This is a genomic window from Paenibacillus vortex V453 (assembly GCF_000193415.1).
Classification (GTDB): Bacteria; Bacillota; Bacilli; order Paenibacillales; family Paenibacillaceae; genus Paenibacillus_AQ; species Paenibacillus_AQ glucanolyticus.
In genome coordinates this window covers 1-115,343 of record NZ_ADHJ01000025.1, presented here as the reverse complement: position 1 = coordinate 115,343, position 115,343 = coordinate 1, and the positions used below count along the sequence as shown (strand labels likewise).

Genomic DNA, 115,343 nt, shown 5'->3' with positions numbered 1-115,343 from the left:
CGTGGATTTGCCTGCTCCATTCGGACCAAGCAAACCGAGAATTTCCCCTTGCTGAACGTCGAAACTTATGTTTTGATTGGCGACAACCTTTCCTTTTTTGTATGTTTTATCCACATGCTCTAATTGATAAATCAGCTTCATCATTTTTCCCCTTTCAGTTCGAACTATGTTTTTGCTGCTGCGTGTCTAAATCAAGAGAGAGTATGTATTCTTTGACTGGTAAATGAGGATGCCTGAGTATACTTAACGGTATATCAACCGGCGCAATATAAAGATAACTTATTGCTATGACTAGAAGTGAGGGACGGCAGAACGGTTTTCGTCTCCGTCTCAGGACAGAGGCAGCATGCTGAAAATGTCTCTGGGGAGTATAGACGGATTAACGAAAAAAAAGATATTCGTCCAAATCTGAAGTATGAGATAGATAGGCAGGTACATTCAATTATTACAGCAGGCCAGTATTGTGCCTAGGGGAACTAATATTGTGTGAGTTCTAGTTCGTAAAACTTTGATCCTAGCATAGCAGATACGCAGTCGATTTTTGCGAATTTTTTTGTAACTTACTTGCAACGGACTTCCAATAGAATGTGAGCAATCAAACAAACTTCTATTTTCGGGAGGAAATAACAGCAAAAAAAACTTATCGGCGAATATCTTAAAATGCTGCTGCGTGAGCATGGACTCAGCCCGGACGCCACTTTGTTGCTGGATGACTCCGAGTTGCGATAGATTCCAATTCAACTCACAAGCGGCTCATGCATAAACCACCGTATGCTGTTTGGACTTGACGGCTTCCCCATTCCCCATTTACACTGACGATGTTTTAAGGGCATATATTTTGTAACGATGGGAGTGAAACGAATGGAGCCGTTGATAAGTATTGTGATGCCTACGTATAATCGGGCGCACATCATTTCCGGCGCGATCGAGTCCATCTTGAGCCAGTCTTACGGCAACTGGGAGCTGATCGTCGTTGATGACCGAAGCACGGATCATACGAAAGAGGCAATCCGCGAGTGGGCGAGTAGGGATGCGCGAATTCGCTATGTGTGCAACGAACGGGAAAAAGGGCCGGGCGGCGCGCGAAACACGGGGATGCTGGCGGCGCGAGGCGAATATTTGGCGTTTCTTGATTCCGATGACGAATGGTATCCTTGCCATTTGACCGACAGCATGAGCACACTTGCGCTGACAAAAGCAGCTATCAGCTTTGCGCTGTGGGTGGAACAGCACGGCGATATGACTTCCTACAATTTCGACAACAAGGTGGAGCGACATTTGCTGCATTCGATGCGAACAACGTTCGAAACATGGAATGACGGAGAAACGATCATATTCGAAAAAGGATTGTTCGAGGCGTTTTTGTCTCATACACGCAATTTTTTTCAACTGAATACGATGGTATTCCGGCGGGAGCTGTTGGATGAAGTCGGCTTGATCAATGAGCATTTTTATCTGGGTGAAGATACAACCTATCTGCTCCGCTTTTTCGACAAATACAGAATTGCACTGCAAACCAAACCTCATGCCGTCTACCGGGAATCCCCCGATAGCCTCTACTTATTCTGCGACCGCTGGCAGCTTGATCCAGATACGATTCATCTCAACAAGGAAATATATATAAGAATCGAGGAGCTTAGCTTCAAATCTATCCAGGTCCGCGAGCACATACGGGAATTAGTCTCTCAGTCCGATTCCGTCAGCAAAAAAGCGAAACAACTCTATTATATCGACATCGGCATCGCAAGCAAATATTATACACTCAGCTATTTAAACCGTCACGATCGCAAAAAAGCGCTCCACTATTGCCGCCAATCCATCCGCTGTAAAGTTACGATTTTTAATATGTTTTTGTATGTTAAGCTGCTGTTTTCAAGCAAGAACGGAAGTGTTTTTTTGCGCAGAGCTCTCAATCTCTGGTAGTACTGATCAAAAAAGTAAAGAAAATTTCCCCCTGTATTGTAAGTTTATCTCCCTATCGCAGGCAAAAGTTTAGCACTACTATAAGGGTAGGTTACAAGAAATTCCCTAATTTATGAGAATTATATTTTTTTACTGTAACACTTTAATTCATTACCGCTACACCTTAATACACACCAATTTCCCTCTTTGCAGCAATGAACTGCCTAGAATGATGAGCTGCTGCTATGTACAAGCCACGTTTTTAGTTTCTACTGCCAGGATTATCGATCTACTGGAACCCGCACGATAGCCTACACCTGCCTGATCAGCATGAGCTCGTTCAACAGCATGAGCTTACTGCCAGCAAGATTCCACACAAAAAAGTATGAGCTTGCCAGTCAACAAGCCCCCTCACAATCACATGAAATTGCCTATTCACCTTGATCCCACGCATAAGCATGAACTTGCTTGTTTTGCACAAACAGCCACAGTAGCAAGAGTTTGCCGCACAGTTTCTTTTTGGAACGTCTTGTTGCACCAGCCTGGTCTTTTCGTTAAGTCAGAGAAACAACGCAGGTTTGTTTCTGGGTGTTCCTTAAAAAGAATATTTGGAAAATAACGTTCGTTTTTAAGAAGTTAGCTAAGTCTTATTTTTCCAAACACCACCCCACAAGGAGAGTGTATTCATGTTTAGAGAGATGCATAAGTCCAAAATTCACCATGCTGTCGTGACGGAGGCCAATTTGAATTATGTAGGAAGCATAACCATCGATGAGGATATTTTGGATGCATCCAACATCCTGGAGAACGAAAAAGTGCAGGTTGTCAATATAAATAACGGAGCCAGGCTGGAGACCTATGTCATAACCGGCCCAAGAGGCTCGGGTATGGTGTGCTTGAACGGTGCTGCTGCGAGACTGGTGCAGCCGGGCGACCGCGTCATTATTATTTCTTACGCGATGATGGAGGAATCGGTAGCCCGAACGTATCGTCCGCATGTTGTCATTTTGGACGAGCTTAATCGCATCGTAACGGAGGATTATCAAGAACTGCATTCCACAACGTTGTGATCAAACACAGAACGGGGGGCTGGCGACGATGAGAACCATCCGTAATTTATCCGGCGTATTGCTGGAGCGCAAGGAAAACGATACTGGAATTTTATTTTGCGAAAGCGGTCAGGAACGCCACTTGTCGTACGGCCAATTACTAACATTGGCCGGAAGAGCGCTCCATCTGCTGCGCGAGCAGGGCCTTGAGCCAGGCGACTTTGCCGTCTTGCAGACGGAAGATAATGAACGGTTTATCCTCCTGTTCTGGGCTTGTGTGCTCGGCGGCATTGTCCCCGTACCTGTGACCGCGGCGCGTACGGACGAAGGACGCAAAAAGCTGATCGAGGTATGCAAGCAGTTGGAAGCGCTTAGATTTCTATGCGATGAGGAGCTTTGGCCGGGAATTCAAGGCTACGCTTTGAAGCACGGAGAAGTGGAGGCGCTGGCCGGGCTTGAGTCTGGCAGCGTGCCGATTGCGGAGGTGCTTGCGGCGGCTGTGGATACTAACAGGCCCGAGGCGGAGCCTTATGACGCAGCCGAGACGGACACCGCATTCATCCAGTTTACATCGGGCTCTACCGGAGACCCGAAGGGGGTCGTGCTGACGCACGGCAATCTTCTGTCGAACATGCGAGCCATTATCCATGGAGCACAGTCGACGGAGCGGGATTCTTCCCTAAGCTGGCTGCCGCTGACGCATGATATGGGGCTCATCGGCTTTCATCTTTCTCCGCTATTTTGCGGCATGAATCAGCTGCACTTGCCGACCTCGACGTTTGTGCTTCATCCGATGAAATGGCTGGAGCTTACGCATAAGCATCGGGTGACATGCCTCTCTTCGCCGAATTTCGGTTATGTGCATTTTCTGCAGCATTGGAAGCCGGAAGGAGCGGCCGCATGGGATTTGTCTTGCGTCAGGCTGATATTTAACGGGGCCGAACCGATATCGGCTGCCCATTGCCGCGATTTTCTGGAGGCTATGAAGCCGTACGGGTTAAAGGGGAATTGCATTTTTCCGGTTTACGGGCTTGCGGAAGCGAGTTTGGCCGTGACGTTCCCTGGGACGGAAGACTACCTGAATACCGCTCTGCTTGAGCGACAATCACTCGCTGTCGGACAGCCTGTACGAATGGCTGCACACGGGGACCACACTGCGATCGAGATCGTCGAACTGGGTTTCCCCGTACAAGAGTGCGAGGTGCGCATTTGCGACGAAGCGGGAAAACCAACGTCTGCAGGCAGTATAGGCTTGCTTCATATTAGAGGCCGCAACGTTACAAGTGGCTACTATAAGCGACCTGATGTAAACAAGCAAACGATTACTCCGGAAGGCTGGCTGAATACGGGAGATTTGGGTTTCTTGCTGGAAGGACGTTTATATGTGACCGGTCGCATGAAGGACGTCATATTCGTCAATGGGCAAAATGTGTATCCGCATGACCTGGAGGCATTGATCAGCAGCCTGAAAGGGGCCGAAATCGGGAAAACGGCGATTGCCGCCGTTCAGGATGACATGACCAAACGGGATGCGATGGCTGTTTTTATTCAACATCGTGGCAAGATCAGCGGATTTGTACCGCTGATGACCGAGGTGAAAAAACGGCTGAACGGATCGGCCGGTCTGGACGTTGCTTTTGTTGTCCCTGTTCGGCGCATTCCGAAAACGACCTCCGGCAAAATTCAACGCTACGTATTGGCGGAAGCGCTGCGCGCAGGAGAGTTTGCAGAAGCGCTTGCCGAGTTGAAAGAGCTGGAAGCGGCGACCACGCTCGAGCTCTATGATGCGGAAGGCGGCGATGTCTTCCGTGGGGATGCCAGCTTGGAGCCGCTCACGGAAGCGGAAGAACGGATCGTGTCCGTCTGGCGTGAGGTGTTGAAAAAGGATGCCATAGGCCGAAATGACAGCTTTCTCGAGCAAGGTGGCAACTCGCTCAAGGCGGCTGATGCAGCCGCCAGGCTGCAAGAGGCGTTTGGCGCCCGACTTACGCTTACCGAGCTGTTTTTGCATGATACGGTGAGCTCGCTGGCCGTTTTACTGGAGCAAAGGGCACAGGAGAGCATGGGTACTGCCACACACGCTCCTCCACCGGTGGTTAAAGCAGAAGAGCGGACGGTTTATCCTGCGACCTCGGCGCAAAAGCGGCTGTTCATTTTGGAGCAGCTGAATCCGGGGCTGCTCAATTACCATCTGCCGTTTGCGGTTCAGGTGAAGGGCCCGCTCGATATCGAACGATTCCGCGCAGCATGGCGGGCTCTAATAGAGCGGCATCCATCGCTGAGGACGTCCTTTTATATGGAAGAAGGGCATGTGATGCAGCGCATCGAGCAGGCGATCGAGTTGCCGCTTGCGGTCGTTGACGGAAGCAGCTGGTCGGCGCATGACCTGGCGCTGCGTCAGCGCAGCTTCCTGCAGCCGTTTCCTCTGGAGAAAGGGCCGCTGCTGCGCATGGAGCTTGTGCGCCTGGAGCACGAGTCAAGCGTACTGCTGCTGGATATGCATCATATCATGACGGACGGAACGTCGATGGGCATTTTGATGTCCGATCTTACGAGGTTTTACGAAGGGAACCTACCTGAGCCGTTGTCCATACATAGTGGGGATATCGCGCTGTGGGAGGAAGCGGACCGAAATGGGGGCTGGCTTGCGGGCCAGAAGGTTTATTGGCGCGAAATCTTTCGGGATGGTGTGCCGTCTCCGGCGCTTCCGTCCCCCCGTTCAAGACCGCAGACGCCGAGCTATCGCGGGGCAATGGAGCGCTTTGAGCTGGAGCCGGAGCTTGCCGGATCGCTGCGGGCGTTGGCAAGACGCGAGGGCGTAACGTTATACACCGTCCTGCTATCCATTTATTATGCGCTGCTTGCGAAATATACGGGCGAATCCGACATCGTTATCGGCACGGCAGCCGCGAGACGGATGCGGCCGGAGCTGCAAGGCGTAGTCGGGATGTTCGTTAACATGGTTCCGATCCGCCTGCGCGGGCAAAGCGGCTTGCGCTTCGATCAATGGCTGAAGCAGGTCCACGGGGAGGCGCTGACCGCCATAGGCAACGGGGATGTGCCTTATGAAGAAATAGCCGAGCTGGCGAATGTTGAGCGGGTATATGGGCGGAATCCGCTGTTCGATTCGGTGTTTACGCTGCAAAATATGGAGCTGCCCGAATGGAAGAGCAAAGATGTTGTTTATACGCCCCAAGCGATGGACAGCGGCTCGGCCAAGTTCGATCTGACTTGGGAGTGCGTGGATAACGGCGTTAGTATCACATTTACGCTGGAGTATGCGCTGGATTTGTACGATGAGCGGGCCGCTGCGCAATGGGCCCGGCATTATGTAGCGTTGGCCCGGGCCGTCGCCGCGCAGCCGCATGCAGCGCTTGGCGAGCTTGATCCCGTCAATGCGCAGGAACGGGATCGTCTGCTCCGGCTTGGCCGTTCATTCGCCGAGCAGCCGCAGGAGCTGTCGCTGCACAGGCTGTTTGAGCGGCAAGCGGCGGAAAGTCCGCAGCAGATTGCCGTTGAAATGGGCGAGCGGACGTATACCTACAGCGAGCTGAACGAACGTGCCAACCGGTTCGCGCGCGTGCTTGCGCGGTGCGGCGTTGCGCCGGGGGCGAAGGTGGCGTTATTGTTGCGTCGCTCGCCCGATATGATTGCGGCGATATTGGCTGTGCTGAAATCGGGAGCCGTTTATGTCCCGATTGACCCGCAATATCCCGAAGAGCGGATTTTGTTTATGCTCCGGGATACGGAAGCGCAGGTCATCGTGGCTGCAGCCGCGACGATGGAGATGGGTGCCCGGCTTGCCGGTGACAGCATCGATGTCATCGACATGGAAGAACTGGATACGAAATGGGCTGGCGGGTCCGGGCATGATCTGGACATCAATGGCGCTGGGGATGATCTCGCATATATCATGTATACCTCCGGCTCGACGGGCAAGCCGAAAGGGATTCTGACCACGCATCGCAATGTGTCCCGGATTGCCTACCATACCGATTATATAAGCATTTCGGAAAACGATGCGCTGTTGCAGCTTTCCAACTACGCCTTTGACGGTTCATCCTTCGATTTGTACGGTGCGCTGTTGAACGGCGCGAAGCTGACGCTGGTTGGCGAGGAAGAGGTTGCCGACGTTATGCGGCTGACGGAGCTGATCAAGGACAGCGGCATTACCGTGTTCTTTGTGACAACAGCGCTGTTTAATACGCTGGTCGATCATGGGCTGGAGTCGCTGCGCGGCCTGCGTCATATTTTATTTGGCGGAGAGCGGGCTTCCGTGCCGCATATCCGCAAAGCGCTGCGCCCGCTTGGACCGGGTGTGCTGCTGCATGTCTATGGCCCTACGGAAACAACGGTGTTTGCTACCTGTTATCCGATTACTGAAACATGGGATGGACAAGGGACGGCCACCGTGCCGATCGGTGCGCCAATCGCGCGTTCAGAAACGCTGGTGCTGAATGAGCAGGGCCGATTGCAGCCGGATTGGGTGCCAGGCGAGCTGTGGATTGCGGGCGACGGTGTCGCATCCGGTTATGTGAATTTGCCGGAGCAGACCGCTTCAAAATTTCGGCCGCATCCATTCCGGGAAGGTGAAACCGTGTACGGCACCGGGGATCTGGTTCGCCGCTTGCCTGACGGAAATTTGGAGTTTCTGGACCGAATCGACAGCCAGGTCAAGCTGAGGGGTTACCGGATTGAATTGGGTGAGATCGAAAGCAGGCTGCTGGATTGTGCGGGCGTCAAGGAAGTGTTTGTGGCGCTGATCGAGAATGACGGCGCGCCTTATTTATGCGCTTATATCGTTGCGGAGCAAACAGAAGAGCAGGCAAGCGTTCGGAGCCAACTGACTGGAAAGCTGCCGGCATTTATGATTCCCGCCGCGTTTGTGCCGTTGGATAAGCTTCCGCTGAACGCGAACGGCAAGGTGGACATAAAACGTCTTCCTGTGCCGGAGCGCACGGCCCCCTATGAAGCGCCCGCCACTGACACGGAGGTCCTTGTTGCCGGATTGTGGCAAGAAGTGCTTCATGCAGGAAAGATTGGCGCGGTTGACCACTTCTTTGAGCATGGTGGTCATTCCTTGAAAGCGGCCGCATTGACCTCGGCCATCTACAAGCATTGCCGGGTGCGCATGCCGCTTCAGGAAATTTTCAAGCTGCCGACGGTCAGAGAGCAGGCGGCCTGGATCGACGGGGCAGCCAAGGAAGCGTACGAACCTGTTACGGCCGCGCCACAAGCCGCATCCTATCCGCTGAGTCCGCCGCAGCGGCGCATGTTTTTGGCGGAAAACATAGCTGATATCGGACTATCCTACCATATTCCGCTTGCGCTTAAATTGACGGGTACGGTTAATGAAACCGGATTTGGACAAGCGCTTCGGAAGTTGATCGAACGGCATGAGCCGCTGCGGACCTCCTATCACTGGATCGACGGTGCTGCGGCCCAGATCGTGCACGATTCGGCCGACTTTGTTCTGCAAACGGCGGAGCTCGCAGAGACGCCGCTGCCGGAATGCTTGAGACCGTTTTTCCGGCCGCTCAATCTTGGCTCCGTGCCGCAGCTCGCTGCATGTTATTGCCGGCCCGAATCGGAAGGAGCTGAGGCTTATCTGCTGCTCAACATCCATCACATCGCGGCGGACGGCATATCCGTTAAGCTGCTGCTGGAGGAGCTGGCCGATTTGGTCGACGGGGCAGAACTTGCGCCTCTGGCTCGGCATTACAAGGATTATGCTGTTTGGCAAGAGCGACAGTCCGGCTCAGAGCGGGCCAGGGCAAGTCAGGCGTTTTGGACGGAGCAGCTTGCTGAATCTTCGGCGCCGCTCGATATGCCACTGGATCGGGCGCGCGGCGACCGTCAGACATTTGCAGGCGATACGTATACCTTCTATATTCCGTCGGCACTCGTCGCAAGGATGAAAGAAATAGCCGCAAGCGCCGGAGCTAGCTTGAACAGCCTGCTTTTTGCGGCTTACGCGCTGCTGCTCAAGGGAACAACGCATCAGTCGGAATTTGCAATCGGTGCTTTGGCGGCAGGCCGGTCGCATCCGGACACGGCCCGGATGATCGGCATGTTCAACCAGTTTCTGCCGATTCGGATGCAGATGGCGGACGAGCTGCCGATCTTGGCGTTTGTGGATGAGACCCATCGGCGTCTGCTTGCCGCATACGAGCATGGCGATGTCAGCTTCGAGCACATGATGGAAGCGACCCCGTATCCGCATGACCCTTCGCGCAATCCGCTGTTCGATACGATGCTCATTCTTCACAACCAGTTTGATGACGAGAAACTGGCGGTGCGCGGCAACGGTTGGAGCATGGAGCCTCTGCCTGTCAGCCACGGAACCTCCAAGCTGGACTTCAAGCTCGATCTGTACAGCGATGGCGAAGGCGATCTGCGGGCGGTGCTGGAGTATAATACGGGATTGTTCGATAAAGGCACGATGGAGTGCTTGGCGGCGCGGCTGCTTTACATTTTAGAGCAAACGGCTGCCAGCCCCGACCTGATCTGTGGCGACGTTGAAATGACGACACCTGCCGAAGAAGACTGCCATTGCGGCATGGAATAATACGGGATCTCCGTACCCGATGGAGAAGACGATTCACGAATGGTTCGCCGAGTCCGCGCGGCGGTGGCCGGACCTCCCGGCGGTGCGATCGGCAGAAGGCTCGCTGACGTATGGGGAGCTTAATGAACGCGCTGAACGCATGGCTGCCGTGCTAAGAAGCAAGGGGGTTGCGGTCGAGACGATTGTGCCGATTGCCGCCCAGCGCTCGTTGTCCATGATGATTGCGATCATGGCGGTGCTCAAGGCGGGAGGGGCCTACTTGCCACTCGACCCGGAGCATCCGCCCGAGCGGATCCGCGGCATTCTGGAGGACAGCGGGGCCAGTCTGCTTCTGGCGGGGACCAAATGGATTCGTACGCTCCCGGCCTTTCAGGGGGAAACGCTAGATCTGGACGCGCTTGCGACTACCGCCGCATTGGAGCTGCCGCTTGGCGAAGAAGAAACGGTTTTGCCGCCTCAAGCAGGCCCCGAGCATTTGGCGTATGTCATTTATACATCAGGCTCCACCGGCCAACCCAAAGGCGTTATGGTGGAGCACCGCGCTGCGATCAACCGGCTGCACTGGATGCAGACGGCTTATCCGTTGAATGAGCGAGACGTTATTTTGCAGAAAACGCCGATCACGTTTGACGTTTCCGTATGGGAGCTGTTCTGGTGGAGCTTTGCCGGTGCATCGCTTTATTTGCTGGAGCCCGGCGGGGAGAAGGAGCCAGCGGTCATGCTGCGCGAGATTGAGGAGCAGGCGGTTACGGTTATGCATTTTGTGCCGTCTATGCTGGGCGTCTTCCTGCCCTACGCGGCGGACAGCGGCAGAGGCGGCGAGCTAAGATCCCTGCGGTACGTATTTGCGAGCGGCGAAGCGCTCAAGCCCGCGCATGTCGCAGGTTTTTACCGCCTGATGGAGCGTGGCGGCAGCCAAGGACGGCTCATCAATCTGTACGGCCCGACGGAAGCGACCGTCGATGTCAGCTATTACGATTGCCCGGACGCTGGGGCGGGTGCGATTCCGATCGGCAAGCCCATCCAGAACATCCGGCTCCACATTGTGGACGAGCGGATGAGACCGCAGCCGATCGGTGTGTTCGGCGAGCTGTGTATCGCAGGTGCCGGTCTTGCGCGCGGATATCGCAACAGGCCGGATTTGACAGAGCAAAGCTTTGTTCCGAATCCGTTTGCCGCAGGAGAGAAGCTGTACCGTACCGGGGACCTTGCAAGGTGGCTGCCGGACGGCAATATTGAATATTTGGGACGCTTTGACCATCAGGTCAAGCTGCGTGGTCTCCGCATCGAATGCGGCGAGATTGAGCAAGCGCTGCTCCGCCAGGCAGAAGTTCGCGATGCCGTGGTGACGGCGGTGATGGACCATGCGGGAGAGCCGGCGCTATGCGCATATCTCGTGACAGTGGACGGGGAGAAGCCGGAGGAAGTGAGTCTTCGGGATACTCTTAAGAAACTGCTGCCGGAGTATATGATCCCTACATATTTTGTAGCTATGGAAGCGTTACCTCTGAATCCGAGCGGCAAAACAGATCGCAGCCGCCTGCCGGAACCCCGGTTCGCTGAACCGGTGGCTCACGGCGAAGCGCCTGCTACGCCAACGGAGCAGCGGCTGTCCGAGCTGTGGCAGGAGGTGCTCGGTCTGGCTGCAAGCGGGCCGGACGACCCGTCGGTGATCGGGAGAGAAGCCCATTTCTTTCAATTAGGCGGCCATTCCTTGCGCGCCGCACGGCTTGCGGGCTTGATCGAGCAGCGTTATGGAGCTGCATATGCATTGAAGGATGTGTTCGAGACTCCGCTGCTGCGGGAAATGGCGGCCCGCATCGACACCGCAGTCTCCAAGCCGGCCGTGGTTATTGCCCAGGCGGAAAGTCGGCCTTACTACCCGTTGTCACTCGCGCAGAACAGGTTGTTTGTGCTGCAGCAGTTTTATCCGGGCAGCACGGTCTACAATCTGCCGCTCGCGCTGAGCCTGACGGGAAAACTTGATCAGAACAGGCTTCGCGAGGCGATTCAGGGCTTGATTGACCGCCATGAACCGCTGCGCACCAGCTTTGACTGGGCAGACGGCAAGCCTGTACAGCGTGTCCATGAGCGGGTTTTGTTTGAACTCGCCGTATTTGCCTTGATGGATGCAGCGGACTTGAATACATTTACGCGTGCGGTCGTCCGCCCGTTCGATTTGCGGAAGGCTCCGTTAATTCGGGCGTTTCTTGCGACAGACGGCGAAAGTCGGCATACGCTGCTGCTGGACATTCACCACATCGTCGCCGACGGCGTGTCCATGAATGTGATGGCGCGCGATTTCGAGCAGTTGTATCGCGGCGGCTCCTTGCAGCCGCTGCCCATTCACTATAAGGATGCCGCCGTTTGGCAGCAGGAGTGGATGGCTTCAGTGGCAAGAGAGGAGCAAGAGCAATATTGGGCACTTCGGCTAGCGGGTACACTTCCTGTGCTGCAGCTGCCAACCGATTATCCGCGTCCGCCCGAACAAACCTTCGAAGGCGTCAAGCTTGAACTGCGAATACCGGCGGGGCTTGTCGAGGGCATCGAAGCGGCGGCTGAGCAATGGGGCGTTACGCCATTCCATATCTGGCTCGCTGCTTACCATACGTTATTGCATCTGATGACAGGGCAAGACGATCTGATTGTCGGCACGCCGATCGCCGGCCGCTTCCATCCCGCTACCGAGTCTCTGGTCGGCATGTTTGTCAATACACTGCCGATTCGAAGCCAGCCATCTGGCGAGCTGTCGTTCAGAGCGTTAGCCGAGCAGCTCAAAGAAACAGTGCTTGCGGCACTGGATAACAGCTTGCTCCCGTTTGAGCACATGGTGACGATGCTGGATGTGCCGCGCGATCTGAGCCGCAATCCGCTGTTTGACACGATGTTTGTCATGCAGCATAGGGAGGCCGGACAGGTGGCGGTGGACGGCTTGCAATTTGAGGCGCAAGTGCCGGACCATCGCGTTTCGAAGCTGGACTTGACGTTTGAGATTGCGGATCAGGGCCCAAAAGGCGCAGCCTTGATGATCGAATATGCAACGTCGCTGTTTAAAGAAGACAGCATATGCAGAATGGCGGAATGGTATTACCGTATTGTCGGTCTTGCACTGGCCGAGCCGGAGCAGCCGCTCGGAGGGATCGGACTGCAGGGCGCCGCTGAGGCAGAGAAGCAGAGCAAAGAGTTCAATCGTACGACAGCGCCGTATGCAGGCGGCGATACGGTGGAGGTTTACCTCGAAAGACAAGCGGTGGAAACGCCGCAGGCCGTTGCGGTTGCGGCGGAGGACGGAGTTTTGACGTATGCGGAATTGAACCGGAAGTCAAACCGGCTGGCGCAGGCACTCAGACGGCAAGGTGTCAAGCGCGAGGATCGCGTGGCCGTTGTAATGGATCGCAGCCTGGAGATGATGATTGCAATCTTTGGCGTGCTAAAGGCGGGCGGAGCTTATGTGCCTGCCCCGCCGGGCTTGCCGCCGGAACGAATACGCTACATGCTGGACAATTCCGGAGCCGAGCTTGTCCTGACGCTGGGCAAAGCCTCGGAAGAGCTGGAGACGTTCGCGTCATTGATGGACGTTCATGAGGCGCTGGCGCAGGAACGGGACGACTCCCCTGTGGAGAAGCTGCATGATTCACGTTCGCTTGCCTATGTGCTGTATACCTCGGGATCGACCGGACAGCCGAAAGGCGTCATGATCGAGCATCATTCCGTTGTTAACCGGATCGGCTGGATGCAGAAGCAATATGGACTGGACGCAAGCGGAGTCATTATGCAGAAAACGCCGATTACCTTCGACGTATCGGTCTGGGAGCTGTTCTGGTGGAGCTTTGCGGGAGCCAAGCTGGTCCTGCTGCCTCCAGGCGGCGAAAAAGACCCCGCGCTTATGATGGATACGATAGCGCGGCATGGCGTAACTACGATGCATTTTGTGCCGTCCATGCTGCACCTGTTCCTGGAGCATCCGAGCTTGCTGCGCGGCGAGGCCAGGCTGGAGAGCCTGCGTCATGTGTTCGCCAGCGGCGAAGCGCTGACTGCGGTATCAAGGGTGCGGCGGTTCCGCGAGCGGATACGGAGTTCCATTCGATGCCAGACTTGTGAACCTGTACGGCCCGACCGAGGCGACGGTGGACGTTTCCTTTTACGATTGCTCTGATGGCGATATTCCGATCAACGATATTTCGATCAATGTACCGATTGGCAAGCCGATCGACAATATTTCGCTCTATATCATGAGCGGAGCGATGAAGCTCCAGCCCGTCGGCATTGCGGGGGAACTATGCATATCCGGCGTGGGCCTGGCGCGAGGTTATATCGGCCGGCCCGATTTGACGGAAGAAAAGTTCGTCGATAATCCATTTGCGGCGGGCAGTCTGATGTATCGAACAGGAGATCTTGCCAGATGGCTGCCTGACGGAAGAATCGAATATTTGGGCCGAATCGACCATCAGGTGAAAATAAGGGGCCAGCGTATCGAATGCGGGGAAATCGAGCATGTGCTGCGCGGTCATCCAGCGGTTTCGGAAGCGGTGGTCATGAAGCGGGATGCCGCGAGCGGAAGCGAGTATTTATGCGCGTACATCGTTTGCACCGAACCTGTGGACCTTGAGGAGTTGCGGGATTTTGCAGCATTGCGCCTGCCGGATTATATGGTTCCGCTGACCGTGATGGAACTGCCCGTTATGCCCCTGTCTCCAAACGGCAAAATCGACCGAAAGGCGCTGCCGGAGCCGGAGCTTAAGACGGGTAGCGGCACTCCGTTTGTTGAAGCGACAAGCGATAACGAATTGGCGATTGCCGCCGTATGGCGCGAAATTCTGCAAAGGGACGACTTCGGCATCCATCATCGCTTCTTCGATGCCGGGGGAGACTCGCTGCTGCTGGTGCGGGCGCATCAACGGCTGGAGACGTTATATCCCGGCGTTCTCGGCGTAACGGATCTGTTAACCTATCCAACAATCTCATCGCTTGCGGCGTATTTGGAGTCGAGAAATCGGGAGCTCGCGAGCTGGAGCTGGACCGGTCTGCTGGTGGCAGACGACTGCGTCAGCAGCGGCTATGCCGCGGAGCGTATCGGCAGCGTTCAGTTCCAACTGGACCGGCTGGTTGCGAAAGGACTTGCGGAACTTGCAGCATCCCGCTCGGTGACGGTTGAAGCCGCGGCGTATGCCGCATATCTGTACTTCTGGCGAGGAGAGTCCGGCAGCAGTCGGCTTGTGCTTCCGGCCATGACGGATAACGGTCTGATTGCTCCGAAGGAAATCGACTTTGCAGAGGTGCGTGATTTCGATACGCTGCTGCGGCATGCCGCCAAGCGGGCGAGCGCAGGAGAATGTTACTCGGTGCGACAAATTAGAAAGCACCCGCAAGCCGAAGCCGGATTTGTCTTGTTTCCGTTATTTGCAGGAACAGCGCAGCACGGGTTCAAGGAGCGGGAGACGTTATTGGAACGATTCGATGTTGTGCTGTATATGGATGGCGCTGCAGCGCCAAGCGGGGCGGAAGGGCCAGAGCTTGGCGGGGTGTGGACTTACAACGCCCGACGCCTCGGCAAGGAGTCGGTGCTGGATTGGGCTTCCGCTTATCTGGAGCTGCTGTCGAGCGTGGTCGAGCAATATCGCGCCACAGCAGACAGTGCCGTCTCGAGGGCGTAGCATGGGTCAAGCTTTTGGACAAGCTGGACTGCGCCCGAGACTTGAGCATACATCTGACAGAAGAAAGAAAGGAGCTTTCCTGTGAAAAAAGTGTTGTCCGTGATAGGGAATATCGCGCTTTATATTGGGGTCTTTTATGCGCTGCTCTATCTGCTTCGCTCGACTTACCATTACGAAGCGACGCTGACTTTTGCTGAGTTTCTGGATCGCAACCCGGCTATGTTTATGGTCGTTCTGTTCACGCTGATTACGCTTGTGTACATGCTGATCTTTCGCATCAAAGGATGGATCTGGCCTCATGCGGAAAAAAATCTGTTCCGCGCGTCGGGCTTCAAGCGGCTGAGCGCCTCGCGCGTCTTGCTCATGATCGGCCTGGGTCTTGCGGGAAGTTTGTTCAGCATCGGCCTTATCGTCATTGATGATATTGCACGGCAATTTCCGTCCATTCCCGCGCTGGTTGACGATCTGATCAGGGGGGATTCAATCTGGTACGTCATTCTTGGCGCCGGTTTGATTGGGCCGGCATTTGAAGAAATATTGTTCAGGGGCCTCATTTTCAGGGAGCTTCGCCGGGTTATGCCGGTATATGTGGCCTTGGTGCTGCAAGCCGCAGCTTACGCCTACTTCCAGCCGAGCGCGGCCCTTTCAATCATCAGCATCGGTTCGGGCCTGATTTACGGGGTGCTGTATTTGCGCACCGGGTCGCTGTGGGCACCGATCCTGGTACAGAATACGGCCATGGGCACCATCTTTCTATTCAAATACATCGGGTTCTACGAATGGTTTGACAAACTCGGCGATGTTTCGCTGTATATCATTACAGCGCTCTGTCTGGCGGCGTTGATTGGAGGTTCCGTCTATGTCTGGCGGTCCTCCGGCAACGGCGGCATCGGCACACGTGCCGGTCAAGCACTGACGGCTGACGTGCCGCCGACAGCACAAAAGGGGGGCTAACCGCATGAAGGCGTGGGGAATGATGCTGGCCCGCGTGGCCGTTGTTATCGGGCTGTATTTTGCATGGTTTTTTACCGTGACGACATTATTTTTCGTATTATCTTTACCCCAGAAGCACGTGGTTTGAACAGAACACGGTAACCGTCATTATTTTGAACGATATCGTGGGTTTGCCACTCATGCTGCTGGCCTGGAGGTTTATATTCAAGGAAAACCTGTTTAAGGCGGCTAAGTTTCGCGTGATGAGCGGCAAATCGGTGGCCATCGCTTTATGGATCGGGCTTGGAGCCGGCCTGTTTACAGTCGCATTCTCCCGACTTCCTGCCATTGCAACGGACAAGTATCAGTTCCGCGAATTGTTTGATTACCTGAACCGCGCGGAATGGTATGTATTTCTGGTTTTCCTGATTCTCGGAAATATTTACAAGGAGACGTTGTTCAGAGGCATTCTGATGAATGAGTTCAGACGCGTGCTCCCGGTCTGGATCGCCATTGTGATTCAGGGCGTGTTATACGGAGCGCTGTTCTTTTTCGGAGACATTCCGCTGTCGCTGTATGGTTTTCTAGGCGCGGTTATTTTTGCGCTCTTGTATGTCTGGTTTAAATCCATCTGGGCGCCGATCGCAGCGCAAGTAGCCTGTCAGGGCAGTCAGTACCTGCTGTGGCATTACGGGCCGGAGACGACGGATATTACTATGATGTCCGCCTGGATGGCTGTGGCGGCCGTCATGATTGCGGTTGGCATATTCCTTGCGGTCAAGCATCGCTCTTCGATCTCCGCGCCGTTGTCTTCTGAGGCGGTGACACCTCTGTGAAGGGATTACGAATAGCGGGAAATACCGTATTATATTTGGTCATTTATGCGGCGATTGTGATGCTTGTGAATCAATTGCTTTACAACGGGATCAGCAATTCCGTGCTGAAAGAATGGATCAAAGGCAATTCCGGCATTGTACTGATTGTATCCAATATCATTGTACTTGCCGTCTATCTTCCGCTGCTGCGCTGGCAAAAAATTTCACTGAAGGATCTGGGGTTTGTTCCTCCGCGCAGGGGATCGCTGCTGCTGTCCGCAGGGACGGGCATCTGGCTCGGCTTGTTTATTGCCGCGTTTGCCCGTCTTCCGTGGATAAAAGCGACGTTTCCGGCCATTTCGGATCTGGTCGCTTTTGTTGCCGGCGGCAGCCTGATTATTTTTATGCTCGGCAGCTTGCTGCTGGGATCTTTGCTGGAGGAATGGCTGTTCAGAGGCATGCTGTTTCATACACTCAATCAATCTCTTTCGATTCTGTGGACGGTTCTGCTCCAGGCCGTATTGTTCGGTGCGGTATTTATGAATGTGACGGTTGGCGCATTTGCGGCGCTGGGCGCGATGCTTTACGGTGCCGTTCGCGCGGGCTCGCATTCGCTTTGGGGGTCGCTTGCGGCCCATGTGTGCAGCACAGCCACCTTGTATATCGTGCTGCAATGGGCGGGCGATTGGCAGTCCGGTACGCTTGGATTATTAGCCCTGATCAGCGGATTTGGCATTGCGGCGCATGTGTTGCTGCTGCTGCGCGGGAGCGGTGGAAGGGCAGAAAAAGAACAGGCCGTCAGTGTTTCCATTACTAGCTAGGGGGGAATAGTGTCATGTTTCAACTGGATTTGCTGGATACCAAAAAGGACACATCCGGGCGGAAGGGGCGGAGCGGGGGCTCCGTCTCCAATGTTTCCCTCAAGGATATTGCAATTGTCGGGATATCCGCCAAGCTGCCGCGCGCGGAATCGCACGATGCCTTCTGGGAGCTTCTGCAGAACGGCAAGGATCTGGTAGGCGGGTTTCCGGAGTCCCGCAAGGAGGAATTGAAGCCGTATTTGCGCCGCATGGAGACGCAAACTGGCCCCGTTTCCTTTTTTGACGGGGCGTATATCGAAGATATTTCAGGTTTTGACTATTCTTTTTTCGGACTTTCGTCCCAACGGAAGCCTCGCTGATGAGCCCGGCGCAGCGCCTGTTCCTGCAGACGGCCTGGGGCGCGGTTGAGAATGCGGGGTACGGCGGAGATGCGCTGCACGGTTCGCGCACAGGCGTCTTTATCGGCTATAACGGGGACATGCTGCATGATTACAAGCGAATCATCGAAGCGCTGGACCCGGAGGCCTTGTCCATGGCGGCGCCCGGCAATCTGAGCTCCATGATACCGAGCCGGATTTCGTATTTGCTTAATTTGCGCGGACCGGCGATCAGTGTGGATACCGCCTGCTCCTCCTCGTTGGTAGCGGTCCATCTGGCATGCCAATCGATCCGCAGCGGCGAATGCGAGGCAGCGATTGCGGGCAGTGTCAAAATTAACGTGCTCCCGCTGGATACCGGCATACGCCTTGGCATCGAGTCAAGCGACAGCCGGGCCAGAACGTTCGACGACTCGGCGGACGGAACGGGTATCGGCGACGGCGTGATTGCGCTGCTGCTGAAGCCGCTCTCCCGCGCGCAGGAGGATGGCGACCACATTTATGCCGTCATCAAAGGCAGCGCGATGAATCAGGACGGCAGTTCGGTCGGCATTACTGCTCCGAACGCTCTCGCGCAGGAGGACGTCATTGCGCGTGCCTGGCAGGATGCGGACATTGATCCCGAAACGGTGACATACATGGAGGCGCACGGCACGGGCACCCCGCTTGGCGACCCGATCGAAATCGACGGGCTGACGCGCGCCTTCCGGCGATATACCGACAAACGCCAATTTTGCGCGATCAGCTCGCTGAAAACCAATATCGGCCATCTCGACCATGCCGCCGGTATTGCAGGGCTGCTCAAGGCGATCCTGTCGCTTGTCCACAAGCAGCTTCCGCCAACGCTTCATTACCGCTCGCCGAACCGCAACATTCCGTTTGTGGATTCGCCCGTTTATGTCAATGACGAATTGACGCCATGGGAGACGGACGGCGAAGCAAGAAGATGCGGAGTAAGCGCGTTTGGCATGAGCGGGACCAACTGCCATGTTGTGCTGGAGGAGGCCCCAGCCGGAATACCTTCGGGCCGCTCGGACAGAGCGGAGCTCTTCTGCTTGTCCGCGCACAGTTTGACGGCACTGGAGCGGCTCGTGCTGCTCATGCGGGACTGGGCTGCGCAGCATCGCAGCGATGAGAGCGGCAGCCTGGCCGATCTTTGCTACACCTTGGCCGTCGGCCGGGGAGCCCATCGGTATCGGCTGGCGATTGTGGCAAGCCATTGGGAAGAGCTTGCCGAGACCTTGCATGCCGCAGCCAAAAGCGGCTTGGCCGGCCTTGCGCTGCCGAACGTTCGTTTTGGGACGGTCAATACGGCAGCAGCCGGGAATATGCGGCAGCAACCCGTTCCAGACGAACGGGAAATAGAAGCGCTGGAGATGGGCCAACGTTACGTGGGCGGATACGAGATCGACTGGAAGGCGTTCTACCTAGGACAGCGCCGCCATCGGCTGCCGCTTCCGACGTATCCTTTCGATTCTCCCCGTTGTTGGGTGCAGGAGGCGCGCGCCGGAGCGACGCTTCACAAACCATTTGCGCACTGGAGCGGATATTCGATCGGTGGAGATATTCCCGAGGAGCTTGGGCAAGAAATGAACGAGACGTTTGACAGATGGCAAGCCACGCTTCGGCGGAGCGGCGGGATGAAGAGTCAGCGCCGCCGCGGCGTTGCGTTAACCGGGGAGCGTTCCGGTCTGGAATGGGAGCAGCATGTCGCAGATGTCTGGGGTGCGCTGCTCGGTTATGACGAGCTGCCTGCGAATGCCGATTTTTATGAACTTGGCGGAGATTCCATTATTGCGCTCAAAATTGTAAATCAGCTCAGCGAGCTTGCGGGTATTCACATTCAGGTGGCGGATTTGTTAGGGCATGCGGATCTGCCTTCGTTAACGGTCCTGATCGAGCAGCGGCTCAGGGAGAACGGCGTTACGACAGCGCAAAGAACGAACAATCGAAACAACGTTGAGCAAACGAAAGCCGCTCAAAACAGCAGACACGAGGCGAACGGCGAGCATGGCGGACAAGCAGTGTCCATTAGCTTTGGCTTGGCAGGAGCAGACGGGCATGGCAGGCTGTTGACCGGCCAAGCCTCCTACTCTTTGTCCGGACATAGATTGGAGCCGATTCCAAAGGCGGCACCGCAAGAGCATTATCCGGTGTCATCCCCGCAGAAACGCATGTATTTGCAGCAGCAGGCGTTGCCCGAAGATCGCAGCTACAATTTGCCGGAACTATTGCACTTGGACGGGGACATTGATGCAGATCGACTGGAGGCCGCCTTGCAAGCTATCGTGGAGCGTCACGAGACGCTTCGCACCAGCTTCCACGTCATCGACGGCGAAATCAGGCAGCGTGTTCATGCCGCCATACCTTTTCACCTGGTCCGCAAGGAGGCCGATGAAGCGGAAGCAGACGGCCTGCTGCAAAGCATGTTCTTGCCATTCAGGCTCGATAAGGCTCCACTGCTTCGTGCAGCCTTGCTGACGCTGGGACCGGAGCGCCATGTGCTTTTTATTGATATGCATCATATTGCATCCGACGGCATGTCGGCGGGTATTCTTTTGTCCGACCTGATGACTCTATATCAGGGCGGTTCGTTGCCGCCACTGCCGCTGCAATACAAGGATTATGCGGTATGGCGGGAGAGCAGACCGCTCTCCGGAAGCGCCGAACGGTATTGGCGCGAGCAATGCCGGGGAGACTGGCCGACGCTTGCGCTTCCGACCGTTGCCCCGCGACCGCCTGTCAAAGGCAATCGTGGCGAAACGTTTGACGTTTACGTCGAGGCCGAATTGATGGCGGCTGTGCGCAGCCTCGCGGCCGAATCGGGCACGACTCCGTTCATGGTGCTGCTATCTGCGTATTACACTTTCCTCGCCCACTATACGGGGGCCGAGGACATTGTCGTCGGCACGCCGATTGCGGGACGGACAAGGCGCGAACTGGAAGCGGTCGCGGGCATGTTCACAGGCACGCTGCCGCTGCGCGCCTATCCGCGCGCGGACAAGCCGTTCAGTGCCTTTTTGTCTGAAGTGAAAGAGATGGCAACCGGGGCTTACGCCCACGCTGATTATCCCTTCGAGGAAATTGCGCAATGGATGGACAGAAGGGACGCTAGCCGGAGTCCACTGTTTGACACGATGTTTATCATGCAAAATCTGGGTATTCCAAATTCTTCATCAGCGGGATTGTCGTATCGCCACCAGCGCTTTGAGCATGGCACGGCCAAATATGATTTGATGATTCAGGCTGTGGAGCATGGAGCGGAATTGCGGCTTGTCGTCGAATATAATACTGATTTGTTTCACCGCGCGACAGCCGAGCGGTTCATGCGGCATTATGTGCAGCTGCTGCGCAGCGTGACGCTCCGTCCGGGCGCCGCGCTCGGCGAAGCGGAGATGCTGACGGAGTCGGAGCGTCTGCATATGCTGGCAATGGGGAGACGCGAAGCTGACTTTCCGCCGCCGCGCTGTCTGCATGATTGCTTCAAGGAGCAGGCGTTGGCCGTTCCTGATTTGCCAGCCGTATCTTGCGGCGGTGAATCCATGACTTATCAGGAGCTGGATCGCCGTACCGATGCGCTGGCGCAAACCTTGCGCGCCAAAGGTGTAGGACGCGGCAGCGTAGTCGGCGTCATGGCGGAGCGCTCCATCCCCATGCTGACCGCTATGCTCGCGGTTATGAAAGTCGGAGGCGCATATATGCCTGTGGATCCGCATTATCCCGGAGAACGCATCCGCTATATGCTGGAGGACAGCGGTGCGGAGCTGGTCTTCGCGGACAGCGCGCATTCCGTAGCCGCGAGCAGTGTGCCAGCCTCCTTGCAGGTGCTGGACATGGCGGATGAGGCGCTGTTCTCCGGCGGAGACGAAGCTGCCACCGCATGGCCGCGAGACGCCGCCGATCTGATGTATGTCATTTATACTTCCGGTTCTACGGGTCAGCCGAAGGGCGTCATGGTGCCGCACCGTAGCTTTTACAATTTCGGACATTCGCTCAGGAGGTTTTTCGACGGACAATACGGTGAGAGTGACAGATGTCTCAGCCTGACCAATATTTCGTTTGACGTCAGCGTGGCGGAGCTGTTTATGCCGCTGATGTTCGGGGCTTGCACGGTGCTCTACCCGGAGCCGACACTGCTTGACCCGCGGCGAATTGCCGAGGTGATTGTGGGTGAGCGCATTACATTCGCTTATTTGCCTCCGTCTTTGCTGAAGGAGGTTGCGCGGCTGCTGGAGCAATCGGCTGCCGCGATTACGCTGGACAAAATGCTCGTTGGGGTTGAGCCGATTCAAGACGAAACGCTGGAGCTGTATACGAAGCTGAATCCAAAGATTCGGATTATGAACGGCTACGGACCGACGGAGGCGACGGTTTGCTCTAATATGTACGCGTACAAGCCGGGCGCTTATCGCGGCGGCTATGTACCGATTGGCGGCCCGATGCACAATGTGGAAATTTATATATTCGGTTATGGCGGCCAGCTTGCTCCGATTAATGCAGCCGGGGAGCTGTATATTGCCGGCAGCGGTCTTTCCGACGGTTATGTGAACAAGCCGGACATGACAGCAGAGCGCTTTTTGCCCCATCCGTACCGTGAGAGCCGCTACATGTATCGCACCGGCGATATCGCGAAGTGGCTGCCGGACGGCAACGTGATGTATGTGGACCGGGCCGACCAACAGGTGAAAATCAGAGGTGTGCGGATTGAAATGAATGAGGTTCGTTCGCAATTGATTTCCTTTCCCGAGGTGGAGGATGCGGTTGTGATCGTCCGCGAGCAGGCAAGCGGCAACAAGGAGCTGTGCGCGTATGTGGTCGCTTCGGACAAACTCCCTTCGCGGGAATGGCGAAGACGGCTGAAAGACAAGCTGCCGGAGGCGATGATTCCGGCCTATATCGCGGCAATTGATGCAATACCGCTGACGCCGAATGGGAAAGTGGACCGGCGCGCCTTGCCGGAGCCGGAATTCGGGCCTTGGGAACGGAGAGAGGCAGAGCTGCCGCGAGACGGGATGGAAGAGCGCGTTGCCGCCATTTGGAAGGAAGTGCTGGGCGATACGGCTGGGCCAATCGGTATTCACGACGACTTTTTCGAGCTTGGCGGCCACTCCTTGAGGGCTGCGGTACTGGCGGGCAAGCTGGAGCAGGCGACGGGAGCCCATGTTCCACTCAGCCTGATATTCGAACTTACCTCCATTGCGGAAATGGCCACCTGGCTGAAGGAGCGGGTCGATGCCGCTGCGGTGGTCGAGCCGATCCCGAAGGCGGAGCGGCGGGAGTGGTATCCGATGTCGCGCGCTCAGCGCCGCCAATATATGATGCAGATGCTGGGCGGTGACGCCACCATGTATCATGTGCCGTTCGCGCTCCGCTTGCAGGGCAGGCTGGATGCGGCGCGGCTGGAAGACGCGTTTACGGCGCTGATCGGTCGCCACGAAAGTTTGCGGACAACCTTTCATATGACAAAGGACGAGTTCAGGCAAATGGTTCATCCGCCGTATGACTTTAAGCTGGAGACGCTTGACCCCGCAGCGATCACCAGGGACGAGTTCCTTCGGGGAGCGCCGTCAGACTTTGCTGAGGTGACGCGTCTGATGGAAGTCTTCCAGCGCCCGTTTCATCTGGACAAGCTGCCGCTGCTGCGGGCAGGGCTGCTCCGGTTGAACGAGGAAGAGCATCTGCTGCTGCTGGATATTCATCACATGATTACGGATGGTGTATACCTCCGGTTTGCTGGTGAATGAGCTGTCGCGGCTGTATGCCGGACAAGCGCTGCCAGAGCAGCGCGTACAATACAGCGATTATGCGGTGTGGCAGGAGGCCGGATTTGCCGATACCGCTTATGCGGAGCATGAGAGGTACTGGATGGAAATCTTCGAAGGCAAGCTTCCTGTGCTGGAGCTGCCAACGGATCGACCGCGGCCGTCTCTGCCGAGCTATAAAGGCCGCCGCCATTCGTTCCGGCTGGACGCAGTGACAACCGCGGCGGCGCGAAAGCTCGCGCGGGAAGAAAAGACGACGCTGTATACGGTGCTGCTGGGTGCTTTTGCCGCGATGCTGGCCAAATACAGCGGTCAGACCGAAGTGATTGTGGGCACCCCCTCCGCCGGCAGGGAGCATGCCGATACGCATGGCATGATCGGCATGTTCGTCAACACGCTGGCGCTGCGGACAAGGCCGGAAAGACTCAAGACGGTAAGAGCTTATATAGCAGAGCTGCATAACCATGTCGTTGAGGCGCTTTCGCGCCAAATGTATCCTTTCGAGGAGCTGGTCGAAGGGTTGAAGATTGATGCGGACAGAAGCCGCAATCCTTTGTTTGACGCCATGTTTGTCTTGCAAAATATGAACCGGCCAGTGATGGAAGCAGGCGGGCTCGTCTTTGACGAAATACCGTTCGAGTCGGGGACAAGCAAGTTTGACCTGACGCTGGAAGCGGTGGAGCGGGAAGCGGAAATCGAGCTGCAGCTGGAATATGCAACGGATTTATTTCATGAGGAAACGGCGCGACGCATGGCGGAAAGCTATGCCGTACTCGTGCAGGAGATGTGCAGATCGCAGGGTCGCACGGTTGGCGAGCTTGAGCTGATGAGTGAGAGCGAGCGGAAGCAATTGTTGGCTATATTGGGTGGAGGAAGCATACCGGTACAGGCCGCAAGTAAAGAGGGGGGCAATGGCAGGATGGAAACTCGAGCAGACAAGGACATGACAGAGCGGCAAGTAGGCCCAGGTGCGGTTTCCGCGCAAGCAACGGCGGAATGGACGGGGTTCGTGCAGGAAGTGGAGTGCCAGGCGGCGCGCACGCCGGATGCGGCGGCGATTCAATTCGGCGCGGAGATGGTGACGTACGCCGAACTGAACGAACGCGCGAATCGGCTTGCCCATTCCTTGCGGGCGAAGGGTGTGGGGCCTGAAAGCATGGTCGCTCTAATGGCGTCCCGCAGCCCGCTGCTGCTTGTCGGTATTCTGGGTGTTCTGAAAGCCGGAGGCGCCTATGTCGCCATTGATCCCGCATACCCGAAAGAAAGGATTGACTGGATGCTTGAGGATTGCGGCGAAGCGCTTCTGCTGACGGAAAAAACATATGCGGGATTCGCAACGAGAGCCGCTGCCGAGATGTATCTGGACGATCCGGAGCTGTATGCGGCGGACAGAGGCAATCCGGAATGTATCCATAAGCCGGACCATTTGGCGTATGTGCTGTATACGTCGGGCTCGACCGGGCGCCCCAAAGGTGTGATGATCGAGCATCGCGGGCTGGCTCATTTCATCAGCGGCTTCCGAGAGCGGATTCCGTTTGAGAAGAGCCAGCGCATCCTGGCGATGGCATCGGTCGTCCTTTGATATTTTTGTCGTTGAAAATCTGCTGCCGCTTACGCTGGGTATGCGGATTGTATTGGCAAACGAAGAGGAACGGAGCGACGCCGCTTTACTGCAAGGCCTGATCGACAAGCACGGCGTCGATGTGCTGCAAATTACGCCTTCGCGCTTCAAGTGGTGGATGGATCAGCGAGGCGAAACGGACGGCTTGCACAAGCTGCGCATATTGATGATCGGGGCGGAGCCGCTGAGGCTTGATGTGCTCGGCAGGCTGCGCGCAGCTACCGGAGCCAGATTGTTTAATTTGTACGGTCCGACGGAGACGACGGTGTGGACCTCCATCCGTGAAGTGACTGAAGGCGAGGACATATCGATCGGGACACCGATTGAAGGTTCTCTCATGATGGTGCTTGACGAAGGAATGAAGCTGCAGCCGACCGGTGTGACGGGCGAAATTTGCATTGGCGGACCGGGCGTCGGGCGTGGGTATCTCAGCCATCCCGAATGGGATGTCGCTTTTGTGCCGAATCCGTATGTGCCGGGCGAACGCATGTATCGCACGGGTGATCTTGGACGCAGACTTGAAAATGGGGAGTTTGTCTATGGGGGGCGCCGCGATTTCCAGGTGAAAATCAGGGGTCACCGGATTGAAATCGGTGAAATCGAGCAGCAACTGCTTCGCCATGAGCAGGTGAAGGAAACGGTTGTCACCGCTTTTCAGGAAGAGGATGGGGAATATGCGCTTTGTGCGTATGTTGTCCTGCAGAACGCCGTAGCAACGGATACGGAGCAAGGCGGCGAGGCGCCATCCGGTAGGTTGCCCGCGCAGCTGCGTGAATATCTCCGTGATAAGCTGCCCTCCTATATGCTTCCGCCCTTCATGGTCGTTCTGGATGACATTCCGCTTACGCCAACGGGCAAAATCGACAGAAGGGCGCTCCCGAAGCCGGAACCGTCCGATGCGAACACACGAGAGCTCGTTCCGCTTTCAACGGATACCGAGCGCAAGCTGGCGGAGATTTGGAAGGATCTGCTTGGTACGGATGTCATCAGCGCCAAGGACAGCTTTTTTGAGCTTGGCGGTCATTCCCTGAAGGCCGCAGGCATGGTCAGCCGCATTGCGGAACGCTTTAGCATTCAAATGCCGCTGCGCGAGATTTTTATGAATCCTACGCTTGAAGGTTTAGCGGCCCATCTGGATACTAGTGAAACCGCGGCTACCGCGCGCATTCCGAAGCAGCCGGAGCTCGAGCACTATCCGATGTCAAGAGCGCAGCGCCGCCAATTTATGATGGGGCTGATCTCGGGCGAGGCAATGATGTACCATGTGCCGTTCGCCGTGCATATGCAGGGCAAGCTCGATGTGGAGCGGCTGGAGGAAGCTTTCCTTGCGATGATAAGCCGCCATGAATCGCTCAGAACGACATTTCATCACGAGGAGGACGAGTTCCGTCAACGTATACATGCAGAGCCGGTATTTACGCTGGAGCGGGGCGCCAGGCTGAGAATGGCTGCGGTCAAGCTGCTAGGGGAAGGCGGAGAGGAAGGATTGTTCGGCGGCATCAGCACACTGATGGAGCGCTTTATCCGTCCGTTTGATCTCGGCAGTCTTCCGCTGTTCCGGGCAGGATTAATCCCGCTTGGCGAGGAACGCCATCTGCTGCTGCTGGACTTTCATCATATTATTACTGACGGCGTCTCCGTCAGCGTCCTGCTGCAGGAACTGACCACGTTGTACGGCGGCGGCGAGCTTCCGGAGCTGGATATCCAGTACCGGGATTACACGGTATGGCAAGAAGAACAGATCGGCAGCGAAGCCTATATGGGGCATGAGCGCTACTGGCTGGAGGCGTTCGATGGGGAGCTGCCGACGCTTGAGCTCAAGTCGGCCTTGCCAAGGCCGCAACTGCAAAGCTTCGAGGGCGGTCTGATCAACTTCAGACTGGATGAAGAGCTGACACTTCAGATCAAGGCATTTGCACGTGAGCGGGGCACGACGTTGTATACCGTGCTGCTCGGAGCTTATGCGATGCTGCTTAGCAAATGGAGCGGTGAGGAGGATATCATTATCGGCACGCCGGTAGCGGGCCGCAATCATGCGGGACTGGAAGGGTTGATCGGGATGTTTGTCAATACGGTCGCGATTCGCAGCTTTCCGGAATCGTACCGGACCGTGGGCGACTATTTGTCTGAGCTGCACGAGGATGTGCTGCGGGCGCTGGAGCACCAGAATTATCCGTTCGAGGATTTGGTGCAAAAGCTGGGAATCGATCAGGATCGCAGCCGCAATCCACTGTTTGATACGATGTTTATTCTGCAAAATATCGATCGCGTCGCTTACCGTTCGGGCGGCATTGAATTCGACCCTAAGGAGTTCGATCCGGGCGTAAGTAAATTTGATCTAACGCTTGAGGCGCTGGAGCAGGACGGCAGGATCGATTTTGCGCTGGAATATGCGACAAGTCTTTTCCGGGAGGAGACCGTCCGGGCGCTGTCGCATGATTATGCGGTGATCCTACGCGCGCTGGTAGAAGACGGAGCACAGAATAGAATCAATGCCGTGCTTGCAGCAAGCAAGCTTGTATGAACCAACATTCTAAGCCTAAGGAGGCGGCGAACGATGAAGCTGTCCATGAAAAGGAAACCGTTTAACGAGTTTTGGATGAACTGCATGCTGAACCAGGCGTTCTCTATTGCGGTGTCGGTGGAGCCCAGCTATAGGGATGCGGCGTATTTGAATATTTACCGTTACTACCCTTGGGAGGCCGCAACGGACAAGGATTTCCGCTACCCCACCATTGACACACTGTATTATATGGACGATCCGGTCAGATTTCCGCTATCGCAGGTGTTCCGCTATATCGAGCCTGGTCATTTCCGCAGCAAGGAAACGGTGCTGGAAGAAATCAGGGCGATGCTTGCGGGCGGACGCAACTTGAGCGTAAACGTCGATCTGTATGACTGGCTGCCGGGCAGTATGGCCTGGAAAACATTCCATTGGTATCATTATTCGCTGTTTAACGGATACGACAAGGAGCGCGGCATCTTCTACGTCATTGACGATACGCTTGCGGGCTACGAGGAGCACGAGGTGCCGGAGGAAAGGCTGCTCAAGGCGTACGGCAACTCGGAATACAACGTGAATCCGAACTATTTGGGGCCTGCCTTCTACGTATACAACCTGCATGAAAAGGTTCAGCCCTACGAGTTGAGGCTGGCTGAAGTGGTGGAAAATGCGGAGCGGCTGGCGAGAGAGCTTGGCAAGTTCTCCATAGAGGGCATGTGGAATGTAGATTCCGAACCGGAGAAGAAGCAAGCTCATTTGACCTATGGCCTTGTCGGCGTCAACATCATTTGCAACCGGCATATCGCCAACGTGTCGCTGCTCCGCTCCATGCGGGAGAAGAACCTCATCGGCGAAGCTCTGTTTGAGTCGCTGTCCGGTCAGCTTGGCGCAGTGAGGGACGGATGGGATCTGGTGAAGGACCGTTTTGTGACAGGAGACTTTGAACGGGGCAGAGAGCTGGCGCTCGCGGATGAATTGTTCGTGAAGGAAAAAGCGTTCTGGACAGCGCTTGTCGCCGGGGCGTAGAGCCCGATTGCGTCAATATGTTACCCGGGAGGCGGGCGTTATTGCGATATCATTAATTTGTTTGCCATATGCTGGTGGCTCCGCACAAGTGTACAAGCGCTGGACGAACCAGCTGCATCCTGACGTGCGTCTGGTACCGGCCGAACTGGCGGGCAGAGGAAGCCGCATGGGCGAGCCGTTCTATGCGGACACGGCGGAGGCCGTGCAGGATTTGCTGCCGCTGGTGCAGAAGACGGCGCTTGGCTCCGATTCATATGCTCTATTCGGCCACAGCATGGGTTGCCTGCTCGGGTATGAGCTGCTGCATGCGCTGCGGGAGGAAGGATTTCCGCTGCCTGTGGCAGTCTTCCTCTCCGGCAGAGGGGCGCCGCATTGTGAGCAGGTGGAGACTCGCCGGATCCATATGCTTCCGGAAGAAGAGTTTCTTGATGAATTGAAACGACTCGGCGGCATGCCGGACGAGCTGTTCCGGCATCGGGAGCTGCTGGATCTGTTTATGCCGATCTTAAGAGCCGACTTCAGGCTTGTCGGTGAATACGAGCATCGAATGCGGGCGCAGCTGCCGCTCCGGCTCACCATCTTGAGCGGCAAGGATGACGGCTGCGTCAAAGGCCCGCTCGGTGAATGGGGGCGTTATGCGACGGGAGGGTGTGAGCTGATGCTGTTTGAAGGCGGACATTTTTTCCTGCATGAGCAGGAACAAGATGTTGTAGCGGTGATAAACAAAATTCTGACCGAGGCGCTTGCCCCGATCTGACCTTGAGGAGCGTGATGAAGATGCTGAACAAACATGCGATATGGTTTCCAGGTCAGGGCTCGCAGCGCGTCGGAATGGGAAGAGCGCTGAGTGAGCGGTATGCGGTTGTCAAGGCAACGATACAGGAAGCGAATGAGGCGCTGGGCATGCGTCTTGATAGCCTGATGTATGAGGGACCGTTGACGGAGCTGACGCGGACGGACAATGCCCAGCCCGCCATTCTCGCGCTTGGCGTGTCGATGTACCGCGTCTACAGCCGGGAATGGGGATACCTGCCTGCGATGGCTGCCGGCCACAGCCTGGGCGAGATTACCGCTTTAACCTGTGCGGGAGCCATAACGTTTCCGGATGCGCTCCGGCTCGTGCGCAGCCGCGGCGAGTTGATGCAAAGGGCCGCCGCGGCAGATGTCGGCGCGATGGCCGCCGTGAATGGGCCGAGTTCCGATGTTGTAGCCAATGTATGTCTGGAAACCAGCGCACGCTGCACGGATGGAAGCCGTATGGTTGTGGTATCGAATATGAATTCAGATTCACAAACGGTGATTTCGGGACACAAAGAGGCCGTCCATGAAGCCTCCGAAAGACTGTTGACCCATGGAGCCGAAGTCATTCCGCTGCAGGTAAGCGCGCCTTTCCATAGCCCGTTAATGGCGCCGGCGGCGGCACAATTTGCTGAAGTGCTGAGCTGCGTCTCGTTTGGAAAAATGGCTTTTCCCGTCGTTTCCTCCTTGACGGGTCTGCCTTACGGGAGTACAGCGGAGATTGGGGGTATGCTGGCAAGGGGATTGACAGACCCCGTCAATTGGTCGTCCGTCCTTGCATTTCAGAAGAGCATTGGCATTGCCGCTGCCGTGGAGCTGGGTCCGGGCCATGTATTGAAACGGCTGGCTCCAACAGACGGACAACGCGTATTCGCTTTTGACGACAAAGAGGATGAAGCATACCTGGCTGAAGCAAGCTTGCAAGCGGACGCTTATTCCCTTGAATTGCTTAATCGTTGTCTGGCTATCGCCACTTGCGTCCGCAACCGCAACTGGAACGCAGCCGAATATGAACAAGGCGTCACTTCTCCTTACCGCGGTGTGCAGCAGTTGGTCGATCGGCTGCGGGAGACAGGAGAGCAAGTGGCGGAGGCACATGTACGGCAAGCACTGGTGATGCTGGAATCGGTGTTTCGTACCAAAGGCGCGTCCGCCGAAGAGCAGCAGAGGCGGCTTGCAAGGCTGCAAGGTGAGTTCGGCCTGCGCAGCTTGGCAGGGATTTCTCCTGCCGACCGCCCCTACGCGGGCAGTTTATTATAGGAAGGAGTGGGGTCATGGGTGCCCGGCTGGTCAATGATGAGTTGAAACAGGATGGAGCTCGGCGTGGCTCGGAGCTGCCGTCTCCTGTAGAGATTTTGCAGGCATTGATCCGCTTCAATACAACCAATCCGCCGGGCGAGGAAGCCGCATGCATCATGTATATCCGGCAACTGCTTGAGGATGCGGGTATTGAGACGCAGATAGAGGCGCTTGATCCAGCCCGGCCCAATCTGCTGGCGAGGATGAAAGGGAGCGGGGAAGCACCGCCGCTGCTGCTGTACGGGCATGTCGATGTCGTTGGCGTCGATAAGCAGGTCTGGAGCCGCGAGCCCTTCGGGGGCGAGATCGAGGGCGGCTTCGTCTGGGGGGCGGGGCGCTCTTGATATGAAAGGCGGCGTGGCGATGCTCGTATCGGCTTTCCTCCGCGCGCATGTCCACAAGCTGCCGCTGCGCGGTGATCTCATTCTGGCGATTGTCAGCGATGAGGAAGCAGGGGGCGACTACGGGGCTTCTTTTCTGGTAGAGCGGCATGCCGATTATTTTGCTGGCGTTAAGTATGCGCTTGGCGAATTTGGCGGCTTCACGTTCCATGCGCTGGGGAAAACCTTTTATCCGATTATGGTGGCGGAGAAGCAGCTATGTTGGCTCAAAGCGACGATCCGTGGAGAAGGAGGCCACGGCTCCATGGACAAGTCGGGAGCCGATTGTATGGCGCAACTGGGAAATATGCTTCAATCGCTCAGCAGGAATAAGCTGCCGATCCGTGTGACACCGGCGGTCCGGTTGATGATTGAAGGGATGGCCGCTTCGCTGCCGTTACTGCCAGCGCTGCTGTTGAGAGGAATGCTGCGTCCCCACTTAAGCGGTCTCATCCTGAAAGTGTTGGGGGAAAAGGGCGGGATGTTCGCCCCGCTTCTGCGTAATACGGTCAGCGCAACCGTCGTTCGAGGCGGGGAGAAAATTAATGTTCATCCAAGCGAAATTACGGTTGAGCTGGACGGCCGAACGCTGCCGGGCGTCAATACGCAGCAATTCATGGACGAGCTTCGCCGATTCACGATTCCTGATTGCATCGGGCTGGAAGTGCTCCGCCATGATCCATGCGCAGCAGCTCCCGACATGGGGATGTTCGGTTTACTGTCCGATGTGCTGATTGAAGCGGATAAGGAGGCCGTTCCGGTGCCAATGCTGCTGCCCGGAGGAACGGATGGAAGATGGTTTGGTAGACTCGGCATCCAAACCTACGGCTTCCTGCCAATGCCGCTGCCCAAGGACATGCCGTTTACCAAACTGATTCATGCAGCGGACGAACGTATCCCCATAGAAGCGATTCGGTTCGGTACGGATGCGATTTACCGGGTTCTGGAGCGGTACGGCGTGCAGCCGTGATGCCCTCGAAAACGTATTGAATATTAGCACATTACGTTTTTATTAGCGCTTGAAATGCAAATGAGCATTTCAAGCGCTTTTTGCATATTTCAAGTGTGACGTCGGGGAACAATGCAGCCCGCCTCCAAGTCGGCCCTGTACTTTGAGAAGATTAACGGAATTTCAAGATGTAAAAAAGCGGGGACCCATTCGATGCGGAGTGCTCCCTCGGGTATGTTATACCGAGCAACGTTATTGACAAACCAACTACTGCGTGATACTTTATAGAGGTAGTAAGTATGAATTAATACCAGCCATACTAAGTAGCGCTGATTGATTGTTCTGGTTAACCTGACGGTAATGCTCAATCGCCTGCTTGAGGGCCGTTGTTTTTGAAATTATAAACCGCAATAAGTCCTGCGATTTTCAAAAAACGGGAGTTCGTACCATCAAAAATCGACGAGTCAAAGGAGAGAAATTAATGAATTTCTGGGAAAAAATCACCGGCAGCGACATGACAAAAGAAATGAAAGATTTTGAATCGCGAGTCAAAAAGCTGCCAGCAGATTATCAAGCGGCATGGGAACAAATTAATGCCAATCTTTGGCTGCACTCTGATTTCACTGGTCGCAACCTCATGCCCATTCTTGATGGTGTGCTTGGCCTGCTCGAAGAAACGGCGGCGGACGGGCAGCGTGTCCAGGAGGTTTTAGGTGACGATATTCCAGGCTTCTGTTCAGCACTGGCTGGCGGAGAAGGGGCAAAGTCTTTTCGCGACAAGTGGCGCGAGCAACTGAACCATAATATCGCTAAAAAACTAGGCAAATAGGAGGGATAACATGGGAATAAAAGATATGATTGAAGGCAAAAAAGAGTGGCGGGCGCATGTAGCGCGTGTCAAAGCGCTCCCGCGAGAGTATCAGATTGTTTATAAAGAGATCCAAAAATATTTCTTTAAGGTCGGTCCTGTTGAGCTAAGCGAGGGAACGGGTTTGCTCTCGGGGATACTCGATCTTTTTGAAGAGGGCGCGTCCCTGGGGAAAGGCGTGCTCGAAGTGACGGGCACTGACGTAGCGGCTTTCTGCGACGATCTGATTAAAGATTCAAAAACGTACGCAGATATCTATCAAGAAGCTACCAAGGCCACAAAAAAGGCTACGGATTAAAGAAAACTACAAGGGGACACAAGAAGTCTTCAAAACGAGGTTAGACGGAAGCAGCGGGTGTGGAAGAGAATCGAGCTAAAAACTGTTCATTGAACGAGAAAGTAATACCGTCTGTAATAATATATGACATCCTGCTTAAGAACGCCGAGCTCTGATCGACGTTCTTTTTCTATTGTACATAATCCGGTCACGGGCATATGGCTCCGGTCCACTACTCCAGAAGATTGTTAAAATTGTCTACGTAAGGGTACACATAAGGCGTTTCCGGAGCATCAACCGTTTGAATAAGTTCCCCATCCACCTTCACGACATCAAGATCATTGTAGCTGGTTTTTCCGATGGTTCCCGTTACTCGAACCCAAGTGTCTTTCTGCAAAGTCGCAGCGGCAGCATCCTCAACGATGATCCCGTAGGGGGTGGCATCCGCAGAACAGCATTGAACAGCCAGCCTGGAGAGGATAAACTGATTGGCGGCCATATCGGGTTCTCGATAGACAAACCCTGTTAGCTCAACCTTTTTTCCTGTCAGAACATCGGCGTAGAGACTGAACGTTGTCAGATATTCCATAAAACCGGTATCACTTACGGTGACAGAAGAAAGTTCGTTGATTTTCTTGCCAAACTCCGCAAATTCCTCTAAATGCTCATGCTCCGGAAACGCTTCACGCTCCATCGGAATGTCTTGTTCAGAATCGGATGAATCCATTTCTTCCGGTGCAACTGACGGAACGTCTTTTGGCAATTCCGCATCCAGTCGAACCGGGGTTAAATTCATTCCTTTTATCGAAGCAACATTGCTGGCCATGATGGTGTTGGGTAGGAGAAAGCCCAGCAGTAACGGAAAGATGAACAATGAATAAATCCCGACATTCGATTTAATTGATTTGGGCGGGCCGCATTGGCAGTCACACATGGCGCTGCGTTTTCGGGCAGTTTGCATGGCCAGGTATGCCTGAGTGCCACTGAGAAGAAATAGCCCGACTGCAGCTAACTGGATAAAGATTTTCATTCTGGGTGCAATATAATACATTAACGTCCCCGTCTTGACGAGATAGACAATAAAACATAAAAAGCAGAGCAGGATGATCGCCCGTATCCAGTAATGGACGGCTTCATTTCGCTGGTGTTCCACTTGATGCACTCCTCCTTTAGAACATCATTTGTCCAAGCGCAATCGAGAGAATAAAGACCGTAACGCTAGTAAGAACGATCAGGAATAAGACAAAGCGCTTGTTGAAGACAGACAGCATCATCAAGGTGCTCTTGAAATCTACCATAGGCCCGAATACCAGGAAACTGATGATAGAGGATGCGGAGAATGTCTGCAGAAAAGAAGAAGCAACAAAAGCATCCGAAGTAGAGCAAATCGACAATATAAAGGCAAATGCCATCATGAACAGATGGGAGCCGAGCTCACCCTGTCCAAGTTGAACGAGAAGTTCTCTAGGGATGAATGACTGAATGGCTGCCGTTATGATGGAACCGATAATCAGATATTTTCCCATGTCAAAAAATTCGTGAGCGGCATGATCCATCATGGAAAAAAATTTGTTCCGAGACAATCCGTGTGAAGAATCATATGCATGGGAGTGGCTGGCGGTTTGCAGATTCTTCAATGGATTGCCTGAGACAAATTTATAGACGATAAGCCCTATGATCAGACCAACCACCAGAGCCAAGCCCATTCGGGAATAAACAATCTCTGGCTGTAAACGAAAGGCTTGATATGTTGAGGCATAAACGATAGGGTTAACGATCGGTCCAACCAATATAAAAATAACCCCGATATAAAGAGGCATCCCCATCACCATAAGTCTCCGCACAATTGGGATCATGCCGCACTCACAGACCGGAAAGATAATGCCCAGCGTACAGGCAAATATAAAACCGAGGACCGGATTTTTGGGGCAGAACCGAGCGATCCACCGTTCTGATAGAAACAGCTGCATGAATGATGAGACAAATACACCGATCAGGATATAGGGCAATGCCTCCAATACAATGCTGATGAGCATCGTTTTGAATGTTTGGATTTTGTCCATATCGGGTACAGGCATATTTAAGTTTGAGATGACGTCCGGAAAAAGGGCCACATAGATTATGGCAAGGATGATTACGAGAAATGCCAGATTGAGTCCGGACTTTGATAACCACGTGCGCAAAACAGTACCTCCTATATGTAGACAGCTGCAGGGCAGCTGAGACGGGCAAATAATAAACCGGAGTTCATGCATGCTTCTCCTAATCCGTAATAATTACTATTAAACCATGAATGGCGATCCATTGACAATATCTTTGAGAACACTTGTGAAGATTGTCAGAATGGACTAAAGGCTCTTTGTATGAATTAAGCGCAAGATGAACCGCGTACCCTGTTTCTTGGTGTGCGGTTTTTCTTTATGCTCCGAATTAATGATGAGTAATACCATGAACCGGAAAGTTGACAGATATGAAATTATATCTTAATATGCGTCTAAGGCGTTATTCGTAATAATTACGATTAATGATCACAAAGAGTCAAATGGCTCGGAAAGAAGAGGACATCACCATGCAAAAAGGGATACATCCAACCTTCCAGAAAGTCATATTTCTGGATGCGAGCGTCGGTTATTCATTTCTTAGCGCCTCCACGAAAACTTCCTCAGAAACTATGGAATGGGAAGACGGTCATACCTATCCTGTGATTCGGGTAGATTCGAGTTCTGCGTCACACCCTTTCTTCACAGGCAAACAGAAAAATACTGAAATTGGTGGACGCGTCGATAAGTTCAAGAAACGATTCAGTTATAAAAAGCAGTCGTAAAGCGCTTCCCGATATAACAGTTTGAAGCGTATTTTGCACGCTGTCTTTTTATATTGAGAACGTTTCTTGGGGCATTGGACGAACAAGGGAAGCTTTGATCCAAGTATGGGACTCAAGGGAAGGCACTGTTGTGTTGAAGACTGCACTTGCTGATGGGAGGTTACTTCGTGGACAGCTTTACTCTGAAAAGAATCCGTACCCTTCTGGAAGGTTATATCGGTCTGAAGGTTCCCGCCGAATTAAGGGGAGAAGTACGTTTAACATACCAAATCAGGGAAACAACGATCACATTGTCAGAGGAAAGGCCGGATTGGACGCAGCGTGCCTGGAACGCGACGGAATTTGTTCAATTTCGGACTTGAGGATCATGAATGGCGTGTGTATGGCAAACCCGACGGTGACGAATGGGCTTCATTATCCACAATCGCACCCAGCAGAAATTTTGAAGAGGTGCTGGAGCAGGTTGAGATGGATACCCATGAAGTCATTTGGGTCACATAACCCTGTAAATTTCGATTTATGCAGTGAAGGAGCAGCAGTTGACCATGAGCAAAAGCAATGCAAGCCAGCGTATTCCTCGTGCCAAAGGAATCGATATGGCAGCCGTGTATTCACCTAAAGAGTGCGGAAGAAAGGCCAGGCATCTGATATTGCCTGAATTCAATCAGAGAATTGTGGATGAATTTATAGCCATTTTGGGAATGAGGGAGGAATTTGAGGAGCATCACGTGCCGATCCCTAACCGGGTTGTCATGTACGGTCCCCCCGGAACCGGAAAAACTTTAACGGCCTTTTATATGGCCAACATACTGGAGCTTCCTCTTGTCCTGGTTCGTCTGGATGCCATCATTCATAGTCACCTGGGCGAAACGGGCAGCAACATTCGTAAAATATTCGATTATGCCAACACATTTCCCTGTGTTCTTTTTCTTGATGAGTTTGATGCCATTGCCAGAACGAGGGACAGCAACGATGAAGTGAAGGAGATGGCTCGTGCCGTAAATACTTTGCTGCAATGTCTGGATGACTTCGGGGACAAGAGCATCATTATGGCTGCTACCAATTTGGAAAAGGATTTGGATCCGGCCATATGGCGCAGGTTCGACACAAAGATGACGTATTCGTTGCCGGACTATAACAGAAGGCAGCATTATATGGAACTCCTGCTCGGAGATTTTCAGTGCGATGAGGCAGCATGGACTGAAGCCTGTGACCAGCTTGAAGGGTGCAGCTTTGCCGATATTGAGCAAATTGTGTTGAAAGCGAAACGAAAAGCTATTATAGAACGTCAACCGCTGCAGGGAAAACATATACAAGATGCTTGCGACGAATATAAGCCTGATGTGGCGACAACTTAACTGGCATGACCCTAATAGAGAACAGAAACAAATCGAAAAAGTGATTGGAAATAAGAAATAGCGGGTTCTTAAATCGTAATCTTTAGACTGAGAAAAACGGTTTTTCTGTCACAAGGAAGGAAGAGAAGGAGATATGATATTGTCTTCCATGCGCGACGTCTTTTTTGGATACGGGGACCAGGCTGTGATTGAACACTTGTCGCTGGATATCCATAGCGGAGAATTTATCGGCATATCCGGTCCCAATGGTGCCGCAAAATCAACCCTGCTGAAATTGATGCTTGGTTTGGCAAAGCCTTGGAGCGGGTCCGTGGTATTCAAGCGAGTGCTGGAGGACGGATCCAAGATATCGGTTGGATATGTGCCGCAGCAAGTAGCCTCATTCAACGCAGGATTTCCCAGTAAAGTGATTGAGCTTGTGCGATCGGGCCGCTACGCGCGCCTCGGTTTGTTCAAACGCTTCACATCCAGAGATCATGAGGTCATTGAGCGCAGTCTGAAGGAAGTGGGAATGTGGGAATATCGCAGCCGAAAGATCGGCGAATTGTCGGGAGGTCAGAAGCAGCGGATATGCATCGCGAGAGCCCTGGCCCATGAGCCGCAGGTATTGATCCTTGATGAGCCTACAACAGGGATGGATGTTACGAGTCGTTCGGATCTGTACCGATTATTAAACAATTATGTCAAACAGAAAGGTTATACGGTCATTATGGTTACCCATTCGCTCGAAGAAATCGGTCCATATCTGGACCGTGTTGTCCAATTGGAGCGAGAGGAGAATGAGGGATGGCGATGCTCAGTTACGAATTCATGCAGCGAGCTTTTTGGGCCGGAGGTTTGATCGGCATTATCGGTCCTGTTCTGGGTGTGTTTTTAATGCTGAGGCGACAGGTGCTTATGGCGGACACACTCTCTCATGTTTCCTTGGCAGGGGTGGCGTTAGGTTCTTTCTTGAAACTGAATCCCGCGCTCAGCGGTTTTGCTATCGCTATCATGGGGGCGCTTGTGATAGAACAGCTTCGTAGAGTTTATCGCACCTACAGCGAGGTTCCGGTCGCCATTATTATGACTTCCGGTCTTGCTCTGGCAGTTGTTCTCATGAGCTTGAATCAAAATCTGAGCAAGAGTTTCAGCTCTTATTTGTTTGGATCGATTGTCGCTGTTAGCGATATGCAACTTCGTCTGATTGCCGTGGTAGCGGCAGTGGGGGTATTGTTTTTTGTCGGTCTGCGCCGGCCGCTCTATACCTTTGCTTTTGATGAGGAAACCGCTGCGGTATCCGGTACGCGAGTCTCGCTCCTTTCCTTTTTGTTTGCGGTGTTTACGGGGATGACGGTTGCGGCTGCAATGCCGGTTGTCGGTGTGCTGCTGGTTTCAGCGTTGATTGTGCTGCCTGCCTCGATCGCGCTCCGGATTGCGCCGGGCTTTATTGCAGCCATGGGGATTGCCGTCGCTGTTGGCTTGAGCGGTGTTTTTTCGGGGCTTACCGCTTCTTACTATCTGAATACGCCCCCAGGAGGAACGATTGCCCTCATTCTATTAGGCTTCTTAATGATTGCTGTAATCTTTCAGAAATTAATGCAAATACAGAACCGAAGACGGATACAAAAAATAAATAGAAATAGGAGTTATAAAAATTATGAAGAGATTTAAACGCATGTTAACCCTACTATCCCTATCTGCTGTATTGGCTATTGCAGGATGCGGTTCGGGAAATTCGACGGTGGCTAATGAGGGAAGCGCATCTCCCGAAGGCAACCAAGCGGCGGACACTTCCGCCACGGAAACGGCAAAACTTCAAGTTAAAACCAGTTTTTATCCCATGTATGAGTTCACTAGACAGGTAGCGGGCGATCTAGCGGAAGTGGAGAACCTGATTCCTCCGGGTGTGGAAGCGCATGATTGGGAACCGACACCACAGGACATGGCAGGGATTACTGAGGCCGATGTGCTGGTGTATAACGGTGCCGGCATGGAAGGCTGGGTCGATCAGGTTCTGGAAAGCGTTCAGGGCACGGAGTTAACGGTAATTGAGGCAAGCAAGGGAATCGAGATCATGGAAGGATCGGGCCATTCTCATGAGCATGAAGAGGATGCTGATCACAGCCATGACGAGCATGCTCATGAACATGAAGAGGAGGCTGATCACAGCCATGACGAACATGCCCATGAACATGAAGAAGACGGGCATCAGCATGACCATGGTGGACTTGATCCGCATGTGTGGCTCTCCCCTGCCATGGCGGTCCAGCAGGTTCGCAGCATTGAAGCGGGTTTGGCTGAAGCGGCTCCGGAACATAAAGAGGCATTCAAGGCAAACGCGGATGCTTATGTAAGCAAACTGGAGGCATTGGACCAAGAGTTTAGAGATGGGCTGAAGGACGCCAAACGAAAAGATTTCATCACACAGCATGCAGCATTCGGGTATTTGGCCAGAGAGTATGGATTGACTCAGGTGCCGATTGCAGGTTTATCCCCGGATCAGGAGCCGTCGGCAGCACAAATGGCCGAGGTTATTGAATTTGCCAAGGAGCACGATGTGAAAACCATATTCTTCGAAACCCTGGTGTCATCAAACGTTGCGGAAACTATTGCTTCCGAAATCGGAGCTTCCACGTCGGTCCTTAATCCAATCGAAGGGCTAACCGATGAGGATACCGCAGCCAACCTTGATTACATTGCCATCATGCGTCAGAATCTTGAAGCTTTGCAAAAGGCCTTGAATGAATAGTTACCAACAGAAGGGAGGTGTGTTGGCAAATGGCAAAAAAATCAAAAGTAGTGAAAGAAATGAAAAGACAACAGACGGTAGCTAAATATGCGCAGAAACGCAAGGAATTAAAAGAAAAGGGCGACTATGATGCCCTCCAAAAACTGCCCCGGGACTCTTCCGCGACTCGACTCCATAATCGCTGTGCGATTAGCGGCAGACCAAGAGGTTATATCAGTAAATTTGGTGTATCGCGGATCGTGTTTCGGGAGTTGGCCCATAAGGGGCAAATTCCGGGCATAACGAAGTCCAGCTGGTAATCGTTCCCTGTGAACCGCTATGGACAGAAGAGAAATGACTCCTTATAGATTAAGGGGTCATTTCTTATCATGTGCGAGATTACCGCCTAGCAGAGCAGGTGAAGATACGATTGTTGACAAGTGATAAAACCGGAAGTAATATTAATCGTAATGATTACGAATAAGAAATATAGGTTTGAAAGTTTACCGATCATCGGCTGTTATTGAACGACTTCATGTTTCCAGCAGGGCAGGTGTTTAGTGTGGAGGATAGCAGACAGCTTGATAAATTGATCGATTATCTGGTCGATCAGAGAGTTCGGATAACCACGCAGCGGAGATTTATGCTGGATCTGGTGGTAAGCCTGAACCGCCCATTCTCTGCGATGGAGTTATATCAAGCGATGGAGCAGACCTTTCAAGGTTTGAGTTACGGCACGGTGTATCGAAATCTTGAGCTGTATAAAAACCTGCGCATCATCGAAACGTTTGCGCTGGACAATGAACTTCGTTATCGCTTGATTGATCATGTGCAGCCTCAGCTTCATTTCATTTGTATGGATTGCAAGCAAACGATTCCCATGAGTTTTGATCCTGAGCAAATGCTGCTGCCCGAGCCGCAGCGTTTCCAATCATTGAATTACAAAATCGATGTGTTTGGCTACTGCATGGATTGCCGAGCTTCATCGGAAGAAGGCTTAGAGCAGCCTTAATCAAAAAAGAAGCGGTTTCGCTCTATGGTCTGCTTGATCAAAGATTGACAACCTAAAGCATAAAGGAGTTGTGGAGAATGAGTCATCTGATATTCGAAGATAAGAAAATACCGGTAACGGTACTGAGTGGATATCTGGGGGCAGGAAAAACGACGGTTTTGAATCATGTGCTGAACAATCGAGACGGACTCAGGGTGGCCGTTATCGTGAATGACTTGAGCGAGGTTAACATTGACGCCGGTCTGATCAGGGAAGGCGGTGGACTAAGCAGGACGGAAGAAAAGTTGGTTGAGATGTCCAATGGCTGTATATGCTGCACACTCCGTGATGATCTGCTGTTGGAAGTTGAGAGATTGGCCAGAGAGGGCAGATTCGATTACATACTTATTGAATCCACCGGGATCGGGGAGCCTGTACCGGTTGCTCAAACGTTTACGTACGTTGATGAAGAACAGCAAATCGATCTGTCGAAACTGACTCGTCTGGATTGCATGGTTACCGTAGTGGATGCGTATCATTTCTGGCAGGATTACAACACAAAGGATACATTGCAGGATCGCAATCAGGAAGCGGGAGAAGGTGATACAAGAGGTGTCGTTCATCTGTTGACTGACCAGGTGGAGTTCTGCGACGTGTTGATCATCAACAAGTGCGATATGGTCAGTGAGGAAGAGCTGGCTAACTTGGAAGCTGTTCTTAAAGGATTGCAGCCGCGAGCGAAGATGATTCGCACCACGCATGGCAGAATCGATCCCAAGGAAATTTTGAACACCCGTTTATTTGATTTTGAAGCAGCAAGCCAATCCGCCGGATGGATTCAAGAGCTCCAGAACGAACACCATACGCCTGAAACCGAGGAATATGGAATCTCATCCTTTGTGTATTCACGGAAGGTACCGTTTCATCCGGAACGTCTGCTGCAGTGGATGGGAAAATGGCCCAAGGAAGTGGTTCGCTCCAAGGGGATTTTATGGTTAGCCACGCGAAACCATATGGCAATGACCTTCAGTCAGGCGGGGGTATCACGCCAATTGTCACCGGCAGGCCTATGGGTTGCCGCGTTGTCGGAAGAAGAGAGATTTGCGTATTTTGGCAGCGAATTCGTGAAAACTCCGGACTGGGATGACATCTGGGGAGATCGCGTGAACAAACTGGTGTTTATCGGGGTCAACTCTGACAAGGAAGCCATCACTCGGTCATTGGATCAGGCGCTGCTAACAGACGCAGAGATGGAAAGCGATTGGTCTTTGTTAACAGATCCACTGCCAGCATTGTAGCGCGTGAATAAGCGAATGCATACTAATCTGCATGTCCTGAAGGTTAGTCGTTTTTTGATAAAGAGAGATGAATCATAACCATGATCCGGCAACGGATAACATGATAAAAAGGAGAGTACATCCATGTATTTAACATTCAAGCAACGCAAGAGATTCCCTCGGTTTGTGGCATTAAGCTCAGCTATCATCCTATGTGCATTCATATTGTCAGCTTGTGGGGGGCATGAATCTACAAGCACAGAAGCCGCTCCTCCAAGCAGTGAAACATCTCAAACGGGACAATCGGATTCAAACCTTACACCCATTGAAGAGGATTACATAACATTTCAGGATTCAACGGGACGAACCATAACTCTTAAGGAACAACCTAAGCGTGTAGTGGTGTTATCGCCTGAATTCCTCGATCTTCTCTATGCCGTGGGGGGGAAGGCGGCAGGGCGAATGGAAGCCTCGGGAGTTTCCATCCCTGAAGAGGCGGAGAGCGTATCATCCGTTGGTACGGTCAGCCAGATTAACCTGGAGCAGGTTGTCGCTTTAAGCCCCGATTTGGTGATTGGACAGCCTCGTTTCCACAAGGAACTTGTCCAGTCTCTTGAAAGCAGCGAAATTCCTGTAGCCTTGATGAGCCTATCCGATTACGAGGACATGAAATCCAAAGCCGAGTGGATGTCTAGGATTGCTGGCACGGAAGAGCAACTGCCGGCGAAGCTGCAGGCATTGGATGACCGCGTGAATGACATTTTGGCTAAGCTGCCCGGTGAATCGCCTACTTTTATCAACCTGAATGTAACTCCTGGCGGGATTTCGATTCAGAAGGATGGCACATCGGGGCTTGAGATCGCTAAAATGCTGGGGCTTACCAATGCAGCCGGGGAGCTGGAAGCCTCACCTAACAGTCCGACGACCTCGCCATACAGCATGGAGACACTTGTGAAGCAAAACCCGGACTATGTTTTTATGATTATCCACGGGCAAAAGGCGGTTGGAGACAAGAAGATTCAAGAGGAATTGGAAAGCAATCCGGCATGGTCTTCTCTGGGGGCTGTCAAGAATCAAAAGGTGATTGTAGTGCCGTCAAATCTGTTTCTTACGAATCCCGGACTGCATTATGATGAAGCATTAGTGTATTTAGCGAAGCTAATTTATCCGGAGATCTTCGGTGATGTTCAATAAAACAACCCGCCCTGTGTGGATCATATTGATCTTTCTGACAGCTGCGATCGCAGCGTGTCTGTTTAGCATTGCCACAGGAGCGGTGATGATCTCTCTGCGAGATATCGTAGACGTTGTTCTGCATCATGATCTTCCAGGCATGAACCGGGACATTATCTGGAACATTCGGCTCCCGAGAACGCTTGTTGCCATGCTGGTAGGCGCCAATCTTGCAGTTTCCGGCGCGCTGCTGCAGGGGGTCATGCGGAATCCGCTCGCAGACCCACATCTTATAGGGGTTTCCAGTGGAGCCGGTTTATTTGGCATTTTCCTGCTGGTCGTTGTTCCACAATATGATCATTTCCTGACACCTGCCGCTTTTATCGGAGCAACCCTGGCTGCCTTCATCATCTACCTGTTGTCCTGGAAAGACGGGGTTAGTCCGCTGAGGATTGTTCTTGCTGGAGTCGCAGTTTCGGCATTTTTTGGGATCAGGTATATCCGCGATGCTGACCTTTTACAGTGACCGAGTGCACGGCGCTTTAATCTTCATGGTTGGCGGGCTGGCTGCCAAGAGTTGGCCTGACCTGTCAACGATACTGCCTTATTCGATCATCGGTCTTCTTCTCGCAGTTGCCGGTTCCAAGCAGATGAACATTATGATGCTGGGAGATTCCAACGCACGAAATTTGGGTACTCGAGTGGAGCTTTCTCGGCTCCTGATAACGGCTACGGCTACGCTGCTGGCGGCAAGTGCCGTAAGTATTGCAGGATTACTGGGGTTTGTGGGTCTTATTATTCCCCATATCGCCAGATTGCTTATCGGGGGAGATTATCGAATTCTGATACCGGCATCTGCCCTGTTGGGAGCAGCCGTGCTGACGATTTGCGATACGCTCGCCAGAATCATGTTCTCACCGATTGAGCTTCCGGTAGGAATCATAATGGGTGTATTAGGCGCTCCCTTTTTTCTGTATCTCCTAAGGAGGAAACAAGTTTGAACAGTATCGAGACGGAACAGCTTTCACTCAGGTATCATGACAAGTTCATTATTGAGCAGCTGAATATTTCCTTTGTTGCAGGAGCCGTTCACAGCATTATAGGCCCGAATGGCTGCGGAAAAAGCACGCTCTTGAAATCGCTGGCCCGACAACTGAAACCGGCTGCAGGTCAAGTTCTGCTGGACAGCAAAGCGCTATCCAACTTGAACAGTCGGGATGTGGCAAGGAAATTATCCTACATGGCACAATCCCAGGATCCGGTGGAGGTAACGGTAAAAGAATTGGTCGGGTATGGCAGGACGCCTCATCAGCCTTATTGGCATCATACCAGCGAGAGAGACCGTGAAATTACGGAGTGGGCTATCAACGCCGCGGGACTCGCTTCATATCAGGATCGGATGCTCCATACGCTATCAGGCGGTGAACGACAGAGAGCCTGGATAGCCATGGCACTGGCCCAACAGCCCGGGGTGCTGCTGCTGGATGAGCCGACAACCTATTTGGATATCGCCCATCAGTTGGAAATATTGGAGATGATTAGAGATCTTAATCAAACATTAAAAATGACCATCATTATGGTCATGCATGACATCAACCACGCTGCGTCGTATTCCGACTTTATTCTGGCCATGAAGTCCGGGACGATCGAAGGATTCGGTTCCCCCACGGAGGTATTGACACCGGAACTGCTTAGCCGAGTATTCGGTGTGGTGGCTTCCGTGGAATCCGACACGGTATATAACAAGCCATTTTGCCGGATTACCGGATTAATAGAGAAATAAAGGAGCTGAAGGTCTTGGATGCATTAAATACGCTGTATCCCTTTACTGCTATCGTTGGTCAATCCCAGTTAAAGCTTGCGCTAATCCTGAACGTCATAAATCCAAAGCTTGGCGGTGTATTGATCCGCGGAGAGAAGGGGACAGCCAAATCAACAGCCGTTCGTTCATTGTCCGGACTTGTTCCCGAACTGAACGTAGTCAATCTTCCGGTAAGTGCAACTGAAGATCGGGTAGTTGGCGCACTGGACATCGAACATGCAATCAAAACAGGCGAGAAGAAATTTGAGCCGGGATTGCTAGCGGCGGCACACGGTCACATTCTATATGTTGATGAAATCAATTTGCTGGATGACCACATTGTGGATGTGCTGCTGGATGCAGCAGCCATGGGGGTTAACACGGTGGAGAGGGAAGGCATATCTCATTCCCATCCTGCCCGGTTCCTTCTGGTGGGGACGATGAATCCCGAAGAGGGCGACCTGCGCCCTCAGCTTTTAGACCGTTTTGCATTATCGGTGGAGGTAGGCGGAGAGCGGGATGTGCGGGAGCGTGCGGCTGTCATTCGCAGACGGCTGGAATACGAACAGGACCCAGCGACCTTTGTTAAGCAATATCAGTCGGAACAGGAGAACATGCTGGGGCAAATTCTGCAAGCTCGCAAACGGCTTGACGATATACGAATCACGGATGACATGCTGGAACTGGCGGCAAGAATCGGCATAGGCCTTGAGGTCGACGGACACCGCTCTGACATAACTCTGATCAAAACAGCAGTAACTTTGGCGGCATGGCATGAGCATGAGGCCGTTTGCCTGGAACATATAAAACATGCGGCTCGCTTTGTATTGCCTCATCGCATGAGGCGCCAACCGTTTGAAGAAACGGGCGGCATGGAGGAGCGCTTGCAGGCCGTGCTGGAACCTGCGCTGACGGTATGACGTGATGAACATACACCAGCATGAGCTTTTGAACATATCGTATCCCTTTAGTGCAATATGGGGACAGGAGAGGGCCAAGCGAGCGCTTCTGATGTATCTTGTTAATCCCGCCATCGGCGGAGTCCTTGTCAGCGGTCCTTCCGGATCAGGCAAGAGTCTATTATTGCATGCGGCTTCGTCTCTGGCTCGGGGACGCCGGAAGTTATCCGTACCGGCCAATCTTACTACGGATCGGCTGTTAGGTTCATTGGACATCCAATCGACCCTGGAAACCGGGAAAATAGCCCATGCGCCAGGGTTGCTTGAAGAAGCTGACGGACAATTGCTGCTTGTGGACCATATGAACCTTATGCCGCAGACCATAATGAAGGAGATCGTCAATGTCCTGTCTACGGGCAGATTTCACGTACAGAGGGAGGGGGTATCCGCCGAACGAAACAGCAGGTTTATGCTGCTTGCCGCTATGGACCCGGAAGAAGGGATTCCTTCGCCTCCACTGCTGGACCACTTTGGATTTTATGTGGCGATGGATCATATCGGCGAACTCGAAACCAGAGGTGAGATTATTCGAAGAGCGCTTCAGTTTGAAGGAGATCGGCCAGCGTTTAGGGACCGTTATTTGTCTGCTGAGGATGCGCTACACCTTCGATTGGAAGCTGCCGCAAGATCGCTTTCCGGGGTGGCGGTGAGTGAAGAGATGATTCAGCTATCAGCCTCCATCGCACACCAATCGGGAAGCAGCAGTTCTCGGGCTGAGCTTTGTTTGACCGAAGGCGCGAAGGCAGTCGCTGCATGGGAGGGGCGGGAGGAAGTGACTTCCGATGATGTTCGGGAAGCCGCGGAATATGCGCTGCCCCACAGAATGAGAAGTGCGGCGGAGAAACAAGGCACTTCCCGGAGCACCTCTGAGGAACGCGAGGGGGAGGAGCACTCCGTTTCTTCGAAGGAAGAGGAGGTCATCAGATCACAAGCACCTGTACGGCCGCATGATGACCATGAACTAAATCGGCAGCATGATTTGAGCGGGGACTCATCATTCGATTCGGATCTGAAGACAGGCAGCGACAAGGCTGACGGGCAAAGCGATGGCCGGGACGAACAAGTGCTGCCGCCGGACGAAACGTTCTCAATCAAGCCTTTAGATCTGGACATGAAGCAGCGGGAGTTCCATCACGAAGGGCCCGGCAAGCGCAATCAAACCCGTGCGCTTCAACAGCAGGGACGATCGATCGGTTTCATGAATCCAAGCAACAGGCATAAAACGGATGTCGCTTTTGATGCAACCATTCGAGCGGCAGCCCCTTTTCAGCGCTTCAGGCCCAAAAGAAAGGGATTGGCGTTTGTCATTGAACCCGACGATTTACGCCAGAAGAAAAAGGAAAGCCGGGTAGGTGCCACGCTGCTGTTTGTGGTGGACGCCAGCGGCTCCATGGCAGCTCGAAAGCGCATGAAAGCTGTAAAAGGCGCAATTCTGTCTCTTCTGCAGGATGCATACGTGAAGCGAGATCAGATCGGCATGATTGCTTTCAGAAAGGGACAGGCGGAGCTTATTCTGCCAGTTACACGCAGTGTGGATGCCGCCTCGAAACAACTAAAGGGAATCCCCACCGGCGGGAAAACTCCGTTGGCAGCTGGCCTTGTCAAAGGCTATGAGACCCTTCTTTCCGAAAAACGAAAAAACAAGGGAACATGGCCTGTGATGATTGTGGTGTCGGACGGCAGAGCCAACGAAAGTTTCACTGGACTATCCGCCAATCCTGATATTTGGAACGAATGTCTGGCAATTGCAAGGCGGATAGGTGCTGAAGGAATTCCAAGTCTTGTACTTGATACGGAACAGGGGTATGTCAGATTGGGACGCGCACAACAGCTGGCGGAAGCGCTTGGAGCGGAATATAGAATGCTGGACCACACGGATGATCAGAGATTGCTGAGTACCCTTCGCTCTACTTTGAGCTGAGCCAGCCGGTTTGTAAATAAGTTGAGAGGGGGAGATTCGATGAATATCGTTGTTTTAACAACATCGCACACAGCGATGAAAGATCTGTCACAAGTCTATAAGAATTTGGGACCTGCTCTGCGCAGCCGTTTATCGTTATCCGTATTTAATATTGAAGGAACTCTATCGGAAGAGGCGTGGAAATCGCTTGAAGTCAGCGTGGCAAGGGCAGGGTTTATCATACATGATCCTCATGGGACACCGGCTCCGACACTTGCCCGTATCCATGAATGGTGTGCTGAGGTGGAGGCCGAGCAAGTGATACTGGGCGGAAGTGCCGAAGGGATTCAAGATCTGTTTCGATTGGGTGCTTTGAGATACGAGGATACTGCGGGTGTTCGAGTGCAGGGAGGCTCTCCTGTTTCCCAGGGGGAACCGGGTATATCCAACGATTTGCGGCATTATCGTACGCTGCTTGAATATTGGAGGAATGCAGGATATCGCAATCTGCACCACATGCTGGGCTATATTGTAACGCACTATGGAAAAGAAGCCAGCTGGCCGTCGGTCGAACCGCCATTCGTCCTGGAATCATTGAGTATTTATGACCCGTATAAGAAACAGACCTATGAATCGCTGGAAACCTATCAGACAATGACCAATATCCAGCAAGAACTGCCAACGGTAGCCGTTTTGTTTATGGGACACAGTTATCCGCTCCATACGGGGGACATAATCGGCGAAATCATTCAGGAGATTCGGAAATTCGCCCATGTGCTGCCCATCGCCATGACTTCTTTGGTTCACGTGGATTCGAAAAAGTTGAGAAATTTCCTGATGTTTGGCGGAACCCGAGGAGGGAAAGTAAACCTGATTGTCAATTTTATCCCGTTTCGGTTAGGAGCCGGTCCGACCGGCGGCAGAAGCGAAGAGATTTTAGCCCTGCTGAGGGAAGTGGAGGCGCCGATGTTTCATCCGTTTTTCCTGACCAGAAGAGAAAAAGAGGAATGGGAAAACTCACGGCAGGGATTGTCCCCTTCGGAATTTCTTGTACAAATGATGCTGCCCGAGCTTGATGGCAGTATTGAAATGCTCCCGGTCGCTGCATTATCCGCTCGGGACTATGATGAAGAGATGCAGCTTCACATCAAGGAGCTGCAGTTAATCGAAGATCGTGCGCAGCGGCTTGTGAGCCGGGTCCAGCGGTATTTGGAACTTCAAACCAAGCCGCTGGCCAAGAAGAGGATTGCCATCATTGGGTACAATTATCCTCCAGGAGAGGGGCATCTGTTCCAGGCATCCTTCCTGGATACCTTCGAGTCGATCTCCCGAATCTTGAATGCGATGAAACAACATGGCTACCTTACGGAAACGTATTCCGGAACGGAGCTGCGAGAGCGATTTATCCACGAAGGAATTGTGAATTCCGGCATATGGACAGACGAACGGGGGTCTGCATCTTTACTTAGGTACGACAGCGATCACTACGTTCAGAACAATGAGGTGTTTGCCAAACGACGAGAGGATTATGTTCATCAGTGGGGAGAAGCCCCAGGCGATGTCATGACGACTGAGTCCGGCGCATTCCAAATTCCGGGGCTGATGAGCGGCAATCTGTTTATCGGAGTGCAGCCCAGTCGCGGGATTCATGAGAATCCTGAAGCGGTCTATCATGATAAAGGCCTGCTTCCGCATCATCAGTATTTGGCTTTTTATCAATATATTCGGGACGAGTTCAAGGCCGATGCCATCCTGCATGTAGGAACTCACGGAACCCTTGAGTTTCTGGAGGGCAAAGAGAGCGGAATGTCCGGCGACTGTCTGCCGGATGCCCTGATTCAGGATCTTCCGCATGTGTATGCCTACTATGTCGGCAATCCATCCGAAGCTATGATTGCCAAGCGAAGAACGCATGCAACCCTGATTGGATATCAATCACCGCCCTTCACGGCAAGTGGACTATACGGCGAATATGCGAAGCTTGAAGCACTGCTGCATCATTACCGGGCTGAGGAACAGCTGAATCCGGCACGCGTGGCCGAAGCGTGGAAATTGCTGCAGGAGCAAGCAGCCTCCTTGTTTCTTGAAGCCGAGGGACCGGAAGAGATTGAGAAGGAGCTGTACCGCATCGGAAGATCCTTTATCCCTGACGGTTTGCATATTTTGGGGGAAGGCTATGATCATGAACAGGCTGCCAGGCATATGAACATGATTCTCTGTCATGATCGCGGTTCGCACGCCTCACTCCAGAGATTGTATGCCGCCTCGTTGTCTTGGGATTATGACGACCTGCTGGAGAGCCAGAACATTGATAGGCTCCAGCATTTGGACAAGTGTGTAGAGGACGCTGTCCTGTTTTATACCCGCAGCGGTGAAATTCCCGAACCTCCGCATCTGCCGGAGGTAACTGCAGAGCAACTGGGAGGAAACGTGGAATCATGGATTGACGGCATACCGTTCAACCCAAGCCGATGCGGAGCTTAGCCATCTTCTCAAGGCATTGGATGGAAAATATATTCCTGTTTCTTTGGCAGGCGACTGTATTCGTAATCCGGAGGTGCTGCCCTCGGGCAATAATTTGGTACAGTTCGATCCCAGAGCTATTCCCAGCCGTACTGCCGTGATAAGCGGCTTACAAATCGCGGAGAATACGCTGAAGCTGTATCACGATGCACATCAGAAATACCCGGAAACTACCGCACTCGTAATGTGGGGACTGGAGACTTCCCGAACCCAAGGAGAAACGCTGGGACAGATTCTGGCTTATCTCGGTGTCAGAGTGAAGGAACGGGAACGCTCCATGCACAGGGAATTTGAAATTATTCCGGCGCAAGAACTTGCCAGACCCCGCTTGAATGTGGTTGTGCATATCTGTGGATTCTTCCGGGATATGTTTCCGGATCTGCTGGTGGAACTCCATCAACTATTTAAGGCTGTTTCGGAGCTGGATGAACCGGCAGAACAGAATATATTCAAACAGCGTTCCGAGCAGTTGTATGAACAATTGCGCAAGGCCGGAGCCGAGCATGACGAGGCTTGGGATTTGGCATGCGCGCGCATTTTTGGCCCTGCGGAAGGAGAATACGGGACGTCTGTAGCCAAACTGGTGGAGACCAAACAGTGGGAAGATGAAAGTCATCTGGGAGAAGCCTTTATCCACAGTCTGAAACATGTATACAGCTCGAATTACCGAGGCAGGGAAATGTACGAGCTGTACAAGGCCAATCTGGCCGCAGTAGATATCGTTTCGCAAATCCGGAGCAACCATGAGCATGAAATTATCGATCTGGACCATTATTACGAATTTTTTGGCGGTTTGGCCAAATCGGTTGAGATCTCCAAAGGGGAGGCGGTCGACATATTCATTTCTGATACGACGCGAGAACATGTGCTGACCGAAGAACTCCATTATGCAGTCCAGCGAGGTGTTCGGACGCGTATGCTTAATCCCAAGTGGATCGAGGGGATGCTGAAGCATGATTATCATGGGGCACAGAAGGTGGCTGACCGAATGGAGAATCTGCTGGGTCTCGCCGCGACAACTAACCAGGTGGATTCTTGGATCTTTTCTGCAGTCCATCAGGAATATGTAGCAGATGAGCATCGCAGCAAGCAAATGAAGGACAATAACCGCTGGGCTTATCACGGCATGCTGGAGACCTTGCTTGAGAGCCATCAGCGGAATTATTGGAACGCTTCCGAGGAGGAGTTGGAGATGCTTCGGAATCGTTATCTGGAGATTGAGGGAGATTTGGAAGGCTAGCGATTCCCATAGGCTTCTTAAAAGAACAGCGTAAAAAAGCTCTTTCGCCGAGGGTCATTGCTAATGCTATGGCATATGCGATTGAGCAGCCGGATTATGTGGATGTAAGTGATTACAATAAGGAAGAAAACCAGCAATCTTCTGATCTGAAGGTTGCTGGTTTTTTTGTGTATCCTTCAACTGGCATATTTTAGAATACGGCAATGGGGAAACTACCCGAATCAAGCCTCAAACAAAAGGATAACCTATCCTTACATCTATGTTAATTAAAGGAGGTACAAGTCAAACGTGAAAGATAATTCACTCGCCCCCCACGAATCGCTCGATCTCCATGAGGTGCTGAATTTCAAGACGCTCTGTGCGGCAAAGTCCAAGCTGATGCAGGGAATCGTTTTTGACCAGGAATTAAAGATGCTTATGCAAAAAGACGTTGAACAATCTACGGTGGCTATCCATGAGCTGAAAGCGATTTATCAAAGAGCGCCATTCCAGGCTCCGGTTCCCGAAAGCAAGCCTACTCCCATTCTAAATTAAAGGTGATGACCTGATGAACAGCGATTATTTAGATCCGATCAATTCGCTTAACATGCCTGAAATGGCCGACATGACATTCGCCATGGATTTTCTGCTTCGAGCCAAGGAAGGGGTACGAAACACCGCCGTTGCCCTGACCGAAACCGTATCGTCCGATGCCAGAGAACTGCTCAAAAAGCAGTTAAAACAGGGCATTGCCCTTCACCAGGAAATTACCGAGCTTATGATCCGCAAAAAATGGTTTCATCCATATGAACTGAACGAACAATATCAGCTGGACCAGCTTTCCGCCAAAAATACGGCCATGATCGCCGGAATGAACCTGTTTCCGGGAGATACGTCGCGCAAAGGGATGTTTGACAGGACGCCGGATGAGCATAAGGGGGAAAGCCAAGCATGATGAAAGCAGTGACGTACCAAGGAGTTAAGAATGTCGTTGTCAAAGACGTTCCCGATCCAAAAATCCAAAAGCCGGACGACATGATTGTCAAGCTGACCAGCACCGCCATTTGCGGCTCCGATTTGCATCTGATTCACGGCATGATTCCCAACCTTCAGGAGGATTACGTCATAGGGCATGAGCCGATGGGGATCGTAGAAGAAGTGGGGCCCGAAGTCACCAAGCTGAAAAAGGGCGACCGCGTTATTATCCCGTTCAATATTGCTTGTGGCGAATGCTTTTACTGTAAAAATCATCTGGAGAGCCAGTGCGACAATTCCAATGATAACGGAGATATGGGAGCGTATTTCGGTTACTCGGGAACGACCGGTGGGTTTCCTGGCGGGCAGGCCGAATACTTGCGGGTTCCGTTTGCCAATTTCACGCATTTTAAAATTCCGGAAAGCAATGAGCAGCCGGATGAAAGCCTTGCTTTGATCGCCGATGCGATGACAACCGCTTTTTGGAGCGTTGATAATGCGGGCGTGAAACAGGGCGATACGGTGATCGTGCTTGGCTGCGGTCCGGTCGGACTGCTTGCTCAAAAGTTCTGCTGGTTCAAAGGCGCGAAGCGGGTTATCGCGGTCGACTATGTGGATTACCGGCTGCAGCATGCCAAAAAGAACAATAACGTTGAAACCGTTAATTTCGAGCATCATGAAAATGTCGGCAGCTACCTGAAGGAAATCACCAAGGGCGGAGCGGACGTCGTCATCGATGCGGTGGGCATGGACGGAAAGATGAGCGACCTCGAGTACCTGGCGAGTGGTCTGAAGCTGCAAGGAGGGACCATGAGCGCTCTGATTATTGCGTCCCAAGCGGTTCGCAAGGGTGGGACCATTCAAATTACCGGCGTATACGGCGGACGTTACAACGGATTTCCGCTGGGAGATATCATGCAGCGCAATATAGCCATTCGCTCCGGACAAGCACCGGTCATTCATTATATGCCTTACATGTATGAACTGGTAACGACAGGGAAGGTCAACGTGGCCGATATCATTACGCATGTGATTCCGCTTAGCGAGGCCAAGCGCGGCTACGAATTGTTTGATACGAAGACGGATAACTGCATCAAAGTTATTTTAAAGCCGTAAAGAGCTGATTAAACGAGGGAGTGAACTTCTAGATGAATCCAACGTATGCAATGCATGAAATCTTGGAGGTGCATGAGATTGCTGCCTTCAAGACGGTCTGCATGACGAAGTCCAAGACGATGCAGGCGCTGGTCACGGACCCCGAACTGAAGCTTATTCTTCAGCAGGATGCCGCCATGTCATCCGATCAGCTGTCCGAGCTCGCTGCGATCCTGACCAAAGGAAAGGAGACATTGCAATGAATCCTGTACTGGAGTATATGACGGGCATGAACAAAATGACGGATGATGTAATCGCCATGGACTTTTTGGCCACGGCCAAGAGCGGCGTCCGGAATTTGGCGATGGCCGTAACGGAATGCGTCACACCGGAAATCAAGGGTGTTCTGGAACGCCAATTGGAACAGGCAATCGATACGCATGAGAAGATCACCCATTATGCGATTGCCAAGGGATTGTATCATCCCTTCAACGTGCAGGAACAGTTCCGCGTCGATATACAGCAGATCGAAACGGCGCAGAGCATACCCTTACCATCACCAGCACCCTCACCAGCACAATAGTATCGAGCACCCTTATAAATAACCGCACCTGATTTAGCAGAGAGCCGGCTGTAGCCATACAGCCGGTTTTGTTATGGCGATAGGCCACGAGCCTGGTTTATCATAAATAATATTATTGCAAATGCAACAATATTGAAGTAGAATGAATTCTAGCTATTTTTATTGAATTTGCAACAAAAATATAGAACAAGGAGTTAATTATGAAGGAGATTCTTCGTGAGATTGGAATCATAGCCAGGGCATTAGACTCCATAAGTAATATAGAATTTAAAGAGTATGATCTTACCAAAGGGCAGTATTTGTATCTTGTGCGCATATGTGAAAACCCAGGAATCATTCAAGAAAAGTTAGCAGAGATGATAAAGGTTGATAGAACAACGGCTGCCCGTGCTATTCAGAAGCTTGAAATTAAAGGATTTGTTGAAAAAAAAGACGATACCCATAACAAAAAAATCAAGAACCTCTATCCAACAGACAAAGGGGAACGAGTCTACCCTTTTTTAAAAAGAGAAAATGATTATTCCAATCGTGTTGCATTGGAGGGGCTTTCCGCACAGGAAGTAGAAACCATTTTTAATCTGCTTCAAAGAATAAGAAAAAATGTAGAAAGAGACTGGGAATTTGTAAAAAAGGGAAACGAACGAAGTTATTGATTCCATAAAAAGGAGCTACATGATCAAATGACAATAATTATAAAAAAGTGCACGCTTGAGGATTCGCGTCAACTTCAAGAAATTGGTTATGTAAACGTTTAATGAAACATTTAAGGATCAGAACTCACCAGGAAATATAAAATGCCTATCTGGAAAGAGCTTTTAACCTAGAACAAATAGAAAAAGAATTATCCAATAAGTTTTCGCAATTCTTTTTTGTATATTTTAATAATGAAGTTGCAGGATATTTAAAGGTCAACACCAATGATGAGCAGTCCGAAGAAATGGGAGATGAATCACTTGAAATTGAAAGGATTTATATAAAGAGTAAATTTCAAAAACATGGGCTTGGCAAATATTTGCTGAATCAAGCTAAGGATATTGCAGTAGAAAGTAATAAAAAGAAACTTTGGCTAGGCGTATGGGAAAAAAATGAAAATGCGATTGCTTTTTACGAGAAAATGGGTTTTGTTCAAACAGGAACTCATACTTTTTACATGGGTGATGAAAGACAAATCGATTTTATAATGAGCAAAATAATGATATAGCCTTTGTTTTGATAGCTGATATTGGGGACCTTGTTCGGATATGACATATAAAGATGAACTGTATGCTGCTGCTCCACTAGTTTAATGTCTGGCGACGCCAGGCGCGAGCAAAGAGTGGATAAATTACTCCCTTGACAATAAAAGGTTATTGTTCAATAATTAACACATCCAATTACTGGTAATATATCTTTCTTTTTTGTCTGACCGATACATCAACTTCACTTGGTTCATGACACTCCGCTAACACGATCCATTGTGACGAAACTCTTCTATTATGCCAGTCTATATAGATTCCTCCATATTTAGACATGACTCCATACCCCTCCATGCTTTTGCCAACAGGTGTGCTTGCTCGGTGTTGATCTCTCATAAATGCGTACTATGAATGTCAGCATTCATCAGCAGTTTACATAGCTGATTCTATATAGCAGAGCAGAGCTGCTCACGCTTGATTTCTCCTACTCACGTAGATTGCGAACCCGCTTATTACGCTTCACACAATTGCGATGAGGTATTGTTTTCATGACTTTTTACGAGTATATAAGCTCTAAGGAGTTTATATAAATCGGCTTAAAAAGGAGCGGATGCCCACACGTAAACGGTTGTGCACAGCTTTGGCAGGATTATATTCAAGAGAGGAGGCACTTTCACACGCTTCGCGGCAAAGATAGTGTCGAAAAACGAAAGGCACATCATGACCAAACCAAATCATGGGAGGTAATGTGATGATGTTTCAAACCCGATTGGATTCCCGTTTCATCCTGCGATTCATGCTGATTGGCGGCGGATTGCTGCTCGTATTCGCTTGTATGTTCGCGTTCTCGAAGACCGTGTCAGCCCACGGATATATTAATGATCCGGCCAGCCGCGCGATTCAGTGTAAAAATGGATTGAATACCAACTGCGGCTCGATCGTCTATGAGCCGCAGAGCCTGGAGGGGCCGAAAGGTTTTCCTTCTGCCGGACCGCCTGATGGCAAAATCGCCAGCGCTGGCCTTGCCGGCTTCGCTCCGCTTGACCAGCAATCAGCTACGCGCTGGAACAAGGTAAACATGACGAGCGGCACGAAGAACTTTACTTGGATTTTTACCGCTCGCCATGCCACGACAAGCTACCGTTATTTCATCACCAAGCCGGATTGGAATCCCAATGCTCCGTTGACCCGCGCCCAGTTTGATCTGACTCCGTTCTGCACGATTAACGGGAATGGCCAGCAGCCGCCAGCCACGTTAACCCATACCTGCAACGTACCGCAAAGAGATGGTTACCATGTCATCCTCGGCGTGTGGGATATCGCGGATACCCAAAATGCCTGGTATATCGTCATCGATGCCCAATTCGGTGCTGGCGACAGCATTGCACCAACGGTGCCAACCAATTTGGCCGTCAGCAACGTTGGCACAACGACGGCCACGCTGACTTGGGGGGCCTCGACGGACAACAATGGCGTCACGGGTTATGAGGTGTACAACGGCGCTAATGTCATTGCCACTCTGCCTGGCAATCAGACAACCGCCAATCTTACCAACCTATTGGCAGGCACGAATTATAACCTCACTGTAAAGGCGTTTGATGCTTCCGGCAATCGGTCGCCTTCCAGCAATGGGGTCCAGTTTACGACCACGCAGCTCCCGGTTGACGTGACACCGCCGACCAATCCGACCGGCCTGCATGTGATGGGCACCCCGACGTCAACGTCAGTCACGTTGATGTGGAATGCATCCACTGATGCTTCGGGCATTGCTGGTTACCGAATTTACAACGGCAGCACAGTAATAGCTACCGTCACAGGAACAGCAACCGAGAAGGTCGTTACCGGTTTGTCGCCGAACACGCAATATACGTTCACGGTCCGCGCTTACGACCCGTCGAACAACGAATCTGGCAACAGCAATGCCGTAACAGTTACAACGCCTAACGGTCCGAGTGCAACGCCATGGGCAGCAAATACAGCTTATGCGGCCAATACACTCGTATCCTATGACGGCAAGGTGTACAAATGCCTCCAGGCCCATACCTCCTTGCCGGGCTGGGAGCCGAGCAACGTGCCCGCGCTCTGGCAGCTGCAACCTTAAACTCAGATCTTAGAAGAGCAGGGAGCCCGTCGCTTGCAAAGAGCGGCGGGCTTTTTTTCATGGCGATTTGGCTATCTATTCTGAACGAAGTTAAGAAATAGTTTGGATACCTCGGAGAACGATCATCCCTTTTTCCAAATGGCACCCACAGAAACTGCACATTCAGGTGCATTTTCGGGTAACCAGACCAAAGGATGTCTTTGAAGGCTAATGGTTTTTGGGTTCATCCATGGATGATGTTGCCATGAGGAAAGGATTCACCCCGCATTGCAGACCCAGTGAGACAGATCTATTCAGTTTCTGATGCAAAACGGCTCCATTTACGATATTCTGAATGTAACTCCAGAATTTTGATGGACAAAACCGAAGATATGGCCCAGAGAGGCCTTTTGAAAAGAGGGAATATGGTATACGAGAACAATGAAATCCCATTTCTGCTGGCATCTAAATTAAATCGACCCCAATCCCTCTACCAATCTGTCCCGCGTCCACGGCTATTGGCGCAATTGCATGAAGGATTAAAGCACAAGGCTGCTTTCGTGACGGCTCCGGCCGGTTACGGTAAAACCACACTGCTCAGTGATTGGACCAGGCATTTAGAGGTACCAGTCGGATGGTTATCGCTTGATAGCAAGGATAATGATCTCATCCGTTTCTGGAACTACGTTACGAAGGCGATCGAGCAGGCGAGGGGGGTGACCGATTCCCTTCATACCACATCGGCAGCGCTAAGTCCGGGTCAATACGAACCATTTATCGTCGCTTTGTTAAATGAATTGAACGAGTTGAATGAGACACTTGTCCTGATACTGGATGATTGGCATGTCATTCATAATGCGGATATCTTGGAGTCCGTCTCTTATTTTCTGGAATACTTACCTTCCTCCGTTCATCTATGCTTTGCAAGCCGAAGTATCCATGGATTCCTGAAATCGAGATGGATCAGCCGGAACTGGATCCATGAAATCACAACTCAACAGTTATGCTTCGATTTGCAGGAGACGCTGAAATTGTTCCAAGACGTTGAGAAGAAAGAGCTGCAGAGGGAGCAGATCGAAGGCATACTATACCAAACCGAAGGCTGGGTAACGGGCATTAAGCTGATCTCGTTGTCTTTGCGTGCCGATGAGTGGGCCGGTTCTTCCAAACATATACAATCCAGCCATGAACGCGTCGAGTCGTTTTTATTGGAGGAAGTGTTTGAGTCGCTGGGTGAGCCGCTGCGGCAATTTCTGCTGAACGTCTCCATTTTGCAGCGAATGAATGGGCCATTATGTCAAGCTGTTGCCGGAGAGGATGGTGCAGTGAAACTGGCGGAATTGGCCAAACTCAACTTATTCCTCATACCGCTAGATGAGGAGAAGAATTGGTTCCGGCTTCACCATCTGTTCGGCGAGTTTCTCCTGAAGCACCAGCAGCGCCTTGACCCCGCAAAGACAGCTGCGCTATTCCGGGCAGCTGCCGCATGGTGCGAATCGCAGGAAATGCACGAAGAAGCGGTAGATTACTATTTAGCCGGAGCGTGTTATACAGACGTTATCCGATTATTGGAACAGATGAGAAGCTTGATGATTCGCAGAGAATTCTCTACCATGAGGGACTGGTTGTCGGCCATCCCCGAGGAGCTGCTTATGCGGCATCCGTACCTTTATTTTTCGTATATTTTTTCATTGTTGTGGGCTCAAGAACTTGAACTGGCGGAGCGGTATCTGCAGCTGGCTGAGCAGCATTATGATGCTTCCTCGGCAAGCTGGACTAAGGAAGAGAATCATCGTTATTTGGGATATCTGTATTATGTAAGAAACTTTAAAGCGACCCAATATGATATGGACATGATTAAAGGACTGGAGTACATCCGACTTTCTCTTCAATATAGTCCTACGGGAACGGATCTGATCTTTGCATCCCCTCATATGCCACTGGCTCCGTCCATTTACAGGTCATATAATGGTAAACGTGGTCAGCATTTGCCTCGAGGCCTCTCCGATACTTTCTTTTTGAGTATGATCGAATTCATGAAGCCGATGGGTCTGCAGGATTCGGTTGTGGTCTGTTACGGAGAGTTGCTTTACGAACGCAATGAACTGAAGCAGGCGGAGGATTACTTTAGGTTGGGATTGCAAGGCCGAAGCCAGGCGCATTATCAACCAGAGAAGGTATACGTTCCGGCAAGTCTGTTCCTTTCCCGTATCAGCCAATCCAGGCAGGATATCTCCCAGGCTGAAAAATGGTTGGAAGAAGCTTATTGGAGAGCGCTCGAGGACGAGGCCAAGGCTGCTCTTATCCTGCTCGATTTGGAGATGGCACGTATGCGGCTGAATGCAGGGGATCTGTCAGCTGCTGATGAATGGAAGAATCGCTACAGACTAGCGGCAGATGATCCGGTATCCGTATATCAGTTATTCGTCTATATCTTCCTCGTTAGCGTGTTGATGGAGAGTGGAAACGCAAGGGAAGCCTGGGCTTTATCTGAGAGGTTGCTGCCCATCGCGGTAAAAGGCCATCGCCCGATGGATGCCTTGGACATACAAGTACTCCAGGCAATGATGCTGCGACTTGAGGGTAAATCGCAGCAAGCACTGCTTAAATTGGAAGAAGCATTGAAATTCGCGGAACCCGATGATTATATCCGTGTGTTCGTCGATAAAGGCAGTCGGGTTGCAGAGCTGCTTACGGATTATGTTCAGCATCGCCAGAGAGGGAGCATTAGAGATAAAAATGCACCTTCACTATCGTATGTGCGAAGGATTCTCTCTGGTTTCGGAGGAACTGCCGAATCGCCGGAACAAGGCAAAGTCACATTGGAGAACCTTCTGACACCACGAGAATATGCGGTTTTTCGTTACATGGAAGAAGGGATGGACAATCAGGCGATTGTTGCCGCGCTCGGCTTCGGCATGGGGACCTTGAAAGCGCACATCAATCGCATTTACAGCAAGCTGCAGGCGAAGAACCGAGTAGAGGCCATTAAACGAGGCAAAGAAATTCAAGGCTAGCCTAGAGGATTTAGCAGAAGACCCGCCAACCGGCGGGTTATTTTCATTGGTTCGACTATAACCAAGACTATAACCAGGGTTAGATTCGCATGATCGGGAAATCGAATATACTACGGATCGTGGCTATCGAAAATAATGAAAGGAAGAAAAGATGAAATGAGACGCATCTTCTGTATTTTAATGGTTTTTGTGCTATGGATAGGAACTTTCCCGTTTCAGGCATTTGGCTACTTGCAGGTCGGCATGTCAGGAGACGGGTCTGCGGGTAATCCATACATCATCACCACATTAGATCAATTGAACGCCGTGCGTAATGACCTAGACGCTCATTACAGATTAGGGGCAGATATCGATGCTTCGGATACGGCAAGCTGGAACAATGGGGAAGGATTTATACCTATCGGCACCGTTGGAATTATCCATAGCGAGTTTAACGGCTCTCTCGACGGAGCGGGATATGTGATTCGCAATCTAACCATACATCGTCCACATGCTGATGTTGCCGGTCTGTTCGGGGTTATGGGTTCCAGCGGGGTGTTGGAGGATGTCGCTCTCGAAGGAGGTTCGATCACAGGAAAACTCGATGTAGGCGGGCTGACGGGGCGCAACTATGGCAGGGTGGACCGGTCCTTTGTTACAGGAACGGTTAGCAGCAATGAGGGCATCGTCGGAGGGGTGGCAGGCTATAATGGCATTGACGGTGAAATCACCTTTTCTTACAGCACCGGTGATGTAAGTGGCGTCACTTATGTTGGCGGTTTGGTAGGACGCAATGACGGGAAGGTGAGTAATTCCTACGCTACCGGTACCATCTCCGGTACGTCTATCATCGGGGGATTAGTAGGAGACAATGAAGGTGGAGAGATCATCCGCTCATACGCCGCTGGGGCCGTTAGCGGCAGCGCAGAACATGGTGGGCGGACTAGTCGGGTTTAATATTTCCGCATCCATTCGCAACTCCTATGCCACTGGCGCCGTCAGTGGGCGGAGTGGCATAGGAGGATTGGTGGGCAGCACGAGCCACGGCTTGATAAGTCATTCTTATGCCACGGGTTATGTCAACGGGAGCAACCATATTGTCGGTGGATTGGTTGGGGACAATAGCGGAGAAATAAGCAGCAGCTTCTGGGATACCGAAACGGTCGGTTTAAACAGCGCCTGCGGAAACGATACATATAATAAATGCGCAGCTACCCCTCTCACTACAGCACAGGCGCTTATCCAAACCAGCTATCCGGACTGGGATTTCACGAATGATTGGTTTATGGTCGAAGACTCCACACGGCCGTTTCTGCGGACGGAATGGTCGACCGTCATCCAGAATTCCCATCAGCTGCAATTGATGGAACTGGATTTGTCAGCACAGTATACCTTGTCGAAGAATATTGATTTCGAAGCGACATTCGAGGACGACTCTCGCTCTGATATGTGGGCGACGGGTGCAGGTCATGGGTATGGTTTTGAACCGATTGGCAGCAGGAGCACCTCTTTCACGGGCACACTCGACGGCCAAGGTCATGCTATTACGGGTCTTTATATCCATCGAAACGGTTTATCGAATGTTGGGTTGTTCGGCCATATTTCCGGCGGTGAGGTTCGGGATCTGGATTTGAAGAGCGGATTCATCTCCGGAGACAGCTATACAGGCATGCTGGCAGGAGAGACCGATTCTGGCAGTCAAATCACGCAGGTTCATGCAACAGGGAGTGTTACCGGAACCAGCATGACTGGGGGATTGGTTGGAAATCACTATGGCAAGCTTACAGGTTCCAGTTCAAGTGCAACAATTAATGGTCAATTCAATGTTGGCGGATTGGTAGGACATCTGGATACGGGGGGAGAGATTAACCGGTCATTCGCCGCAAGTCATGTTACCGGTATGGATTTTGTTGGCGGACTGGTGGGGCGCAATGAGCGTGGTCAGGTACATAATGCGTACGCTACAGGTTCCGTTAGTGGTCGCGCCGAAGTCGGCGGACTGGTGGGACGGAATGTCGGTAAGATCGGTACGACTTACGCTGCTGGTCAGGTTAAAGGCAGTAACGAAGTCGGTGGTCTGGTGGGACGGAAATTCGACACGATTACCGCCAGCCTCTATAATCTGGAAACGTCAGGTCAGTCCGATACAGGCAAAGGGGAACCGCAAAAGACGTCGAACATGAAGCAGTACTCCGCCTATGGTAGCGAATGGGATTTCGGGGCAACTTGGTTGCTGCAAGAAGGGAAGATGTACCCCGTCCTGCAAGGGATCACAAGCAATCTCGAATGGGATGCTGCCCCACCAACGATCGTCAGCGCGAAGATCGAAAGTGATCATCCGAACCGGGTCATCGTAACCTTCGATGAAGATGTCCGACTAACGGATGCTGCGGGGATCGCGATTACGGCTAACGGCAACTCCACAACCATCACTGGTGTTGATGGAATGGGCACGAAGGAGCTTGTCTTTAGCGTGGATCAAGTGTTCGAAGAAAACGAGCGCGTGCAACTCTCCTACGATATGGCAGCCGGAAATATAACCGACGCTGCTAACCATGCGTTGCTTGGTGTTACGGATGTCGAGATCGTCTGGATGGTTCCGGCTGATCATACGCCGCCATCTATCGTCATTACGATGACCACTGCGGATGGAAGGGAGTATGTCGATGGTTCATGGAGCGACCAAGCAGTGAGCGTAAGCGCCGAAGCATCGGATGAGCGCGGCGTGACTTCGTTTACCTATTCTCTGGATGACGAAGTGACATGGAGTCCTTATGTATCGGATATCGTCTTACAGGATGACGGCGTTCATCGGATAACGTTCAAAGCCGTTGATACAGCAGATAATGAAGCGGTCGAACAACGGACGGTCAACATAAGCACGACAGGAATCACGCTAACGCCAACACTTGTAAAGGCAGATGGAAGCGAATATGTAAGCGGCGAATGGAGCAAGGCAAATGTCATCGTGAGCGTATATGCCGAATCGGGAGTCAGCGGAATTAATGGTCTTACCTATTCACTGAATGGAGGCGCCTTACAACCGTATGACAATAAAGGAAATCTTGAAATATCGAACGAAGGTGAGCATACCATCCTGTTTCAGGTATCCAACGCTGCGGGGGATACGCTCTCCCTGACGATCTTGGTGAAGATCGATCGTACACGACCGACAATCACCATCCATCCAAATGGCAGTGAAATACAGACGGCAGTGGTAACACCGACCGTCACGGTGACTGACACAGGAAGTAGGCCAGATGCATCCTCATTGGAATATGTCTGGACGACCGATATGTCTGCGCCAACCGCTGGCTGGATGTCGTTTGTGGACGGGGCCATGCTTGGTAAGAACGGGGTGGAGGGTGATTGGTACTTGCATGTCAGAGCCCGTGATCAAGCGGGCAATGCGAGTAATCTGACTTCCAGCCGGTATCGTTTGATCACCAAGAGGATTGATGAAGTAAACGAAACCAATCCAACGCACGAAACCAATGTACCATCGCTCCCGAGCAACAGCTTTCTGGTAGGCGCGGAGGGCAGAACGATTGTTTTTGATGGTGGGCAAGTCCGAATCCCTGCCAAAGCTCTGAAACGACCGTTTTATGTATCCATACATCAACTAACCCTTCAGGCTGTCCCTCCTCTAAGAGAGGGTGAACGAGTGGGTAAGTAAAGTTATTGAGTTGAAGAAAGATGTATCAGGGAAATTTGATGAAGACGTAACGATCAGTTTGAAATTTGACGTGGATTCCAGTCGTAAAGACAGCGATGAACTCCGACTTTATCAGTTCAACGAAGATCTGAAAGAGTGGGTAGAACTAGATAACATCGTCGTAGATTGGCTGGCAGGAACGGTAAGCGGTACGACCGACCATTTCAGCACATTTGCAGTCGTCGAGAGAAAGATCGTCCAGGAGCCTGGAATTGGGGCTGCGTTTACAGATATCCAAGGTCACTGGGCGGAGAAGAACATCGAGAAACTTGCAGGAACAGGCATTGTGAACGGTTATATCGACGGCAGTTTCAAGCCTGATCGTACGATTAGCCGTGCTGAATTCACTGCGATGCTGGTGCGAGCGCTGGGTCTAACAAGTGATGGAAGCAACACATTTGATGATATGGCGGATCATTGGGCGAAGCAAGCCGTTTCTGCTGCGTATTCAAACGGGATTATTCAGGGATACGATCAGCGTACCTTCGCTCCCGATGACTTCATTACCCGCGAGCAAATGGCCGTGATGGTGGTTAATGCTTTGCGTATCAATCAAACGATTACGAATAGAAGCTTTGCCGATCAGGACAAGATTTCCACATGGGCACATGATGCGGTCATGATGGCGACAGCGTATGGAATCATAACCGGCTACCCTAACAACATGTTGAAACCGAAATCCCAGGCTACCCGGGCAGAGGCGATTACTGTGATCTTGAGAGCCACTGAGTAGCAGGAATGATCGGCCGAGCGACAACAGAAATAAAGACGCAGATGACATAAATGGTCTCATTAAAAGTCGCTATTCAAGCGGCTTTTTTTGTTTTACTGGGTACAAATTCTGTCTTCGACTGGACAAGAACTTGTGTGGCTCAACGAATAATGAACTTTCTTATAGAGCATATGTATCCTGCCAAGATCGATTAGACATATGGTCAACCAGTCATCCAAGCATGCCCTGAACCAAGCAGCGTGCACACAGGGAGGAGTGCGCACACTGCATCCGAGTTGTATAACTTGAACCAGCATGAAACGTTGTGAATAAAAGAAATTCGCGTATAACGAAACATAAGTACCTCTTTTAACGTATATCCATTCAGTTTCATAATTTAACAGAGAACACGATAGAGAAGTCTATAGACTATCGTAGAGGTCACGTCTATGCCGGTGTTAGAAAAAACGAAAGTGGATGTTATGGGTATCAACTTTAGTTCTTATCGTTGCAGTTTCAATAACCATTTTCATGCAAATCATCATTCATTCCAATGTACCCGAACTGGCAGAAGGAAGCATTGAGCAGCGATATGCACAGCAAGGAAGCCATTCTGTAAAGTTGGAAGAAGTGAAGAGTTCGAGCGGGGAGGCTTTATTTAGAGTATACTACCCCGCATTTCAAGGAGACGAAACCTATCCTATTATTTCATGGGGAAATGGAACAGATGCCACGCCAGATCGTTATGATGAGCTCTTCACTCATCTAGCAAGCTGGGGATTCATTGTAATCGATTCCTATAGCAAGACAACAGGAACAGGCAAAGAAATTGTGGGGGCTATTGATTATTTGAAATATGAAAACGAACGAGCAAACAGCTTGTTTTATCAAAAAGTACAAATAGAACATATTGGTGCGGCTGGACATTCTCAAGGGTCTACGGGGGTCATTAATGCTCATACCAACTATAAAAGCGGATCGTTGATTAAGACGGTTGTGTCCATCGCTCTCCCGGATTTGAAGCATTGTGATCCGGAAGATGTGTACGATACATCGCGTATTACCGTTCCCTTCTTCATTATGGGCGGTACACGAGATTTTCTAATCTCGCCGGTATCAACGAATCAATTAGCCTTGCACAGTACGAACGCAAGCACGCCAGTGATGATGGGGATGGCCAAAGGTGCAGCTCATACAGCGATTGAAGGCAACGGTGGCAATCATAGGGGGTACTTGACGGCTTGGATGAGATATCAGCTGCTTGATGATCAGGAAGCCATGAAGGCATTTCATGGGGATTCTTCCGAGATGATGCTTAATACCAATTGGGAGGACGTGATACAAGCAAATATGGGTGAGTCAGACTGGTAACCATTCAAGAAACAAACTCTCGAAATGACCGTGAACCCAGTGGATATCTAATAGATCAGGGATGAATATCACGAATGATATGTTTCCTTTATAAATTGAATAAAGTGTGCAGTAGCTGGGCTGAAAATCTTATTCTTGTTCCAAGCGATGACATGGGTAGTAATTCGTTCAGGTTCAAAAGGAACAAAACAAGTGCTGCTGCTTTCCCGGATTGTATAGGCTCCACCCACACATATTGCATATCCAAGTTTCCTTTCCACCAACAGCATAGCATTCGTCAATAAATTATGTGATGCAATAATACAAAGGTTATCCTCCTCAACACCAAGCCAGCTTGTAATTTCATTCTGTACAATGGTACGTCGGGGTACAATCAAGGGTAAGGAAAGGATATCTTGGATACTAACAGACTTTTTTTCGGCTAGAGGATCATCACGTCTCATCAGAATCCCCCACTTTTCCTGATGAGGCAATCGAATATAGTCATATTTAGCGGTTTCAATCGGTTCCAATAGAATTCCGATATCTACATTTCCTCGGTCAAGTTTCTCCCGAATGTCATCTCCATCTGCACTATACAATTCATATTGCACCCTAGGGTGCTGATTCGAAAATTTCTCTAACCATTCTGGCAAAGTTCTTGATACCGTGGACTCTACACAACCAACAGAAACCACTCCACCAATCAAATCTTTTTGTTCTGCCAGATCTCTTTCTGTCTTATCTAAGAGAGAAACCAATTCTTTGACTCTTTGTTGAAACAAAAGACCGCTATTGGTTAGTGTGATCTGTCTTTTGCCGCGTATAAATAAACGAGTCCCCAATTCTTCTTCAAGGTCCATCAGCTGCCTGCTTAGGGTAGGCTGTGTAACATGAAGGATTTCTGCTGCTTTTGTTATGTTTCCAACTTTAGCCACCGTCAAAAAATACTTAAACACACGAATATCCATTTTTCATATCATCCTTTCATAATCTGATGGAGGGTTTCCTGATGATTATACGATACATATTAGGCATGATAAAACATTCATCATAGGCATTTGAAATTTTTCGCGCAGAAAATTACTATGGGTATATAACATACACAAAATTGTGGACTTGAAAAAAAACGGTTAAGAAAGGAAATGATTATGAAGAAAAGGAATCTGGGCAACAACGGTTTGGAGACCTCGGAGGTTGGATTTGGATGTATGGGATTAAACCATCATCGGGGACCGGCAAAAGACCGTCGCGAGATGATTTCCGTTATACACTCAGCTATTGATTCGGGCATTACGATGTTGGATACAGCGGAAGTTTATGGTCCTTACACAAATGAGGAGCTTGTTGGGGAGGCGCTCGCAGGGCAACGGAGTAAGGTACAGATTGCAACGAAAGGAGGCTTTAAGATCACTGGCTTAACCAATGAGCTGGACAGCCGGCCAGAATCCATTGTCCATTCGGTGGAAGGGTCCTTAAAAAGATTACAAACGGATTATATCGATTTGTACTACATTCATCGCGTAGATCCAAAGGTTCCCATTGAAGAAGTGGCGTTGACCATGCAGCAGTTGAAAAAAGACGGGAAGATCCTCCATTGGGGGTTGTCGGAGGCGGGCGCTGAAACGATTCGTCGTGCGCATTGCGTTGAACCGCTGACGGCAGTGGAGAGTGAATACTCGATTTGGTGGCGGGAAACTGAAAGGGACATATTCCCCGTACTCGAAGAATTGGGAATCGGTTTGGTAGCCTATAGTCCTCTTGGTCGTGGATTTCTTACCGGAAAAATAGATAAGAACGCTTCTTTCCCCGAGAACGACAACCGGGGGGAGCTCCCGCGGTTTACTAAAGAAGCGATGGAAGCAAATCAGGTGATTGTTGATTATTTGAATAAAGTGGCTGAGATGAAAAATGTAACCACAGCGCAAGTAGCACTCGCATGGATTCTTGCCCAAAAGCCCTATATCGTACCTATTCCAGGGACAACCAACGTTAATAGAATCTCCGAAAATATTGCAGCAAGCGATATCGTCTTCACTGAACAGGAGGTGAGGGTAATCAATGATGAGATTGGCAAGATCCAAATTGTTGGCGACCGTTATCCAGAAGCCGAGAAGAGAAGGACAGGTAAGTAAATGAGGTTGTGCCTTCTTGCATCCTGAGATTTTCCTGCAAAATACTGATGCACAAGCTGTGAATCCAGGGTATGGATGTGTTCATCATTGGGATAATGGGCAAGATCAGCGGACTGCTGGCGCAGAAGCTGCCGTTTACGAGATCAGCTGCCTCTGTTCAACTAACTTAAAAGTTACCTTGTAAAAATTCGTGTTCATAAACCGCTTGAATTCTTTCCAGAACGTTTGATGCCTGGTCTTTGAATTTTAATTCCGCAACCTGGCCTTTCAGCAAATACACGCCAGTTTTATTGTGGTGTTCCCCTAAAGCTCCTTCATACAGCTTGTTCGCGCCGTGAGTAGGAGGGGAGAAAAATAGCTTCATTAGTATTTCAATCAAAAAGGGCAATCCGGATTGTTTTCCTTTTCTTAGCGTATTATTGCTACCTGGGTCAACGCTGCGAATCTTGATGTCATCCTTGGCAAGCTGCGCCGCGATGGCCTGAGTCCAGAGTGAAAGAGCCAGCTTTGATGTCGCGTAAGGACCAAGCAGCTTGCGGAAGGTTTTGGGACGTTCCAGGATATCGATAGTGAACTCTTTAGTAAATTTTAGCGCTGAAGATGAGGTGTTGATCACCGTTTTTAAGCGACCCGCTTTTAGGAGTTCCTTCAACTCCATCAGAATAATATACGGAACGACCGTCAACAGCTCATAATGCTTCTCGCGTCCTTGTTTCGAATAACTCAGCTCGGGAAAGGACCCTCCGGCGTTATTGAACAAAATATCAATTCGCTGCTCCTTGCGATTAATCTCTTCCAAAGTACCTCTCAAGCTGGCATAATCGGCAAGATCATCTGTTTTATAAAGTCGAAGTGATCCACTCTTTATTGCATGATGGATGCTCACATCCTCCGCCGGAAAGTCGGAACGGTTCAAAGCAATCACCTGCCAGTCCTCTGACAGCAACTTTCGTGTTAATTCCAACCCGATCCCGGCGCTTGCACCTGTAATTAATAGCGATATGTTCACGTGGATTCTTGTTCATTGTGCATCTCCTCCTGATCTCCAGGGTATTTGCCCTGATAGCTCACACTCTACAAGTTGAAGTCGACTCCAAGTCAAGGCGCGAAACCAACGTTTTTTTCTAAAGAATTAGAAACTTGACTTGGAGCCAGCACCAAGATGTATAATGCCAGAAACACAAGCTTCAGGAGGGAACAGGATGAAGGAAGAGCGATTCTACACAATAAAGCAAACCGCCGAGTTAACCGGAATTACGGAGGATACGATCCGTTATTACGAAAAGATTTCGCTGCTGCCTCGTGCAGAGCGGAAGGACAACGGGCACCGCATCTACCGGGAGGAGGACATCCATACGATCCGGCTGATACCATGCCTGAAAAAAACGGGGATGCCGCTAGAGCAAATGCGCCCTTTTCTGGCAGTCTCCGCCGATACCGATCCCGCGGAATATCCCGAGCTGGTGGAACTTTTAAGGAGCCATCGGGATAATATGGTCAGCCAGATCAACTCGCTGCAGCAGGTCGTCGATTTTATCGACATGAAGTTGGAGGAGGGCAGGTATCGACGGGACTACTCAGGTGAAACTCAAGATGACTTATTAGAGAAAAAGGTGAGGCAAGTGAGACAAAAGCCCATCTCACCTGTTGAGATGATTTATTTCTCCGAGTCGGCCAAAACGGGCAAATTACCTTCCTCAGCAAAATAAGTCGTAATAAGCGGCTTCTGCAGTTTCCTCTTACGCATATCCGTCCTATGGCTGCTGCAGCCATCGATGTACTTCAGGAAACAGCACGCTCCACGTGGATTCGTGATGTGTTCCGCCAGGAATTATATCGAATCGAATCTGCTTCTCGGGAACCCCTGATGCTATCAAGGTCTGGTGTACCAATGCGACGTGCTCGCAGGCAAGCCGATTGAAGTCGGGATTGTCGGTTTCCAGTTCTCCAATGCTTAGATAGACGCGAAGCACAGGGGAGAGGTCCGACTCTTGAATCAATTGGATGATCCCGCCACTGTCGTGCCACATAACAAAGGAAATCCCGCCCACACGGCCAAACTGATCCGGATAGCGAATAGCCGTATACAACGAGACGTAAGCACCAAACGAACTTCCAGCAATGGTCGTAAATTCCGCTTCAGGAAGCGTCCTGTAGTGGCTGTCGATATAGGGTTTAAGTGTCTCCGCCAGGAAATCCGCATACGCCGCACCCTTGCCCCCGAAGTTGTACTCCGCGTTGATCGTAAAGTTATATTCATGGTTGCGGTCGTCACCCCCATGATCGATAGCGACCACGATCACCTCCAGTGCCGGGTCCTCCAGTGTCATCTGTTCCAGTGTCTCGTCGACACCCCACTCGCATCCCCAAGACGTCGCTTGATCAAATACGTTCTGGCCATCCTGCATGTAGTAGACCGGGAAGCTGCGATTGCTTTCGTTATAACTTCTCGGCAAATAAATCCAAATTCTGCGCTCCGTCCGCAATTGTGGAATCGGAAATGACTCGTAAATCTGTACATTGCCCGTGATGGTGTGAGTGACCTCGTCTATAAAAACTTCTCGCCAAGGTACAGGTCTGTTATTTATCATGAAAGAGCCTCCAAGTTTATGCTATGTAATAACTAAAATCTTATCGCGCTGCTCCTATGAATGCAATGGACGTTCTACCCTCCATAACTTCAATAATACTAATTTCAATTTAAATCGGGGTGATCAAATTCCTTTCTGTAGTATCAATATTAGGATTGGGAACACCTGCATCCCGAGAATCTCCTGTGAAAAGGCTGATGCAGAGCTGTGAATCTAGGGTAATCTGATATTGAGCCATGTTCAAAACTCCTCTCGAATGCTGTCTTCGCAATCTCCATTCTAGCTGAGGGTTTTGAAGATGGCTCGCTCTAATTTTCGGTACCGCTTTTACACAATGATATGATGGACTCAACTGAGAGTTTCATATCACGCCATAACAACGAAAGAGAGATGAAAAACCATGGCAAGAAGTAAATTGCTTAATGATACAGTAAGTGAGAATAAAAGGCTTCATGTGTTCATCATCGGAATTACGGGCAAGGTCGGTGGTCTGCTAGCGCAGAAGCTTCTGTCCAAGGGAGATACCGTTCACGGGCTCGTACGCCGCGATGAACAGCGGGCAGACCTCGCAGCGCAGGGCATGGATGCGGTAGTCGGAGATCTGAGTAGCATAGCCGTGGAAGAGCTTGCGGCAGCCTTCGGTAACGCTGACGTCATTGTATTCAGTGCAGGGTCTAATGGCGGCAGCATGGAGGACACAATGGCGATTGATGATCACGGCGTCGCAAAAGCGATCGACGCAACTCGCCAGGCAGGAGTCAACCGTCTTGCGCTGGTTTCAGTACTCCCTGAGTCTTGGCGTGAGAGGGACCTTGCCGATGAGGTGGAGTATTACTTTGCAGCGAAGAAGAAAGCAGACATCGCGCTTAGTCGTAGTGATCTAGATTGGCTGATTCTTCGCCCATCCTTGCTTGTTGACGATCCCGGAATTGGCTCCGTTTCACTAGGGCCCGCCGAGTTCCACGGACAGATAGCTCGCGCTGATGTCGCTGAGACACTTGCCGAGTTGCTTCACGAACCCCGCATCAGCCAGCAGATTTCTCGAACTCAATACTGGATCCATGCCGATCCGAGAAGCCGTCAAAGCTAACGTTCGTCAGCGTTAGACTGTACTGCGTACGAACGCCAATTGACCTCGCTAAACCACAGATAGCATGAAGTAGCTGATAGTTATCTGCTCTATATAACAGAGAGAAAGTTATGCTTGGGTTATCGTTTTTCCGATATCGTGAATTAGCTTTCAAAACAAGATCCAACTAAAGTAGCAGGATCAGCGTCTATTTTAAGAATAGCACAGCCAATTGAAGGAGGAGTGTGAACGCTTTGCTGAAAGGGATCCTTGTATTCGTGGGTTTTCTGAAGTGAAATTCGGCTAACAAAGGCGAAAAGATCATCCCAGTGTGATCATATATACATACAAGTCATGACGTCTAGGCATTCTCAGGGAAGGATTACCGATCAACAAATAGCATCTTAGAAGGGGTGAGTGATAATAAATAATAAGAAGTATATAACAAGAGCTATAGTCATTTCATCATGTTGTCTTGTATTAATGGGCGCATTTTTTATAATCAGAGAACTTATAGATAGTAAGCAAGTTGTAGACTCGACTATTCATGACGTTACTCCACCAAAAGAAGCATTACCAGATTGGAAAATTGAATACTCCAGAAAAGCTCGAACGGAACCAGCGGAAAAAGTAGTAACTGAACATGGAGAATTTTATTATGCTCCATTTCCCAAACAATTTCCACGAGATGAAGTTGCTAACCGAGATATGGATGAGGTAGTGACCGAAGATACAAACCAGGTAATCATAAGGGGTTATTTTTACGAAAAAAAATAATATCATTGTGTCGAGGGACAAAAACATGCTCCTTTTGAGAGTTAAACATGACGAAATTAGGTTTCAATGGCTTGTCTAGGCCAAGATTTATTTATGATATAATTATGAGAAATGGTTTGCGCGTTTCAAAGAGAACGTTAGACCGGGAGCGTGACAAAATGCTGAAGGGAAACAAGAAAACAGTGATTAGACCGTTCGCAATCTTGCCCACCCTATTAAAGCCACAAATTTATTCGAGTTTCAGGATTATAGCCCATGCGATACGATCTTAATAGTGCAAGGGAATTCGCTATTCGCGTATGTGTTGCTGCTGGAGCAAGCATGGCGGTGGCGATTTCTCTTGCTGAAGCAACTATCGATGCAGAATGTTCAGGTCGGACTTCGGTTGGATTTGCTCATCTTCCCGACTATCTGGAAGGATTTTTATGCGGACGCATTTCTGGTACAGAAGAGCCGGCGCTTTTCTATCCAACACCTACTATCATTCAGGCCGACGCCAAGGGTGGTATCGCCCAACTTGCTTTTGATAACGCTTTCGAGGAACTGCAAACACGGGCAAGCACTTATGGAGTAACCGTACTCTCGTTAAAGAACAGCTATACTGCTGGAGAGCTGGGCTATTATGTCAGGCGGCTTGCCCATAAAGGATTGGTAGCTATAGCTACCAGCAATGGACCTGCTTTAATGACCGCGGGACAAAGTAAGGAGGCTGTTTATGGCACCAATCCTCTCGCATTTGCCGCGCCTGTCGATAACAGGGCTCCCTTGGTTTTGGATCAGGCATCTAGCGCTACAGCGTTTGTAAATATACGGAAAGCGGCAGAACGGGGAGAGATGATTCCCGAAGGCTGGGCCATCGATGGAAGGGGGCAAAGTACTAATGATTCACGTGAAGCTCTCAAGGGCGCGTTGCTTGCTTTTGGGGGGTCACGAGGCGCCAATATAGCGCTCATGGTTGAAATACTCGCCGCAGGTATGACGGGCGCCAATTGGTCACTTGATGCTCCATCCTTTGATGAAGGGAGAACCTCGCCTGGTGTTGGCCTATTTATAGTGGCGCTGGACCCCCAACTACTCTCTCCCGGTTTTTCCACACGATTAGCGTCTCAAGTCGAACGATTGTCCTCCAAAGGAATTTATATTCCAGGAGGAAGCTATATTAAGGATGAAATAGACGTTCCGTCTTCACTTGTTGCGACCCTGGAGGGGTATTGTTTCAAGTGAACAAGTCCACCCCTCATCGCTTTAGTGAAACGAAAGACAAAGCGGCAGCTCGAATCAGATTAAGGTTATATTATTTTATGCAGGAGGTCATCACTTCTTGAAATTTGAACTAGGACGTTGCTTACTGAATGAACGATTGATGGAATCCGGAAAGTCAGCGGAATGGCTGGCAAAAGACTTGCTTTTTAAACCGGAACGAATTTACGACTTTATTGAAAATAAAAGAGTGATGCCGCTCAAAATTGCGATATCGATTGCCGATTCCATCGGTTGTGATGTTCGTGCCTTGTATGAATTAATTCCGAACGATAATGAAGTAAAGCGAGATTAATGAAATAAGCGGTTGATTGCATTAAGACTAGTTCCAGTAAAAGTCGCTAAATTAGCGGCTTTTTTGTTTTATCGGAACAAGTTCTTGTCTCGAGCTGAGGACGAGAATGAGACAAGAACCTATCCAAACGGAAGTTTTGAATGGGGCATTGTGGAAACCAAGGTTAACTAACCAATGTTCGTAACGGACAAGAATATAATCATTGCATTTGGTAAAACATAACTTGGTAAACCGACATCGTATGAGGAGGAGAATTGAAGATGGGCATTTTGAGTGACAATCCCAAAAATGAACCACTGCATTATGGAGAGATTTTTAGCATATGGCAATGCTCCATGGCAGCCAAAGGATTCGTTTCCTGTTATCAAGCATACTTGAATCATGCAGGTGACAAGGATCTTAAGAAAGTTCTGGATGATCTGCTGGATCAAGCCAAACTTGAGATTAAAGAATGTGATACCCTATTAACCGAAAATGGCATTGCCCCTGCACCAATGCTGCCTGAGCGGCCTCCTGTGAAGCTGGAAGATATTCCGGCTGGAGCTAGATTCACGGATCCTGAAATTGCAGCCAAAATAGCAGCCGATACTTCGTTAGGGTTAGTTGCAGCTAGCCAAGTCATGGGGCAGTCTATCAGAGAAGATGTCGGTGCATTATTTGCCAAATATCACCTAACCAAGACGGCTTTAGGAGTCAGAATCCTTCAGATGAACAAAGAGAAAGGATGGCTAGTGCCTCCACCTCTTCAAATCAAAAGACCTGATTCTGACGAAGCCTAAGTAACCGTATGTTTTGCTAAACGATTAGGCTGTATTATCAGAGACAAAGATGGAGAGACTGCCTCTCCGTTCTTTGTCTTTTTTGCTGTGCTCTTTTGTTTAAAATCATTTGAGCAGGTTATATACATTTTGAATTGATCAACTACCCATAATGGAGGGATTCATATGTTTCGACATCAGAAAGAGTTACAATTCGAGGTAAAAGTAGATCGCCCGGATCCCGCTTTTGCACGCCAAGTCCAAGAGGTACTAGGTGGACAATTCGGGGAAATGACCGTTATGATGCAGTATCTATTTCAAGGATTTAATTGTCGGGGCGAAGAAAAATACAAAGATATGCTCATGGATATTGGTACTGAAGAGATCGGCCATGTTGAAATGCTCTGCGCATTGATTAGCCAGCTGCTGGATGGGGCAACACCTGCTGAGCAACAAAAAGCAGCTGAAGATCCGGTTACAGCTGCAATTATGGGTGGCATCAATCCCCAACACTTACTTGTAAGCGGTCTGGGAGGGTTACCTACTAACTCTAACGGAGTACCCTGGAACGGTTCATACATCGTGGCGAGTGGTAACCTTCTGGCAGACATGCGATCCAATCTGCATGCCGAAAGTCAGGGTCGACTTCAAGTGGCAAGACTCTATCATATGACTACCGACGAAGGTGTTCGTGCGACTCTCCGTAAAATGTTGGCACGTGACCGTTACCACCAATATCAATGGATGGCCGCGATCCAAGAACTGGAGGAAAAGAACGGAGTCGTTGTACCGGCTTCATTCCCACCTGAGGCAGAACTGGAATCCCAGCCAGAAGCTTATGAATTCTGGAATCTCTCGGAGGGAACTGAATCAGGTGAGGGTTTGTGGGCCAAAGGGAGTGCACCCGATGGTACCGGAAACTTCGTGTATATTTCCAATCCTGTTCCAAAAGGACAAATATACGAGCCCCTCATCCCGGCCACAGAACTACACCATGACCTGAATGGTGAAGCTACTGAAAAATAATAGATTTAATAGATTGCGCAATAAAAGCACCACAAAAAGAGAAAAACCTTAGAGATATGTACATTGCAGCATTCTCTAAGGTTTTTTTGCTAACAAAATAACTACATTTTACATGAGGTGTGTCTAAGTGCCAGTGATTTGTAAAATTTGCGTATATGACTTCGTATTTAAAGGATGGGAGATCACCTCAATGTAGTGTTTTGTTTTATCTATAGAAGTTTTGTCGTGAATCAAGGACAAAGACTTGTACAATTTATGCATAATGAAAACCCTTATACTAGTGTACTAATGGTAATCAATTTCTTTAGTACATTGTTTAGAACTCATCAAAAGAATACGGACATTACCGTGATCCGACAGGGAAACGGGCATCTTATTCTACACATAGGACACTTGGGTTAGGCGCCTTTGCCACCTTTGGTTATAACCCAGAATATAAGAGCAAAAGCGCTGACGGAAGCCCCAAGCACGCAAACTCCATGCCAACCATACTGTCCATAAATATGGGTCGAAGCAATGGAACCAGCAGCACTTCCGATGGAATAAAAAATCATATACCCGGCAACCATGCGACTGCGCGCCTGCGGGCGCAATGCAAAAATCATACTCTGATTCGTAACATGCACGGCCTGCACCGCCAAGTCCAGCAGAACAATACCAATGACTAAGGCAAACAGGGATTGCTCCGTGTAGCTGATTGGCAGCCAAGATAGTAATAACAGAAACAATGCAATTCCTGTCGTTCTCTGTCCATAACCACGATCGGCTAGCTTACCAGCCTTTGCTGCAGCCAATGCACCCACGACACCCACGAGACCAAACGCCCCGATGGCAGAGTGCGAAAGGGATAGTGGCGGCGAGCTAAGAGGCAGTACTAATGGCGTCCACAAAATGCTGAAAGCGGTAAAAATCAACATAGCCAAAACAGCGCGGATACGTAATAGCCGTTCTTGCAGGAACAGCATCAGTACCGACTTAAGCAGTTGAGAATAGGGAACAGTCTTTACCTTACGCTCACCATCTGGCATCACCTTATATAATGCGTAAACCATGAGCAGCATCAACGCGGCAGAAACCAGATAAACCGAACGCCATCCTGCTAGATCCTTCAAAATTCCTGAAATGGTTCGCGCGAGAAGGATCCCAATCACAACTCCGCTGGTTACCATACCAACGACACGCCCTCGTTCAGCAGGTGCAGCTGTGGTCGCCGCGAACGCTACAATCGTCTGCGTTACAACGGCAAGCAATCCGACCAATGCCAAACCCGCAAAGAGCATCGTTCCGGAGGAAGCAGTACCAACGATAACCAGAGCCATTATGGAGATTGCCATCTGAGCGATAATCAATCGGCGCTGGTTCAGCAAATCGCCCAGAGGCACTAGCAGCAGCAATCCCAATGCATAGAAGACCTGAGTGACGGTAATAAGAATTCCGATGATGGAATAGTCCATGTTGAACTCGTTAGACAGCTCATCGAGCAGCGGCTGTGCGAAGTAGATATTGGCAACTGACATTCCGCAAGCAACCGCAAACAACAATGTCACGTATCGAGTTAGAGGTGTACGATCAACGGACCCGGATTCAGTCGAGGTTACCGTCACCTGCGGGACATGGACCACTTTTTCTTCTGTCATATCTTCCATTTTGGTTCATTCAACCCTTTCGATTATTATGTACTGTTCGGTATGTTAAATGGTCAAATAAATATACATCACAATTACAATTCAAGTCAACACGTATATTTGAACGATAAGAGTATACGTAATGAATTGATATTCAACCGGATTATATAAGGGAATCTGTATTTGACAACCACAGCCGTTCATCATAAAATTAATTATACTGATTGGTAATGAAATGAAGCTGTTTGTATACAGCTGTGATCATAGAGCATCTACAAAAATCTAACGAGAGGTGAACCGATTATGGGAAGAGTCCGCGAATTTGATGAAGAGAAAGTATTAGATGCCGCGATGCAGTTATTTTGGGAGAAGGGATATGAGGCTACCTCATTAAGCGATTTGACTTCCAGAATGGGCATTCAGCGGCCCAGTATATACTCAGCCTTTGGAGACAAGAAAGAACTGTTCGAAACCGCTCTGCGCAAATACACGATGACGCATGCTTCCGAGGCGCGAAGCAGACTTCAAAACCAGCCATCCGTCAGGGAGGCGTTTCGAGCTTTTTTTTGAGAACCTGGTTGAGGAGGAATATTCCGTAAGGCGCAGCCGCGGATGCTTTTGCATCAATACGATGGTTGAGCTTGCGCCACATGATGAGAAATTTGAAATTCTGACAAGGGAGCATCAGATGTACCTGGCGGTCATATTTCAAGAAACCATTGAGCGAGGCATCCAATCTGGCGAGCTTGCGAGTGGCACAGACGCGAAAGCTTTATCACAAGCGCTCATCGTTTCGTTAATTGGGCTGACCGTCATGTTAAAATCCCGTCCGGAGCGCTCATTTATAAATAATACGATTGAGGTGACTCTTACATTGCTTAAATAAGCGGGATACTCTGTGATGGAACGTTTGAAGGTACTATCTCACCAAAGTGAATCTATCAATTGAATAGAGGACCTTCAAGAAATCAAGAACATGGTCCCATTGAAAGTCGCTAATTTAGCGGCTTTTTGTTTTGTAGGTATAGGTTCTTGTCCCGAGTCGAGGATAAGACCGAAGATAACCGAACCGAAGCGAAGAGCTATATTAAAGATGCTGCAAAAGTTAGCGAATGAATTAACGTTAGTAATGAAGACAAGGAGGCTGCCGATTAGATTAATCAATGCTCGTAACATCGCCAACTCATTTTGTTGCCCATTTTTTAGTTTGTGGTTAATCTGTCTAATAGTGAACTCCATATAGAGAGAGGGATGTTACTTGAAAAGAAACGTATTATATATTGAAGATAATGAGAAAATAGGCAGCTGGGTAAAAGAAGAATTGGAACAGCGAGGATTCTCAGTTCAGTGGCTGCTTTCTGGTGAAGGAGCCGAAAAAGAAGTAAATCAGCATGAAGTCGTTATTTTGGATATCATGTTACCTGGTTTAGACGGATTTACAGTGGGAAAACGATTAAAAAAGGCAGCTCCTGCTGTTCCTATTTTGCTGTTATCTGCTCGAACATCGATAAATGATAAGGTAGATGGTTTACAATTTGCTGATGACTATGTAACGAAACCATTCCATACGGATGAATTAGTAGCAAGATTAGAAGTGTTAATTCGTCGAAGTGGTGGAACACATTCCGAACGCATTTTATTAGGAAATCAGATTGAAGTAGATCCAGAAGTCCAAATGGTATATGACAAGCGCACAGGAGAAGAAATTATACTGACAGGGAAACAACATCAAATTTTAATGTACTTCATACGCCACCCTAATCAAGTTTTACCAAAAGAACAAATTTATGAAGCCATTTGGGAAGAAACATATATAACTGGTGATAAAACATTAATGGTGCATATCCATCGACTGCGTCAAAAGTTGGAACGTCATCCAGATTCCCCAGAGATTATTGAAACGTTGAAAGGAATAGGTTATCGGGTGAAGCTATGAAACAAAGAAGATCATTATTTCATCGTTTTTTAAAAGGACATTTTCTATTTATCTTTTTTCCTCCTCTTGTGCTTATTTTCTTCTCTGCGTTCGTTGGGTCTTCTATTAATGGAGAAGTTCTGAGTACGTTAAATCTATTTTACGTTGTACTACTATTGTTTGGTTTTATTATTGTCACATTTGTTGTATTATCTTGGATTTTCTTCTTGAGACTTCGTAAACGTCTTAGCGGTTTACAGGAAATCATGTCATTTTCAGCTAATCATCATTCATTTCCTAAACCAATTTCTGTTCAAAGTGATCGTATGGATGAAATAGACCAGTTGGGAAGTTCTTTTAATTGGATGATTCAGCAGCTTGAAGACAGTCGCAAGCGGGAATATGAAGAGGAATTGTTAAGACATCGACTCATTGCGAATTTGTCTCACGACTTGCGAACGCCACTTACCATTTTGCGAGGACACATTGCCAGATTAAATAAAGAATCCATGAGTTTAGAAGGACAAAATTCATTAACAGAGATGAACCATACGATTACAAGAGTCGGAGATCTAATGGATGATTTGCTTTCCTATACATTGCTTACATCAGGGAAACATCCTTTTGAACCAACTTCAACAGATATTGGACGTTTAGTAAGAGCATCTGTTGCTGCGTGGTATCCTGTATTTGAAGAGAAAGAAATGCAGATCGATGTTGATTTACCGGCAGAGGAGACTTTTTATTGGGAAGCAGATCCTAAGTGGATGACACGGGTTCTGGATAATTTATTTCAGAATATTCTTCGCCATGCAGCAGAGGGGAAATATGTAAACATTGTGGTGGATGTAGAGAAAGAACGGATCATTGTTGCTGACCGAGGTCCAGGTATGGATAACTCTTCCTATGAGCGTGGAGCAGGGATTGGCTTGTCGACTTCAAATTATATGCTGCAAAAAATGAAGCTGAAAGCTGATTTTACATCCAATGAAAATGGGACCAAAGTAGCTATTGGTAGAGCTTAAACTAAAGTTAACCCAGAAGTAAACAGCATGATAACCGAGATGTAACTTTGATTCTTTATAATGAGAACCATAACAGAAAGGAAGTGTTATGGTTGCTTACCATTCATAACTTAGTCAAACATCGCGGAAGTCAAGAAATCTTATCAGGTATCAGTTTTAAAGCTAGACCCGGCAGAGTAACTGGTTTTTTAGGTCCGAATGGGGCAGGTAAAAGTTCTACACTTCGCATCCTGCTTGGATTAGATCGTGCCACCTCAGGAAGTGCACTAATTAATGGAAAGCCATTCGCAGAATTACATAATCCTCTAGAAACCGTAGGTGCCGCACTTGATGGATTTGGAGCTCATCGTATGCGTACAGGACGGGCACATTTGCGTTGGATTGCTCGTGCCGCAGGCTTGACTCGCTCACGTGTTGAGGAAGTTCTGGAAATCGTAGGTCTTACGAATGCAGCTGGAAAAAGAGTTGGGAGTTACTCCCTTGGTATGGGGAGAAGACTTGGAATGGCAGCTGCACTGCTTGGTGATCCCAAAATATTGATTTTAGATGAACCCGTAAACGGGCTCGACCCGGAAGGAATTCGGTGGATTCGGACATTTTTACGTGAACGTGCTGAGTCTGGAAATACGGTGTTACTATCCAGTCATCTAATGGGGGAGCTTGCAGAGACGGTTGATGATGTGGTGATTATTAAGCATGGAACAATCGTTGCAGATGGAACATTGGAAGAAGTAATAGGTAACCATTCCACGCTGGAGGAAGCCTTTTTTGCCCTGACATCTGAAAATGCAGGTGATGTTGTATGAGAGCATTCAACGCGGAACTATCTAAATTGTTCTCCCTGCCGGGTATTTGGCTTGCCTTTCTTATTGGAGCAATTGCCCCAGCGGTCATTGCTGCCTTGGACAGTACAGCACAAAAAGAGGAGATTATAGCTGGAGTTAGCACACGGCTATCGGAAGTTGGCTATATTGGATTAGCTCTTGGTGTACAAGGTGTCATCATTCTTGGTGTGCTTGCTGTCAGCAGCGAGTATTTGACAGAGAGCAGTGAATCTGGCGGAGGACAACAGATTACAACAAGTTTAACGGTTGTTTCATCGAAGGCTTCATTTTTTGCTGGCCAAGGCAGGCGCTGTGACCGTAACCACGCATACTGCTTAGTGTTGTTGCTATGATGACCACTTTGTCAGCCACGCATCTTGTTCTTGGTGAATACACCCCTGCATTTGAAGGGTCCAAACTGCTCGGTGCAATTTGTTACTGGACATTTACTGCTCTTCTGGCATTTGGGATTACTGTTCTTACGAAGAATGGAACTATTCCGCTTGCTGTGCTCATGATAAATTCATCTCTTGTATCATTTAGTGTCCTGCTATCTAAGGTTACAAAGCTGGCGTTTTACTTACCAGATAGGGCTGGTCTTGAAATGTTTATGTTTTTTGACGACAGATCTAACGCCATTCTCGACAGATTTCACACCCCATTCACAGGCGGTTTAGTCATGTTTGCTTGGGTAGCCTTTTTTTTTCATTGCTGCAGCTATTGTATTCCATAGGAGGGACGTTGCATCATGATTGTCTCTTCTAGTAGAAAGATAACACAAATCCTTCGTGCTGAACTGGATAAATTAGTTACATTACCATTGATATGGCGCACTCTTATGGGTACATTCATTGTTAATTTAGTTTTAGCCGCAGCATTTACTTCTGTTGGTCTACAAGGGGCAGCAGGTACGCAAAGTATACTGAATATAGGACTTGCTTCTATGGGATATCTCCAAGCAGGATTCATTATTCTTGGGATAATAGCTACTTGTTCGGAGTATACCGGTGGACAGATTCGAACTACGTTAGCTACGATACCTTGGCGTGGGATTCAATTATCCATGAAGCATTTGGCATTGGCAATCATAACCGTTCCCGCGGCCTTTATTATTGCTGCATCCGGTGTACTATATACTTTTATGATGATGAGAGACACAGCAGCATGGATTGAAACAGACACAATGATAAAAGCATTAGCGGGTGCAACAGGCTATCTAACATTAACCACACTTCTTAGTGCAGCTATAGGTGCTCTAATAAGACGAACGACTCCTGCTTTAGTGGTACTGCTTGGCTATTATTTCATTGTCAGTCCATTGACGAGAGATTTTCTACCTAGTATTAAAAAATACTTTCCGGATACGGCAGGATACTATATGTATATGCCGCTTTCCTCTGATGAAATAAATGTCCTCACACCCATGCAAGGGACAGGTATTTCAATGTTATGGACACTGATTTTTGTTACAGCAGCTATTGTATTTTACCGTAAACGAGATGCCTGAGTGAATTTGCCCTTCGGATGAGATTCAACTGCCCTGAAGATGCAAGGATTTTAGTATCCTATCAGTCTGGTTGACTATTAGGTGGCCCTTATCAAGAATTTTTCGGTATTGTTCGATCTCGCCTTTCTTTCTATCTCAGAAGCCACTCCTTCGGCTACTTCTTTACTTTTTCATACAATCTAAAATGATTGCCTTTGTTCGTTTCCATAGCCATTTCTTTAAATCTGTCTCTTTGAATCGTCTCCATTCGCTGTACTTAAAGGTTCAGTAGAACATATCGGACCATGCAAGCTGCACCAAAAATGCTTTTTTATCTCAGGGGCTTCCGGTGATGACACAAGCCATTTTTTTAGCTCTTTAAGTCCTTCTTCTGTGATGGAATATATTTTTTGGAAGGAGTATCCTGATGGACCACTTCACTGGTGACAAGATGGAGGGACTGGATGCTCGTATCATTGTGTAGTGGAATATTTTATCCATTTATGCTTGACTAATTTCATGCTAAAGTAAAGCTCCTAATGTGTACGATAGCAGGACAGGATAACTGATATATTATAATTAAAATGGCGACTTCGGAGTTATTAGAACAAGAGTGCTAATAACTAATTTTTCAGAAGAGGAAGAACACTTTGCCCAAGCACATAAAGATCTACGCACTAATACTTATGATTATCATATTAATAAATGCTGCGATGTACAGACATTTAGAAAACCAATCATCTGAAAAATACAATGACCTCTATTCATTGTATAAGCAGAAGAACGATTCGGCATTTGTCTACTTAGTCAAACACGCTTCTGAAACGGTGCCGCTTGCTGACACTTTAATGGCAATCAGCGAGTCGATGGAAAATGAAGATCCTGCTAAGATACGGCAATTGATCGATAAGGCGAAGATACAAGCGGAAGAAATCGATGATCAACTATCAACATTCATTGAATTTAGCGATACCTACCTTAACAATGCTGTTCCTAAGCATTTTATTAATAACACTGCAATGACAACGGATGAGCAGTTGGACATGTTTATTCTAGCGCGTGAGGCGAGAATACGGGGGTCGTTATATGACATAAGCTATGCATATTGGAAGTCTAATCCTAAAACGATAGACATCAAGACTCGAGAAACCTTGCGCTCGCTGGCGTTGGAGCTCTATGAGTTAAATAAGACGGTTACGTCGTTTAAGGATAACGACGCGGCTCACATGTTTTATCTAACGGAGAATTATAAAGCGTTGATGCTAGGGAACTTGAAACCACACCTTGAAAGATTGAAAAAGATCCAGGATCATTTTCAGGACATTAATAAGTCGAAAAAAGAAATAGACACGTAATATGAAGCGTATGGTGCTGGTACATTCAGATAAATTATCATTATCTTCATCAAAGATAGAGTTTGCATTTGAAGAGGTTAACATGGATTCAAGCAATTCTTGTTTATAACTTAAGATGCTATCAATTTTTTCTTCTAATGTATTCATAGTAATGAGTTTATGGACTTGTACCATGTTTTCTTGACCTCTATGCGATGTACACGGTCGGTGGCTTGATTCTCATCTGCGGGGTTCCACCAACGATCAAAATGTATAACATGGTTAGCTACTGTTAGGTTTCAAACCTGTTCCTCCAGCTTTCAAGGGAAGAATAAAAATCGGTGTTTGTTTGCTTTGAAAATCATCCACCATCTTGGCCCGTTCCTTCTGTAAAGTACTACCGTTCAAGAACAGAACATGGACATCAAATCTTTCAGTTAAATGTTGTTGTAATAACTCTCCCATTTTTACATACTGAGTAAAAAGAAGTACACTTTCATCTGCCTCAAGAAGTGCAGTATTGCTTTTGCTCTATTTCCTCAGGTAGATCACCTTCCAATAATCAAATAATTCACATTCACTTAACTGTCCAGGCTTTTGCATAAGTTCTGTATAACATGTACAACTGTATTTTAACTCTTGTTTATTCACCTCATTTTCCACTAGTTAGGGCCCATTTTCAGCTTTGAATGGAAGAGGGATTGCACAGCTTATGCTGAGTAATTCTTCGGGAGGGGGTATATCAGGGATCAGCAAAATTGCAGAAATGGTCATGCCGCTCTATAAGCTAAAGGGCAGGATAGCTCCATACAAGCATAGAATACCTAATATTGGATTTGATGTTATGGGGGGCGGAAAATGGAATTTATATTTATTCGGCACGGTCATGGAGAACATCTCAACGATTATCCAAATCGGTTGAATACTCTGCATCCAAGTCTTACAGAGTACGGCAAATTTCAAGTAACGCAGCTGCGAAACGAAATTAAAATGGATCCTGATGATTTAGTTCTGGTAAGTCCAACTAAACGTACAATTGAGACGGCAACTATTATAAAAAGTGGTATGGACTTCATTATTTCTCCACTTGTTGGTCCGAGAATGTATCCTCAGAACCCCGAACTCCCTTTATTAGCATGTGATCTTATCCTTTCTAAAACTGAAATTACAAATCTGTATGCAGATGCTGGAATTCTTGATTTCAATTTGGATTGCTGGAAAGAAGGGATTAATAGGATCGAACAAGAAATTTTTGAAGGATATGCTAAGCAGTTATTCGATTGGATCGGGGAAAGATATAAAAAAATATTCATTATTTCACATGATGGTACGATAACGAATTATCGAATATTGCTTGGAGAAACAGGGTTGACCCGAAAAGATTTTCTCGGTGAGACGGGGGTATATCGAATGAAGTTGTACTAGAAGGGACACGTGTTGAAACTCAAGGAGCTGGATATTTATTTCGGTGTTAATCGTTTGGAAGGAGCTAGTGATTATTGGTAGAATTAATATGAAGATGATCTGGTAATAAATTTGTACACATAAGGAGATAAACTATGGAAAAAAACAAATTACTGAGAATGGACAATGTTGGCATCGTTGTAGAATCCCTTGATGACGCAGTCTCTTTCTTTGAGGAGATCGGTTTAAAGCTCGAAGGGCGAGCTACTGTCGAAGGGGAATGGGCTGGTCGCGTAACCGGGCTGGGTTCACAGTGTGTAGAGATTGCTATGATGGTTACCCCAGATGGCCACAGCCGACTTGAACTTTCGCGATTCCTTACCCCACCTACTATATCAGATCACCGAACGGCTCCCGTAAATGCCCTCGGTTATCTGCGCGTCATGTTCACCGTGGAAGACATTGACGAAATGTTACCCAGACTCACTAAGCATGGTGCTCAGCTCGTTGGCGAAGTGGTTCAGTACGAGGACTCGTATCGGCTCTGCTACATTCGTGGACATGAAGGACTTTTAATCGGTTTGGCGGAACAACTCGGTAATAAATAAGTGACGTTTTACCTGTCGAGGGACAAGAACAATAGATCCATAGAAAGTCGCTAATTTAGCGGCTTTTTTGTTTTATCGGTACAAGTTCTTGTCCCGAATCGAGGGCAAGAACTAGTTCCAATTACCGAGTAGATAAATATTTAACTACTTTTCACTGTTCTAATTCATTATGCTAACGGGCAGTGTAGTTCCAATAACATTTACCTTAAACTGGGTATATGTTAGGCTGGATGCATGGTTGGTGGCTGGGACTTTTTTGGAGTCAAAAGGTAAATTCACTATATTCGAGTGGAAGGATAGTGATCTATTTATGAAATCATTCCAAACAGAGCTTCATGTGTCTTACGAAACTCGACTTGCCCGTTATGCCAACGTATCTACTGCCTTAGCGTTGCTCAGTGATGAACGGCTTCGAGAGCGAGTGGAAGATGCTACGGTTCTTGCTACTGGCATCGGTGGTACAACGGCGTTATTGCAACTTGAAGACACGTCCATCTTCGTGAAAATAGTACCGCTTACGGAACTAGAAAGACGCACTCAGAATGTTATGTCCACTGGAAACCTATTCGAACTCCCCCCGTTTTGCCACTATGGCATAGGTTCGCCAGGTAGTGGCGTTTGGCGTGAAGTCGCCGCCCATACCATGACCACCAACTGGGTGCTGGCGAAACAGTGTGAGAGCTTTCCGTTAATGTATCACTGGCGGGTGTTACACAGTCCGAAACGACGTATGCCAATTTCTGAGGAACTGAGCGATGTTTCCCGTATGGTTGAGTTTTGGGGTTCCCAGGCAGTGCGGGATCGTATCGAGGCAATTGAGCAATCCGTGGATAGTGTTGTACTGTTCTGCGAGTACGTTCCCCATAATCTGCATGACTGGCTTACCGAACAGGTTGCTATTGGAGAGGCTGCATCCACCTCAGCGTTTGCCATGGTGGATTCCAACCTGCGGTCTGCTGTCTCGTTTATGAATGCGAATGGGTTACTACATTTCGATGTTCACTTTAGGAACGTTTTAACTGATGGACACCGTGTTTATATTTCGGACTTCGGACTTGCAACATCTTCACGCTTTGAGTTGTCCGATTGCGAATTTGAGTTTCTCGAATTGAACAAAGCCCATGATGGGTGTTATGTGGTGACAGAGTTCGTTAACTGGCTTGTAACGGTCTTAGGCAGTACAATGAATCGGACAGAACGTATAGACCTCATACGCCGATATGCTGAGGGTGACGAGTCGCCAGAGATGATGGAATCGGCAGCGGGGATTATTAAGCGGTACGCTCCAATAGCCATAGTGATGAATGATTTCTACACGAATCTCGTTGTGGAGAGCAGAGCTACTCCATTTCCAGTCGAGGAGATTCAACGAATCTGTGCAACAACTGGGTTCGAGCCGTAAGCTCATAGAGCTGTAATTGTGTAGATTACGCTCACGGGAAACGATAGTTCAACCAAGACGGCAGCCGGCCAGAAGGGGAGTTTTATTGAAATTGACTTCAAATTTTTACTAAAGAGGGAATGATCTATTTGGCAAAAACAATGTTCAACTTACAAGGCAGAAAAACGCAACGAACAGAGTTTTCCTGCGCCTATTAGTTGATTGGAGAAATATGAAAGGAGTTGAATGAGAAAGATGACAGCATCATTTTCACATAAGCCCGAGGGATACGAATGTCCATTTTGTCGTGTGTGGGGTATCGAGCAACCGAATCAGGGAACAAAACAATGGGATATCATCTATCAGAATGAAAAGGCAACCGCATTTATAGCGAGCAAATGGTGGCCAAACAACAAAGGACATGTTCTTATTGTTCCTAATCAACATTTCGAGAACATCTTTGAGCTCCCGGCGGATTACGCTGTTGAAATTCACCGCGCGGCTCAGCTTACAGCGTTTGCCATGAAAAGTACATATGGATGTGATGGGATTTCTACGAGGCAACACAATGAGCCTGCTGGTAATCAAGACGTGTGGCATTATCATCTCCACGTTTACCCTAGATATGTGAATGATCAACTTTATCTGACTAAGGGTTCTCAGTCGGATCCAGATGAACGCGCTTTCTATGCTAATAAGTTACGTTCTTGGATAAAGGAAAACATATAAGGTCTAGTCATTCTTTTCTTTTTTCTATTTCTTTTTTTTGAAGAAATCGAACAAATCGAATTTGATCACATAATCAAAGAGAGAGGTAATTACAACAACTCCAAGTGGAATTATTGCGTATGCCCAAGGCGGATTATTTGGAGCTTCACCAGGGGGGGCATCAATTAAAATCTCAAAAAGGACAATACAATAAATTACGGCCAGTACAATACCTGTTACGTTCCTATTTTTTTTCGGCATAGCTATTTCTAACCTCCCTTAAGATAACAGAACCTGAAAAATAAATCCTCTCATGAAAATTCAAAACTCACTATATTGTTTTGAATATAAACCATAGATGTACGAACAAAGATCGCTATATAAATTAAGGACTTGGTCTACTTTAACATATTATAATACAGATCATTCATTTAATTTTGTAGCAGCAAGACGAATCTTTCTCCACCTTAAACAATCCACTTGAAGCGGCTCTAGAATTTTATCGAGGGACAAAAAAATATTCCATTGGAAGTCGCTAAATTGACGGCTTTTTCGAATTATCAGGCTAGCTAGAATCCTCTGGTTGGCCTTTTTTTGTGGTCGTTTTATATTTCGCATTCCTTTACATCGTTTGACATGGGAAGAGGCTTTTCTGAAGCTCGCCGCACTGAAACTTCAAGCGAGCACATGGTGGGGTTTGAACGAAGCAGCTTGACTTCTTACCGGCGCATTTTGCAGGATCAGGAGATAAAATCCGGGATTTAATGTGATCCAAGTATGCGCAATCGTCGTCCATGAGACGATTGTATAAAGAGAGGTTATTGGATTGATGTGGGGAAATGCGAGGTGGATACACATATATCAACTGTGAAACTGCTCTACGAACATAGGATTAAGTGAATCTTGTGGCGAATTCTCCGGGAGCATCCCGCCACAATTGAACAATGGGTAGAATAGTAAAGAAATTTGCAGCTTAGCTTGCCATTTTTACGAAAATTGCGCTAATTCCTTATGAAGTGAAAGTTAAATTCATAAATCCACAAATATATATTGACGTGTATATACATATTGATATATATTAAGTTCATGAGAACAACAACTATGCAGTTAACGTTACTTACTCTTGCCGAACCCAATCGATTCAACATCGTTGAGTTGCTAAGAAATGGGCCCAAATCGGTAGGCGAAATCGTCCAAGCGCTAGGGATCAGCCAGCCGCACGTATCCCGTCATTTGCGCATCTTGAGCGAGGCTGGAATGGTACGCTCACGGAGCAAAGCACAATTGCGAATATACAGCCTCGAAGCTGGACCTTTCCAGGAGCTGGATGAATGGTTTGATTCCTTCAGCATTCTATGGGAAGAGCGTCTCGATAATTTTGAGGAGTATATGCTGGATTACAAGAAGAAGGAGGACCAATGACAGGTATCAACAGTTTCATCGCGAGCTACATGCTGAATTACCGCGAAGTCTGGAACCAAAGGCTGGATTTCCTTGAAAACTACCTGAAAAGGATGACTGCAAATGAAAAGAAAAACTACCATTCGTAAAAACCGCGAGCGTAGAGAACTCACAGTCGAACGTAACGTTGCAATGCCTGTCCATCTGGCATGGGAAGGCTGGACGGAGCCCAAACATATTACTAAATGGTGGGGGCCAAAGGGCTGGACGACAATCGTTTACGAAATGGATGTGCGGCCAGGTGGCGTGTGGCGGTATAGTCTTCAGGCGGAAGACAATAGCGGCGAGGCGGCCTATTGCAGAGCCACCTATGACGTAGTAGAGGCACCGGGCAAACTGGTGTACATAGACACTTTTGCCGACAGCGATTGGAATATGGTTCTGGATAGCGAAATGTACACGACCGTGTTGTTCGAGGAGAAAAGCGGGGGAACACGAATAAGCATCGTAACGCGATTCGCTACCAACGAACAATTGGACAACGCGGAAGCGATGGGCATGATTGAAGGATTCACCGATGCTTATGATCGACTGGAAGAATACTTAGAAACGTTAATAGGAGGCAACGACACAATGGAAACCGTTATTTCAAAAGATGGGACACACATCGCTTATACCAAACAAGGGACTGGTCCTGCAATCATCCTTATATCATCGGCGGCGGCTGACCATCAGGATGCTTCACCTTTAGCTGAGCACTTGTCTGTCAGCTTCACCGTATACAATTACGATCGTCGCGGACGAGGCCGCAGTACGGATACCTCACCCTACGAAACCGCACGTGAAGTGGAAGATATCGAGGCTTTAATTGCACTCGCCGGAGGACAGGCTTATTTGTTCGGAAGCTCATCCGGAGCCGTGTTGGCGCTTGAGGCCGCGAACTTGTTAGGAGATTCGGTTGCGAAGCTCTTCTTGTATGAACCGCCATTCATTATTAACGACAGCCGTAAACCTGTACCTAGTGACTACGTCGAACATTTGAATGCGCTAATCAAAGCCGAGAAAAGGTCTGAAGCAGTCGAATATTTCGCATCCGAGGCCCTAGGCATCCCCGGAGAATACATCGGCTATATGAAAGCCGATCCTTCTTGGAACAAGATGGAGTCCCTGGCACACACACTTGCTTATGATGGCATCATTATGGGAACGACGCAATCTGGGAACACACTGCCAACCGGCAGATGGAACGTTACGGTTCCTACTTTGATTATGACGGGGGAAAACAGCGAACCGCTTTTCCATGACGCGGCACGCGCGCTTGTCGAGCTTCTACCAAAGGCTGCAGCTCATTCGCTCGCCGGTCAAGATCATTCCGCGGTTATCATGGCTCCTGATGTAGTAGCAAAAGCTGTAGCGGATTCCGAACAATAAGGAGATGGGAGCATGGCGAATCTTCAGACGCTTGATCGACTAGTCGGTTCTTGGCAAATCAGCGGCGGAGCAGAAGGAACAGTAACCTACGAGTGGATGGAAGGCGGATACTTTTTGATACAACGTGTCCATCTTTCCCAGAATGGACAAGAAGTGAAAGGGATCGAGATGATTGGGCATTTAAAACCCTTCGGCGAAAGCAAGAGTCCGGATATTCGGTCCCGATATTATGATACGTTAGGCAATACCTTCGATTATGCTTATGAGTTGGAAGGGGATTCGCTCGTCATTTGGGCTGGAGACAAGGGATCACCTTACTATTATAAAGGGACATTCCGCTCTGACGGAAACTCCCATTCGGGAGCATGGCATTATTCCGGCGAGGGAGGCTATGAATCGACGATGACGAGGGTCTCGCCAGCAGGAGGGATAGGCATTGGCTAAGCAGTGGGTCATGGTAAAATCTTTAACGGTGACGGGCTCCAGGTTTGCCCTTGCGTCGATTATCGCTGGAGGATTGTTCGTGCTTCTCCTAAGCAGCCTTCATTTGCTGGAGCCCGAATTTGACCCGACAGTGGCGTTTTATCAGCGAATATGCTCTTGGCGACTTTGGTTGGATGATGCACCTGGCTTTTGGGCTGCTGGCTCTTGCTCAAATCAGTGTAGCAATTACGATTTTCCCGCATATTCGCACGGTTACGGGATACATAGGACTTGTTATTCTTGGGATCAGTGCAATAGGCGTTATAATCGCGGGCATCTTCGTGACCGATCCTATCACGGTTAGTCCTGATGATGCTACATTTAGCGGCAGCATGCACTCAATCGGAGCGATGCTGGACTACACGCCGGTAGCCGCATTATTGATTAGTCTTTCGTTAAGCCGACTTGATGTTTGGCGTCCTATGAAGAGAGTGCTGCTCACTAGCGCGATTATTGCAATCGTTGCGATGCTCCTATTTGTGCTTCAAATTCCGCAAGACGGGCAATTTGGACCGGGGGTTTTGGCCGGTATGTTCGGACGATTCTTAATCTTGGCGGACATTGCGTGGCTGACTATTGTAGGGATTCATGCAACCAAGCTCGGAGCTTCTAAAATAATGTAATCGAGGTAAAGAGCGTTTCTATGCGTATACAAGTTTACCTCACCACTTTCGTAGTGAATGTACAGCAGATGGTCAAATTAACGAACAAAAGCAGCCCGCCCTCATTTGAGGATGGACTGCTTTTTTTGCAGTATACCGTAGATCTTCCAGTTCGGAATACTTGTTTAACAAAAAGCGAGACTTTTGCAGGGCACTCCTTTGGGAGTCTTTTTTTTTGACTGCAAGCTACGATTTAGATTTTGTCCCATCCCCCAGAGATTTGTTTTCATAAGGTTAACTATATGTAAATGAGCGTTTCAAATTTTTTACAGGTAGATAATCATTCGATAACAATAGGCTTGTATGATGAATTTGGGTTTGCAAAAGGAGAGGCTAGACACTCGGTGAATCCGAATTATAAAAAGTGGGGGTATTTGATAGTGAAAAACAGATGGATGTTAACTGCAGTATTTGCATTAGGCGTAGGCCTTCTTGCAGGATGCGGTTCTAACGGAAACACGGCAAACAACGGAGCAGCAGCGGATAATACGACGCCTGCACCTCAGACGAATACGGCGCAAGAATCAACACCTTCTGCAACAGAGATCAAGGAGCTTAAGGTCAGCTTCGTTCCATCCAAGGACCCAGACCAAATCATTACGGCAACAGATCCATTGAAGGATCTTCTGAAAGAGCAATTGGCTACGGAAGGCTACAATGTGGAAAAGGTTACGATCGATGTAGGTACGACTTATGAGGCGGTTGGTGAGGCTTTGACGGCAGGGACGACGGACATCGGGTTCATCCCGGGCGGAACGTATGCCCTGTATGATGACGGTGCAGATGTGATTCTGACTGCTACCCGTGCGGGTCTGTCCAACGATTCCGACAATCCGAAGGATTGGAACGACAATAAACCGACGGCACCTACAGACGAGCAAGCAACCTACTACCGTTCGATTGCCATTGCTGGCCCAACGGATAAAGGTAAAGAGCTGGCAGCTAAGGTAAATGCGGGCGAATCCTTGACTTGGGAAGAGCTGGACAGTGCAAACTGGGCAGTAATGTCCACTTCGTCTTCCGCGGGTTACATTTACCCGACACTGTGGCTTCAAAATAACTACAACAAGAGCATCACCGATCTGAAACATGTGGTGACTTCGGACTCTTACGGAAGCTCGTTCGCCCGTCTGGCGGCTGGTCAAGTGGATATCATTGTAGCTTTTGCTGATGCAAGAAGAGATTATGAAGAAAAATGGACAACCGAGTTCAGCCGTTCCGCTTCGATCTGGGATGAGACGAATGTGATCGGAGTTACGCAAGGAATCTATAACGATACAATCAGCGTAAGCAAAAACTCTTCGCTGATGGATGATCAATTCAAGTCTGCATTGCAAAAGGCCTTTATCGCCATTGCTCAAACAGACAAAGGAAAAGAAGTTATCGCCGTGTACAGTCATGAAGGCTACCAAGAAGCAAAATCCTCGGATTACGACAACGAGCGCAAGGCTCAAGAGCTGATCAAGAGTCAAAAGCAGTAATCCACGATCAAGGCGAGGAAGTTAGACGGAAGCTTTGGAATGAAATGAGTGCATCATGGCAACGTGATGCCCTCATTTTTTCACGTTTTTACGCAGACTAAAGGATCGGAGCTTATATGCCATGATTGAATTCAAACAGGTGGAGAAAAAATACGCAAACGGAACTACAGCCTTGAAAAATATTAATCTGTCCATCGAGCAGGGCGAATTCGTCGCCATCATCGGTCTCTCCGGTGCGGGGAAGTCTACACTGATCCGTTGTATTAATCGAATGCATGAGATTACCGGAGGCCAGCTCAATGTGGATGGCATAGATGTAGGGAAGCTGAAGGGCAGCCAGGTTCGCCGGTTCCGCCGGAGAATCGGCATGATTTTTCAATCCTTTAATCTGGTGACAAGAACTTCTGTGATCAAGAATGTACTGGTCTCCTTTGTCCCAGATCTGCCGTTGTGGCGCAAGCTGACTGGAATCTTCACTAAGGATCATAAGATCAAGGCGCTGGAGGCATTAGATAAAGTAGGCATCCTTGATAAGGCATATATGCGTGTGGATCAGTTGTCCGGCGGTCAGCAGCAGCGGGTAGCACTGGCGCGGACGCTTGCTCAGAATCCGGATATTATTCTGGCGGATGAGCCGATTGCCTCGCTTGATCCGGTGACATCCCGGATGGTCATGGATGATTTCAAACGTATTAATCAGGAGATGAAGTTCTCGGTGATTATGAATATTCACCATGTCGAGGTAGCACTGGAATATGCCGACCGCATTATTGGCATTCGCCAGGGCGAGGTTGTTTTTGACGGGGAGGCTTCCGGGGTCACAACGGCAGTACTTGGCGAAATTTACGGCGGCCGTTTTGAGGAGGAAATGTCAGTCCAAGCGGAGGCCGAGATTGCTTATGTATGACAAACTATTTCCACCTAAAAAGGTTGCTCTTCCGAACGGCAAGATCGTTCTGGAGAAACGCTCCCGCACACCACTGATTCTATTGCTCCTCCTTGTGGCAGTTGCTCTGTCCGTGGAATTTACGAATTTTAATCTAAACGTGTTGTTTGTGCGAATAGGCAAGCTGTTCGGGATGATTGGCGAAATGTTTCCGCCGGATTGGGCGTACTTTCCTAAATTGTGGGGGGCGCTTGTAGACACCCTGCAGATGTCGCTTATCGGCTCCATGATCGGCGCGCTGCTTGCGCTGCCTATAGCGATTTTGGCCTCCTCCAATGTCGTTCCAAACCGGTTGGTGACAGCCTTCTTTAAGATTATTCTGAGTCTGCTGCGTACCTTGCCAACCCTGGTCACCGCCTTGATTGCTACCTTTATCTTTGGCTTGGGGCCAACCGCGGGCGTGGTAGCCATTCTGCTGTTTACGCTGTCTTATGTAGGCAAGCTGCTGTATGAGCAGATCGAAAATGTGGATATGGGTCCATTTGAAGCGATGGAATCCATCGGTATGACAAGAATTCAGGCATTTCGCTATGCCATGTTTCCACAGGTGCTGCCAAGCTATTTGTCCAATTCGCTGTTCTGCTTTGAGGGGAATGTACGTTATGCGGCGATCCTGGGATACGTGGGTGCGGGCGGAGTTGGCCTGTTGATTAAAGAAGATTTGGGCTGGCGTGATTATCAGAATGTAGGGATGATCATTTTGGCATTGGTCATCACGGTTTATCTGATCGAGACGACTAGTGAGCATTTCCGTAAAAAGCTGATTTGATGAAAGAGAGGAGGTTAGTTTAGTGACGACGATTGAGAAGCAACTTCAGGCCCAACCTCGTAATATGCGGTATGTGCTGACGCTTACGGTGATTATTATTGCACTGTTTGCTTGGTCGCTTGCTGCTGTTAATTTGAAGGATATCAATCAGAGCGGTCTCAAAATCGCTCAGAATATAATAACGGGAATTTTGAATCCTGACTTGAACTTGCTCTTGAGCGTTTCAAAACAGAGCGTATTGTATTTGCTGCTTGAGACGGTAGCCATTGCATTTTTGGGGACCATTGTAGGGGCGATCTTATCCGTTCCGCTTGCCTTTCTGGCTGCTTCGAATATCGTACCCAAGCCGGTGGCTTGGCTTACCCGCCTGCTGCTGATCTTCATCCGGACGATTCCTGCCCTCGTGTATGGCTTGATGTTCATCCGCGTCTCCGGTCCTGGACCGTTCTCAGGTGTGATGACGATAGGGATTACGTCGGTCGGAATGCTGTCCAAGCTGTATGTGGATGCTATTGAGGAGCTCGATACCAAGGTGCTTGAGTCCATGACCTCGATTGGCTGCACGACCTTTGAAAAAGTACGCTACGGCATCTTGCCGCAATTGATGTCGTTGTTCCTCTCGGTAATGATTTACCGGTTCGATATGAATATGCGCGAAGCATCTATCCTGGGCTTGGTTGGAGCAGGAGGGATCGGTGCCCCGCTGATCTTTGCCATGAACGGGTATAAGTGGAATCAGGTCGGGGCGATTCTGATCGGATTGGTTATACTGATTCTGATCATCGAGTGGATATCCAACAAGCTTCGGACTAAGCTGGTAAAAGGATAAGCGGGAGACAGGCTGCTGGTGCTGCCTAGTTGCCCTAAAAGCAACTAATTCGGCGTTTCCGATGAGGAAATTCGCCACCAACTCTAACTGAAAAAGGGCGACGTCAGAGAATGTGTCTCTGGCGCCGCCTTTTTCATTGTGGATTTAGGGGAAGAGACTGCCTAATAAGCTCAGTAAACAACCTCCCAATTATGATTGCAAGTCGCCTGGATCACGCCCACCCGGGAAATGTAATCTGCAAGAATCTCTGTCATATCGGTCGGAATTTCACGAACCACAGGCGCGTCCTTCAGCATGTCGAAGTTACCGCCACCGCCAGCCCGGTAGCTGTTCATGACAACATCGAAGCTTTCATCCGGATCCACAGGCGTTCCGTGGCGTTCCAATCTGACCACCCGCTGCCCGGCGGGCCTTGAGATATCGAGCGTATAGTCGATACCTTCCCACATATCATAATTGAAATGCTGCGGCTTTGGCTCCAGATAAGACGGCGCAATGCACAGTCCATCACCGGTCTCATTCACCTCAAAGTACTCAGCAGTCTGCTCCAGCATGGCTCGGATGTCGCTTCCCCTCATGCGGATAACCTTTAACGTATTAGGATAAATGTAGTTGGACACCACATCCCGCATGGTAATGATTTCTCCGAAGCCTCTGGCTTCATTGGTAAAGATGGCAGCCAGAGAGAGCTCAGCCCCGGTCACCTCCATCTGAATCCGATTTATCATTTCCGTAAAGGCATGATCTGCCTGGCGAGCTGTGAACGGATCGGGAATCGAGAGATCTCCCTCGGTGCGGCCTATGGGTTGATCGAGCCAATGCTGCGTTTGCCGTTCATCCTCAGCAAATAGAGCCAGAAAATCCTCATCCGCCTGATCCGCTTCATCTACAAGAAGCAATGAGGAAGTTTTGCCCGATAGCCGCCATCCCTTCTCTGGAACCGCCTGAAATTCAAGCTCTACCTTTGCAATCGCTTGTCCGGCACTGCCAGGCTGCGTAATGACTACCCCGTTAATCTCCCCGTTTAACAGGCGGTGCTGGTGGCCGGTGAGCAGTATGTCGACACCCTGGATCGTTTCACATATAGCATAGCCTTGATTTTCACCGGTTAAGGGTTCGGTCGCTTCACCAGTCATGGGATCGCGTTCGAAGCCCCCGTGATAGCTCAAAATCACCGCATCCGGCTGTTCCGTCGAACGAATCTTGTCTACCCAGTACTTGGCAGCACCCAGCGCATCAATAAAGGACAAGCCTTCGATGTGATTCGGCTCCTCCCAATTCGGAATAAAGTGGGTGGTAAGTCCGAGCAGGGCGATGCGAATGCCTTGCGGAAGCTCAAAGATCCGATATGGCTTGCCGAATGCAGGCTTTCCGTCAGTCTTGTTTACAATGTTAGCAGATAACCATGGACAATCGGAATCACGGATCGCCTGTCGAAGCAGCTCCTGTCCGTAATTGAACTCGTGATTCCCAAGCACAGCTGCATCATATCCAAGTGCATGAAGCGCTCGGGCTGCAGGATGCAGACCGTGGCGGTTTAACTTGGCATAGTGATACATCAGCGGCGTTCCTTGAAGCAAGTCTCCGTTGTCAATCAGGAGCAGATTGGTGCTTCGGCTTCTCTCTTTCTGAATCAGACCTGACAGCTTGGCAAGGCCAAGCGGCTTGTCGCCAGGGCCACGGTAATCGGTCGGATACAGGTGACCGTGAATATCGCTCGTATGCAGAATCGTCAGATTTATAGAATTCATAGATGTCATCAATGGCTGCCTCCCATGCTGATCAGATAAATGTGGAACTTAAATGGAATACAGCTATTATAAACAACTACTTACGTGTCATGGTAAACGCAGTGTTATTTTTGAAGAACACAGATAAAAAAGAAAACGGTATCGGAAGCCTATGCTACTTAGCGTTCACCTTTGTGAGCGGATGTTTACTCGATGATGGGATTAGTGCAATCAGAGAAATCCGGGAACAACAGCGATCGTAAGAACAACACTTCACACGTTGGTTGCCCCTAGCGTAAACTCATGAGTTCAACTGATATAGGTATATAAATTTCTTTTAATTTTACGTAACCTGGCTTTTAAGCTAATAATCACATGTAAAAATAAGGGTGTAAAACTACTCTAAATCTCATGGGAGGGAAATTATGAGCAGAAAGCTGGTTGGACTTGGAAAGAAGATCGGGACGAAGTGGTTGGGGATCGGACTTGCTGTATCCTTGGCATTTACGATTCAACTGGAACTGGGTGCGATACTCGCACCCGTGCATGCCGAGGGTCCGAACGATCCCGCACCCTTTATTGCTGCCAAAGTGGTAAATGAGAATGCCGGCAAGAAAATTCTTTTTGACAACGCTCATGCCCAGACCGCAGGTGCTGCAGACTGGGTTATTGACGGCGGATTTTCCGATTTTGGACAAGCACTGGCTGCTGACGGATTTGATGTCGCCGAGCTGCGCAAGTCAACGCCGATTTCTTACAGCGATCTACGCGGCTATTCCGTATTTGTTATTGCTGAGCCGAACGTTCCCTTCAAGCAGAGCGAGCAGGCTGCGATGGAGCAATATGTACAAAATGGAGGAAGTATTTTCTTCATTGGCGACCACTATAATGCTGACCGTAACAAGAACCGCTGGGATGGCTCCGAGGCGATCAACGGGTATCGCAGAGGGGCTTGGGAGGATCCGGCTAAGGGCATGAGTTCGGAAGAGAGAAACTCAGAGGCGATGCAAGACGTCGTCAGCTCGGATTGGCTCGCAGACCATTTCGGAGTTCGCTTCCGGTATAACGCATTGGGTGATATCACAGCTAATCATATTGTAGAACCGGATCAGGCCTTTGGAATCACCGAGGGAGTTGACGGAATTGCGATGCATGCCGGTTCTACACTAGCGATTACCGATCCGGCCAAGGCCAAGGGCATTGTGTATCTTCCGCAGACGAATGAGTCATGGGGAAATGCGGTCGATCAGGGCGTATATAACGGCGGCGGCATGGAGGAGGGACCTTATGTTGCCGTAGCCAAGGTTGGGTTGGGTAAAGCGGCCTTTATCGGTGATTCCTCTCCGGTAGAAGATGCCACACCAAAGTATTTGCGCGAAGAAACAGGAGCTAAAAAGACAACCTATGATGGCTTTAAGGAGCAGGATGATGCCGTTTTGTTAGTCAATATGATCAATTGGCTGGCTGATCAGGAGAGTTATACAAGTCTGGCACAAGTCGGTGACCTTCAATTGGATGAGGTAACAGAGCTGCATTCCTTCGAAGCGCCACAGGCTTCAACGGAGCCTCAGTCTGAACCTTGGTCTACGCCGGCCGCGGGTTATAAATGGTGGGACAGATCGACCTTCAAGCCGGGTTCTTACGGCGGTGCTACAGTGAGCGCATCGCCAGTCTATAGCTTTGTTCACCAATCCGTTTTACCGAATGCAGCAGAGTTTCAAATCCGTGTTCTTATCGAGAACCTGCCTGCCAATTCAACGGTGACCGGATTTAGCGCAGGGATCTATTTGACGGGTGGAACCCAGGTAGCTATGACGCAAAGAGCGGACGGAACCTGGCCAACCGCGTATGGATATGGGGACACCTTCAGCTTGACCGCCGATAGTCAAGGGCGAGCTTATAAGGATCTGACGATACGCGTCAAGCCAGGCACTTCCGGGGGAGCCAATCTTCGATTGCGCCAGAACGGCAATAATCTGTTGACCCAATCCGTGACTTTAGGTAACGTGCCTGCCGAGCCATTGCCGGATGCAGGCAGCTCGATTCCGGAATTGATTACGATAGCGGAAGGAAGAAGCAAGCCAGAAGGAAGTCTGATCACGGTTCAAGGTACTGTAACGACTGAACCAGGGATCTATGGAGGACAAACCTTCTATTTGCAGGATGCTACCGGCGGAGTCTATGTGTATCAGAGCAGCACGGGGTTTCATCAAGGCGATGTGGTAAAGCTTACAGCCTCAACCACCCTTTATAACACAGAGCTGGAATTAGCGAGCCCGGTCTTAATCGAAAAGGTGGGTACGGAGGAACTGCCGGAGGCGGTTAAGGTCGACTCTGTAAATGCTGCCAATCAAGGCCAACTGATTGCACTTCAGCAGGTGAAAATCACGAATATCATTACGGCATCCCCATCGGGCTCCTTCGAATTTGATGCGATCAGCGCGAGTGGGGTCAGCAACCACGTCCGCGTGGATGTTAGAACTGGGCTGAGCTTGGGCGATTTTCCTTATGAAGAAGGACAAATTGTCAATCTTCAAGGTGTATCCTCGATCTTTAAAGACGTATATCAATTGAAGGTTCGGGGAATAAGCGATATTTCACTTTCTCAGGCGAACGTTCCTCCGGAAACCTCTGCCGCTCTATCGGAGCAGCCGAACTCGAACGGTTGGATTAACCGGAATGTGACCCTTACTTTGACGGCTACAGGTCCGGAGCCGGCATCGACCATCTATTGGTTGAATGACGGAGCTGAGTCCGAATACTCGGGTCCTGTGGTTGTCGACAGAGAGGGAATCAACATCATTCAATACTACTCTTCTGCCGGTGATGTGACTGAAGAGGTGAAGACGATGGAAATCAAATTGGATAAGACAGCCCCTGCCGTGACGTTGACTCAATCGGGGAGCCGAATCGGAGACGTATGGGAGCAGGATAACCTGAAGTTTGAGCTTCACAGCACGGACGAGATCTCCGGCGTCATTACCCAGAAGGTCCTACTGGACGGACAACTGATTGAAGAGGGTCAGACGATCAGCGCCAAGGAGCTGGGAGCAGGAGAGCATGTCATTGAATACCGCGTAGAGGACGCCGCAGGCAACGTGGCCTCAGACCGGGCTGTATTCCAGGTGAAGCAGCCGAATGCCGCCGCAGCGCCGGGCATACCTGTACTGTCAGACAATAATGGTTATAGTACAGGCCTTCGAGACGGAAATTATAAGGTGACGATGAATTTGTGGTGGGGAAATAACGGCTCGGAGTTCAAACTGTATGAAGACGGCGTCCTGATTCAAACCATCCCATTGAAAGAGGCTTCTCCCTCGATGCAGACGGCTTCTGTCGATATTAAGGGAAAGGCCAATGGCGTATATACGTATGTCGGCGAATTGGTCAATGCATGGGGCGTATCACAGTCGGAGCCGCTTCGCGTAACGGTGACGGATGCTTCGCCGGGCAAGCCCGTATTGTCGCACGATAATTGGGACGGAGATGGCAGCTATCTGATTAGCGCCAACCTGTGGTGGGGGACGAATGCTGCCGAATACCGTCTCTATGAAAACGGCGTACTGATCGACACCCAGGCTTTGACCAACACTTCGCCTGGTATGCAGGCGGCTGTCACGGAAATCCATGATCGGGCGCCAGGTACTTACGAATATTATGCTGAATGGATCAATGCTGCAGGCGTAACGCAAAGCGACCGTATTCAGGTCCGCGTCGGAGCATCGGGTTTCAAGCCGCAGCACGTCCGCTTAATTCATTTTATAGGATGACTCGTGAAAGGCCGATCGGACCGGGGGAGCTCGGAGCCGATTGGTCTTTCTTGTCCTGTGAGGGAATAGAACATAATCTCATAGAAAGTCGCTAATTTAGCGGCTTTTTGTTTTATTCGTACAAGTTCTTGTCCGATTGCCGAATAGGACAAAAACACGATCCGATTACCGCTTAGATAAGTATCTAACTGAATTATACAGCTATTTCATTAAGCGAAAGGCAGGATAGTTTAATCGCTTCTCGAATATTTTATCAGTTGGATAATTGAATGAACTGTGTGAATATATTTTTGTCCGAATGATACGCAAATCTTATATGCGAGGGTGATTTGTTTGAAGCAAGGACTCATTGTGTTTATGAACGGAACTTCAAGTTCAGGAAAGACTAGTATTTCTATGGAACTGAAAAATCAGAAAGAGATTCCTTTTCATCATTTATCCATAGACGATTTTTTTGGTAATTACGATGATTTTATTGATACTAAATTTCCAGATATTGAACCTACAAGAGAAGTGGATGATGTCGGACAAATACTTTTTGATCCCATAATGTCAGTGTACTATGCAACAATTAAATTGTTTTCAGAAATGGGTTTGAATGTCATCGTCGATACCGTAATCGACAATGACAAGCGGTTTAATGACTATCTTGATGTACTTTTTGATCATCCTACATTATTCGTAGGTGTCCTATGCTCGAAAGAAGAACTCACAAGAAGAGAGCAAATACGAGGAGATCGACAGATTGGACTAGCAAATTCCCAGTTCGACAAAGTATATTGTTTTAATGAATATGACCTTGAGGTAAATACGGAAGAGCTGAATCCAACAGAATGTGCCGAAATGATATTAAGTTTTATTAAGTCCGATAAGGATTACTCGGCATTTAAGAAATTAAGTAAAAGATATTAGGGTTTCATAGAAGGCGAATTCATCAGATAACAACGTATTCAAGCATCGAGGATATCGCCATCCCTCGGTCTGCCCGTGGGATTTTAAAATCGTAGATTTCATATTAACAGCGGGAGTCTAAAGCTTTATATTCAGATCTTCGACCGCCGCTTTGTCACCTATTGGGTTCAGTCTAAAATGTCTTCGACACCGTAAGCGCAGAAGCACAGAGGCAGCTTAATGAGACTTTTACCGCATTCATCCGCAACCGCTTACACCGATTTAGTCAACCGGATACCGTCGGCTCGGCGGCAACTCCCGCTTCGACGGTCGATATGTGCCCGGAATGCTCCGGAGTCCAGACAGATGTGCAGTTTGTGTGGACAAGCTGCGGGGTAGGCTGACGAGTGAAGAGGTCGCTAGGGGTCATTAGGGCCAGATTATATTCTGATTGACTCAAGTCAATGAACTTGATATATTAACTTTTGAAGTAATCTCATGATTTTACATAAGGAGGTTAACATACATGGCTCGAAAGACGAAACCACCAGAGGAGCGACGCGCGGAAATTATTCAGACAGCCAAGGAATTGTTTGAGGAGAAGGGGTACGACGGAACACAAATTAGTGATATTACAAATAGAATGGGCGTAGCACATGGGCTCGTATATCACTACGTGAAATCAAAATCAGAATTGCTCGATGCCGTAGTTGAAGAGTGGGCTAAAGAGATATTGACAGATTTAATGGTTCTGATGAAAGACAACGCAATCAGCGCAGCGGATCGGTTAGAAAAAATGTTCCTGTTTACAAGCAATATGCTAAAAAAAGATGCCTCTTTAATTACAACCATACATCAGCACGAGAATGAGGAGATCCACAAGCGAATTGGCAGCACAGGAATCAAAATGATTCTCCCTATTTTTAAAGAGTTAATTAGAATTGGAAATGCGGATGGTACTTTCAACTGCTCATATCCTGAGGAGACAGCGAAATTTTGTTTATACGGCTGGCAGTCGATTGATTCAAGCATGTCGGATGAAGAAAGATTAGAAAAGCTAAAGTATTTTTATAAACGCATGTTAGGCCTTGATTAACAACTTCTTCGAAAGTTGTTTTATTTTTATCATATAATTGACTGACGTCAGTCAATAACAGGGAGGTAATATAGTGAAACATTTTAAGAACAAAGTTGTCATCGTGACCGGCGCAGGTGCTGGCATCGGAAGAGAGCTCTGTTGCCAATTATCTAAAATGAGAGCAACCGTTGTCGTAGCAGACATTCGTGAAGATCATGCTAAAATGACTGCAGATCAGATCATGAATAGTGGTAGAACCGCAAACTATATGCGTGTCGATGTCGCTAGCGAAATGGATATTCAACACCTAATTGATGTTACCGTATTACAATATGGCAGGATTGACTATATGTTTAATAATGCCGGCATTGCGATTGGCGGGGATGTCAGAGATTTGACCCTAGCGCAGTGGAAAAAAGTTATGGACATCAATTTCAGTGGTGTCCTTTATGGGTCGATGATAGCCTATCAGGTGATGGCGAAACAAGGGTTTGGACATATCATCAATACAGCCTCGGCCACAGGATTAATGCCGCAGCCCGGCAACACGCCATATTGCGCAAGTAAACACGCAGTCGTCGGATTTTCACAATCGTTAAGGTATGAGGGAGTTGATCTGGGGGTCAAGGTGAGTACGATCTGTCCCGGACATGTTCAAACCGACATTTATAAGAACATGACAGTTGCCAATGTAGCAAATGAAAAAATAGTGCAATCACTGCCTATAGGAGCAATGAATCCACGCGAGGCCGTTGATATTATATTAAAGGGCGTTATCAAAAATAAAGCTATCATTATTTTCCCGGCTTCCGTTCGGTGGGCATGGCGTATTTATCGTTTCTTCCCAAGGTTATTAGATCAAGCTTGGTTACAAAAAATTAGACGTATACGAAAGCTGAAAAACGGTTCTTGAAAACGTAAACAAATGAAGAAAGATAACCAGAGAGCAGACTACCATTGCACCTTTTTTATTAAAGTGACAGGCAGGATAGTGCATTGAGAATTGTTATCACTTGTTGTATATTAAAAACGATACATATAATGGAGTAGGGAGGATACATCATGCAAATATATTGGACTAAAATAAATAAGATTATTGAAGAAACACCGGAGGTTAAAACGTACCTCCTCGATTGTCCGAAAGACTTTACATGGGAAGAAGGTTCCCACACCCACTTCGCACTGGAAGGGTTCAATGCCGGAGATAAACCAAACCGCAGCCTGATTCGCCACATGTCAATCTCTACTTTACCGCACGAAAAATCAATCGGTATCACAACACGAATCAGAGAGCAGTGTTCTGAGTTTAAAACGATTTTAAGAAATCTTAAAGTCGGCGATGAAGTTGCCATATTTAAAACTCATTCGAATGTACCGCTTAAAAGAGAAGACAAAAATGTTTACCTGCTGTCATCAGGTGTCGGACTGGCAACTTTCAGACCGCTTGTTCTTGATTATTTCGAACGCGCTGACCATGTCAATCAAATTCATTCCCTGAACATAGATTCATCAAAAGATTTCTTATTTACTAATATTTTCGAATCCGTTCCTGACAAGAAGTTCACATCACAGTTCGTCGATAATCGTACAGACTACTATGAAGAAGTGAAAAATCTTGCTACAGACAAGGATGGACTGTTCTATGTTGTCGGCAGCGACGAATTCCTCCTTCAGAACATTGAAGTACTGCGTGAGCAGGGCATTAAGCCGGAACAGATTATGCTCGACAAGCGTGAACAACAACTACCTGAGTTTTTATCATTTTGATATGTCAATTTAAGTTATTGTTTCGATCAGATGACTATGAATATAGCAGTAGAGTGGATTTATTGATATATAACCGTTTGATATAAAACTGTTGAGGGATATGGCTTTGGGGTGTATACATACGCCATAGTCCCATTAAAAGTCGCTATTATAGCGGCTTTTTTGTTTTATTGGAACAAGTTCTTGTCCCGATAGGCGTAAAAGACAAGAACATGATGCGTTTATTGATTAGATAAGTATCTAACTAAGCTTCCATGCAAACTCGCATTCAATTCCAGCGGTGCTCCCAGGTGAAAGCACGGGGGAGAGAAGAGACTTATGTAGAAAGCTAACCCCTCTAATCTGGATCTGTTATCAGATGAGAAAGAAAACAATTAGTGATTAGATTCGGATGACAAGTACTTGATAACATTCCCGACTTATTACATTCCCTTTATGATTTCATACGAAGGACGTCACACAAAGCAAGGTTCGTCACCGCTTAGATCTCCAAGTGTCGCGAAACCCTGACGTTTTAATGTCAAGAACTCGGTTCCATTACAGACGGCATAAACAAGCACCGAATTCATCCAAATCCGCATACATATGGTAAAATAAAGGGGCGATCTGGATGCCGCTAGAGAAAGAGTAACGATTATGCTAAAGAAGAACGATAGAACAAAGCTGCCGCAAGGGCGGCGTCTTTTGTTAATCCTTGAAGTAACGGGCAGATTAGCTTAATACCACAACGAGTAACAGGGTGAGAAAGTGATAAAAACGGCGTGTTGGAATTTAAGAACTGAGACAAAAGACACCCGGATGACTATATAAAGGACTACCTGTGTGAGACACATGTCGATGTCCGGAGAGAGGTGATTCGACTTCCGGAAATAGCAATCGATAAGAAGCCACATCACCTGTCTCATGATAGATTAAAAGTAAATTATCATTTCATAATGATGAAGGAGGAACTTAATTAATGTCAGAAAAGGGTGCTTCCCTTGCCCCACACAATCCGCCCAACCCGGATCCTACGCTTACTCGCTTGAGTGTATTCGTAGGTAAATGGAATACGGAAGGACTGATTAAGGCGAGCCCGTCGGGGCCGGCTGCAGTGGAAATCGGCACAACGGGTCTGCACGTACCAGCAAAAGCTGTGAAATGGAGGAAAGTTAATGATTCGAAGTTCTCTCTTCATATTAATAGCGTTCATCGTATTTCTAGCGGGTTGCAGTCATGAACAGGATAAGAATGTTTTAACAAATCAAGACGCATCAGAATCCATTCAAAAGGACGAACCGGAGAACAACAATTCAAACAATCACAACTCGCCGGATTCCGATCTCAATGAACCCCATTCCGAAATTCAGAACCCACCGGACTCAAACCACAACGAAACTCAGACTTCCTTGACAGACGAAGAAATATTATTGAAGCCTCCAGGGCGATTTGCCGGTTCCAACTATGATGAACAGAAAGTTCAGGCAGCGTTGGATCAATTGCCAAGCAACTTGACTACGGATCAATATAAGGATGAATTGCTTCTCCTACTTGCTGAAGATTATCGTCCGTACGTCACGACTTTTATGAACTTTGATACCGAAATCAGCGTGAACAATGAACGACCCGAAGGCAAGATTACATTGCCCGTAAACAGGAATCTGCATATCTCCATCCTGCTAGACGCCAGTGGCAGTATGAAAGCACAGATCAACGGAAAATCAAAGATGGATTCGGCAAAAGAAGCGATTCAGACTTTCGCAGATAAACTGCCCAACAATGCAGAAGTTTCACTACGGGTATATGGACATAAAGGGACAGGAGATCAGAAAGATAAGCGAGTATCCTGCGACAGTACAGAAGAGATCTTTCATGGCCAGGGCGATCAGACGAATCAAATAAAAACAGCACTCCAAAAAGTTGAGCCGGCAGGCTGGACCCCCATCGCGAATGCTCTTCAATCTGTCAAAAAGGATATCAATCCGGAGACCACCGATTCTGTTGTTTACGTCGTAAGTGATGGCATTGAAACCTGCGGCGGAAAACCTGCTCAAGTTGCAAAAGAACTACATCAGTCCAAAGTGAAGACGATCGTGAATATTGTTGGTTTTGATGTGGATAACGAAGGACAAAAACTGCTTCGACAGATTGCTGCCTCTGGTGGCGGCGAATTTATGTCCGTGAATAATGACGAGGCTTTAAAAAATGTACTGAATAAAGCTTATGAACAATTACGAGGCGAGTGGACGAGGTGGAAAGAGAAAGGGGAAGGGGATGCCAATAAACAGAAAGAACAAAAACAAGGGGAAATCAATCGTGCACGAGAAACCATGCAAGGTCTAGCGAACAAAGAGAATTCACATCTGCTGGCAGCCCTTAATTATTTGAAATCGAAAGACAACCAGGAGTTCCCCAATACCGAACTTTTGAAAAAGGTCAATGAACGCAAGAGTTTCGCGTGGGGTTATGCCCGGGATACGGGGAAGCGCTTATATAACGCCGTTTCCGAGAACGGGATACGGGTTTATGGTGATATCAAAGAAGAGGGAAACAAGAATATTGATGATTTGACCAATAAGACAAATCGTTAATGGAGATCATGTGTCTGATCGCTTAATATAGAACCCGCAGCAATACGCTGCGGGTGTCAGAACGTATTGAAATGAGCTGATTGCGTTGTTTATTGACCCGCTGGTGTGTAATTCTCGTCTAGAAAAGATTGAACAGCTTGGAACGCCTGAACTCTATTTTTCTCGAGCAGTACCATGTGAGTTCCTTCTCCGATTTCCACCCAACGGCGATATGAGGCTCCGGTTAAGGAAGTAAAGAAATTTTGAGCCAAATCTAACGGTACATCAATATCCCACTCCGCATGAATGAGGAGGACAGGTACGGTGATATCTTTAGGTTCGTAGAAGGCTTTGCCAACCGTCCAATATTCACGTATGTCTAGAATTGGCCCGTTGGTAGCACGGATATGCTCAGGATGTACAGTCTTGCTATTAGGATCCGAGGCCAGAGTTGCTTCAACCCATTTCTCAAACCAACCGTCAGGGAGCAAGCTGTCACGTTTCCCTTCAGGAGCAGCACTTAACCAGCGTTCTTTAGTAGTACCTGCTGGCACAAGGCGGTAAGAGCCAAGCAAGCCGCCAGTATCAATAGGGATGGGGTTGTTGCTCAGCCATTGAGGGGCAATAAGAGTTAACTTGTTCACTTTGTTGTTATTAAGGCTTGTATATGCTCCAGCCACTGTGCCGCCCCAAGACATCCCAAGTACATTGACCTTCGATAGATTGCGGTGCTTCAGGACGAAGTCTACAGCCGAGCCAAAGTCACGGACTCCGGTTTCTGTACGGACAAGCGGAGGATTCTGATCGGCAGGTTGATCCATTTCTGGCGGTCTTGTGGATCCACCATAGCCACGAACATCTACACCATAGACGTCATAGCCGTGACTAGCGAGGTAATCAAGGAAGGTAAAACCGTCCAGCTCCACATCGTATAAGCTACCAATTGGATAAGTAGCACCATGGACCATGACGATCGTCTTCTCATTAGAGAAGACAGTCATAGATGTTGGACGTTTATTAAGGTACCGATAGCTCAATCCCCGGCGTATCGCTGGCAATGTTAAATTTCTCAGATACGATGGAGATAGATTTGTTGAATGTATGGTTGGACATCATATTTTACCCTCTCTTTGATGTATTAGATAAAGTGCCAGTTGAAGCTATCTTCGCTTCTAGTGACGTATCCGGCTGAGCTCTCTGGGAAATGCGTACTGAAATAAATAATTGGACGATCGGCGATGTATTCCAAAGCCCAGCGGCGCGAGATTCGAGCCTGCTCACCAAATTCACAGTACATAGAATTCCAATCTGGCCTCATGACTTGGAAGGGATGATGCATGATATCGGCCCCGAACAAAGCTTCTTCATCACCTGATGAAAGACGAATGGACATTTGTCCAATACTGTGACCTGGAGTCGGAATGAATGTAAATATATCTAGAAATTTCCCGCCTTCTGGACCGATTGTTTCCGTCATGCCTGCCTCAATGACAGGAAGTACACTCTCTTCGTAAACGTTGAAGTTCGCTTCATTTTCTTTGTTATGGCTCACTTCGCTGGAGTAATACTCTTGTTCTTTAATAGGAAATACGTACGTTGCATTTGGGAATGTCGGTACCCATTTTCCGTCAACCAGCTTTGTATTCCAACCGACGTGATCCACATGCAAATGAGTTAGTAACACGTAATCGACTTCTTCTGGAGTAACACCTGCCTCTTGAAGTCGCTCGAGATAAGGTAGATGCAGATTAGCAAGATCCGGATTCAGTGGCAGGTTTTTATCATTACCTGTCGCTGTATCAATAAGAATTGTATGTTGGGAAGTTTTCACAACCCAGGTGCCAATACTGACGATAAGTTGAGAGTTTTCATCAATCAAACCCTCTGAGAAGGATTCTTTATTCGCTTCCAAAAAGGAGGGATCCCATGTACCTGGGAAATAAATTTCTGGTGGAACGCCACTGATTACCATTTCCGTGACTCGGGTAACCGTAGTTTCGCCTACGGTGTAAATCTTAGGAAGCTTAGTCATATGGTTCATCGCCTTCCTTTAAAATTTCGCTGAAAATGAAATGCTATATGGAAAAGAATTATGTGTAAATGTCCCGGGATGATATTTGCACATCTGCCTTGTTAAAATCTTAGTCCAATAATGCTGGTAAATCAACGTTTTTGCACCGAAATTGAACCTTCGTAAGAAAGCTTGCTATTACTCAATATTTTGATTATTATCAAATATAAATTTCGCTGACAGCGAAAAAAATGAATGTGTAGGAGAAATGAAAGATGAATTCTATAGGCGAGGTCATTAGAAATACCCGAATAAAACAGAAATTAACACTTAAAGAAGTGGCAAAGGCAGGATCCATTTCATTATCTTTTCTCAGCGAAATTGAACGGGACAAAGCGAATCCTTCGATCAGTGTTCTAAAAAGGATTGCCAATGCGTTGAATGTTAATTTCACTGATCTATTTGGAGAGAAAGAGCAAAGCATCGTTGTGAGAAAAAACGAACGTAAACCATTGCTACATTCTGAAGGCTCACGTATTACGTGGTATTCCCTTAGCGAGGGAAGTAGAAATAAGATGGGACCCATATGGGGGGTTCTTGAAGAGGGTGCGACTTCTGGTGATGTGGGTGTAGGACACAGCGAAGGAGAGGAATTTCTGTATGTCCAGTCGGGGTGCTTGGAGTTTATGCTAGGGAATGATAGATATACGCTAGAAGAGGGAGATAGTATTTATTTCGATGCCAGGACGCCGCATAGCTATAAGAATGTATGGAGAGGAGAGACCCTGGTCATTGCCGTATCGACACCTCCAACTTTTTAAGTTCAAATGAAAAAAATATGGGGGAATAAATTATTCTTCATATAAAGTGAGTGAGGAGATAGAATCTGTTGTCGCTAAAGGTTTAAGTGTGGTACAGGCGTTTCGGAAAACGAAACGAGCCGTTTACGGACTACAGCATTTGACAAGGCAGCATGAGTTCGTCACGGGAGTCTTTGTGTAGGCGAAGTTGAATAGTAGAGCCTTACTGGAGCAAGTATTTCCGACACATGAGTAAGTTGTTTTAGAATGTGTTTTCGCGCTTGGATAACATCGAAAGATATGATTATATTTCCATATATTCTATGTAAAGATAGAATTTTTATAGGCATACAATAGGTAGAATATAGTATTTAATATATTATAACCCAAAATTAGGTTTCCATTTTTTGATATTTTATGGTATATTTTTGGAGTATTAAATTTTGAAACTAAATCTAATTGAATAATATATCTCTTCGCTATACTTGACATGAAGACTTTGAGGCGTGGTGATAACCAATTTTATATTCGTTACCATGTAAAATCGAGTCTATCTAACCATTTCAAATAGTGAGAGAGAGATAAATTTTTTCAATACATACTAGTTTCTCAAATTTAATAACAATATATATAAAGGAGCTGTGAAAAAATTGAAAAAATCTAAAATTTTTGCTGGCTTTATCACGTGTGCGTTACTAATTTCAGGAACGGCAGCTTATGCTGGCACTTCCTATACTTGGAATGAGTCAAGGACCCTACCAGGTAATAATGGAAATGTGACTTCATCTATTCAACAAAAGGCTGCTACGGGTGGTTCTGCTGATTTAAGTATGCATGCTACTGCAGCACAGAATGTTGATGTTCGTACAGAAGGAACAGGAGGAATTAAAGGTTCATATGTAAGAAATGTCCGTGGAGGCAATGTATATGCTCCTTCTGCCCCACAATCACAAGGTTCTGATGTTTGGCTATTTTTCAGTTCAGATCTTTTCGCTCCGGATACTAGCATTAATTACGACTGGAGAAGTAACTAAAAATTCATATACGGAATCATTAGCATAAATCCTTTATAACAATTCTTAAAGAACAACATTTTTATGTTGTTCTTTAAGAATTTCATTTTACACTCCATTAAACAAACTCAACAGGATGCCTACTGAAGAGAAGGGAAGTTGTTAACATAGAAAATTACTCTGTCATGAAAGAGATACAAAATTCTCTTTCTATCAAACGAATCGTGATTTGGTTTCTTCTTATGTTAGGGCCTTTTTTTTATTTTATAGTGCAGCGTAATAGTGTTTCTTTCCGAGATCGTCTGGATGTCTTCACTTTCATGCTTGAGGGTATATTGCCTCTTATTTTTGTGCTTTTGGCTACATTGGTTTATGTAGGTTCCTTTTCTCAGGAAATAAAAAATCGATTTTTAGTATATACCCGTATGAGAATTCCACTTCGAAAGATGTTATTGATAAAATTTATAGCTAACAGCCTAACCACATTTGGTGTTTTTTTTGTGTTCACGTTCGGGTATTTTTTATTTTCTTTCTATATTGTTCAGCCGTTAGGGTTAATTCACTTTGAACCTGAAGCCTACAAACTTACTGAAACTACAGTCATTCAGGATTCCTATACGCGACATACCTTCACACAACTCCTACAATATGGTTCGCTAACATACGGTTTTCTATATTCTTGTTGGGTGGGTTTTAATGCTGCTGTTTATGCTATGATTGGATTTTTTTTGGTAATCATTATACGTAACCAGTTTTGGGCCTTATCCATCCCTTCTCTTATGTATATTTTGGGTAGTTTCGTGATGGGATTAGACAATAGTTTAATGCGTTTTAGGTTTCCTGATGCAATATTTCCGTATAGCTACATGCAATTGCCGATTTGGACAGCTTTTATACCCTTGTTATTTCTTCTCATCATATGTACCATCCTTGCTTTCTTTGTAAATAAGAATTTGGAACGGATTGATACCTTGTTATGAGTTATATTAAAAAGATCTTTGATGAATTTACCACATGGAAGTGGAGTATTTTCATTATCATTATTCTCCTCTATGGCTGGAGTATTCGTGTGACTTTTGCTGCAAATAATCTTGAACAGCTTCCGTTGAATCAATGGGACATAATTTTCACATTTTTGAGCAGTCCTTTCTTGAACATCTATTTTTATTTACCTTTTTGGTTGTTTTTTTCAAGTCAACTTATCATTAAAGAATGGGATTACACTCTACTTATTCGACTTAAGAGTTTTCCAAAATGGATATTCCATACAATAAGCCGGTTAAGCCCAATGCTGTTCATATTCCAGACTTTTTCCGTAATGGTTAGTTTCTTAGTTGCTATGGGTACTCCAGTTGAAAATGAGTGGAGTGTCTGGGGAATGACATATTCACCTTTAAATAATGTTGTTTTTGTTTTACAGGGAACTGGTTTGTCTCCTTGGATCATTTTACTCTTACAAACTGCACTGCTCAGTCTTTTTTTAGTTACGCTACATGTTGTTACAGCATCTATTTATGCACGTTTCCCGAGGATGAATGTAATTGCCGGTACTAGTTTGTTTCTTTTTATAGGAGCGATCATCTCATATAAAATTTTCCCTGCTGTATTCGTTTTGGGAAATGTAACAAATTACAGCATTCTTTCTTCTGCATATTCTACATTTGATTCTTTTCTTCCATCATTTATTCTATTAATCTTGATCATTACAATCTCTCTTTCCCTTATCGTCCTTTGGAGTAAGGGCTTTTTACAGAGTTTAGCCATCTTTTTATCTGACCATTATCGTTTTATTATATATAGCTCTATATGTTTAATAGGAATTTTTACGCAATTCACACATTCAGGATTAAAGGTTCTACATGTCTGGGAGAACTTATATTTCAATTTTTACGGTGTATCTAAAGATGGGTTTTCGCTTTATATTTACCTTTACTTCTGCATTGTGTTTTTAGGATTTGTGTACTTATTTCAACTTCACTTGAGTAATCTATTAAACGGACATATCTATTACCTGATGATTCGATATAAGTCTTTTTACCGTTGGTTCTTCCAGTTAATGAAAAGGACTATTTTGAGTGTGATTAGCCTACTACTTTTTTTAGCTTTTGCCACTATTCTAGTTGGTCTCATACAAGGACGAACACTAGCATTTGATACTACTGAGAGTATGACAGAGCTCTTTCCTTATATTTTTTATCATTTTTTTATGAATGGATTCTTACAGATGCTTAACTACATACTTATCGTATTTATTGTAAGTTGGGTTTGGCAGGAAGCAATGTACAGTTTGATTGCACTCGGTGTTCTGGCGGTGGCGGGCTTACCAATACTAAATACAAATCAATGGCTACCATCTGGGTTAAATAGTATGGGTTATGTTACGGATGACGGTACTGGCGTATTTAGTACATCTATCGTGCTGTTGATCTATCTTTTAATAGAGATTGGTATAATTGCTTACTTGTTTGAGCATTTTGCATAATTCGAAAATTG

At 48.7% G+C, this 115,343-nt stretch carries 100 protein-coding genes and 4 pseudogenes (1 of these 104 running past the window's edge); 90 read left to right on the top strand and 14 right to left on the bottom strand.

Features of this window, described 5'->3' with window-relative positions; all coding sequences use genetic code 11:
• Window positions 1-144, bottom strand: the 5' portion of a protein-coding gene (locus PVOR_RS15385) for an ABC transporter ATP-binding protein (protein ID WP_179087322.1). Its footprint begins 813 nt before the window's first position; the window shows 144 of its 957 coding nt (coding positions 1-144); its start codon is at window positions 142-144; the stop codon falls past the left edge of the window.
• Between the two features lie 717 nt (window positions 145-861).
• Here PVOR_RS15385 and PVOR_RS15380 point away from each other — a divergent pair.
• The 20 genes from PVOR_RS15380 (at window position 862) to PVOR_RS15320 (ending at window position 33,623) form a co-directional block, all read left to right on the top strand.
• Window positions 862-1,923: a glycosyltransferase family 2 protein gene (locus tag PVOR_RS15380; protein WP_006210248.1), complete on the top strand. Its 1,062-nt coding sequence runs from the start codon at window positions 862-864 to the stop codon at window positions 1,921-1,923.
• Window positions 1,924-2,588: 665 nt separating this feature from the next.
• On the top strand, window positions 2,589-2,972 hold the full coding sequence (gene panD / locus PVOR_RS15375) for an aspartate 1-decarboxylase (RefSeq protein WP_006210247.1): 384 nt from the start codon (window positions 2,589-2,591) through the stop codon (window positions 2,970-2,972).
• Between the two features lie 28 nt (window positions 2,973-3,000).
• Window positions 3,001-9,519, top strand: coding sequence for a non-ribosomal peptide synthetase (locus tag PVOR_RS31850; RefSeq protein WP_006210245.1), 6,519 nt, complete (start codon window positions 3,001-3,003; stop codon window positions 9,517-9,519).
• Between the two features lie 19 nt (window positions 9,520-9,538).
• Window positions 9,539-13,675: a non-ribosomal peptide synthetase gene (locus tag PVOR_RS31845; RefSeq protein WP_006210244.1), complete on the top strand. Its 4,137-nt coding sequence runs from the start codon at window positions 9,539-9,541 to the stop codon at window positions 13,673-13,675.
• Complete coding sequence (locus PVOR_RS31840; protein WP_006210243.1) at window positions 13,617-15,173, top strand: non-ribosomal peptide synthetase; 1,557 nt, start codon at window positions 13,617-13,619, stop codon at window positions 15,171-15,173. The genes PVOR_RS31845 and PVOR_RS31840 overlap by 59 nt, the downstream gene beginning before the upstream one ends.
• An 81-nt stretch (window positions 15,174-15,254) precedes the next feature.
• Entirely contained in the window at window positions 15,255-16,127 is an 873-nt protein-coding gene (locus PVOR_RS15365; RefSeq protein WP_006210242.1) for a CPBP family intramembrane glutamic endopeptidase, read from the top strand.
• Between the two features lie 4 nt (window positions 16,128-16,131).
• Window positions 16,132-16,254 carry a hypothetical protein gene (locus PVOR_RS32565; protein WP_006210241.1) on the top strand — a complete coding sequence of 41 codons (123 nt, stop codon included), beginning with the start codon at window positions 16,132-16,134 and terminating at the stop codon, window positions 16,252-16,254.
• A gap of 25 nt (window positions 16,255-16,279) precedes the next feature.
• Window positions 16,280-16,942: a CPBP family intramembrane glutamic endopeptidase gene (locus PVOR_RS15360; protein WP_234972951.1), complete on the top strand. Its 663-nt coding sequence runs from the start codon at window positions 16,280-16,282 to the stop codon at window positions 16,940-16,942.
• The gene (locus PVOR_RS15355) at window positions 16,939-17,742 is read left to right on the top strand and encodes a CPBP family intramembrane glutamic endopeptidase (RefSeq protein ID WP_006210239.1); all 804 of its coding nucleotides are present in this window, start codon (window positions 16,939-16,941) and stop codon (window positions 17,740-17,742) included. Before PVOR_RS15360 ends, PVOR_RS15355 begins: the two co-directional genes overlap by 4 nt.
• A 14-nt stretch (window positions 17,743-17,756) precedes the next feature.
• Window positions 17,757-18,101 (top strand): beta-ketoacyl synthase N-terminal-like domain-containing protein, encoded by a 345-nt coding sequence (locus PVOR_RS31835; RefSeq protein ID WP_234972949.1) that lies wholly within the window; start codon window positions 17,757-17,759, stop codon window positions 18,099-18,101.
• The gene (locus PVOR_RS31830) at window positions 18,101-23,863 is read left to right on the top strand and encodes a non-ribosomal peptide synthetase (protein ID WP_268741796.1); all 5,763 of its coding nucleotides are present in this window, start codon (window positions 18,101-18,103) and stop codon (window positions 23,861-23,863) included. The genes PVOR_RS31835 and PVOR_RS31830 overlap by 1 nt, the downstream gene beginning before the upstream one ends.
• Window positions 23,832-25,463 (top strand): non-ribosomal peptide synthetase, encoded by a 1,632-nt coding sequence (locus tag PVOR_RS32560; protein ID WP_006210237.1) that lies wholly within the window; start codon window positions 23,832-23,834, stop codon window positions 25,461-25,463. The genes PVOR_RS31830 and PVOR_RS32560 overlap by 32 nt, the downstream gene beginning before the upstream one ends.
• The gene (locus tag PVOR_RS31820; RefSeq protein WP_006210236.1) at window positions 25,417-28,026 is read left to right on the top strand and encodes a condensation domain-containing protein; all 2,610 of its coding nucleotides are present in this window, start codon (window positions 25,417-25,419) and stop codon (window positions 28,024-28,026) included. The genes PVOR_RS32560 and PVOR_RS31820 overlap by 47 nt, the downstream gene beginning before the upstream one ends.
• 33 nt (window positions 28,027-28,059) lie before the next feature.
• Window positions 28,060-29,031 (top strand): hypothetical protein, encoded by a 972-nt coding sequence (locus PVOR_RS15345; protein ID WP_006210234.1) that lies wholly within the window; start codon window positions 28,060-28,062, stop codon window positions 29,029-29,031.
• A complete protein-coding gene (locus tag PVOR_RS15340) occupies window positions 29,015-29,788 on the top strand; it encodes a thioesterase II family protein (protein WP_081742743.1) in 774 nt (257 codons plus the stop codon). The genes PVOR_RS15345 and PVOR_RS15340 overlap by 17 nt, the downstream gene beginning before the upstream one ends.
• Window positions 29,789-29,808: 20 nt before the next feature.
• Window positions 29,809-31,089, top strand: a complete 1,281-nt coding sequence (gene fabD / locus PVOR_RS15335; RefSeq protein ID WP_006210231.1) for an ACP S-malonyltransferase — start codon at window positions 29,809-29,811, stop codon at window positions 31,087-31,089.
• Between the two features lie 14 nt (window positions 31,090-31,103).
• Window positions 31,104-31,472 carry a hypothetical protein gene (locus PVOR_RS31815; protein WP_006210230.1) on the top strand — a complete coding sequence of 123 codons (369 nt, stop codon included), beginning with the start codon at window positions 31,104-31,106 and terminating at the stop codon, window positions 31,470-31,472.
• A 1-nt stretch (window position 31,473) separates the two neighbouring features.
• Entirely contained in the window at window positions 31,474-32,478 is a 1,005-nt protein-coding gene (locus PVOR_RS15330) for a M20/M25/M40 family metallo-hydrolase (RefSeq protein WP_006210229.1), read from the top strand.
• Between the two features lie 460 nt (window positions 32,479-32,938).
• A complete protein-coding gene (locus PVOR_RS15325; protein ID WP_006210228.1) occupies window positions 32,939-33,286 on the top strand; it encodes a DUF1048 domain-containing protein in 348 nt (115 codons plus the stop codon).
• Between the two features lie 10 nt (window positions 33,287-33,296).
• On the top strand, window positions 33,297-33,623 hold the full coding sequence (locus PVOR_RS15320; RefSeq protein ID WP_006210227.1) for a DUF1048 domain-containing protein: 327 nt from the start codon (window positions 33,297-33,299) through the stop codon (window positions 33,621-33,623).
• Between the two features lie 211 nt (window positions 33,624-33,834).
• On the opposite strand, the gene PVOR_RS15315 is transcribed toward PVOR_RS15320, so the two are convergent.
• Both PVOR_RS15315 and PVOR_RS15310 read right to left on the bottom strand, forming a co-directional pair.
• Entirely contained in the window at window positions 33,835-34,755 is a 921-nt protein-coding gene (locus PVOR_RS15315; protein ID WP_006210226.1) for a TIGR03943 family putative permease subunit, read from the bottom strand.
• A gap of 16 nt (window positions 34,756-34,771) precedes the next feature.
• Complete coding sequence (locus tag PVOR_RS15310) at window positions 34,772-35,785, bottom strand: permease (protein WP_006210224.1); 1,014 nt, start codon at window positions 35,783-35,785, stop codon at window positions 34,772-34,774.
• A gap of 386 nt (window positions 35,786-36,171) precedes the next feature.
• Between PVOR_RS15310 and PVOR_RS15305 the strand changes: the two genes are divergently transcribed.
• The 32 genes and pseudogenes from PVOR_RS15305 (at window position 36,172) to PVOR_RS15175 (ending at window position 67,039) form a co-directional block, all read left to right on the top strand.
• Window positions 36,172-36,426: a type B 50S ribosomal protein L31 gene (locus tag PVOR_RS15305; RefSeq protein WP_006210223.1), complete on the top strand. Its 255-nt coding sequence runs from the start codon at window positions 36,172-36,174 to the stop codon at window positions 36,424-36,426.
• Window positions 36,427-36,593: 167 nt separating this feature from the next.
• Window positions 36,594-36,788, top strand: a complete 195-nt coding sequence (locus PVOR_RS31810) for a DUF3024 domain-containing protein (protein WP_006210222.1) — start codon at window positions 36,594-36,596, stop codon at window positions 36,786-36,788.
• The gene (locus tag PVOR_RS29680; protein WP_006210221.1) at window positions 36,769-36,927 is read left to right on the top strand and encodes a DUF3024 domain-containing protein; all 159 of its coding nucleotides are present in this window, start codon (window positions 36,769-36,771) and stop codon (window positions 36,925-36,927) included. Before PVOR_RS31810 ends, PVOR_RS29680 begins: the two co-directional genes overlap by 20 nt.
• A gap of 44 nt (window positions 36,928-36,971) precedes the next feature.
• On the top strand, window positions 36,972-37,784 hold the full coding sequence (locus tag PVOR_RS15295) for an AAA family ATPase (RefSeq protein WP_006210219.1): 813 nt from the start codon (window positions 36,972-36,974) through the stop codon (window positions 37,782-37,784).
• 133 nt (window positions 37,785-37,917) lie between these two features.
• Window positions 37,918-38,625: a metal ABC transporter ATP-binding protein gene (locus tag PVOR_RS15290; RefSeq protein ID WP_006210218.1), complete on the top strand. Its 708-nt coding sequence runs from the start codon at window positions 37,918-37,920 to the stop codon at window positions 38,623-38,625.
• Complete coding sequence (locus PVOR_RS15285; RefSeq protein ID WP_006210217.1) at window positions 38,571-39,437, top strand: metal ABC transporter permease; 867 nt, start codon at window positions 38,571-38,573, stop codon at window positions 39,435-39,437. Before PVOR_RS15290 ends, PVOR_RS15285 begins: the two co-directional genes overlap by 55 nt.
• Window positions 39,424-40,515 carry a metal ABC transporter substrate-binding protein gene (locus tag PVOR_RS15280; protein WP_006210216.1) on the top strand — a complete coding sequence of 364 codons (1,092 nt, stop codon included), beginning with the start codon at window positions 39,424-39,426 and terminating at the stop codon, window positions 40,513-40,515. The genes PVOR_RS15285 and PVOR_RS15280 overlap by 14 nt, the downstream gene beginning before the upstream one ends.
• A gap of 29 nt (window positions 40,516-40,544) precedes the next feature.
• Window positions 40,545-40,814 carry a 30S ribosomal protein S14 gene (gene rpsN / locus PVOR_RS15275; RefSeq protein WP_006210215.1) on the top strand — a complete coding sequence of 90 codons (270 nt, stop codon included), beginning with the start codon at window positions 40,545-40,547 and terminating at the stop codon, window positions 40,812-40,814.
• Window positions 40,815-41,017: 203 nt separating this feature from the next.
• A complete protein-coding gene (locus PVOR_RS15270; RefSeq protein WP_234972948.1) occupies window positions 41,018-41,506 on the top strand; it encodes a Fur family transcriptional regulator in 489 nt (162 codons plus the stop codon).
• Between the two features lie 77 nt (window positions 41,507-41,583).
• Entirely contained in the window at window positions 41,584-42,783 is a 1,200-nt protein-coding gene (locus PVOR_RS15265; RefSeq protein ID WP_006210213.1) for a GTP-binding protein, read from the top strand.
• Window positions 42,784-42,906: 123 nt separating this feature from the next.
• Window positions 42,907-43,956, top strand: a complete 1,050-nt coding sequence (locus PVOR_RS15260) for an ABC transporter substrate-binding protein (protein ID WP_006210212.1) — start codon at window positions 42,907-42,909, stop codon at window positions 43,954-43,956.
• The gene (locus tag PVOR_RS31805) at window positions 43,946-44,461 is read left to right on the top strand and encodes a FecCD family ABC transporter permease (protein ID WP_234972946.1); all 516 of its coding nucleotides are present in this window, start codon (window positions 43,946-43,948) and stop codon (window positions 44,459-44,461) included. Before PVOR_RS15260 ends, PVOR_RS31805 begins: the two co-directional genes overlap by 11 nt.
• A 4-nt stretch (window positions 44,462-44,465) precedes the next feature.
• Window positions 44,466-44,936 carry a FecCD family ABC transporter permease gene (locus PVOR_RS31800; protein ID WP_234972945.1) on the top strand — a complete coding sequence of 157 codons (471 nt, stop codon included), beginning with the start codon at window positions 44,466-44,468 and terminating at the stop codon, window positions 44,934-44,936.
• Window positions 44,933-45,718, top strand: a complete 786-nt coding sequence (locus PVOR_RS15250) for an ABC transporter ATP-binding protein (RefSeq protein ID WP_006210211.1) — start codon at window positions 44,933-44,935, stop codon at window positions 45,716-45,718. Before PVOR_RS31800 ends, PVOR_RS15250 begins: the two co-directional genes overlap by 4 nt.
• Window positions 45,719-45,732: 14 nt before the next feature.
• A complete protein-coding gene (locus tag PVOR_RS15245; RefSeq protein WP_006210210.1) occupies window positions 45,733-46,656 on the top strand; it encodes an ATP-binding protein in 924 nt (307 codons plus the stop codon).
• Between the two features lie 4 nt (window positions 46,657-46,660).
• Window positions 46,661-48,616 (top strand): VWA domain-containing protein, encoded by a 1,956-nt coding sequence (locus tag PVOR_RS15240; RefSeq protein ID WP_052649284.1) that lies wholly within the window; start codon window positions 46,661-46,663, stop codon window positions 48,614-48,616.
• Between the two features lie 39 nt (window positions 48,617-48,655).
• Window positions 48,656-51,079 carry a cobaltochelatase subunit CobN gene (locus PVOR_RS32555; RefSeq protein ID WP_052649283.1) on the top strand — a complete coding sequence of 808 codons (2,424 nt, stop codon included), beginning with the start codon at window positions 48,656-48,658 and terminating at the stop codon, window positions 51,077-51,079.
• Complete coding sequence (locus PVOR_RS32550) at window positions 51,039-52,358, top strand: cobaltochelatase subunit CobN (protein WP_052649282.1); 1,320 nt, start codon at window positions 51,039-51,041, stop codon at window positions 52,356-52,358. Before PVOR_RS32555 ends, PVOR_RS32550 begins: the two co-directional genes overlap by 41 nt.
• A gap of 68 nt (window positions 52,359-52,426) precedes the next feature.
• Complete coding sequence (locus PVOR_RS32545; RefSeq protein WP_006210208.1) at window positions 52,427-52,552, top strand: hypothetical protein; 126 nt, start codon at window positions 52,427-52,429, stop codon at window positions 52,550-52,552.
• 94 nt (window positions 52,553-52,646) lie between these two features.
• Window positions 52,647-52,892, top strand: coding sequence for a hypothetical protein (locus PVOR_RS15230; protein ID WP_006210207.1), 246 nt, complete (start codon window positions 52,647-52,649; stop codon window positions 52,890-52,892).
• A gap of 13 nt (window positions 52,893-52,905) precedes the next feature.
• Entirely contained in the window at window positions 52,906-53,292 is a 387-nt protein-coding gene (locus PVOR_RS15225) for a spore coat protein (RefSeq protein ID WP_006210206.1), read from the top strand.
• Complete coding sequence (locus tag PVOR_RS15220) at window positions 53,292-54,428, top strand: zinc-dependent alcohol dehydrogenase (RefSeq protein WP_040680683.1); 1,137 nt, start codon at window positions 53,292-53,294, stop codon at window positions 54,426-54,428. The genes PVOR_RS15225 and PVOR_RS15220 overlap by 1 nt, the downstream gene beginning before the upstream one ends.
• A gap of 32 nt (window positions 54,429-54,460) precedes the next feature.
• Window positions 54,461-54,670 carry a hypothetical protein gene (locus tag PVOR_RS15215; RefSeq protein ID WP_006210204.1) on the top strand — a complete coding sequence of 70 codons (210 nt, stop codon included), beginning with the start codon at window positions 54,461-54,463 and terminating at the stop codon, window positions 54,668-54,670.
• The gene (locus PVOR_RS15210; protein WP_006210203.1) at window positions 54,667-54,990 is read left to right on the top strand and encodes a spore coat protein; all 324 of its coding nucleotides are present in this window, start codon (window positions 54,667-54,669) and stop codon (window positions 54,988-54,990) included. Before PVOR_RS15215 ends, PVOR_RS15210 begins: the two co-directional genes overlap by 4 nt.
• A gap of 200 nt (window positions 54,991-55,190) precedes the next feature.
• The gene (locus PVOR_RS15205) at window positions 55,191-55,643 is read left to right on the top strand and encodes a MarR family winged helix-turn-helix transcriptional regulator (protein ID WP_006210201.1); all 453 of its coding nucleotides are present in this window, start codon (window positions 55,191-55,193) and stop codon (window positions 55,641-55,643) included.
• Between the two features lie 27 nt (window positions 55,644-55,670).
• A pseudogene (locus PVOR_RS15200) lies at window positions 55,671-56,191 on the top strand (GNAT family N-acetyltransferase).
• Window positions 56,192-56,919: 728 nt separating this feature from the next.
• The gene (locus tag PVOR_RS15195) at window positions 56,920-58,266 is read left to right on the top strand and encodes a lytic polysaccharide monooxygenase (RefSeq protein WP_006210199.1); all 1,347 of its coding nucleotides are present in this window, start codon (window positions 56,920-56,922) and stop codon (window positions 58,264-58,266) included.
• Window positions 58,267-58,619: 353 nt separating this feature from the next.
• Window positions 58,620-61,262 (top strand): LuxR C-terminal-related transcriptional regulator, encoded by a 2,643-nt coding sequence (locus PVOR_RS15190; RefSeq protein ID WP_234972943.1) that lies wholly within the window; start codon window positions 58,620-58,622, stop codon window positions 61,260-61,262.
• Window positions 61,263-61,451: 189 nt separating this feature from the next.
• The gene (locus PVOR_RS15185) at window positions 61,452-62,198 is read left to right on the top strand and encodes a GLUG motif-containing protein (RefSeq protein WP_234972941.1); all 747 of its coding nucleotides are present in this window, start codon (window positions 61,452-61,454) and stop codon (window positions 62,196-62,198) included.
• Window positions 62,119-64,917 (top strand): GLUG motif-containing protein, encoded by a 2,799-nt coding sequence (locus PVOR_RS29205; RefSeq protein ID WP_160164002.1) that lies wholly within the window; start codon window positions 62,119-62,121, stop codon window positions 64,915-64,917. The genes PVOR_RS15185 and PVOR_RS29205 overlap by 80 nt, the downstream gene beginning before the upstream one ends.
• Window positions 64,898-65,689, top strand: a complete 792-nt coding sequence (locus tag PVOR_RS15180; RefSeq protein ID WP_006210195.1) for an S-layer homology domain-containing protein — start codon at window positions 64,898-64,900, stop codon at window positions 65,687-65,689. The genes PVOR_RS29205 and PVOR_RS15180 overlap by 20 nt, the downstream gene beginning before the upstream one ends.
• Window positions 65,690-66,199: 510 nt before the next feature.
• The gene (locus PVOR_RS15175) at window positions 66,200-67,039 is read left to right on the top strand and encodes a poly(ethylene terephthalate) hydrolase family protein (protein ID WP_234972939.1); all 840 of its coding nucleotides are present in this window, start codon (window positions 66,200-66,202) and stop codon (window positions 67,037-67,039) included.
• A 68-nt stretch (window positions 67,040-67,107) separates the two neighbouring features.
• On the opposite strand, the gene PVOR_RS15170 is transcribed toward PVOR_RS15175, so the two are convergent.
• Window positions 67,108-67,989 carry a LysR family transcriptional regulator gene (locus tag PVOR_RS15170; RefSeq protein WP_006210192.1) on the bottom strand — a complete coding sequence of 294 codons (882 nt, stop codon included), beginning with the start codon at window positions 67,987-67,989 and terminating at the stop codon, window positions 67,108-67,110.
• Between the two features lie 180 nt (window positions 67,990-68,169).
• Here PVOR_RS15170 and PVOR_RS15165 point away from each other — a divergent pair, with 180 nt between their 5' ends.
• Window positions 68,170-69,153 carry an aldo/keto reductase gene (locus PVOR_RS15165; RefSeq protein ID WP_006210191.1) on the top strand — a complete coding sequence of 328 codons (984 nt, stop codon included), beginning with the start codon at window positions 68,170-68,172 and terminating at the stop codon, window positions 69,151-69,153.
• A gap of 166 nt (window positions 69,154-69,319) precedes the next feature.
• On the opposite strand, the pseudogene PVOR_RS15160 reads toward PVOR_RS15165, so the two are convergent.
• Window positions 69,320-70,178 (bottom strand): annotated as a pseudogene (locus PVOR_RS15160) (SDR family NAD(P)-dependent oxidoreductase).
• A 177-nt stretch (window positions 70,179-70,355) separates the two neighbouring features.
• On the opposite strand from PVOR_RS15160, the gene PVOR_RS15155 reads away from it, so the two are divergent.
• Complete coding sequence (locus tag PVOR_RS15155) at window positions 70,356-70,862, top strand: MerR family transcriptional regulator (protein WP_006210185.1); 507 nt, start codon at window positions 70,356-70,358, stop codon at window positions 70,860-70,862.
• A 45-nt stretch (window positions 70,863-70,907) separates the two neighbouring features.
• Here the strand turns inward: PVOR_RS15155 and PVOR_RS15150 are convergent, their stop codons facing one another.
• Both PVOR_RS15150 and PVOR_RS32540 read right to left on the bottom strand, forming a co-directional pair.
• Window positions 70,908-71,744, bottom strand: coding sequence for an alpha/beta hydrolase (locus tag PVOR_RS15150; protein WP_006210184.1), 837 nt, complete (start codon window positions 71,742-71,744; stop codon window positions 70,908-70,910).
• A gap of 109 nt (window positions 71,745-71,853) precedes the next feature.
• Window positions 71,854-71,982, bottom strand: a complete 129-nt coding sequence (locus PVOR_RS32540) for a hypothetical protein (protein ID WP_268741795.1) — start codon at window positions 71,980-71,982, stop codon at window positions 71,854-71,856.
• 162 nt (window positions 71,983-72,144) lie between these two features.
• Here PVOR_RS32540 and PVOR_RS15145 point away from each other — a divergent pair, with 162 nt between their 5' ends.
• The 6 genes from PVOR_RS15145 (at window position 72,145) to PVOR_RS15120 (ending at window position 76,929) form a co-directional block, all read left to right on the top strand.
• A complete protein-coding gene (locus tag PVOR_RS15145; protein ID WP_006210183.1) occupies window positions 72,145-72,834 on the top strand; it encodes an NAD(P)H-binding protein in 690 nt (229 codons plus the stop codon).
• Window positions 72,835-73,230: 396 nt separating this feature from the next.
• Window positions 73,231-73,590 carry a hypothetical protein gene (locus PVOR_RS15140; RefSeq protein ID WP_006210182.1) on the top strand — a complete coding sequence of 120 codons (360 nt, stop codon included), beginning with the start codon at window positions 73,231-73,233 and terminating at the stop codon, window positions 73,588-73,590.
• A gap of 255 nt (window positions 73,591-73,845) precedes the next feature.
• Window positions 73,846-74,814 carry an Ldh family oxidoreductase gene (locus PVOR_RS15135; RefSeq protein WP_006210181.1) on the top strand — a complete coding sequence of 323 codons (969 nt, stop codon included), beginning with the start codon at window positions 73,846-73,848 and terminating at the stop codon, window positions 74,812-74,814.
• 97 nt (window positions 74,815-74,911) lie between these two features.
• Complete coding sequence (locus PVOR_RS15130) at window positions 74,912-75,145, top strand: hypothetical protein (protein ID WP_006210180.1); 234 nt, start codon at window positions 74,912-74,914, stop codon at window positions 75,143-75,145.
• Between the two features lie 260 nt (window positions 75,146-75,405).
• On the top strand, window positions 75,406-75,924 hold the full coding sequence (locus PVOR_RS15125; protein WP_006210179.1) for a DUF3231 family protein: 519 nt from the start codon (window positions 75,406-75,408) through the stop codon (window positions 75,922-75,924).
• A gap of 165 nt (window positions 75,925-76,089) precedes the next feature.
• Entirely contained in the window at window positions 76,090-76,929 is an 840-nt protein-coding gene (locus PVOR_RS15120; protein WP_006210178.1) for a manganese catalase family protein, read from the top strand.
• Between the two features lie 398 nt (window positions 76,930-77,327).
• On the opposite strand, the gene PVOR_RS15115 is transcribed toward PVOR_RS15120, so the two are convergent.
• Window positions 77,328-78,575: an MFS transporter gene (locus PVOR_RS15115; protein ID WP_006210177.1), complete on the bottom strand. Its 1,248-nt coding sequence runs from the start codon at window positions 78,573-78,575 to the stop codon at window positions 77,328-77,330.
• Window positions 78,576-78,857: 282 nt separating this feature from the next.
• Between PVOR_RS15115 and PVOR_RS15110 the strand changes: the two are divergent.
• The 8 genes and pseudogenes from PVOR_RS15110 to PVOR_RS15075 all read left to right on the top strand — a co-directional run bounded on the left by PVOR_RS15110 (window position 78,858) and on the right by PVOR_RS15075 (window position 85,159).
• Window positions 78,858-79,440 (top strand): annotated as a pseudogene (locus tag PVOR_RS15110) (TetR/AcrR family transcriptional regulator).
• 372 nt (window positions 79,441-79,812) lie between these two features.
• Window positions 79,813-80,490 carry a response regulator transcription factor gene (locus tag PVOR_RS15100; protein ID WP_006210175.1) on the top strand — a complete coding sequence of 226 codons (678 nt, stop codon included), beginning with the start codon at window positions 79,813-79,815 and terminating at the stop codon, window positions 80,488-80,490.
• Window positions 80,487-81,494, top strand: coding sequence for a sensor histidine kinase (locus tag PVOR_RS15095; protein WP_040680665.1), 1,008 nt, complete (start codon window positions 80,487-80,489; stop codon window positions 81,492-81,494). The genes PVOR_RS15100 and PVOR_RS15095 overlap by 4 nt, the downstream gene beginning before the upstream one ends.
• A gap of 92 nt (window positions 81,495-81,586) precedes the next feature.
• A complete protein-coding gene (locus PVOR_RS15090) occupies window positions 81,587-82,300 on the top strand; it encodes an ABC transporter ATP-binding protein (RefSeq protein WP_040680664.1) in 714 nt (237 codons plus the stop codon).
• Window positions 82,297-82,671 (top strand): hypothetical protein, encoded by a 375-nt coding sequence (locus PVOR_RS31790; protein WP_234972934.1) that lies wholly within the window; start codon window positions 82,297-82,299, stop codon window positions 82,669-82,671. Before PVOR_RS15090 ends, PVOR_RS31790 begins: the two co-directional genes overlap by 4 nt.
• Window positions 82,668-83,051: a hypothetical protein gene (locus tag PVOR_RS31785; RefSeq protein WP_234972932.1), complete on the top strand. Its 384-nt coding sequence runs from the start codon at window positions 82,668-82,670 to the stop codon at window positions 83,049-83,051. The genes PVOR_RS31790 and PVOR_RS31785 overlap by 4 nt, the downstream gene beginning before the upstream one ends.
• A 15-nt stretch (window positions 83,052-83,066) precedes the next feature.
• Entirely contained in the window at window positions 83,067-83,825 is a 759-nt protein-coding gene (locus tag PVOR_RS15080) for an ABC transporter permease (RefSeq protein ID WP_006210171.1), read from the top strand.
• Window positions 83,826-84,490: 665 nt separating this feature from the next.
• The gene (locus PVOR_RS15075) at window positions 84,491-85,159 is read left to right on the top strand and encodes a hypothetical protein (RefSeq protein WP_234972925.1); all 669 of its coding nucleotides are present in this window, start codon (window positions 84,491-84,493) and stop codon (window positions 85,157-85,159) included.
• A gap of 66 nt (window positions 85,160-85,225) precedes the next feature.
• On the opposite strand, the pseudogene PVOR_RS29675 reads toward PVOR_RS15075, so the two are convergent.
• Window positions 85,226-85,645: pseudogene (locus PVOR_RS29675) on the bottom strand (DEAD/DEAH box helicase); the annotation flags it as partial.
• Between the two features lie 351 nt (window positions 85,646-85,996).
• Between PVOR_RS29675 and PVOR_RS15070 the strand changes: the two are divergent.
• The 4 genes from PVOR_RS15070 to PVOR_RS15055 all read left to right on the top strand — a co-directional run bounded on the left by PVOR_RS15070 (window position 85,997) and on the right by PVOR_RS15055 (window position 89,260).
• Window positions 85,997-86,563: a phosphoglycerate mutase family protein gene (locus PVOR_RS15070; RefSeq protein WP_006210169.1), complete on the top strand. Its 567-nt coding sequence runs from the start codon at window positions 85,997-85,999 to the stop codon at window positions 86,561-86,563.
• A 134-nt stretch (window positions 86,564-86,697) separates the two neighbouring features.
• Window positions 86,698-87,150, top strand: a complete 453-nt coding sequence (locus PVOR_RS15065; protein WP_006210168.1) for a VOC family protein — start codon at window positions 86,698-86,700, stop codon at window positions 87,148-87,150.
• Window positions 87,151-87,406: 256 nt separating this feature from the next.
• Window positions 87,407-88,552 (top strand): protein kinase, encoded by a 1,146-nt coding sequence (locus PVOR_RS15060; RefSeq protein ID WP_234972923.1) that lies wholly within the window; start codon window positions 87,407-87,409, stop codon window positions 88,550-88,552.
• Window positions 88,553-88,786: 234 nt separating this feature from the next.
• Window positions 88,787-89,260 (top strand): HIT family protein, encoded by a 474-nt coding sequence (locus tag PVOR_RS15055; protein WP_006210166.1) that lies wholly within the window; start codon window positions 88,787-88,789, stop codon window positions 89,258-89,260.
• A gap of 24 nt (window positions 89,261-89,284) precedes the next feature.
• Here PVOR_RS15055 and PVOR_RS15050 read toward each other — a convergent pair whose 3' ends face one another.
• On the bottom strand, window positions 89,285-89,500 hold the full coding sequence (locus PVOR_RS15050; RefSeq protein ID WP_006210165.1) for a hypothetical protein: 216 nt from the start codon (window positions 89,498-89,500) through the stop codon (window positions 89,285-89,287).
• A gap of 840 nt (window positions 89,501-90,340) precedes the next feature.
• Between PVOR_RS15050 and PVOR_RS15045 the strand changes: the two genes are divergently transcribed.
• From PVOR_RS15045 to phnE (PVOR_RS15010), 8 genes are all read left to right on the top strand, one after another.
• Window positions 90,341-90,661, top strand: a complete 321-nt coding sequence (locus PVOR_RS15045) for an ArsR/SmtB family transcription factor (RefSeq protein WP_006210164.1) — start codon at window positions 90,341-90,343, stop codon at window positions 90,659-90,661.
• Window positions 90,662-90,763: 102 nt separating this feature from the next.
• Window positions 90,764-92,071, top strand: a complete 1,308-nt coding sequence (locus tag PVOR_RS31780) for an alpha/beta fold hydrolase (RefSeq protein WP_006210162.1) — start codon at window positions 90,764-90,766, stop codon at window positions 92,069-92,071.
• Window positions 92,072-92,083: 12 nt separating this feature from the next.
• Window positions 92,084-92,515: a hypothetical protein gene (locus tag PVOR_RS15035; RefSeq protein WP_006210161.1), complete on the top strand. Its 432-nt coding sequence runs from the start codon at window positions 92,084-92,086 to the stop codon at window positions 92,513-92,515.
• A gap of 119 nt (window positions 92,516-92,634) precedes the next feature.
• A complete protein-coding gene (locus tag PVOR_RS15030; protein ID WP_006210160.1) occupies window positions 92,635-93,177 on the top strand; it encodes a DUF998 domain-containing protein in 543 nt (180 codons plus the stop codon).
• A gap of 419 nt (window positions 93,178-93,596) precedes the next feature.
• Window positions 93,597-94,697 (top strand): phosphate/phosphite/phosphonate ABC transporter substrate-binding protein, encoded by a 1,101-nt coding sequence (locus tag PVOR_RS15025; protein WP_419144513.1) that lies wholly within the window; start codon window positions 93,597-93,599, stop codon window positions 94,695-94,697.
• Between the two features lie 121 nt (window positions 94,698-94,818).
• Entirely contained in the window at window positions 94,819-95,604 is a 786-nt protein-coding gene (phnC, locus tag PVOR_RS15020; protein WP_006210158.1) for a phosphonate ABC transporter ATP-binding protein, read from the top strand.
• Window positions 95,597-96,412 (top strand): phosphonate ABC transporter, permease protein PhnE, encoded by an 816-nt coding sequence (phnE, locus tag PVOR_RS15015; RefSeq protein ID WP_006210157.1) that lies wholly within the window; start codon window positions 95,597-95,599, stop codon window positions 96,410-96,412. Before phnC ends, phnE (PVOR_RS15015) begins: the two co-directional genes overlap by 8 nt.
• A gap of 22 nt (window positions 96,413-96,434) precedes the next feature.
• Window positions 96,435-97,241 carry a phosphonate ABC transporter, permease protein PhnE gene (gene phnE, locus PVOR_RS15010; protein WP_006210156.1) on the top strand — a complete coding sequence of 269 codons (807 nt, stop codon included), beginning with the start codon at window positions 96,435-96,437 and terminating at the stop codon, window positions 97,239-97,241.
• A 170-nt stretch (window positions 97,242-97,411) separates the two neighbouring features.
• Here the strand turns inward: phnE (PVOR_RS15010) and PVOR_RS15005 are convergent, their stop codons facing one another.
• Window positions 97,412-99,001, bottom strand: a complete 1,590-nt coding sequence (locus PVOR_RS15005; RefSeq protein WP_006210155.1) for a bifunctional metallophosphatase/5'-nucleotidase — start codon at window positions 98,999-99,001, stop codon at window positions 97,412-97,414.
• A 395-nt stretch (window positions 99,002-99,396) separates the two neighbouring features.
• On the opposite strand from PVOR_RS15005, the gene PVOR_RS14995 reads away from it, so the two are divergent.
• Both PVOR_RS14995 and PVOR_RS14990 read left to right on the top strand, forming a co-directional pair.
• A complete protein-coding gene (locus tag PVOR_RS14995; protein ID WP_006210153.1) occupies window positions 99,397-102,741 on the top strand; it encodes a chitinase N-terminal domain-containing protein in 3,345 nt (1,114 codons plus the stop codon).
• 333 nt (window positions 102,742-103,074) lie between these two features.
• Entirely contained in the window at window positions 103,075-103,653 is a 579-nt protein-coding gene (locus PVOR_RS14990) for a chloramphenicol phosphotransferase CPT family protein (protein ID WP_006210152.1), read from the top strand.
• A gap of 265 nt (window positions 103,654-103,918) precedes the next feature.
• On the opposite strand, the gene PVOR_RS30675 is transcribed toward PVOR_RS14990, so the two are convergent.
• Window positions 103,919-104,092 (bottom strand): hypothetical protein, encoded by a 174-nt coding sequence (locus tag PVOR_RS30675; protein WP_197477130.1) that lies wholly within the window; start codon window positions 104,090-104,092, stop codon window positions 103,919-103,921.
• Window positions 104,093-104,158: 66 nt separating this feature from the next.
• Between PVOR_RS30675 and PVOR_RS14985 the strand changes: the two genes are divergently transcribed.
• From PVOR_RS14985 to PVOR_RS14970, 4 genes are all read left to right on the top strand, one after another.
• Entirely contained in the window at window positions 104,159-104,728 is a 570-nt protein-coding gene (locus PVOR_RS14985) for a TetR/AcrR family transcriptional regulator (RefSeq protein ID WP_006210151.1), read from the top strand.
• Window positions 104,729-104,801: 73 nt separating this feature from the next.
• Window positions 104,802-105,623, top strand: a complete 822-nt coding sequence (locus tag PVOR_RS14980) for an SDR family NAD(P)-dependent oxidoreductase (protein ID WP_006210150.1) — start codon at window positions 104,802-104,804, stop codon at window positions 105,621-105,623.
• A 149-nt stretch (window positions 105,624-105,772) separates the two neighbouring features.
• On the top strand, window positions 105,773-106,477 hold the full coding sequence (locus PVOR_RS14975; protein ID WP_006210149.1) for a hypothetical protein: 705 nt from the start codon (window positions 105,773-105,775) through the stop codon (window positions 106,475-106,477).
• A 1,154-nt stretch (window positions 106,478-107,631) separates the two neighbouring features.
• Complete coding sequence (locus PVOR_RS14970; RefSeq protein WP_006210148.1) at window positions 107,632-109,047, top strand: vWA domain-containing protein; 1,416 nt, start codon at window positions 107,632-107,634, stop codon at window positions 109,045-109,047.
• Between the two features lie 89 nt (window positions 109,048-109,136).
• On the opposite strand, the gene PVOR_RS14965 is transcribed toward PVOR_RS14970, so the two are convergent.
• Together PVOR_RS14965 and PVOR_RS14960 are read right to left on the bottom strand one after the other, a co-directional pair.
• Entirely contained in the window at window positions 109,137-110,063 is a 927-nt protein-coding gene (locus tag PVOR_RS14965; protein WP_234972993.1) for an alpha/beta hydrolase, read from the bottom strand.
• Between the two features lie 101 nt (window positions 110,064-110,164).
• The gene (locus tag PVOR_RS14960; RefSeq protein ID WP_006210145.1) at window positions 110,165-111,058 is read right to left on the bottom strand and encodes an MBL fold metallo-hydrolase; all 894 of its coding nucleotides are present in this window, start codon (window positions 111,056-111,058) and stop codon (window positions 110,165-110,167) included.
• 254 nt (window positions 111,059-111,312) lie between these two features.
• Here PVOR_RS14960 and PVOR_RS14955 point away from each other — a divergent pair, with 254 nt between their 5' ends.
• The 4 genes from PVOR_RS14955 (at window position 111,313) to PVOR_RS14945 (ending at window position 115,332) form a co-directional block, all read left to right on the top strand.
• The gene (locus PVOR_RS14955; protein ID WP_006210144.1) at window positions 111,313-111,858 is read left to right on the top strand and encodes a helix-turn-helix domain-containing protein; all 546 of its coding nucleotides are present in this window, start codon (window positions 111,313-111,315) and stop codon (window positions 111,856-111,858) included.
• Between the two features lie 620 nt (window positions 111,859-112,478).
• Complete coding sequence (locus tag PVOR_RS30365; protein ID WP_138917789.1) at window positions 112,479-112,871, top strand: hypothetical protein; 393 nt, start codon at window positions 112,479-112,481, stop codon at window positions 112,869-112,871.
• A gap of 164 nt (window positions 112,872-113,035) precedes the next feature.
• The gene (locus PVOR_RS14950; RefSeq protein WP_006210143.1) at window positions 113,036-113,830 is read left to right on the top strand and encodes a hypothetical protein; all 795 of its coding nucleotides are present in this window, start codon (window positions 113,036-113,038) and stop codon (window positions 113,828-113,830) included.
• Window positions 113,827-115,332 carry a hypothetical protein gene (locus tag PVOR_RS14945; RefSeq protein ID WP_006210142.1) on the top strand — a complete coding sequence of 502 codons (1,506 nt, stop codon included), beginning with the start codon at window positions 113,827-113,829 and terminating at the stop codon, window positions 115,330-115,332. Before PVOR_RS14950 ends, PVOR_RS14945 begins: the two co-directional genes overlap by 4 nt.
• Window positions 115,333-115,343 lie beyond the last annotated feature (11 nt).

Bases quoted from the DNA above. Each gene is read 5' to 3' on its own strand.
- PVOR_RS15380 (WP_006210248.1), top strand. From the start codon at position 862: ATGGAGCCGTTGATAAGTATTGTGATGCCTACGTATAATCGGGCGCAC.
- panD (WP_006210247.1), top strand. From the start codon at position 2,589: ATGTTTAGAGAGATGCATAAGTCCAAAATTCACCATGCTGTCGTGACG.
- PVOR_RS31850 (WP_006210245.1), top strand. From the start codon at position 3,001: ATGAGAACCATCCGTAATTTATCCGGCGTATTGCTGGAGCGCAAGGAA.
- PVOR_RS31845 (WP_006210244.1), top strand. From the start codon at position 9,539: ATGGAGAAGACGATTCACGAATGGTTCGCCGAGTCCGCGCGGCGGTGG.
- PVOR_RS32565 (WP_006210241.1), top strand. From the start codon at position 16,132: ATGAAGGCGTGGGGAATGATGCTGGCCCGCGTGGCCGTTGTTATCGGG.
- PVOR_RS31835 (WP_234972949.1), top strand. From the start codon at position 17,757: ATGTTTCAACTGGATTTGCTGGATACCAAAAAGGACACATCCGGGCGG.
- PVOR_RS31830 (WP_268741796.1), top strand. From the start codon at position 18,101: ATGAGCCCGGCGCAGCGCCTGTTCCTGCAGACGGCCTGGGGCGCGGTT.
- PVOR_RS32560 (WP_006210237.1), top strand. From the start codon at position 23,832: ATGGTGTATACCTCCGGTTTGCTGGTGAATGAGCTGTCGCGGCTGTAT.
- PVOR_RS15345 (WP_006210234.1), top strand. From the start codon at position 28,060: ATGAAGCTGTCCATGAAAAGGAAACCGTTTAACGAGTTTTGGATGAAC.
- fabD (WP_006210231.1), top strand. From the start codon at position 29,809: ATGCTGAACAAACATGCGATATGGTTTCCAGGTCAGGGCTCGCAGCGC.
- PVOR_RS31815 (WP_006210230.1), top strand. From the start codon at position 31,104: ATGGGTGCCCGGCTGGTCAATGATGAGTTGAAACAGGATGGAGCTCGG.
- PVOR_RS15330 (WP_006210229.1), top strand. From the start codon at position 31,474: ATGAAAGGCGGCGTGGCGATGCTCGTATCGGCTTTCCTCCGCGCGCAT.
- PVOR_RS15325 (WP_006210228.1), top strand. From the start codon at position 32,939: ATGAATTTCTGGGAAAAAATCACCGGCAGCGACATGACAAAAGAAATG.
- PVOR_RS15320 (WP_006210227.1), top strand. From the start codon at position 33,297: ATGGGAATAAAAGATATGATTGAAGGCAAAAAAGAGTGGCGGGCGCAT.
- PVOR_RS15305 (WP_006210223.1), top strand. From the start codon at position 36,172: ATGCAAAAAGGGATACATCCAACCTTCCAGAAAGTCATATTTCTGGAT.
- PVOR_RS15295 (WP_006210219.1), top strand. From the start codon at position 36,972: ATGAGCAAAAGCAATGCAAGCCAGCGTATTCCTCGTGCCAAAGGAATC.
- PVOR_RS15290 (WP_006210218.1), top strand. From the start codon at position 37,918: ATGATATTGTCTTCCATGCGCGACGTCTTTTTTGGATACGGGGACCAG.
- PVOR_RS15285 (WP_006210217.1), top strand. From the start codon at position 38,571: ATGGCGATGCTCAGTTACGAATTCATGCAGCGAGCTTTTTGGGCCGGA.
- PVOR_RS15280 (WP_006210216.1), top strand. From the start codon at position 39,424: ATGAAGAGATTTAAACGCATGTTAACCCTACTATCCCTATCTGCTGTA.
- rpsN (WP_006210215.1), top strand. From the start codon at position 40,545: ATGGCAAAAAAATCAAAAGTAGTGAAAGAAATGAAAAGACAACAGACG.
- PVOR_RS15265 (WP_006210213.1), top strand. From the start codon at position 41,584: ATGAGTCATCTGATATTCGAAGATAAGAAAATACCGGTAACGGTACTG.
- PVOR_RS15260 (WP_006210212.1), top strand. From the start codon at position 42,907: ATGTATTTAACATTCAAGCAACGCAAGAGATTCCCTCGGTTTGTGGCA.
- PVOR_RS31805 (WP_234972946.1), top strand. From the start codon at position 43,946: ATGTTCAATAAAACAACCCGCCCTGTGTGGATCATATTGATCTTTCTG.
- PVOR_RS15240 (WP_052649284.1), top strand. From the start codon at position 46,661: ATGAACATACACCAGCATGAGCTTTTGAACATATCGTATCCCTTTAGT.
- PVOR_RS32555 (WP_052649283.1), top strand. From the start codon at position 48,656: ATGAATATCGTTGTTTTAACAACATCGCACACAGCGATGAAAGATCTG.
- PVOR_RS32545 (WP_006210208.1), top strand. From the start codon at position 52,427: ATGGCATATGCGATTGAGCAGCCGGATTATGTGGATGTAAGTGATTAC.
- PVOR_RS15225 (WP_006210206.1), top strand. From the start codon at position 52,906: ATGAACAGCGATTATTTAGATCCGATCAATTCGCTTAACATGCCTGAA.
- PVOR_RS15220 (WP_040680683.1), top strand. From the start codon at position 53,292: ATGAAAGCAGTGACGTACCAAGGAGTTAAGAATGTCGTTGTCAAAGAC.
- PVOR_RS15215 (WP_006210204.1), top strand. From the start codon at position 54,461: ATGAATCCAACGTATGCAATGCATGAAATCTTGGAGGTGCATGAGATT.
- PVOR_RS15210 (WP_006210203.1), top strand. From the start codon at position 54,667: ATGAATCCTGTACTGGAGTATATGACGGGCATGAACAAAATGACGGAT.
- PVOR_RS15205 (WP_006210201.1), top strand. From the start codon at position 55,191: ATGAAGGAGATTCTTCGTGAGATTGGAATCATAGCCAGGGCATTAGAC.
- PVOR_RS15195 (WP_006210199.1), top strand. From the start codon at position 56,920: ATGTTTCAAACCCGATTGGATTCCCGTTTCATCCTGCGATTCATGCTG.
- PVOR_RS15190 (WP_234972943.1), top strand. From the start codon at position 58,620: ATGGACAAAACCGAAGATATGGCCCAGAGAGGCCTTTTGAAAAGAGGG.
- PVOR_RS15175 (WP_234972939.1), top strand. From the start codon at position 66,200: ATGCAAATCATCATTCATTCCAATGTACCCGAACTGGCAGAAGGAAGC.
- PVOR_RS15170 (WP_006210192.1), bottom strand. From the start codon at position 67,989: ATGGATATTCGTGTGTTTAAGTATTTTTTGACGGTGGCTAAAGTTGGA.
- PVOR_RS15165 (WP_006210191.1), top strand. From the start codon at position 68,170: ATGAAGAAAAGGAATCTGGGCAACAACGGTTTGGAGACCTCGGAGGTT.
- PVOR_RS15155 (WP_006210185.1), top strand. From the start codon at position 70,356: ATGAAGGAAGAGCGATTCTACACAATAAAGCAAACCGCCGAGTTAACC.
- PVOR_RS15150 (WP_006210184.1), bottom strand. From the start codon at position 71,744: ATGATAAATAACAGACCTGTACCTTGGCGAGAAGTTTTTATAGACGAG.
- PVOR_RS32540 (WP_268741795.1), bottom strand. From the start codon at position 71,982: ATGGCTCAATATCAGATTACCCTAGATTCACAGCTCTGCATCAGCCTT.
- PVOR_RS15145 (WP_006210183.1), top strand. From the start codon at position 72,145: ATGGCAAGAAGTAAATTGCTTAATGATACAGTAAGTGAGAATAAAAGG.
- PVOR_RS15135 (WP_006210181.1), top strand. From the start codon at position 73,846: ATGCGATACGATCTTAATAGTGCAAGGGAATTCGCTATTCGCGTATGT.
- PVOR_RS15125 (WP_006210179.1), top strand. From the start codon at position 75,406: ATGGGCATTTTGAGTGACAATCCCAAAAATGAACCACTGCATTATGGA.
- PVOR_RS15120 (WP_006210178.1), top strand. From the start codon at position 76,090: ATGTTTCGACATCAGAAAGAGTTACAATTCGAGGTAAAAGTAGATCGC.
- PVOR_RS15115 (WP_006210177.1), bottom strand. From the start codon at position 78,575: ATGGAAGATATGACAGAAGAAAAAGTGGTCCATGTCCCGCAGGTGACG.
- PVOR_RS15095 (WP_040680665.1), top strand. From the start codon at position 80,487: ATGAAACAAAGAAGATCATTATTTCATCGTTTTTTAAAAGGACATTTT.
- PVOR_RS31790 (WP_234972934.1), top strand. From the start codon at position 82,297: ATGAGAGCATTCAACGCGGAACTATCTAAATTGTTCTCCCTGCCGGGT.
- PVOR_RS31785 (WP_234972932.1), top strand. From the start codon at position 82,668: ATGATGACCACTTTGTCAGCCACGCATCTTGTTCTTGGTGAATACACC.
- PVOR_RS15080 (WP_006210171.1), top strand. From the start codon at position 83,067: ATGATTGTCTCTTCTAGTAGAAAGATAACACAAATCCTTCGTGCTGAA.
- PVOR_RS15075 (WP_234972925.1), top strand. From the start codon at position 84,491: ATGATTATCATATTAATAAATGCTGCGATGTACAGACATTTAGAAAAC.
- PVOR_RS15070 (WP_006210169.1), top strand. From the start codon at position 85,997: ATGGAATTTATATTTATTCGGCACGGTCATGGAGAACATCTCAACGAT.
- PVOR_RS15065 (WP_006210168.1), top strand. From the start codon at position 86,698: ATGGAAAAAAACAAATTACTGAGAATGGACAATGTTGGCATCGTTGTA.
- PVOR_RS15055 (WP_006210166.1), top strand. From the start codon at position 88,787: ATGACAGCATCATTTTCACATAAGCCCGAGGGATACGAATGTCCATTT.
- PVOR_RS15050 (WP_006210165.1), bottom strand. From the start codon at position 89,500: ATGCCGAAAAAAAATAGGAACGTAACAGGTATTGTACTGGCCGTAATT.
- PVOR_RS15045 (WP_006210164.1), top strand. From the start codon at position 90,341: ATGCAGTTAACGTTACTTACTCTTGCCGAACCCAATCGATTCAACATC.
- PVOR_RS31780 (WP_006210162.1), top strand. From the start codon at position 90,764: ATGAAAAGAAAAACTACCATTCGTAAAAACCGCGAGCGTAGAGAACTC.
- PVOR_RS15035 (WP_006210161.1), top strand. From the start codon at position 92,084: ATGGCGAATCTTCAGACGCTTGATCGACTAGTCGGTTCTTGGCAAATC.
- phnC (WP_006210158.1), top strand. From the start codon at position 94,819: ATGATTGAATTCAAACAGGTGGAGAAAAAATACGCAAACGGAACTACA.
- phnE (WP_006210157.1), top strand. From the start codon at position 95,597: ATGTATGACAAACTATTTCCACCTAAAAAGGTTGCTCTTCCGAACGGC.
- PVOR_RS15005 (WP_006210155.1), bottom strand. From the start codon at position 99,001: ATGACATCTATGAATTCTATAAATCTGACGATTCTGCATACGAGCGAT.
- PVOR_RS14995 (WP_006210153.1), top strand. From the start codon at position 99,397: ATGAGCAGAAAGCTGGTTGGACTTGGAAAGAAGATCGGGACGAAGTGG.
- PVOR_RS14985 (WP_006210151.1), top strand. From the start codon at position 104,159: ATGGCTCGAAAGACGAAACCACCAGAGGAGCGACGCGCGGAAATTATT.
- PVOR_RS14975 (WP_006210149.1), top strand. From the start codon at position 105,773: ATGCAAATATATTGGACTAAAATAAATAAGATTATTGAAGAAACACCG.
- PVOR_RS14970 (WP_006210148.1), top strand. From the start codon at position 107,632: ATGATTCGAAGTTCTCTCTTCATATTAATAGCGTTCATCGTATTTCTA.
- PVOR_RS14960 (WP_006210145.1), bottom strand. From the start codon at position 111,058: ATGACTAAGCTTCCTAAGATTTACACCGTAGGCGAAACTACGGTTACC.
- PVOR_RS14955 (WP_006210144.1), top strand. From the start codon at position 111,313: ATGAATTCTATAGGCGAGGTCATTAGAAATACCCGAATAAAACAGAAA.
- PVOR_RS14950 (WP_006210143.1), top strand. From the start codon at position 113,036: ATGAAAGAGATACAAAATTCTCTTTCTATCAAACGAATCGTGATTTGG.
- PVOR_RS14945 (WP_006210142.1), top strand. From the start codon at position 113,827: ATGAGTTATATTAAAAAGATCTTTGATGAATTTACCACATGGAAGTGG.